Below are 115,343 nucleotides of genomic sequence, written 5' to 3'. Positions count from 1 at the left end.
ATCCGCTGCTTCCGCTGCGGGTGGTGCTCGACCGGGACCGGGCGGCTTCGTTCCTGGCGATGTTCATCTCGGGCGCCGGCATGTTCGGTGTCTTCCTGTTCCTGACGTACTACCTCCAGCAGATCCTCGGCTACACACCGGTGAAGACCGGTCTCGCGTTCCTGCCGATGGTCGCCGTGATGGTGGTGATCTCGGTCGTCACGACCAACTGGCTCGTGCCGCGGTTCGGCGCGAAGCCGACCGTGCCGCTCGGCATGGGTCTCGCGGCGGCCGCGATGGCCTGGCTCACCGCCCTCGACGTGCACAGCACCTACGCGGCGCACGTCCTGCCGCCGCTGCTCGTCGCAGGTCTCGGCCTCGGTCTGGTCTTCGCCCCGGCGATGAGCATGGCGACCGCGGGTGTCGCATCGCATGACGCGGGTGTGGCGTCCGCGATGGTCAACACCAGCCAGCAGGTGGGCGGTTCGATCGGCACCGCCCTGCTCAACTCCCTCGCGACCAGTGCCGCGGCCAACTACCTGGTGGGCAAGCGGCCGACTCCCGAGGTACAGGCCCAGTCGGCGATGGAGAGTTACTCGACCGCGTACTGGTGGTCGGCGGTCTTCTTCGCGGTGGGTCTCCTCGTTACGGTCGTCCTGTACCGCAGAGGGGCACCGCGCCCCTCGGAGGCAGACAGCGGCGCGGTGCACATGTAGGACGGCCCACATGCAGGACGGCGAGGCGATGGCATCCACATCGGAGGTTTCCACCACCGACGGCGCCGACGGCGGTGTCGCTCTCGCATCGGCACGAGGCCGCTGGGTGCTTGCCTGCGCCGTTCTCGCGTCCGGCATGGCGATGCTGGACGGCACGGTGGTGAACGTCGCACTGCCGACACTCGGCCGCGACCTCGACACGTCGATCGCGTCGCTCCAGTGGGTGGTCAACGCCTACATGCTCACGCTCTCGGCACTCCTCCTGCTCGGTGGGGCGCTCGGTGACCGCATCGGGCGGCGGCGGACCCTGGTCATCGGCGTCGTGTGGTTCGCCCTCGCCTCCGCCCTGTGCGGGCTTTCGCAGAACGCGGGGATGCTGATCGCGGCACGGGCGTTGCAGGGCATCGGCGGCGCGCTGCTCACGCCGGGTTCGCTCGCCCTGGTGCGTACGTCGTTCCGGCCGCGGGACCAGGCGCGAGCGGTGGGCGCGTGGTCGGGGCTCGGCGGGGTCGCCGGGGCGATCGGGCCTTTCCTGGGCGGCTGGCTGATCGACGGTCCCGGCTGGCGGTGGATCTTCCTCATCAATGTGCCGCTGGCCGCGCTCGTCCTCTTCGCGGTCCGCCATGTGCCGGAGAGCCGGGCGGAGGGCGCCGCGGAGAAGCCGTTCGACGTGACGGGGGCGTGCCTGGCGGCGCTGTTCCTCGCGGGCATCAGCTTCTCGCTGATCGGCGCTTCGGGGGACTCGTCGAAGGCGGCGGCCGTCCTGCCGGGTCTCATCGGGCTCGCGGCGGGTGTGGCATTCGTCGTGGTCGAACACCGGCGCGAGAACCCGATGCTGCCGCTCTCCCTGTTCCGGTCCCGTCTGTTCAGCGCGGCCAACGTCATGACGATGTGCCTGTACGCGGCCATCGGCGGGCTCTTGTTCATGCTGCCGGTGCAGTTGCAGACGACGCTGGGGTACGACGCGTTGCAGGCGGGCACGGCGACGCTGCCGATCACGGTCCTGATGCTGCTGCTCTCGGCCGCCTCGGGTGAACTCTCGCGGCGGATCGGCCCCACTCTTCCGCTCGTCGCGGGCCCGCTGATCGCGGGCGCGGGGGCCCTGCTCATGCTGCGGATCGAGCCCGGAGCCTCGTACGTCACGGAGGTCCTGCCCGCCGTCGTGGTGCTCGGCCTCGGGATGAGTGTGTTCGTGGCCCCGCTGACCGCGACGGTCCTCGCTTCGGTGGACGCGGGGCGCGCGGGCCTCGCCAGCGGCGTCAACAACACCGCGGCGCGGGTCGCCCAGATGCTCGTCGTCGCCGCGCTGCCGCTCGCGGTCGGCCTCTCCGGGACGGCCTACGCCGATCCTGACGCGCTGAACACGGCGTTCGGCAAGGCGGCCGTGGGCTGCGCGGGCCTGTTCGTGCTTGCCGCGGCAGCTGCCGCGGTGTTCATCCGCCCGAGCCCGACGTCGTGGCACGAGGACGCGGGGAACACCCCGCGCTGCAAGGCCCATCTGGGCGTCAACGCACCGCCTTTGGAGCCGGGCAAGGACTGCGCGGGGTGATGGTGCCGCCCCTCAGACCGCCGCGTCGGGTGCGTGAGCGTCCATGTACCCGAAGGTCACCGAGAGCGACCAGGAGTGTAGGCCGCTGGCTCAACCCCGGAGCCCTTTAACAGACTGCTGCCGCGAGCGCCTATCGTGGTACGCATGTCCGCTCCTGAGCTGATCCGCATCGTCTCCCGTTCCTCCCCCATGGCGCTGGCCCAGGTGGAGCGCGTACGCGCCGAACTCACCGCCCTGCACCCCGGCATCCGTACGGAGGTCGTGCCGGTCACGACCTCCGGCGACAAGTGGATGGGGGACCTCGCGAAGCTCGGCGGCAAGGGTGCGTTCACCAAGGAGGTCGACGCGGCACTGCTGGCCGGTGAGGCGGACCTCGCGGTGCACTGCGTCAAGGACGTACCGGCGGACCGGCCGCTGCCGGCGGGCACCACCTTCGCCGCGTTCCTCAAGCGGGACGACATCCGTGACGCGCTCATCCACCCCGGCGGGCTCACCCTGGACGAACTGCCCGCGGGAACCCGCATCGGCACCTCCTCCGTACGCCGCATCGCCCAACTCGCCGCATCCCACCCGGAGTTGGAGTGCGTGCCGATGCGCGGGAACGCCGGGCGCCGGATGGAGAAGCTGGCAGCGGGCGACGCGGACGCGCTGCTGCTCGCCGTGTCGGGGCTCGAGCGCATCGACCGGATGGACGTGGTGACCGAGGTCCTTTCGGTGGAGACGATGTGCCCGCCGATCGGCGCGGGGATCCTGGCGTTGCAGTGCCGCGAGGACGACACGGAGACCATCGACGCGGTGTCGGGGCTCGGTGACCCGGTGGCCTGGCGCGAGGCCACCGCCGAGCGCATGTTCCTGCATGTCCTCCAGGGGCACTGCAACTCCCCCATCGCCGGGTACGCCCGCTGCGAGCGCGGCGGCGACCTTTCGCTGCGCGCCCGCGTCTTCACCCCGGACGGCAAGACGGTACTCAACGCCCATGAGTGGGCGGGGCCGCTCGACCCGGCGACGCTCGGCACGTCCGTGGCGGTCACGCTGCTCCGCCAGGGCGCCCGCGAGCTGATCGACTCCATCGCGCACTGAGCCTCCCAGCGGCGGACGCCACCGGCTCACCGGTCGTGAACGGTTCCGTCAGGAGTGACCGATGCGGGCGAGGGGGACGGAGAGGGCGTCGTCGTCCTCCTTCTCCGCCGAGGTGGACGTGTCGGCGCTGTACGGATCGGTCGCGTGGTCGAGCACCGCCGGGTCCTGCGGCAGGGAGTTGATCGCCGATTCGCCGAACGTCGTCGTCAGCATGACCCCGATGCCCTTGGCCTCCAGGTCCGCACGGCTCAGGCCCAGGCTCTCCAGCGGGATCTTCATCTCGTACGTGGTGTCCTGCTCGCTGTCATGACCGGCGGCGACGAGGTCCTCGTAGAGCGCCTTGTCCGCGAGGTCCGCCGGTAGGTAACCGGCGTTGCCCGTGGCGTTGATCCCGGTGACGGTCTTCGTGGTCAGGCCGTCCGCGTGCGCGAACTTGATGCCCGCGTCCTCGAAGCCGTGCACGTTCGCCGCCTGGTAGTCGAAGGAGCCCGCGGAGTTGAGCGTGAACAGGGAGGGCTTCCCCACGCCGGGCTTGCTGGAGAACATGGCCAGATGGTCGACGCCCTGGCCCGCGCCGTACGTGCTGTGGATGCCCCAGACCCCGTCTGTGGTGCCGTCGATCAGACCGTCGGTCCCCACGCCCGGGTCGACGTCCAGGGCGATGGACTGGGGCAGGTCGCCCGCGTAGGGCTTGCCGTTGTCGCTGGTGGGATAGGACTGGGCCGGGTCGGTCACGTCCGTGACGTTGGTGAACTGCCACATCAGATAGACGTTGCTCTCGTCCCACGCGGCGGAGAGCGAGTAGAGATCGTAGACGGGGCCTTCGTGACTGCCGCGGAAGATCCGGGGGTCGTCATTGGCCACCCCCTGGGCGATGACCATGTCGGAGGTCCACTCGGAGGCCTCGCCGTCCGGGGTAATGGCGGCGGCCTTGCCGAACTGGCCTTCGGGGTTGGTGGCGTAGAAGGGGCCCTGTTCGTCCTGGGGCGTGGCGGTCGGCGCGCCGGTCGCGGTGGCGTAGCCGGGGACGAGCAGGAAGGCGACGCTGAGGCAGCCGGCGGTGACCGCGGCGGCGCGTGAGCGTATGTGCGTGGGCGCTGCTGACGTACGGCGCATGGGGAGCTCCTTTCGGCACGGCCTCGCGGGCGGGCGCCACCGCCCGCGAGCCGTGTCCGGATGGGAAGGGAGAGAACTGCCGTCTGTACGGGACTACTTGAGGTACGGACCGTCCGCGCCGACCTTGCCCGGGGCCGGGTTGCCCGGCAGGTCGAGCACATAGGCACGCAGGTTGCCCTTGCCGGGAGCGGCGACGGAGAGCTTGCCGTCGCTCACGGTCTTCTTGTCGCCGGTCACGGCGTCGGTGTAGGTGCCGTTGGGGATACCGCTGTAGCTCGCCGCCCCGGAGACGGTGACGAGGGCGAAGCTGTCGACGGAGCCCGAGGTGTAGCGGCGCTTGTAGGCCATCTGCCCGTTGATGCCCTCGGTCGAGTACTGGCCCGACTGGAGCGCGGGCACGGCCCTGCGGATCCGGTTGAGCCGCTGCACATGCTTGACCAGGGGCTGGTCAAGGGTCTTGGCGACCTCACCGCTCGCGCTGTCCACCGTGCCGAAGTCCGAGGCGGTGACGGTGCCTTCGAGGTGGTCGCCGTAGTAGGCGCGGCCCGTGGTGGCCAGTGGGCACTTGGGGCCGCAGTCGAGCTGCTTGCCCTTCTGGAACTCGATCTCCGAGCCGTAGTAGAGGGTCGGGATGCCGCGGAAGGTCCACATCATGGCCATGTTCTCGGCCCAGGCTTCGGTGCCGCCCGCGTACCGCGTGGACGATTTGTTCGGGCCGTAGTCATGGCTGTCGACGTACACGGCGTTGTACGTCGCGTCGTTGACGGAGTCGTCGGAGTCCTTGCCGTTGTTGTAGGCGTTCGGGGCGTCGCCGAAGTTCATGTGCATGCGCATGTCGATGATGTTCATGCCGGAGAACTTCGTACGGTCGGGGGCGTGGTAAGAGTTCCCGTCCAGGAAGGCGTTGGTGCTGGTGGGCTGGTTGGCCGGGCCTTGCGCCTGTTCGTAGTCGTACATCTCCAGGGACGCCGCCGCGTCGTCGGCGCTGTACTCCTTGCGCTCCTTCCACGTGTAGAACTGCGCCGAGTGGTTCACTGAACCGCGGTTCCACTTGTCGTTGACGAAGGCCGCGACCTCGCCGAAGACGTAGAAGTCGTCGGCCTTGTCCGCGCCGTACTTCGCCACCAGCTTGTCGTGCAGGGCGGGCAGGAAACGGCGGTTCCAGGTGGTGCGCGGGATGTGCACGGCCGTGTCGATACGGAAGCCGTCCACGCCCATGTCGATGTACTTGTTGTAGGCGTCGATCAGATACTTCTGCACGCCTCCGTTCTCGGTGTTGAAGTCCGCCAGGTCGTCGTGGAGCCAGCAGCTCCGCGAGTCCTCGCCCTCCCAGTTGCCGATCCAGCACTGGTGGTACTTGTCCTTGGGGAACATGCCCGAAGTGGGGCTCGGCCACTGGCAGTTGTAGATCTTCCGCCCGTCGGAACCTGTGCCCGACTGCTTGCCCCAGTCCTTGCAGGTGTTGCCCGCCGGTTCCGCGGTGGACCAGCGGTCGCCGTTGTAGGGGTTGCCCTTGGCGTCCTCGTCGAGCGGGTTGTACTCCTTGCCCTCGACCTTGTCGTCGTAGTAGTCGCCCCACTCCGCGTCCTGGACGCCGAACGCGGTCGGCGTGAACAGGCCCTTGGCGCCCCAGCGCGAGCTGTGGTTGTAGACGACGTCCTGGTAGATCTTCATGCCCTTGGCGTGCGCCCGGTCGATGAGCTGCTGGTAGGAGACGCCGTCCGATTCCAGACGCGGGTCGATCTTGTAGAAGTCGTAGCCGTGATAGCCGTGGTAGTCGTAGTCCGACCGGTTCATGACCACCGGGGTGATCCAGATCGCCGAGAAGCCGAGGCCCTTGATGTAGTCCAGCTTCTCGGCGAGACCCTTGAAGTCGCCGCGCACCATCGGGTCGTCGTTGGCCGCGTTCCCGGACGACGTGTGCTGGTTGCCGCCCCGGTTGTTGGACGCGTCACCGTCGTTGAAGCGCGCGGTCATCGCGAAGTAGATGGAGTCCTTGCGCGGATCCCCGCCCAGCATGTTCCCGGCCTCGGCCTCGGCGGCCACCGCCTTTCCCTGGACGGCGCTCCCGGCCCCTGGCAGCAGGGTCAGGAGCAGGGCACCCAGGACGGTGGCCACGAGCAGGCGTGCTCTGTGGGGCGACAATTCATGGTGCGACATGCAGCCTCCTGTACGTAGTGGGGTACGTGGGAGGGCCGACGCGCCATCAGCCCGGATCGGACGAGTCGAGGGGCCGTGTCGGGCCCCTGGTTCAGCCCCGCTCGAAGACGGCGACCGTGCGGGCGGGGACGTTGAAGGTGCCGGACTCCCTGTCGTACGAGGACGACTTGACGGTGGCGTCGGCGCCCTTGGCCTGTACGGGATGCAGCCGGTACGCCGTGTCCCTCAGGCCCGTCATCCGCTGGGTCTGAGCGTCCGGGGTCGCGTTGAGGACGACCACGAGATCCCCGAGCTCCATGGTGATGACGCCAGGTGTCTCCGCGGCGGTGCCGGAGAGCGGGAAGGAGAGCCGGGACTGCACCTGGTCGGCCGTCGCGAGGGAGAAGGCGGGCTCGGTCGCACGCAGCTTCACCAGATCCTGGTAGGCGGCGGACGCGCCGTTGATCTCCTGGCAGCCCGGGGTCAGGGTGGAGGAGGTCAACAAGGGCTTGGCGTAGGGCCACTTGTCCTTGTTGTCGGCGGCCGGCGGAAGCCCGCGACCGAAGCCGTTGCCGTCCTGGCAGTTCCAGTGGATGGCGTTGAACCAGTCGCCGCTGTCGAACGAGTTCCGGTCGAGGGACTTGGAGCGCAGCAGGTCGCTCCCGGCCTGGGAGAGCGAGGGACCCTGGGCGAGCGTCGCCGTGGCCATCGCGAGCACCTGCATACGGGCCCGCTCGGCCGGCGTGGTGTCCGCCGGAAGCTTGAAGGCGAGCGCGTCGTACAGGGACTCGTTGTCGTGCGCGTCGGCGTAGGAGAGGGCGTCGCCGGGTGCCGCCGCGTATCCGGCGGGGGCGCCGTTGTAGTCGACTTCCGATCCCTTGACCCGGCGTCCCGCGGAGTCCGTGAAGGTGTACGCGGCCAGGTTGCCGGTGAGAGCCACCTTGAGCAGGTCCTGGTAGTGCAGGAGCCGGGCCTTCTGCTCGGCCTCGGTGCCGTTCGCCTTGGAGGAGTTGGGGTCGGTGTAGAGGCCGCTCGCGAAACCCTGGACGCCGGGGTCCTCGTCGAAGGGGCCGCCGCCGCGCAGGGCGTCGCGTCCCCGGTCGGAGAAGGTCGCGATGCCCGTGCCCGCCATGTTCTTCTGCGTGGCCTGGACGAAGCGGGCGTCGTCGGCGACCTCTCCGAAGTTCCAGCCCTCTCCGTAGAGGACGATCTTCTTCCCGTCGACGCCGTCCTTCTTGAGGGTCAGCGCGTCCAGGGCCTTCCGCACGGCCAGGATGTTGGCCTTGGGGTGGTGTCCCATCAGGTCGAAGCGGAAGCCGTCGACCTTGTACTCCTTGGCCCAGGTGACCAGGGAGTCGACGACGAGCCTGCCCATCATGGCGTTCTCGGGCGCTGTGTTGGCGCAGCAGGTGGAGTTGGCGACCGTTCCGTCGGCGAGCAGCCGCTGGTAGTAACCGGGCACGATCTTGTCGAGGACGGACTTGTCGGCCTGTCCGCTCGCGACGGTGTGGTTGTAGACGACGTCCATCACGGTGCGCAGACCTGAGCCGTTCAGGCCCTGGACCATCTGCCGGAATTCGACCGTGCGCCGGGTTCCGTCCGGGTCGCTCGCGAAACTCCCCTCCGGCACGGTGAAGTGCACAGGGTCGTAGCCCCAGTTGAAGCCGTCCTTCGCGGCGGTCTTCGCCACGCACGCCTGCTGCTGTTCGGAGTCGGGCGCGTACGCCTTCAAGTCGCAGTCGGGGGTGTCCTGTTCGGCGGCGCGCTCGGGGACGGTGCCGAAGTCGAAGGCGGGCAGCAGATGGACGTACGACGTACCGGCCTTCGCCAGCTTCCTGAGGTGCTTCATGCCGTCGGACGCCGTGTCCGTGAAGGCCCCGTACCGACCGGGGTGACGGGACGTGCGGTCGTCGATGGAGAAGTCGCGGATCTGCAGTTCCTGGATCTGCGCGTCGCGCAGTGGCGTCGCCTTCGGCTTCCTCAGCCGCTGCCAGCCCTGGGGGGCGAGCTTCGGGTCGTCGAGGTCGACGGCGATGCTGTGGGAGGAGTCTGCGGCGAGCCCCGTGGAGTAGGGGTCGGTGACCTTGTTGGTGACCACCTTCTGGACGCTGGGCGCCCACACCTTCACGACGTACCGGTACGACGCGCCCGACCAGTCCTTGGGACCGGTGACGGACCACACACCACTCGCGCCGTCACGCCGCATCGGCACGCTCTTGCCGTCGAGTTCGAGTGCGACGGACTGTGCGGTAGGGGCCCAGAGGGCAAGCGTGGTGCGGTCGCCCCGGAACTGCGGGCCCAGCGGGGCCTTGGTCGCGGTGGCGCTGTAGACGTCGTCGAGAATGCCCTGGGTCTGCACGCCGGTGGCGGTGAGCAGCTTGCCGTCGGCGCCTGTGCGGGTCGCGACGAGCTGGCTGGTGAGGGCTCGGCGGATCCGGTCGCGATCGCGCGGGTCGACGGTGAAGGCCGCGTAGCTCTTGAGGTGCGGGTACTTCTTCTTCTGGGCGTCGGTGAGGCCGCCTTCGGCCGGGGTCAGGCGTATCCGTCGCCCCTCGCCGACGAGTTCGCCATCCTTGACGGTGAGCCGCCCGTCAGGCGAGTACACCAACTCCTGTACGGATGAGACCCCTTGGATGTCCCAGGCGACGGTGTTCCGGTCGATCCACTGGGCCTTGGACTTCGACAGGTCGAGCGCGCCCGCCGCGTCGGCGGTGGCGGCCGGCGCCTTGGGAGCTGCGGTCGCCGAGGGCGTCATGGGTGCGACCGCGGCGAGCAGGGCGAGGGCCGTGGTGGCGACGGTACGGCGCGGGGAGCCGGTCAAGGGAGGTTCTCCTTGCGGATGACGGCGGGTTACGGGAGGGGGAGGTGGGCCGCCCGGCGGCGGGGAAGCGGATGCCGGGCGGCCCGGGTTGCGGGGCGCCGGTGCCGGACGGCACTCAGCAGTTCTTGGCCCCGGTGTGCAGGGCAAGGGCGGTGTTCGATGCGACGGTGGCCGTGAACTGGCCCGAGCCATTGACCGTGACGCTCTTGCCGCTCTGGACGTCGCAGTAGCTGCCCGCGGCGAGGGACGTCTGGAAGGTCCGGCTGACCGAGGAGCCCTCGTGGTTGATCACCACGTACGCCTTGTCGCCGCGGCCGAACGCGATGGCGTTATTGCCGTTGTCCCACCAGTTGGTCATCGCCGTGCCGCTTGCCGTGTTGCGGAACTTGACCATGCTCCTGATCTCGGGCCAGGCGTGCTGGCACTTCCAGCCGTCGCTGTAGCAGGCGTTCACCTGGCCACCGTTGGGCGATCCGGCGTCGTTGTTGGTGAACTCGTAGCCGGAGTGCACATCCGGTGCGCCGTAGGGCAGGGCCAGCATGAAGACGTGCGCGAGGGTGTAGTTGGCGCCGTCCTTGTAGCTGAGGGTCTGGCCGTGGCGCTCGGTGTCGTGGTTGGCGACGAAGACCGCGGAGGTGCCGCTGGGCATGTATCCCCAGCCCTCACCGAAGTTCTTCAGGTAGGCGAGCTTCTCGTTGTTGAAGACGCGCTTCAGGTCCCAGCCGTAGCGGAACTCCTGGGCGTCACCGGTTCCGGTGTACTCGCTCGGGGAGACCGCCTCCCCCGCCCCGTAGATCGTCTCCTGCTTCCAGTAGACGCCGGGGTTGGTGAGCCGGGACTTGATGTTCTTCAGGTCGTCCTCGGCGATGTGCTTGGCCGCGTCGATCCGGAAGCCGTCGACGCCGAGCGAGAGCAGGTCGTTCAGGTAGCCCGCGATCCGCCCCCGGACGTACTCCTCACCGGTGTCGAGGTCGGCGAGGCCGCCCAGTTCACAGTTCTGGATGTTCCAGCGGTCCTGGTAATTGCTGATGCTCGCCTGGCAGTTGTCCATGTCGGCGGCCGAGTACGTGCCCGGGTAGTTGTACTTGGTGAATCCGGAGCCCGCGGAGCCGGTGCCCGACGCGTTCGTCATGTGGTTGATCACCGCGTCGGCGACCACCTTCACGCCGGCCGAATGGCAGGTGTTGACCATGTTCTGGAACGCGCCCCGGTCACCGAGTCGCGTACCGATCTTGTAGCTGACGGGCTGGTACGCGGACCACCAGGCCTCACCCTGGATGCGCTCCTGGGGCGGCGAGACCTGTACGTAGCCGTAGCCGTCCGGGCCCAGTTCCTGCGTGCACGCCTTGGCCACCGAGTCGAACTTCCACTCGAAGAGGACGGCGGTGACATCCTTGCCGCCGGGCGGGGCGGCCTGCGCCTGCGGGGCTCCGGCGACGACGCTGCCCGCGGCTCCCGCCATGAGGGCGAGTGCGGTTGCGACGGGTCTGCGGGCTCTGGTCTTTCGGCCAGCCATGAGGGCCTCCTGCATGAGTCATGAGTGAGGTGTGACCTTGTCCGGCAACGCGCCGTGCCCATAAGGCCGTTGAAGGATGTTGCAGAAAGATTTCAACGCCGTTTTCGGTCGAGACCGTACGACCCCCATGAACCCCGGTCAACCCTTCGGACACACTCTCGTCCTACACCTGACATCTCTTGACCTCATGCGCCGCAAAACCTTTCGCAAGAGGTTGCGACGGTGTTACGTTCAACGACAACTCCGGTCCGAGCAGCCGGGGGACCCGCACAACGGGCCCCACGCGCCCGGCTGTTCGGACCGGAGCTCAGCGTCGTGGCCGCGCCGTGGAGCCGCGCACCACCAGCTCGGGCTGGAAGACGAACTCCGTGTTCTGCACGGGGCTTCCGTGTATCTCCTCGAGCAGGGCGCCCACCGCGGCGCTCGCCATCGCCTGGACCGGCTGGCGCACCGTGGTGAGCGGCGGGTCCGTGAACGCGATCAGGGGCGAGTCGTCGAAACCGACCACAGAGATGTCCCCCGGCACCGAAAGGCCTCGCTGCCGCGCCGCCCTGACAGCACCGAGCGCCATCATGTCGCTGCCGCAGACCATCGCCGTACACCCCTGGTCGAGGAGTGCGCTGGCCGCCGCGTGCCCGCCCTCGACGGTGAACAGCGTGCGCTGCACGAGCCGCTCGGCCTCCCCCTGTGCCAGGCCGAGCAGACCGTGCAGCGCCGCCGTGAACCCCTCCGCCTTCCGCAGCGAGGGGACGTAGCGGGTCGGACCTATGGCCAGGCCGATCCGTTCGTGCCCCAGGTCGACGAGGTGGCGTACAGCCATCCGCGCCGCCGCACCGTCGTCCGGCGAGACGAAGGACACGGGGATGTGCTCGTTATAGCCGTTGATCAGGACGAACGGCACGCCACGCCCTGCCAGTTCGAGGTATCGCGTGGGGTCTGCCGTGGTATCGGCGTGCAGCCCCGAGAGAAAGACGATGCCGCTGACCCGGCGCGCCTCCAGCTGCTCGACCAGCTCGTCCTCGGTGGCGCCGTCCGGCATCTGCGTGCACAGCATCGGGGTGTAGCCGTGTCCGGACAGGACCTGCTCGACGACCTGGGCGAAGGCGGGGAAGATCGGGTTGCTGAGCTCGGGGATGACAAGCCCGACCAGGCCCGCGCTGTGCCGCTTGAGCCGCATCGGACGCTCGTAACCCAGGACGTCCAGGGCCGCGAGCACCCGGCGCCGGGTGCCGGTCGCCACACCCGGCTTTCCGTTGAGCACCCGGCTCGCGGTGGCCTCGCTGACCCCGGCCTGGACCGCGATGTCCGCGAGGCGTGGGGCGCCGCGGTCCCCCGGATCGGAGGACCGCGGCAGGGAGAAGGTCACACCGCCCACCAGACAGTGGTGTCGGCCGGCAGCCACACCTTGCCGTCCACGGTCTCCACGTCGGCGTTGGCGAGCAGGATCCGGCCGGGAGCCGGGATCCGCACCGCCGCACCGGTGGTGTTCGCGGTGCACACGAAGCCCTCGCGGCGGAAGGCGAGGACGCCGTCCGGGGCATCGAACCACTCCAGCGCGTCACCCGCGCCGAGCCCCGGCTGCGTACGACGCACATCGAGCGCGCGACGGTACAGCTCGAGCGTCGACATGGGGTCACCGGTCTGCGCCTCGACGCTGAACCCGCCCCAGTCGGAGGGCTGCGGCAGCCAGCTGCCGCCCGTACCGAATCCGTAGCTGGATCCCTCGGTGGTCCACGGGATGGGCACCCGGCAGCCGTCGCGGAAGCCGTCCTGGCCGCTCGCCCGGATGAACGAGGGATCCTGGCGCACCTCGTCGGGCAGGTCCGTGACGTCCGGCAGGCCGAGTTCCTCCCCTTGGTAGAGGTAGGCGGAACCGGGCAGGGCGAGCATCAGCAGGGTCGCGGCGCGAGCGCGCCGCAGGCCGAGCTCGCGGTCACCGGCGCTGCGCAACTGGGTGCCGAGCCCCGGCGGGTTGGCGAACCGCGTCGCGTGGCGGGTGACGTCGTGGTTGGAGAGCACCCAGGTCGCGGGGGCGCCGACGGGCCGCATCGCGGTCAGCGAGACATCGATGACCGCGCGGAGCTCCGCGGCATCCCAATGAGTGCCCAGATACTGGAAGTTGAAGGCCTGGTGCATCTCGTCCGCGCGCACGTACGCGGCGGCGCGCTCGACCGTGGGCGTCCACGCCTCGGCGACGAGTATGCGGTCGCCCGCGTACTCCGCCAGGACCTTCCGCCAGCTGCGGTAGATCTCGTGCACACCGTCCTGGTCGAAGAACGGCATGGTGTCGTTGCCGAGCAGTTTGAGCTGATCGTGCCGGCCGATGTCGGGCAGCCCGTCGGCCTTGACCAGACCGTGGGCCACGTCGACGCGGAAGCCGTCGACGCCCATGTCGAGCCAGAAGCGCAGGATCGAGCGGAACTCGTCGTGGACGGCGGGGTGTTCCCAGTTGAAGTCCGGCTGCTCGGGGGCGAAGAGGTGGAGGTACCACTCGCCGTCCGGCGTCCGGGTCCAGGCCGGGCCCCCGAAGATGGACTCCCAGTCGTTGGGCGGGAGTTCACCATCCGCGCCCTTGCCGGGCCGGAAGTGATAGCGCTCCCGCAGAGGCGATCCCGCTCCCTCGCGCAGGGCACGCTGGAACCAGTCGTGCTGGTCGGACGAGTGGTTGGGCACCAGGTCGACGATGATGCGCAGGCCCAGGTCATGGGCGTCGCGCAGCAGTGCGTCGGCGTCGAGGAGACTGCCGAACATCGGGTCGATGGCGCGGTAGTCGGCGACGTCGTAACCGGCGTCGGTCTGCGGCGATGAGTAGAAGGGGCTGAGCCAGACGGCGTCGACGCCGAGGTCCCTGAGGTAGGGAAGGCGGCCACGGATGCCTTCCAGGTCGCCCATTCCGTCACCGTTGCCGTCGGCGAAGCTGCGCGGATAGACCTGATAGATCACCGCGCCGCGCCACCAGTCCGTATGGGTGCCGGAGGCGGGGGCCGCAGGGGCAGCGAGATGCTGGGTCATGTCTTCCCTGAGATCGAGAGGTCGAGGACGTGGGGGGTTACGGAGGGGGTGCGTGCCGCGTCAGGACTTCGTCGCGCCGGCCGTCAGGCCGGAGACGAGGTGGCGCTGGGCGAAGCCGAAGATCACCGCGGCGGGTACCGCGACGATCACGGCAGCGGCCGTCAGCGAACCCCAGTCGCTGGTGTACTGATTGACGAAGGTCTGCAGGCCGCCCGCCAGGGTGAGGTTCTCCTCGCCGGTCATGAAGGCGGAGGCGTAGGCGACTTCGGCCCACCCGGTGATGAAGGCGTAGAAGCCGGTGACGGCCAGGCCGGGCTTGGCCAGCGGCACGATGAGCCGCCAGAAGGTGCCGAACGGGTTGAGCCCGTCAACGCGCCCGGCTTCGTCGATCTCCACCGGGATGGTGTCGAAGTACCCCTTCATCATCCAGGCGCAGAACGGCACGGCGATCGTCAGATAGGTGACGACCAGACCGATGGGCTGATTCAGCAGGCCCAGACTGGCGAGGAGGTTGTAGAGCGGCACGATGAGCACCGCGACGGGGAACATCTGGGTGATGAGCAGGAGCCACATGAGCGGGCGCATACCGGGGAACCTGAAGCGGCTGACGGCGTATCCGGTGGTCGCGGAGATGAAGACGCCGATCACGGTGGTCAGTCCCACGACGAACAGGGAGTTGCCGAGCCAGCTCAGGAACTCGGTGTCGTTGACGACGTGGTCGTAATTGCCGAACGTGAAGTCCTTGACCAGGGTGGTGGAGAACGCCTCACTCGTCGGCTTGAACGAGGTGATGAGCAGCCACAGCGGCGGAAGCACCGCGATGGCGGAGGCGATCAGCAGAGCCAGGTGGAGCGCGACCGAGGCGAGCGGCCCGCGTTCGCCGCGCTCCCTGACCTTCGCCTTCGGCCGGTTCTCGACCTTCGCCTTCGGCCGGTTCTTGGACGAGGTCTTCCCGTTGGTCATGGTGGTCACCACACTTCTCCCTGCTTGCGGAGCGCGCGGCGGTAGACCACCGCGAAGAGCGAAAGGAGCAGCAGAATGATGACGCCCCAGGCCGCGGATCCCGCGAAGTCACGGGGGCTGACCACGAACGAGAGCCGATAGGCGTACGTCACCAGGATCTCGGTGGCGTCTCCGGGACCGCCCCGCGTGAGCAGGAAGATCACCGGGAACATGTTGAACGTCCAGATGCCGCTGATCAGGATCACTGTGCTGCTGACGGACCGCAGGCCCGGCAGGGTGATGTGCCGGAAGCGCTGCCAGGCGCTCGCGCCGTCCATCTCGGCGGCCTCGTACAGCTCGCCGGGGATGGACTGGAGCCCGCCGAGCATGGCGACCAGCATGAACGGGACGCCGAGCCAGACGTTGACGGTGATCACCGAGAGCTTGGCCCAGGTGGGGTCGTTGAGCCACGGGATCGCGTCGATTCCACCGCCGGCCAGGATCTTGTTGAGGATGCCGTTCTTCTCGTTGAAGATCAGCCGCCAGGTGAAGACGGAGACGAAAGCGGGTACCGCCCAGGGCAGGATCAGCGCCATCCGGTAGAAGGAGCGCCCCGCCAGCTTGCGGTTGAGCATGTTCGCGAGGAGCAGGCCGATCCCGAAGGACAGCGCGACACAGGAGACGGTCCAGATGACGGTCCAGGTCAGCCGGTCCCAGAAGACGCCGTCGGAGAAGACCGCGGTGTAGTTGTCCAGGCCGACGGACTTGTACGTCGCCGGGATGTGGTTGACACCGATGGTGCGCTCGACGTTCGCCTCGTTGGCGTCGGTCGTCGACAGATAGAGGCCGCGCACCAGCGGGTAGCCGATGATCACGCCGATCACGGCCACCACGGGGGCGACCATGGCCCAGGCGTACCAGTGGGTGGACAGCGCCCTGCGCAGCCGTCCGGGGGTCTTGCCGGTCCGCTGGCCGCGGCCGCGGACGCTGTGGGCGTCCGCGGCCTCGGCCAGCGACTGGCTGCTGTCAACAGCCATTTACTTGTAGTCCTTCAGCAGCTTGCGGTAGGCGTCGCCGACACCCTTCGCCCCGTCCTCGGGCGAGGTCTTGCCGCTGAGCACCTTCTCCATCTGCAGCCGGATCGGCTCGAAGAGGGCGTTGGCCTGGGGAATCCACGGCCGCTCCACGGACTTGTCCACGGCCGGCTTGAAGAACTGCACCATCTGGTTGTCCTTGACGGACTTGACGTCGTACACGGAGGTGCGGGTCGGCAGCAGGCTCAGCTTCTCGGTGGTCTGCTGCTGGATCTTCGCCGAGCTCATGTACTTGATGAACTCGTAGCTCGCGTCGAGGTTCTTGGAGCCCGCGTAGGCCGCGAGGTTCCAGCCGCCCTGCGGGGACGCCTGCCGCTTGCTGCCGGCGGGGACCGGAGCGATGCCGAGGTTGCTCTTGTCGCTCTTGAACTCCTTGCCCTTCAGGGCGCCCTCGATGGACCAAGGACCGTCGATCGCCATCGCGACGTCGCCGTCCTTGAAGGCGTTCAGCTGGTTGTTGTAGCCGTCGCTCGCGTCGGTGGTCGCCGCCTTGGAGTCGACCAGGTCCTTCATGACACCGAACGCGGCCGCGCCCTCGGCGTCATCGGCGGTGATCTTCTTGTTCTTGGTGTCGAGGAGGTCGCCGCCCTCTCCGTAGAGGTACGGGAGGTAGTAGTACGGGTCGTCGCCGCGCAGGTAGAGGCCGGTCTTGCCGGACTTCGACTTGATCTTCTTCGCGGCGCTCTTCACCTCGTCGATGCTCTTGGGCGCCTCGACACCGGCATCCTTGAGCATCTTCTTGTTGTAGAAGAGCGCCAGGGTGTCGATGGTCTGCGGGGCGGCGTAGGTCTTGCCCTTGAACTTGGTGCTCGCCGCGGCCTGCGGGAGGAAGTCGTCCGCCTTGTCGAGCGCGGGGGTGCCCTCGAGCGGGGCGAGGTAACCGAGGTTGGCGAAGTCCGCGACCCAGGCGACCTCGGTGCGCATCACGTCGGGGGCGCCAGAGTTGCCGCCCGCGGCGTTCTTGAACTTGGCGTTGGCCTCGCCGAACGCGACGCTCACGTAGTTGACCTTGACGTCCGGGTGGAGCTTCTCGAAGCCCTTGGCCAGCTTCTCGTAGGTCCCCTTCTCCGCATCGTTCGAGGTGTCCCAGAAAGTGACGGTTCCGGAGAGCTTGCCCGAACCCTTGCTGCCACTGTCGCTGTCGTCACCACCGCACGCTGCCGCCGTCAAGGTCAGGGCCGCGACCAGCGCGGTGGCCCCTATGCCACGCCGCATGTGAACTCCTTCAACTGAACCCGAGACAAGGGGAGGCGGAACCCCGCCCAGGGGTGCCTCCTACGAGCCGCACTGGACGCGGCGCCGGGTTGCCAGGGAACGTAACAGGATTGAAAAGCGCCCGAAAGACCTTGCGGGAATTTTCTGCAAGGCCTGCTGATCGTTACCGCTGCGTGTCCTTACAGTTGCCGTCACGGCGCTTGACACGCCTCTGGTGGGGCCCCTGCCCCGCCAGGCACCCCGTGTCAGGTCCCCCATGTCAGCAGGCCTCCCATGGCAGCACGTCTCCCATGACAGTCCTGCAAGCGTCTTGCAGAGATGGTCCTTTCTGCAAGTTTCCGCAGTCAGTGGGCAATCCGGTGGATGACCGGTACAGTCCAGCCATGACCGCACGGCTCGTCGACATCGCAGCACAGGCAGGGGTCAGCGAAGCCACGGTGAGCCGCGTACTCAACGGCAAGCCCGGTGTGGCGGCGACCACCCGCGAATCCGTCCTGGCCGCGCTCGACGTGCTCGGCTTCGAGCGCCCCACGCGACTGCGCCACCGCAGCAGTGCCGGTCTGATCGGCCTGATCACGCCCGAGCTCGACAACCCGATCTTCCCCGCGCTCGCCCAGGTCATCGCGCAGGCCCTGACCCGCCAGGGCTACACACCCGTTCTCGCCACCCAGACCCCCGGCGGCTCCACCGAGGACGAGCTCACCGACATGCTGGTGGACCGCGGCGTCTCCGGGATCATCTTCGTCTCAGGGCTGCATGCCGACACCACCGCCGACATGGAGCGCTACGAAGTCCTGCGGGGCAAGGGCGTGCCCTACGTCCTGGTCAACGGCTTCTCCTCGAAGGTGCAGGCACCTTTCATCTCCACGGACGACCGGGCCGCGGCGCGCCTGGCCGTCACTCATCTCGCCTCTCTCGGGCATACGCGCATCGGCCTCGCCGTCGGCCCCAAGCGCTTTGTGCCCGTCCTTCGCAAGATCGAGGGCTTCCAGATCGGTATGCGGGAACGCCTCGGGATGTCGGCCGAGGACTCCGAGCAGCTGATCGAGCACTCCCTCTACACCTTGGAGGGCGGGCAGGCCGCGGCGGGCACCTTGATCGGCCGCGGCTGTACGGCGATCGTGTGCGCCAGCGACATGATGGCGCTCGGCGCGGTCCGTGCCGCCAGGGAACGGGACTTGGAGGTGCCGCGGGACATCTCGGTCGTCGGCTACGACGACTCCCCGCTCATCGCGTTCACCGATCCCCCGCTGACCACCATCCGCCAGCCGGTCCAGGCGATGGGCCAGGCCTCGGTCCGTACGCTGCTCGAGGAGATCGGCGGGACGCCCGCCCCCCACAGCGAGTTCGTCTTCATGCCGGAGCTCGTGGTGCGCGAATCGACCGCCTCCGGACGGCAGACGCAGGGCAGCCGCTCCGCCTGAAGCGGGACGGACGGCGCCGGGTCCGGTCTATCGGGCCGCGAGCAGCGGCTGCCACCACGAGCGGTTGTGCCGGTACCACCGGGCGGTGTCGGCGAGGCTCGTCTCGAAGTCGGCGCCCGGACGGTAACCGAGCTCAGCGCTGATCTTGGTGTGGTCCACCGCGTACCGGCGATCGTGCCCCTTGCGGTCGGTGACGTGGGCGATGCGTCCGGGGTCGGCCCCGCACAGGGTGAGCAGTCGGCGGGTCAGTTCCAGGTTGGTCAGTGACGTACCGCCGCCGATGTTGTAGATCTCGCCGGGCCGCCCCGCGGTGCGGACCAGTTCCAGGCCACGGACATGGTCCTCGATGTGCAGCCAGTCCCGCACCTGAAGCCCGTCGCCGTAGACCGGCACGCTCTCACCGCTCAGCAGGGCGGCCAGAAAACGGGGGATGACCTTCTCCGGGTGCTGATGGGGGCCGAAGTTGTTGGAGCAGCGGGTGACTCTGACATCGAGGCCGTGCGTACGGTGGTGGGCCAGGGCGATCAGATCGGCGGCGGCCTTCGACGCCGCGTACGGGGAGTTGGGCCGCAGCGGGGACTCCTCGGTCGCGGCGCCGTGCGGGATGGAGCCGTACACCTCGTCCGTGGAGACCTGGAGGAAGGTGCGCACCCCGTGCCGGAGCGCGGCGTCGAGCAGCGTCTGGGTGCCGAGCACATTGGTGCGGGTGAAGCCGGAGCCGTCCTCGATGGAGCGGTCCACGTGGGACTCCGCCGCGAAGTGCACGATCTGCTGGTGGCCGGCCACCAGCGTGCCGACCAGATCCGCGTCGCAGACGCTGCCGTGCACGAAGGTGAAATCGGGGTGGCCGCGCACCGCTTCGAGGCGGGTGAGGCTTCCCGCGTAGGTCAGGTTGTCCAGGACGGTCACCGCGCCCGCGCCGCCGGTGAGGCCGGACGGTCCTTCGGGGCCGAGCAGCGTACGGACATAGGCGGAACCGATGAAGCCCGCGCCGCCGGTGACAAGGATGCTTGCGTTCATGGGCTCATCTCACCTGTGGCGTTCATGGAGTCAGCTGCACTCTGCTGTGGTCGCCGATGACGAGCCGGTGGGCTCCGTGCAGCCGCGGCGCGGGGGACACGACAGCGCCCCGGCCGATGAGCGATGCCTCGATGCGGGAGGCGCCCTCGACGGCCGCGCCGCGCAACAGCACCGAGTACTCGATGGCGCTGTCCTCGACGCGGCAGTCCTCGGCGATGGACGTGTAAGGGCCGATACGGGAGTTGCTGACGACGGTGCCCGCGCCGATCACCACGGGGCCCACCACGCGTGAACCCCGGACGACGGCCCCCTCGGCCACCCGTACCCGGCCGATGAGCGTGCTGGCTGGATCGACCTTGCCGTCGATCCCGCCCTCCATGCCGTCCAGCACCTGACGGTTCACCTCCAGGAGGTCGTCGACACTGCCGGTGTCCCGCCACGGGCGCGATGTGGTCTCGGCGCCCACGCGCATACCGCGGCCGATCATCCACTGCACGGCATCGGTGATCTCCAGTTCACCACGGGCGGACGGCGTGATCGCCCGCACCGCTTCGTGGACCGCCGCGCTGAAGACGTACACGCCGATGAGGGCGAGGTCGCTGCGTGGCCGGTCCGGTTTCTCCTCCAGGCGCAGGACACGGCCCCGCCCGTCGAGCTCGGCGACGCCGAACGACGTGGGGTCGGCCACCGGGGTGAGCAGCAGCCGAGCGGCGTCGGGGTGTGCCACGGCCCGCTCGACGAATCCGGTGAGGCCTTCCTGGAGGTAGTTGTCACCGAGGTAGAGGAGGAAGTCGTCGTCGCCGAGGAACTCCCGGGCGATCAGCACCGCGTGGGCCAGGCCCAGCGGTCGTTCCTGGTGCAGATAGGTCACCCGAAGGCCGAAGGCCGAGCCGTCGGCGACGGCCTCGCGGATCTCTGCTCCATGACGGCCGACGACGATGGCGGTCTCCTGGATGCCCGCCTCGGCGATGGCTTCCAAGCCGTAGAAGAGCACGGGTTTGTTCGCGATGGGCAGCAGCTGCTTGGCACTGGTGAAGGTGAAGGGCCGCAGTCTGCTGCCCGTTCCGCCCGCCAGGACCAGAGCCTTCAAGAAAGCCACCCGTACAGCGGGGCGGCAAGGGGATGTGCTCTCACAGGTCCCTCCTCGCACTCGAAGCGGCCCTTCGACTCAACCAGAGCGCGCCATGGCATCGCAAGACGTGGCTGAAATTTTCTGAAATCTCTTGCCAAGCTTGCGACGGCTTGTTTGACTCAGTCCCGCATCGCCGGTCCCACCGCCCAACTGCGGTACCTGACGGCGCAGTTGGCATCGCAGTTCGGACAACGACTGGGGGGGCGGCAGTGACAGGTCACCGGCAGCGCGCACAGCTCGACAGGGAAGCTCCGCATCTGGCACCCGGCGCCTCGGAGGAAACAGCCATCGGCCGGCGCGTCTTCGCCCACGGCCAGGGCTCCGTCCTTACGGACCTGGACGGCAACGAATACCTCGACTTCGCCGCGGGCACCCTCACCCAGTCGCTCGGCCACTGCCATCCCGAGGTCGTCGACGCGCTCACCGCACAGGCCTCCCGGCTCTGGAACGTGCACGACGCCGCGACCGATGGCCGGGACCAACTCCTCGATCTGCTGGCCAGGTCGCTGCCCGGCCACCTCGACACGTACGCGTTCTTCTCCACCGGCGCCGAGGCCGTCGAGGCCGCGCTGCGCGTGGTGCAGGCGACCGCTCCTCCGGGCCGGAACCGCATCGGGGCGCTGCGTCACGGCTTCCACGGCAAGACGATGGGCGCCCGGATGCTGGTGCACTGGGACATCGGCAACCAGGCCTTCGCCGGAAACAGCGTCCTCGGCTACTCCCCGTACTGCTACCGCTGCCCGCTCGACCTGGAGTACCCCTCGTGCGGGGTGCGTTGCGCCTCGCTCGTGCGCAAGCACATCGCGGAGAAGCCGAACGTCTCGGCGCTCGTCTTCGAGCCGGTGCTCGGCGCCGCCGGTGTGATCGTCCCGCCACCCGGCTACTGGGAGCAGATCGCGGAGGCGTGCCACGAGAACGGCGTCCTGCTCGTCGCCGACGAGGTGCTGACCGGGGGCGGCCGAACCGGCTCCTTCCTCGCGACCGAACTGCTCGGCGTGGAGGCCGACTTGGTGGTGATGTCCAAGGGCATGGCGAACGGCTTCCCGTTCGCGGTGCTCGCCGGACGTGCGGAGCTGCTGCGCTCTCCGGCCGCCGCGGGGGCCGGTTCGTACGCCTCCACGTATGCGAGCAACCCCCTCGGCATCGCCGCCGCCCGCGCCACACTCGAAGTCGTCGAACGCGACGGTCTTGCCGAACGGGTGCGCCTGCTAGGTGAGTTGCTCGACGAAAGACTCCGTGCGCTGCACGCGCGCTTCGAGCACCTCGGTGACGTACGCGGGCTCGGACTGCTTTTCGGCCTCGAGTTCGTCACCGACCGGCAGAGCCGCACCCCGGCACCCGAGATCGCGCGCGCCGTCTACAGCGCCGCCCTCGACCTGGGCCTCCGGACCGCGATCGGCGGTCACATCATCCGGCTCGCCCCGCCGTTCACGCTGGACGAGGCGCTCCTGGACGAAGGGGTCAAGATTCTAGAGAAGGCCATCGAGCAGGTGACTTCGTGAGCAGCATCACTGAGAACGCGGAGAACGCCGAGCACGTGATCGTCGCGGAGAATCTGACCAAGGAATTCCGCATCACCGAACGGAAACCCGGGCTCCTCGGCTCCCTCGCCACCCTCTTCACCCGCGAACACCGGATCGTACGGGCCGTGGACGGGGTCTCCTTCAAGATCCCCGCCGGGTCCAAGACCGCGTACATCGGCGCCAATGGAGCCGGGAAGTCCACCACGATCAAGATGCTGACCGGCATCATGACGCCCACATCGGGGCGCTGTCTGGTCGCCGGGATCGAGCCCTACCGCAAACGGCAGCTCAACGCCCGCTCCATCGGCGTCGTCTTCGGCCAGCGCAGCCAGCTGTGGTGGGACCTGTCGGTGCCCGACTCGTTCCGCATCCTGCGCCGGATCTACGACATTCCCGAGCCGGTCTACCGCCGCAACCTCCGCCTCTACCGAGAGCTTCTCGACATCGATGCCCTGGGCACCACGCCCGTACGGCAGTTGAGCCTCGGCCAGCGGATGCGCGCGGAGATCGCGGCGAGCCTGTTGCACGATCCGGCCGTCGTCTTCTGGGACGAGCCGACCATCGGCCTCGACATGGTCCTCAAGGAAGCGGTACGGGTCCTGGTCAACCGCGCCAACCGTGAGCTCGGCACCACCGTGGTGCTCACCAGCCACGACATCTCCGACATCGCGGCGATCTGCGACAGCGCCCTGGTCGTCGACCGCGGCCGGGTGGTCCACCAGGGCACCATCCAGGACCTTCTGCGCACCGCCGACCGGCGCTGCGTCACCTTCGACCACCGTGACCCGCTTCCCTCGCGGGCCGCTCTGGAACAGATCGAGCGCGGCCTTCCCGGCGTGCGCGCGAGCGAGGGTGACGGCGGGCGGATCCGGGTCGACTACCCGGTGGAGCTCTTCTCCTCGCGGCAGGTGCTCGCCTTTCTCCTTGACCGATTCGACCTCACCGACTGCTACGCCCCCGAGCCGGACCTGGAGGACGTACTGCGGCGGATCTACGGGCGCGGTGACCAAGGCGCTGGCCAAGGCGAAGACCAGGTCACCGCGAGCGTCGGGAGCGGTGCCGCATGAGCGTGGCCACGAGAGCCCGCCGCTACGTGCCGTTCGCCACCGGCGGCCTCCAGTCGCTCCTCCAGTACCGCTCGATGTTCTTCGTCACCGGAGTGACCGCCGCGGCGGGCGCCGCGGTCACCGTCTTCCTGTGGCGGGCCGTGTACGCGGACTCGAACGGCGCTGGACCCGGCGGGTTCACGACAGCGGGCATCACCACGTATCTGCTGGTGGCACAGGTGCTTCAGGTCCTTCACAGCAACCGCGTCGACGACGAGGTGGCCGCAGAGGTCTATCGCGGCGATGTCGCGGTGATGCTGGTGCGCCCCGTCAGCTATCCCCTGATGCGGTTCGCCGCCTGTCTGCCGGTCGTCGCGGCCAACGCCCTCCTCGTCGGCGTCCCCGTCCTGCTCCTCTTCTCGCTCCTGGTGCCGCTGACGGCGCCCCGCCCAGGGGACGCCGCGCTGTTCACCGTCTCCACCGTCCTCTCGGTGCTCATCGCCTTCTGCGTGAATCTGCTGACCGGCATGACCGGATTCCTCACCACCAACACCTGGGGGGTGCGGATGGTGAAGCAGAGCGTGGTCGCCTTCTTCGCCGGTCAGCTGGTGCCGATCGCGCTGATGCCGGGGCCGCTGGCGGCCGTCGCCCTGGCGCTGCCCTTCCGGGGGATGGTCGACGGGCCGCTGACCCTGCTGCTCGGCCGGTACGAGGGTGTGGCCGGGGCCGCGGGCGTACTGGCCCAGCAACTGGGCTGGGTCGCCGGTCTCGCCCTCCTGTCCGCGGTGCTGTGGCGGGCCGCCATCGGCCGTCTCGAGGTGCTCGGCGGATGACTCGCACCGCACTGCGCTACCTCCGTCTCTCCTGGTTCCTCGGCGGCGTCGGCCTGCACCGCCTCGCCGCCTACCGCCTCGACTTCCTGCTCGGCGCCGGGGCGTTCCTGGTGCGGGTCGGCATCCAGACGGCCGTGGTGGGCCTGGTCTTCCGCCAGGTCCCCGCGGTGGGCGGCTGGTCGTACCACGAAGTGCTCTTCCTGCTCGGCTTCTCCCTGCTGCCGCGCGGCCTCGACCATCTCTTCACCGACCAGCTGTGGGAACTGAGCCGCAAGCTGGTGCAGCGCGGCGAGTTCTACCGCTATCTGATCCGGCCGGTGAACCCGCTGTTCTCGCTGCTCTCCGAGCGCTTCTTCCACCCGGACGGCCTGGGTGAACTGATCGTCGGCGCGGTGCTCGTCGGCTGGGCGGGCTCCGAGCTCGATCTGGACCTGACCGCGACCCAGTGGGCGCTCACGCCGCTCCTCGTCCTGTGCGGGGCGCTGATCCACACCGCCGTGAAGCTGTTCTTCGCCTCGCTGTCCTTCTGGACCGTGACGAGCCTGCCCGCCATGTACGCGGCGAGCCAGGTGTCGGAGTTCGCCGCCTACCCGCTGGACATCTACCACTCCTCGCTGCGCGCGCTGCTCACCTGGGTGCTGCCGTTCGCCTTCACCTCCTATGTGCCGGCCGCCTATCTGCTGACCGGCAGGCCCGGCCTGGTGATGTGGCTGCCCGTGGTGACGGCAGGGGCCGTGCTTCTCGCCCTCGCGGTGTGGCGGCGCGGCATCAACACATTCGAAATGACCGGGAGTTGAGACGCCGCATGATCCGCAATGACGATCTCGAGCCACTGCTGCGCACCGCACCCTGGATGTCCGAGGACGGGCGCAGGGCCGAGCGGTACGAACGCGTCGACCATGCCGTGCTCGGCTCCGCCGCGCTTCTCCTCGTGGTCGCCGCGGTCGGAGGACCCGCGGCCGGGCAGCGGTTCTTCATCCCCGTACGGCCCCGGAGCGCGCGGGCCACGCTCGGGGTGAGTGGACCGCGGGGCGTCGAAGAGGCGCTCGGCACCGAGGAGTTCAACGCCGCCGTGGTGACCCGGGCCTTCTCCGGCGGGCAGCTGCCCACGGCACGCGGCGGCACCGTGCGGTTTCGCGGGGCGGGCGGTGCGGTCCGGGAGGTGCGCAGGCTGCCCTTCGAGCAGGGCTGGTCGTCCAACGCCCTGTCCCTCATGGACATCGGCGGCGTTCCGCACATCCACAAGACGTACCGCAGGCTCGACGGGGGCGTCCGCGAACCGGAGTTGCTGCGGCGCATGAGCGGCACCGGGCACACCCCCGAATGGGCCGGCGACTACACCTACACGGATCCCGCCACGGGCACCCGGCACCCACTGGGGGTGATCTACCGCTACGCGCCGGGCGACGGCGTCGACGTACCGCTGCGGGAGAACCTGCGGTCGCTGTGGCCACGGCTCGCCGAGGCCGAGGGACCGCCCGCCGATGTGGTGCGGTCGCATCTCCTTCCGCTGGAGCGGCGGCTCCGCGCGGCGGGTGACTTCCTGCACGCCTTCCACCGCGACCTGGCCGCCCGCCTCGGCCGTCAGGTCCCCGTGGAGTACCCCGTCGACGAGGCGCTGGCGCGTGCCTCCGGCCGGGTCCGCACACTGGCGGAGGCCGATGTGGCCCTGCCCGCGGCCTCACGGAAGGCTTCCTTCGCCGCTCTGGATGCCGAACTCGCCGCACTTCGCGTGGTGTTCGACCGGGCGGGCGTCGTCCTGGGTGCCGGTCCCTGTCACGGCGATCTGCATCTGTCCCATCTGCTGTGCGGCCCCGATCCCGGTGCCGAAGGCACCTGGCGGATGAACGTCATCGACCTCTCCACACCCGCGCTCGGCCCCGACGAACCGGGGTGGGCCGCGCAGTCGCCGCTTCAGGACCTCGTCGCCGTCCAGCGTGCCCTCGAGTACTTCGCGGCCGACGAAGCGGCGTACGAGAGCGCACGGCGCCTCGGCGTCGACTCGCTGGAGACGATGCGCGGGGCGCTGGACGGCGCCCCCGGGTGGGCGCCCGCTGACCGGGCCGTACTGCGCCAGGTGTTCCACACGGCCGACGTGTGGCGCGAGCGCGCCCTGCGGCTGCTGCTCGGCCCGACCGCCGAAAGCCCGCTGCGGCGCCTGCTCTATCTGCGGCGGCTTCTCCATGAGCTCGCCTACAACTGCGCCCACGCACGCCCGTACCACGCCGCGATCGACCTGCGCCACGCACTCGCGCTCGGCGACGCACGCACCCCGGCCCTTTCGACCGCCGCTTCGTCCGCTGCTTCGACCTCTGCGAGGACGTGACCGTGACCGAACCGACCGACCCGCGCCTGCACATCGTCGAGACGTACTTCGAGTGCTGCGGCTTCGACCACACCTTCCTCCAGGGCGGCACCTCGGTGTACCTGTGGAACCTCTCCCGCGCCTTCGCCGCGCGCGGTCACCGGGTCTCCATCGTCACCCCGGCACACGGCAGGCTCGACGACCTGCGGGAGCGGTACGAGGTCGAGGACCTGCCGTACGACGACGTCCACACCCTGCCGATCGTCCTCGATCCGCAGGTGTGGCGGGGCTTCCCTGCCGAGGTTTCCCTCGAGCTGCGCACCACCGCCCACCGCATCCGGCTCGACGGCGTCGATCTGTACTTCCTCGCCGACGCGTATCTGAACCAGCTGCCGGACACCTTCTATCCGCCGTACTCCGCCAAGGGGCGGGACCTGGTGTTCTTCAAGCCTCTCGTCTTCCAGGCGGACAGCGTGCGGTTCCTGCGCAGTTGGTTCGGCGACGAGAAGGCCCTGGTCCACACCCATGAGCCGTACTACCACTACCTGTTGCCCGCCGCGCTGCGCGACGACCCGTCGAAGCTGGTCGTCAGCAATGTGCAGAGCAATATGCCGATCACCAAGAAGGTGTACGCACCCGAGGTGCGGCGGCTGTTCGACGTACTCGGCGTGGACGTCGAGCTGCCCGCCCCGGACCCCGTCGGCGATGCTGGCGCCCCTCCCGAGGTGATCCGCCAGTACCAGCAGCTCACGCATCTGCACTACGACTACCCGCCGGACCACGTGCCGATCTACGAACTGACCGCCGAACACGCCGACTTGATCGACTTTCTCTCCGAAGGCCAGCTGGATTTCTACGCGTCCTTCCGGGACACCCCCTTCGAGCAGCTCTTCGCCCGGCTGCCGATCGCCGGGGTCGTGCGGCGCAACGCGCACAAGATGTTCGTGGGCGGCTGCGCGATCTCCGACGAGTGGCTCGGCTGGGATCCCGCGGACGTCGACCGGGAGAAGGTGCTCGGCGGTCTCGGCCTCGACCCCGCGCTGCCCATGTTCTTCCACAACGCGCGCTACGCGGTGCACCACAAGGGCCAGGTGGAACTGCTGCGCGCCGTGGACCGCGTACTGACCGACGGGCTCGCGGCCAACTTCGTCGTGCGGTGCATCTCCGGCGACGGCATCGACGATCCCTACTTCCACGAGGTCGCCCGCAGGCACGCGGGGCGGCTGCACCTGGAGTGGGAACGCGTGGAAGAGCGGCGGGTGTTCGCCTACGCCGCCGCCGCGGACTTCTGCCTCTTCCCTTCCAAGTTCGAGATGGACACCTTCCTCATCGCGCAGGGCGAGGCGATGGCGGTCGGCGCGGTTCCCATCGCCACGGACCAGCGGGGAATGGCCCACTTCCGGCACGCGGAAGGACCGGACACCACGACCGGCTTCGCGGTGAACCGGTCGTTCGCCGAGGACGACGAACTGCTCACCTCCGCGCTCACCGACCGGATCAGGGAAGCGGTGACACTGTGGACCGAAGACCCTTCCCGCTACCGGGAGTTGGCGCGGCGGGCCGCCGCCGTCGCGCGCGTCTTCACCTGGGAACACTGCGCGGACCTGCACCTTGCGGCCTTCACCCGTCTGTGGCGCGGTGAGCCGGTCGGCCTCGACACCGAACGGGCCCTGCACCACGGCTGGCTGGACCTTCTGCCCGACGACGCGCTCACCACGGGCGCTGCGGTCGAGCACGGCGACATCGCGGCGTACGAACGGTGTGCACCGCTGGACGGCGACGCCGCACGGCGCATCTTCCGCGCCGCGTGGGAACGGGCCGACTTCGTCACCTGTGAGCGCGTGGCGGAACGCGTCCCGGATGCCCTGCCCGAAGCGGAGGTGGCACGCCTGCGCACCCGCTGCGTGCCCCTCGCGGACGGGCGGATCGGCTACCGCCTTCCGCACGCCGAGCGCGTCGAGCTTGTCGTACCCACCCCGCGGAACGGATCGGCCCGTGCGCTGCCCGACGTACGGCCACTGACACCCACCGCCGCCGGAGAGTTCGAGGGACCGGCATCGGAGCACCCCGGCGCCCGGCTACTCCTGACCCTGTCCTCTGGGCGTGTGACCTGGGACGAGGTGCGGCATGGCTGAGGCGGGCGTGGTGCGGACCGTGCTCCTCGCGGGCGGCGAGGGCAGACGCATGGGGGCGCTCGGCGCGGGACGGCTCAAGCCGCTCGTGCCGTACGGCGGCGCGTGCCGTCTGATCGACTTCAGCCTGGCCAACGCGCGGGCCTCGGGTCTCGGTGAGGTCCTGCTGCTCTCCCAGCACGAGGAGCGGCAGCTGATGGACGACCTGCACGGGGTGTGGAACACGGCGCCGGACTTCCGCGTGCGCTTCGGCCCGTACGACCGTGCGTACCAGCGGGCCGGACGGGGTCTTCCCACCGAACTGCCCGACCGGACCTGGCCGTTGGAACGCGGCACGGCCGATGCCCTGATCCGCAAGAGCGAGTACGTCTTCGGGGACGGCGCCGATCACGTCCTGGTCCTGCACGCCGACCACGTGTACCGCTTCGACTACGGGCCGCTGATCGAGGGGCACCTGGCGTCGGGTGCGGCCCTGACCCTTGCGTACCAGCGCATCGAGCCGCGCTGGGTGCATCTGTTCGGCATGGTCGACTTCGACGCCGAAGGGCATCTGACGGCGTTCGTCGAGAAGCCGGAAGCCCCCACGAGCGACCTGGTCTTCGCGGCGTTCTGCGTCTTCGACGCCCGTGTCCTTCGGCGCCATCTGGAGCTCCTCGACGGCACGGACTGGCAGCACGACATCAGCAGGGACGTGATCCCGGCGATGCTCGCGGCCGGTGAGGACATCCGCGGATACGAGGTCGCTGGCCACTGGGAGGACATCGGCACCGTCGAGCGGTACCACCGCGCACATCTCGCCCTGGCCGCGGCACCGGCGCCCGGTCTTCACGGCCTTCACGGCCTTCACGGCCTTCACGGTCTTCACGGTCTTCCCGTCGAGCGGATGCCGTGGACCCTCGCACCGGAGGTGCCGCGCGCACGGGTGGGCGAAGGGCCCGGGGTGCGTCACTCGGTGGTTCCGGCCGACCTGGTCAACGACGGCCTGGTCGAGGACAGCGTGCTCTTTCCCGGCGTACGGATCGGGGCGGGCGCACGGGTGCGGCACAGCGTCGTCCTGCCCGGCGCCGCGGTCCCGCCGGGCTCCGACATCGCATCGGCGGTGGTCCTTGAGGACGGCACGGTCCAGCAGGTCGCGCAGAGCCACCGGGTGCCACCGGGTCGCACAGTGAGGGAACGGTAATCGTGCACATCATCCAGGTCTCCTTCGAATGCGGCGGCTTCGACAGCCGGCTGATGCGCGGCGGGCTCTCGCCGCTCGTATGGAATCTGTCGCGCGCCTACGCGGCGCGCGGCCACCGCGTCTCCGTCATCACCCCGGCACACGGCCTCGTGGACACGCTGCGGGACAGCTTCGAGATCGAGGAGGTGGACTACCGCCGCGAGCACGCGGTGCCACTGGTCCTCGACCCCAAGGTGTGGCCGGACCATCCGGACGAGATCACCCTTGAACTGACCACGCGCGCGCACCGGCTCCGGCTCGACGGTGTGGACGTCTACTTCCTGTCCAACGCGTATCTGGATCTGCTCCCTGACCGCCTCTACCCGCCGCCGAGCACGGAAGGGCGGGACCTGTCCCACTTCAAACCGCTGGTCTTCCAGGTGGACGCGCTGCGCTTCATCGACGAGTGCGCCGCCGGTGAACCCGCCGTGGTGCACGGCTTCGAGCCGTACTACCACTCTCTGCTGCCCCCGGTGCTCGCCGCCGATCCACTGCTGCGGACCGCCGTCACCGTGGCGGCCAACGCCCCGGTCACGCAGAAGATCTACCGGCCCCAGGTGGAGCGCCTGCTCGACCTGTTCGGTGTCCGCGACCAGGTGGATCTCGACGCGCTCGACGCTCCCCCGCTCACCGAGGACAGTGCCACCGCCGTGATGTCCCGGGCGCTTGCCGGCACCAGGATGCATGCCGAGTACGGCCCGGATCATGTCGGCCTCTTCCCGCTGATCGCCGCGCACGCCGACCTCGTCGACTTCGTGTCACCCGGTCAGCGCGCGTACTACAGCACCTTCCGCGACACCCCGATGGAAACGCTGTTCCACACCCTGCCGATCGCCGGACAGCTGCGCGAACAGGCCCACAAGCTGCTCCTGGGCGGCTGCGGCATCGCGGACAGCTGGCTGGCGCGGGATCCGGGCGACGTCGACCGGGAGCAGATCCTCCGCTCGCTCGGGCTCGACCCCGCGCGGCCCGTCTTCTACCACGCGGCTCGCTACGCGGTGCATCACAAGGGGCAGCTGGAGCTGATGCGGGCCGTCGAGGAAGTCATCGCCACCGATCCCGAGATCAGCTTCGTCATCCGCTGCTCGACCGGCCGGGGCGGTCAGGAGCCGACGGGCTCGGCCAACGCGTACTTCCAGGAGATCGCCGACCGCCATCCGGACCAGGTCCATCTGGACTGGCGGCTCGCCGACGAGGACACGCTCTTCGCACATGCCTCCTGCGCCGACTTCTGTGTCTACCCGTCCAAGTTCGAGCTGGACGGCTTCCTGATCGCCCAGGCGGAGGCCATGGCGTGCGGGGCGGTGCCGGTCGCCACGGCCCAGCAGGTCACCGGGCACTTCCGGCACACACTGCCGCTCGCGGACCCGGCAGCGACCGGCTTCTCCGTTCGCGGTTCGTTCCGCGACGACGATCCGGGGCTCGCGCGGGACCTCGCCGAGCGCATCCGTGAGGCCGCCGCGGTGTTCCGGCAGGACCCCGGCACCTACGCCCGTCTGTCCGCCAACGCCCGCGGCACGGCACGGGAGTTCACCTGGTCACGCAGCGCCGGGCAACACCTCGCGGCGTTCGAAGCCCTGCTGCGGGGAGAGAGGCGGCCGTTCCCCGCGGAGGAGGCCATCCGGTACGGCTGGTTCGGTCAACTGCCCGACGCGGCCTGGTCCGAGCACCGTGACCTCATCGCGCGCACCGCCGCCGAACTGGGCGACCTGGCGGCCTACGGCCGTGTCGCCACGCTGGACGGGGCCGCGTACGAGCGCCTCTTCGATGCCGCCCACGGGCGTGCGGACTTCGCCCGCTGCTCGGAAGTGGCTCACGCCGCGGACCGCCAGGACCTGAAGGACCGGGTCCATGACCGCTGCCGGGTGGCACGCTCACCCGACGGCGCCCTGACCGTCACCTACGTCCACCCCGGGGTGGAGCGGGTCGAGGTCGTGGCGGGCACGGGCCGTGCCACGGAAGCGCCGGGCGCGGTGGCGCTGGAGTCCGCCGCCGAGGCCCTGGCATCCGACGAGGCCGTGCCGTCGGGCAGTGGTGCCTCGTTCGTTCCGCTCGGGCAGGTCGGGCCGGTCGGCGCGGGAGTCTTCCGGGGGCGCCTCGACGGGCCGCCGGTCGGCCGTGAGCTCGTGATGATGCTGACGCTGCGCTCGGGGCGGGTCACCTGGGACACCGTCCCGGTCACGGAGCCGCCCTTCCGTGTCGTCGCCACCGACCTGGACGGCACCCTGCTCCGCAGCGACTTGTCCGTCTCCGAGCGCACGCGCCGGGCCCTCGCCCTGGTCGAGGGGGCGGGCGCGCATCATCTGGTCGTCACCGGACGCCCCGCCACGGCCTGCAAGGAGTTCCTGGCCGCGCTCGGCTATCAGGGCCTTGCCGTCTGCGGGCAGGGCGCCCAGCTGTACGACGCCGCCGCCGACCGTCTGCTCGACTCCGCCTCGCTCGACCGTGACCTGGCCCGCCGGGTGGTCGACCGGGTCGAGGCGGCGCTCGGCGTCCTCGAACTCGGTGTCGTCACGGCTCCGCCCGAGAGCCGGTTCAAGGTCACACCCGGTTTCGGCGAGCGTGTCCGGCACGGCTGGGACGTCACGACCGACCGGGCTCAGCTGTGGGCCTCGCCCATCGACAAGCTGGTACTGCATCACCCCCTGGTGCCCGAGGATGAACTGACCGCCACCGTGCGCGAGTTGTTCGGTGACGAGGTCTCCGTGGTGCACTCGGTGAAGGGCATGGTGGAGGTCCTTCCGCCCGGTGTCACCAAGGGCTCGGGGGTCGAACGGGCCGCGAGGCTCCTGGGGTTCACGGCCGCGGACACCATCGCCTTCGGCGACATGCCCAATGACATCCCGCTGCTCGCCTGGGCGGGCCACGGCGTGGCCGTCGGCAACGCGCACCCCGAGCTGCGCGCGATGGCCGACGAGACGGCTCCCGGCAACGACGACGACGGGGTCGCGGCCGTCCTGGAGCGACTCTTCGAGCCCGCTTCCCGCCCTCCCCGCCACGCCGATGACGCCGGGGCCCGCCCATGACCGACGCCCTCGTCGAACTCGCGCGCGCCCACGGTGTGGCCACTGGCTACACCACCGACCGGGGCCGTCGCGTCCCGGTCTCCCCCGACACTCTCGTCGCCGTTCTCACCGCCTGCGGGGTGGACGCCTCCACCGAGCGTGCGGCGCGCGACGCCCTTGACGCCCACCGGCGCGAGCTGTCCGGGCGGCTGCTGCCTCCCTGTGTCGTGACCCGCGCCCACAGCGGCGGCCTGACGCTCCCTCTGGAAGGGGACGTCCAGGTTGAGTTGGAGGGCGGCGGCCTGACGACCCCGGACACGCCTCTGCCGCCCGGCCGACACACCCTGCACATGCGCACAGCACACCGGAGCGCCCGCACCCCACTGCTCGCGGTCCCCGACCGCCTCGCCCTGCCCGAGCGCCGCACCTGGGGCTTCCTCGTCCAGCTCTACTCCGTCCTCTCGCGCCGCTCATGGGGCATGGGCGACCTGACCGACCTCGCCGATCTCGCCGCCTGGTCGGGGCGCGCCCTGGGAGCCGGTTTCGTCCAGCTCGGCCCCCTGCACGCCGCTACTCCGGGGCCGCTGCCCGACCCGTCGCCGTACCGTCCGAGCTCGCGCCGCTTCCCCGACCCGATGCATGTACGGGTGGAGGCGGTGCCGGAGTACGCGTACCTCGGCCCAGCGCCGCGCGCCCGCGTGGATGCCCTGGCCGCCCGCGCCCGTGCACTCAACGAAGCTGTTCTGAGCGGCAGTTCACTCATCGACCGCGAAGCCGTCCGGGCCCTCAAGCACCAGGCCCTGGGTGCCGTGCACGAGGTTCAGCTCTCCCCCGGCCGCGCGGCGGCCTTCGAGGCCTTCGCCGGACGCGAGGGTCAGGGGCTCGTCGACTTCGCCACCTGGTGCGCCCTGGCCGAGGTGCACGGCGGCACATGGCGGTCCTGGCCCGTCGAGCTGCGCGATCCGAACTCCCCTGCCGTGGCGCGCGCCCGTGCGGAGCTCGCCGAACGCTTCGCGTTCCACCGCTGGCTCGCGTGGATCACCGACGAGCAGCTCGCCGCCGCGCAGTCGGCGGCGAAGACCGCGGGCATGGAGATCGGCCTCGTCCACGACCTGGCGGTCGGGGTCTCGCCCGACGGCGCCGACGCCTGGGCGCTGCGGCACTGCCTGGCCGCCGGGATGAGCGTCGGCGCGCCGCCGGACGACTTCAACCCGCACGGCCAGGACTGGGGTCAGCCGCCCTGGCGTCCCGACGCCCTCGCCGCCGAGGGCTACCGGCCCTTCGCCGAGCTGCTGCGCGCGGGCCTGCGGCACGCGGGAGCACTGCGGGTCGACCATGTGATGGGCCTGTTCCGGCTGTGGTGGGTTCCCGAGGGGCGCCCGCCGTCCGAGGGGACGTACGTCCGCTACGACGGTGACGCCATGCTGGGAGTCCTCGCCCTTGAGGCGCACCGCGCGGGCGCGATGGTGATCGGCGAGGACCTGGGCACGGTCGAGGAAGGGGTACGCGAGCGGCTCGCCGCACGCGGCGTCATCGGCACCTCCGTACAGCGCTTCGAGTATCTCGGCGGCAGCGAGGGCCGGCACGGCCCGTTGCCGCCCGAGCAGTGGCGCACGACCTGTCTGGCCACGCTGACCACCCACGATCTGCCGAGCACCGCGGCCTGGCTCACCGGGGAGCATGTGGAACTCCGGGAGCGGCTCGGCCTGTTGACCCGCCCGGCGGCGGAGGAGAAGGCGGAGGCAGCCGCCGAGCGCGACGGCTGGCTGACCGAGCTCGAGCGCCTCGGCCTGCTGCCGTCGCCCGACGGCGAGGTGGCGGCCCTGCACCGGTTCCTGCGGCTCACCCCGGCCCTGATGCTCGGCGTCTGGCTGCCGGACGCGACCGGTGACCTGCGCCCGCAGAACCTTCCAGGCACCGCCACGGTGCACCCCAACTGGCGGCTCCCGGTGGCGGATCAGCGGGGCCGCCCGGTCCCGCTCGAAGAGCTGCCGCAGTCGCCCCTCGTACAGACGATCGCCCGCGTATTCGCGGATCTGGAACCACACCGCACAGAGAACCGAACGAAGATCGGGGAGAGAGATGGCGAGCCAGGTACTTGCCGGGGCCGAGGGCGTCCGTGAGGACGCCGGAGGCTTCGACCTGCACGCACCGGACGGCACCGACTACCGGGTCGACGTCACCGACGGGGTCTTCTCCCCGGATAATCCGCTCCTTGCCCGCTACCTGGAGGGGCGCCGCGTGGTGGCCTTCGTCGGCCCCACGGTGGACCGCCTCTATGGACGGCAACTGCGCGCGTACCTCGGCGCACACCTGGATCCGGACCACTGGAGCGTCCACCCCATCCCCTCCGGGGAGCACAACAAATCACTCGTCTCCGCCGAGAAGGTGTGCGCCACGGCCAAGGCCGCCGGGCTCGACCGGCATGGCGTGATGCTCGCGGTGGGGGGTGGCATCGTCGCGGACATCGTCGGTTTCGCCGCCTCCATGTACGCGCGCGGCATCCGGTACATCAAGGTCAACACCACACTGGTGGGCCAGGTGGACGTCGGTGTCGGCGTCAAGACCGGGGTCAACGGCCTGCACACGAAGAACATGTTCGGCGCCTATCACCCCGCCCACGCCTCGCTGAACGACCCGGAGCTCCTCGACACCCTGCCCGCCCGCGAGATCCGCTGCGGCCTCGCCGAGATCGTGAAGATGGCGGTGATACTCGACGGCGATCTGTTCCGGGCCCTGGAGCGGCACCCGGACGTCTTCCGACGCCCCGGCCACCGGGCGAACGCGGAGCTTGAGACCTACGTCCTGCGCACCTCCATGCGGCTGATGATGGAGGAGCTCTGCCCCAATCTGCGGGAGCACGATCTCGCGCGCCTGGTGGACTTCGGCCACACCTTCAGTCCCGTGATCGAAACGGCGGGAGGCCATCGCCTGGAACACGGTGAGGCGGTCGCCGTCGACATGGCGCTCTCCGCGCACCTGGCACGGCTGCTCGGCCTCGCCGACACGGAGACCTGCGAGCGCGTCATCACGCTCATCGAACGGATCGGGCTTCCTGTGTACGACGCGTCGACCTGCACGCCCGACCAGATGACGCAGGCCCTGCGGGCCTCCTGGCAGCGCCGGGGCCGCAGGCTCCATCTGGTGGTTCCCACCAGCATCGGCAAGGCGGCCTTCGTCGACGACCTGGAGGACATCCCGGAGGAGACCCTGCGGGCGGCCCTCGACGCACTGGCCTCCCGGGCCGCGAAAGGAGCGGCACGATGACCGGACGTGTACCGGACGCCGAAACGCGCGTACCGAACATCCGAGAGCTCCTGTCGGGCAAGGAGCACGACCACGGCGGACTCGGCACGATCCTGGCGCACCGCGTGTTCTCCCGCCGACCGGGCGCTCCTGGCGCGGAGTTCATCGATCTGGCCGTGCTCCCGCCCGGCACCTCCATCGGCCGCCACCGGCATGGCGCCGACCATGAGACGTACATCGTGCTCACCGGAAGCGGCTTGATGTACCGGGACGGCGAGGAGTTCCGGGTCGGCCCGGGAGACGTCGTCGTCAACCGCCCCTACGGCGAGCACGGGCTGCTCAACGACCGCGCCGCCGACCTGCACCTGCTGGTCTTCGAGGAGGAACTCCGTGGCCACGACCACGACCACGACCATGCCGATGCCGACCACTGAGCCCGCGTTCACGGTCGTCGACGTGGGCGGAACCACACTCCGGGTGGGGAGTTACTCCCCCGCCACCGGAGAGGTCACCCGCGTCCGCAGGCTGCCCGTCGACGGCATGGCCCAGGATCCGGACGCCCCCGTGTCCGTACTGCAGGAGCGGGTGGTCGAGCAGATCGTGCGCGAGGTCACCCGGCACACGGCCGACCTGGCGCCGCGCCCCGTCGGGGTCGCCTTCGCCGGGCCCATCACGGCGGACGGCCTGGTACTCGCCGCGCCGACGGTGTGGGGGCGGCGCGGCGACCCGCTGCCGCTCGGCGGCCTGCTCACCCAGCGGCTCGGCACACCGGCCGTCGTCGTCAACGACCTCACGGCGGCGGCGTGGCGTTACGCGGCCACGGAGCCGGAGCCGTTCTGTCTGCTGACCGTCAGCTCGGGCATCGGGAACAAGGTCTTCCGGGACGGCGACGTCCTCCTCGACGCCGCGGGGCACGGCGGTGAACTCGGCCACTGGGTCTGCGATCCCTCGCCCGACGCGCCGCTCTGCGACTGCGGAGGACGCGGGCATCTGGGCGCCATCGCCTCCGGCCGCGGTGTTCTCGCCGCGGCACGCCGCGCGGCGGTCGCCGACCCCGTCGGCTTCGCCGGGTCCCGCCTCGCGGCGCTGTGCGCGGGGCACGCCGGGCGCATAGAGAATCCGCCGCTTGCCAAGGCGCTGACCGAGGGTGACCCCTTCTCCACCGGCGTCCTGCGGGCCGCCCTGGTGCACCTCGCCCAGGCGGTGTGTGCCGTCTTCACCTCGGTAGGGGTGTGCCGCTACATCGTGGTGGGCGGCTTCGCCCTTGCCGTCGGCGAGCGCTACCGGCAGCTCCTGGTCGAGGAGTTGGTGCGCCAGGGCTGCTTCGGCCTCACCCCGGACCGGATCGACGCCATGGTCGCGCTCGGCGCGGCCGACGACGACCACGGCCTGATCGGCGCGGGCCGCCTGCTCGCGTCCCGGAGCATGGCGCTTTCGGGGCAGGCCACGGGATGACGGGGGTTCGTACGCTCATCGTCGGCAGTGGATTCGTCGGGACCGGGATCGCCCGCCGCCTCGTCGCGACGGGCGACACGGTGACGCTCGTCTCGCGCGGGCGTCCAGTGGATGCCCCGGAGCGGTACGGGGCCCGCTGGAGCGCCCTCGACGCCACCGATCCGGAGGCCTGCGACGGTCTCGTGGCACAGCTGCGCCCGCGGCGGATCGTCCTGGTGCACGGCCCCTCGGACGTCACCTGGTGCGAGGCGAACGCCGCGGAAGCGGACGCCGCCCACTCCGCCGTGGTAGCCAACTTTGCCCGAGTGGGCGGGAGTTCAAGGGTGATCATGATCTCGACCGACAACGTCTTCGACGGCAGCTCACCGGACAACGCCGAGCACACCCCCGTCTCCCCGGCGAACGCCTACGGCCGCGCCAAGCGCCACGCCGAGGAACTGCTGCTCGCCGAGGCCGCCGACGCCGTCGCGCTGCGCGTCAGCCTCGTGTACGGACACGAGCCCGTGGACGCGGGCAAGTGGCTCAACTTCTTCGCCGCGTGCGCCCACCGGCTGCGCGACGGCCAGCCGGTCGAGGCCCCCGACGACCACTGGACGACGCCGGTGCATGTCGACGACGTGGCCGAGGTGGTGGCCGCGCTCCTCACCACCGGGGAACCGCTCCCCCCGGTGCTCCACCTGGGCGGCCCCGACCGGGTCACCCGCGCCGAGTGGGCCACGGTGATCGCCCGAGCCCTGGGCATCCAGGGCGACCTGGTGATCCCCGTCCCGAAGGCTCGCAGCCGCTATGCGTCCCGGCCGCGGAACGCCTGCCTGACCAGCGGTCTCCTGTCGGAGCTGGTCGCGACCCGCGGCATCCCGATCCGGGGGGTGGGGGAAGGCGCCCGCGACCTGGTGTCCGCGTTCGCCTCCCCCTGAATAGCTGAGCGGGCTCCCCTCAGGTGCTCCTCAGCCCACGCCGGTGGCGCCGAGCAGTGACCCGTCGGTGGCGCGTTGGGTGGCCAGGAGCTGGCGGGCCCGCCGGGCTTCGGGGATCCGGTCCCGGTCACGGGCGTCGACCGTGAACGCCGCCTCTGAGTGCGGTATGGCCACGGCTGTCCACGACCACCGCCTTGTAGCGCAGCTCGGTGCCCTCGGGCAGACCCGGTTCGAGCTCCTGGGTGACCTTGTACGGGGCGTGGTCGGCGGAGCCGACCACCTGCCAGGGTCCGTCGCCCGCCTGCGCGGCGAAGACGACCCGGTTCAGTTCGCCGCCGTCCACGTCAGCGGAGAGCTCGACCGTGCCGGTGGCGCCCCACCAGGGGTACGAGGGCCAGCGCGGCGACCGATCTTAAGCGTGCGCGTGTCACGGGTTTCCACTCCTTGGGGATCTGCGGGGATCTGCGGGGGTCTACGGGGCTGCGGGAACGGCGGTTGCCCGGCGCGTGCGGAACACACCACATGCGCCGGACAATCGGATGGAGATGCGAAGACTGACGTCAGGTCAGTTGCCGCTGCTGGTACAGCTCTTGGCGTTCACGTGCAGGGCCAGCGCGCTCTTCGCAGCGACGGCGGCCTCCACCTGGCCACTGGCGTTCACCGTGACGGGCTTGTCGGACTGCACGTCGCAGTACTCACCGGCCGGCAGCGAGGTCTGGAAGGTCTGCTTGAGTTCGCCGTCCCCCGCGTTGATGGCGACGAAGGCCTTCTCACCCCGGCCGAAGGCGACGGCGCCGCCGCCGTTGTCCCACCAGTCGGTGAGCTCGGCGTCGCCCGCCGTGTTGCGGAAGGCGACCATGCTCGCGATCTTCTTCTGGGCGTGCTGGCACACCCACGCGTCGGTGGAGCAGTCGGCCTTGCTGTCGTTCGGCGGGCCGTCGTCCTTGCTGGAGAAGGCGTAGCCGGAGTGGACGTCCGGGGAGCCGTAGGGGAAGGCCAGCATGAAGACGTGGGCCAGGGTGTAGGGAGCACCCTGCTTGTACGTGAGGACGTTGCCCTGCCGTTCGGTGTCGTGATTGGCGACGAAGACCCCGGCCGACGCGGAGGGCAGCTTGCCGTCCGCGATGTTCTTGAGCCCAGCCAGGCTGCCGCCTTCGAACGCTCCCTTCAGGGCGTAGGCATAGTTGAACTCCTGGACGTCCCCGGTGCCGAGGTACTCGCTGGGCTGGACCTCTTCACCCGGACCGGGCAGCGTCTCCTGCTTCCAGTAGACGCCGGGGTCGCTGAGCTGCGATTTGATCGCCTTCAGGTCGTCCTCGGGCATGTGCTTGGCCGCGTCGATGCGGAATCCGTCGACACCCAGGCCGAGGAGGTCGTTGAGGTATCCGGCGATGGTCTTGCGGACATGCTCCTCGCCGGTGTCCAGGTCGGCCAGGCCGCCGAGCTCACAGTTCTGGCTCTCCTCGCGCTTGGTGTAGTCCTTGACCTCCCGCTGGCAGTCGTCCATGTCCTGGTTGGCATAGACACCCGGGTAGTTGTACTTGGTGAACTCGGTGCCGCCCGAGCCTGTGCCCTGGGCGTTCGTCATGTGATTGATCACCGAGTCGGCGACGACCTTGACTCCCGCGTCGTGGCAGGTGTCCACCATGCTCTTGAAGGAGTCACGGTCACCGAGGCGCGAGGAGATCTTGTAGCTGACGGGCTGGTAGGCGGTCCACCAGGAAGCTCCGTTCAGCCGCTCCTGTGGGGGTGAGGTCTGTACGTAGCCGTACCCGGCCGGTCCGAGCGTGTCCGTACAAGCCTTCGCGATGGAGTCGAAGTTCCACTCGAACATCACCGCCGTGACGTCCTTCCCACCGGCGGGCGCCGCCTTCGACGAGGCGGGAGCATCCTTCGCCGGGGCAGGAGCCGCCTCCGTCCGCTGCTGCGCTCCGATGTAGAGGCTGCCCGCTGTGCCCGCCGCCAGGGCCGCGGTCAGGGCAACGATCCTGCGGGATCTCGATATACGGCCGTGCATCGAAGTCCTCCTTGAGGAGTGGGGGGAGTTGGGGGGGAGCTGTGGGGGGAGGGTTGGGGGTGCCGGTGCCGGTGCCGACGCGAGCGCGGGTGCACTTATCTCGCGCCGGGCACCGTGCATGACGACCAACCGGACGCTCTTGCCGAATTGCAGCAAGTAATTGCGATCGGACCCTAGGGCGCCGCCCGTTGAAGGGTCAACCCTGCCCTCGCGCCGTGAACTGCACGACAGGTGACACGAGTTGGCGCATCGACAACGCCCCGAACGCAGACACATCCGCCCGACCAGCACTCCTGCGCAACGGAATCACCAAGCACCACACGAGCCGAGGCAGCTCCTTAACCGCAAGATGACTGAAAGATTGCACAAACGCTTCCATCGCGATCAGTGGACGTGTTTGACTGACGGCCGTGACAGCGACCCCAGCACCTGTGACCACAGCCCCGCCCAGTGCGCTGCGGTCGGCCCGCTTCTACATCACCTCTCGCCGCAACTCGCTCTGCGGCTACTGCAACGTCTGGCAGGACGACAAGTTCAAGGGGTACGAGGAGCTCACGCCGGACCCAGCCCGCGAGATCCTGGACCAGCTCCATGAAATCGGCGTGCGCTATGTGGACTTCACCGGCGGCGAACCCGTCCTGCACCCGCACATCGACGAGATCGTCCAGTACGCCAAGTCCCTCGGCATGGCGGTGGAGATCACCAGCAACGGCATCCGCTTCGCCAAGCGCATCGACGCGATCGTGCCGTACGTCGACACCATGAACGTCTCCCTGGACACTCTCAAGCCGGACCGGTACCGCGCAGAACGTGGACGAGGTGGCGGACCTCTTGCGCTTCGCGCAGGAGAACCGGGTCACCATCTACTTCTCCACGATGTTCGAGTACTTCGACGAACAGGACACCGTCCGCGACGTCAACCGGACCGCGCGGAAGCTCAGGCTGATCGAGCAGAACGGCAAGCCGATCGCCCGCGGCCGGGCTCCGCGCACCACCGGCGGCTCAGAGTCGATCAGCGCCGAGCTGCTGCGCCTGCTCCACGACATGGAGGCCCTGGACCCGCTCCCACCGACAGCCCGCACGCGATCCGCCGCCGCGGGGCGGCGATCCGACTCCGCGACCAGAGCAAGCCGAACAACCAGAGCGGCCAGAGCGGCCAGAGGAGCGCCTGTGCCCACTGAAACTGACGTCCTCGTCCTCGGCGGTGCCGGCGTGGACTCGATTGTGTACGTCCCCGAGCTGCCGCTTCCGTTCGCCGACAGCTACATGGTGCCCTCGATCGAGATGCGGGCCGGGCAGACCGGCGACTTCGTCGCGATGGGGGTGCAGGCGCTGGGTCTGCGTACCCATCACATCGACCTGATCGGCGACGATCACGCGGGTGACCTGGTCCGCGCGCTGCACCGCGACCGGGGCATCGCGCTCACGGAAGTCCTCCAGCCCGGCGGCACCAAGCGTGCGGTGAACCTCGTCGGCCCCGACGGGCGGCGCCTTTCGCTGTACGACAACAGCCGTTCGCGGGATGCGGACCGGCTGCCGCCCACGACGGTGCGGGCCCTGGCCGATGTGAGCCGACACGCCCATGTCTCCCTCACCTATCCCTGCGCCTTCGCCCTGCCCACGCTGCGCGCGGCGGGCGTGACCGTCTCGACCGACCTGCACAACTGGGACGGCGAAGACACCTACCACGAGGCCTTCGCCTACGAGGCCGATCTCGTCTTCCTGTCGACCGCCGCCCTGTCGGCCCCGGAGAAGACCATGCGAGGGATCGCCGCGCGGGGCAAGGCGGAGGCGGTCGTCGCCACGGCGGGAGCCGAGGGGGCGTACCTCCTTGTCGGCGGTGAGCTCACCCATATCCCGGCCGTCACTCCCCCCGCGCCGGTCGTGGACTCCAACGGCGCCGGTGACGCCTTCGCGTCGGGCTACCTCTTCGGCTGGCTGGCCGGCGAGTCACCCCCACAGTGCGGCCGCTACGGCGCGATCGCCGGTGCCTACGCCTGCACCGTGCCCGCGACCAGAACCGACGTGATCGACCGTACCCAACTCCTCGCTGTGAACGCCGAGTTGGCACGATGAGAAGCACATCACTCACGACCGGATACGACATCGCCATCCTCGGCGGTGGTGTGGCGGGCTGCGTGCTCGCCGCCCGCCTGAGTGAGGACCCGGGGCGAACGGTCTGCCTCCTTGAGGCGGGCAAGGACTACGGCCCGCACCAACAGGCGTGGCCGCAGAAGGTGTTGAATGCCCGCGCCCTGCCGCGTGACGACGTATGGGAGCGGCACGCCGCCGTCCACCGCATCCGCGCGCGCATTCTCGGCGGCTCGTCATGCATCAACGGCTGCTGGAACACGTGGGGGTCCGCGAGCGACCACGCCGAATGGTCGCGGGCGGGCGGCCCGATGTGGACGGCACCCGCGATGGAGCGGTTCCGCCGGGCCGCGGTGGAGCAGATGGGGCTGCGGGCGGTGCCTGACGGCGAGTTCTCTCTCTGGAGCCGTGCGGCCCTGGCGGCTGCCAGGGAACTCGGCTACCAGGAGGTGGACATGGCCTCTCCGGACGGCGGTCCCGGGTATGGGACCCCGTTGCTCAACTCCGTCGACGGCCTCCGCTGGAATGCCGCTTTCGCCTACCTGGACGCGGAGGTCCGGTCCCGGCCGAACCTCTCGATCATCAGCGGCGCCTCCGTGGACCGGGCGGCCGTCCGCGCAGGACGGGTGCGCGGCGTCGACATCGTCGTGGACGGGCAGCGTGAGACCGTCCACGCCGACACGTACGTGGTGGCCTGCGGCACCTTCGGATCGCCCGCCGTACTGATGCGCAGCGGGATCGGCCCCGCCTCCCAGCTGAGGGAGACCGGCATCAGGACCGAGATCGACCTGCCCGGAGTCGGGGCCCAACTGGTCGACCAGCCCGGCATCTTCGTGCCGCTGACCCCGACGGCCGACCTCAACACGAGTCTGGCCGCCAAGCAAGCCTCCGGCGACCTGTACGTCAGCCGGATGCTGATCAGGGCGGCGAGCGCGCTCTGCCCCGACGGATCCTGGGACCTGCACATCAACCCCACGGCGGGACCGCCGTTGTTCGGCAGGCTGCCGCCCGGTGAGTACGAGGCGGGCATCTCCGCCCTCCTCATGAAACCGGCGTCCCGCGGCCGGGTCCGGCTGCGATCGGCCGATCACGCCGATGCCCTGGACATCGACCCCGCGTTCCTCTCCGATCCGGCGGGCCACGACGTCGCCGCCATCCGTTCGGGCCTGGAGATCGTCCAGGAGCTTGCCGCTTCGGCAGCGCTGAAATCCCTGGCGGGTCCTGCCGCCGACGGGCACCCCGCGCAAGATCTCTCGGACCAGGAACTCCGCGACCGGGTGGGCACGTACTGGCACCCCGTCGGTACCTGCGCCATGGGCACGCCGGACGATCCCCTCGCCGTGGTCGACGGGGAGGCCCGGGTGCGCGGTGTGTCGAACCTGCGCGTGGTCGACGCTTCCATCCTGCCGACGGCCCCGGCGGCCAACACCCAGCTGCCGGTGCTCGCCATCGCCGAAATGCTGGCCGATTCGCTGAGAGGCTGAGCGACGATGGACGGGTTCATCACGGAGGGAGATACATGACATCGCAGACCGACGTGCGCTCCACGCATCCGCTGTACGGGTGCATGGGACTCGGCGGTACGTGGGACACCACGCCGTATGCCGCATCGGACATCGCTCACGCGGAGTCCGCCGTCGAAGCCGCCCTTGCCATCGGCATCACGGTGTTCGACCACGCCGACATCTACCGGCACGGCAAGTCCGAGGCGGTCTTCGGCGAACTGCTCGCCAGGGCACCAGAATTGCGGAGCCGTATCGTCCTGCAGACGAAGTGCGGCATCCGGCTCGCCGACGGCGAACGCCCCGGTCTGTACGACCTACGGGGTCCGAGCATCGTCCAGCGCGTCGAGGAGAGCCTCACCCGGCTCCGTACCGATGTGATCGACGTGCTGCTCCTGCACAGGCCCGACCCGTTGACCGGCCCCGAAGAGATCGCGAAGGCACTCGCTTCCCTCCACGGGCAGGGCCTGGTGCGCAGCTTCGGCGTGTCGAACATGAGCGCCGCCCAGATCGCACACCTACAGGCGCATCTCGACGTTCCCCTGGTCGCCAACCAGCTCGAGATGAGCCTGGGCAGCCGGGACTGGGTCGAGGCCGGAGTCCTCGTGAACACTCCGGCCGCGACCGGCAACGGCTTCCCGCACGGGACGATCGAGTACTGCCAGGCCAACAAGCTCCAGCTACAGGCCTGGGGCTCCCTTGCCCAGGGCCGCTTCACCGGCCGCCAGGCGTCACCGGCCGCACAGCTCGTGTCCGACCTCGCCAAGCGCAAGCAGACGACACCGGAGACGATCCTTCTGTGGTGGCTCCAGCGCCATCCGGCCCGTATCGCGCCGGTCGTCGGCACCAGTCGGCCCGAGCGCATCCTTGCCTGCCGCGACGCCGTACACCGCGCTCCTGATCTCACCCACGAGGAGTGGTACGACCTGTGGATCACCGCCCGCGGCGGCCCACTGCCCTGACCGGCCTGGTCGCTCCGGGAGGGTGCGGGCCGTCCGGCGGCGCCTGCGAGTGAGAGTTCAGCCAATAGCTCTGGCGCACCACCTGTTCATGGACGTCAATGGTCAGGTTGCTGCACCATGACGCACAGATAGCTGACCGGCGTCACCCTCACTGACAGACCGAGCCGCGCCCCCGGATGAACTGCCCCCAGGATCCCCGGCATCGGCCTCTGGAAGGGATCGGCCTCTTGTCGTCCTCCTCCGCCTTCCGCTCTTCTCCCTCCCCCTCCTTCCGCACCGTCCCGCCGACCGCGGATGTCGTGATCATCGGTGGTGGCGTGATGGGCACGAGCACCGCGTTCCACCTGGCCGAGGCCGGGGTCCGGAACATCGTCGTGGTCGAACGCGGCGACCTGGGCCGCGGCAGCTCGGGCAAACCGATCGGCGGTGTCCGTGCGCAGTTCTCCGACCCCCTCAACATCGAACTCGGCAACCGGAGTCTGCGCGCCTACCAGGACTTTCCCCATCGCCCCGGCGCCGACATCCGCCTGGACACGGTCGGCTACCTGTTCCTCCTCACCACCGAGCAGCAGGCGGCGGAGTTCGAGAACAGCATCCGCGTCCAGAACGGCCTCGGCGTCCCCAGCCGCATGATCGGTCCGCGCGAGGCGCACGAACTGTGTCCCTACGTCAGCACCGACGGCCTGGTGGCCGCCGCCCACTCCCCCGCCGACGGCCACGCCCGGCCCGCCCTGGTGGTCCAGGGCTACGCGCGGGCAGCGGCCCGTAGCGGCGTCACCTTCGCCACCCACACCGCGGTCACCGGCATCGACACCCTCGGCGACAGGGTCACCGCCGTGCACACCGACCACGGCGCGATCACCTGCGCCACGGTCGTCTGCGCGGCCGGAGCGTGGTCGGCCGGGATCGGCGACATGGCCGGTGTCCATCTCCCCGTCCGCCCGGTGCGCCGCCAACTCGCGTTCACCGCACCGCTCTCCCCGCCCGCCCCCCGTATCCCCTTCACCATCGACTTCTCCTCGACGGCGTACTTCCACAACAGCGACGACGGACTGCTGTTCGGCCTGGCCGACCCCGGCCAGGCCGACGGTTTCGACACCACGTGGACCCTGGAATGGCTCGAGCTCTTCCGCGAGGCCGCCCGCCACCGGGCACCCGCCTTGGCGGACATGGAGACGAACGGCGGCTGGGCCGGGCTCTATGAAGTCACGCCGGATCACAACGCACTGATCGGCCGCTCGGGCGAAGTGGGCAACTTCCTGTACGCGACCGGGTTCTCCGGCCATGGCTTCCTGCAAGCCCCTGCTGTCGGCGAGATAGTGCGCGACCTGTGTCTGAACCGCACCCCATGCGTCGACGTCTCTCCCCTGGGCGCCGACCGCTTCACGGCCGGGGCGCAGATCCGTCCCGAAGCCCACGTGGTGTGAATCCGCCCGGTCCGACCGAACCGACCGAAAGGCAGCACTTGCGATGATCAGCCAGTGGCAGCTGCGCGCCGCCTTCGCCGCGCGGCTCTCCGACATGTACGGACGGGAGGTTCCGACCTACACCACCCTTGTGGATGTCTCCCGCGAGGTCAACGAGGACGTCCTGCACTCCCAGGGTGCCGACGCCGAACGCCTGGGCTCCATCAGCCGGGTGACCGCGGAGCGCCACGGTGCGATCCGGGTCGGGACGCCACAGGAGATGCGGCAGGTCGCCCGCGTCTTCGGCGCCCTGGGTATGCGTCCTGTCGGCTTCTACGACCTGCGCGAAGCCGCCGCGAGCGCGGTTCCCGTCGTGTCGACGGCCTTCCGGCCCATCGACGGCGACGAGCTCGCGCGCAACCCGTTCCGCGTCTTCACCTCGATGCTCACCCCTGCTGACCCACGGTTCTTCGACGAAGACCTGCGCGCCCGCCTGGAGATCTTCCTCGCAGGACGCCGCCTCTTCTCGCCGGAACTGCTCGCCCTCGCCGACCGCGCGGAGAGTGAGGAGGAGCTGCCCGAAGAGGAGACCGAGCGATTCCTCCAACTGGCCGTCCAGACCTTTGAGTTGTCGACAGATCCGGTGGACAAGGCGTGGTACGAGACCCTGGAGCGGGTCTCCGCGGTGGCCGCGGACATCGGCGGCGTACGCAGCACACACATCAACCACCTCACTCCACGCGTCCTGGACATCGACGAGCTCTACCGCCGCATGACCGAACGCGGCATCGAAATGATCGACACCATCCAGGGCCCGCCGAGGTGGAGCGGCCCCGATGTCCTGCTGCGCCAGACCTCCTTCCGCGCGCTCGCCGAATCCCGGGCCCTTCGCACCCCGGACGGCGACGTGATCAGCGGGGCGCTGCGCGTGCGGTTCGGCGAGGTCGAGGCGCGGGGCATCGCCCTCACCCGCGAAGGCCGCGCCCTCTACGATCACTTGCTCACCCTTGTCGACCGGCACACGGCCGCCGAGCCGGACGACGTGGACCGGGGTGAACTCGTGCGCGCCCTGTGGGCGAAGCGGTTCGCCGCCACCGAACGCGATCTGGCTGCACGGGAGTTGGGATTCTTCACCTATCACGTGGTGTCGGACCGAACCCGCGACGGCAGTCGGCCGCCAACGAACGTCGCCGAACTGACGGCACAGGGCTGGCTGCGGGCCGAGCCCATCGTGTACGAGGACTTCCTGCCACGCTCCGCCGCCGGGATCTTCCAGTCCAACCTCACCGGCGAGGGCTCACGCGACAACGAGCAGGCGGGCGCCGCATACGACAGTGACTGGCTGTCCGCCGCCATCGGCCGGCCTGTCCTGGATCCCTTCACCCTCTATGAACAGCAGCAGAACCAGTCGATCGCCGAGGCCGCCGGCGAGCTGGGCCTGGCCGACGGGCTCGACTGACGCACGTGACGGGATGGCGCGATCGCCCACGCCAGCCCACCCCACCCCACTCCGCCCGATCCGAGGGAGCACCATGGCGAACACCGTCCTTCCCACCACCGAGGAACTGCGCGAGCGGGCCCGCACCGCCCTTGAGCGCGTCGGCGTGGCCGTGGAAGAGGGCAGCGACATCCAGGCCCGCACCCCTGTCACCGGCGAAGACCTCTTCGGCCTGAGGGCCGCGACGGCCGCCGACACGGAGGAAGCCCTCACCGCCTCCCGCGCCGCGTTCCTCACCTGGCGCACCACTCCCGCGCCACGCCGTGGTGAACTCGTGCGCCGCCTCGGGGAGTTGCTGCGTGAGCACCAGAGCGACCTGGCCGACCTGATCACCATCGAAGCGGGCAAGATCCGCTCCGAGGCCCTCGGCGAGGTCCAGGAGATGATCGACATCTGTGACTTCGCCGTGGGCCTTTCCCGCCAGCTCTACGGCCGCACCATCGCCTCCGAGCGCCCCGGCCATCGCCTCGCCGAGACCTGGCACCCGCTCGGCGTGGTCGGTGTGATCTCCGCGTTCAACTTCCCCGCCGCCGTGTGGTCCTGGAACACCGCCGTCGCGCTCGCCTGCGGTGACACCGTGATCTGGAAGCCGTCCGAGCTGACCCCGCTGATCTCCCTGGCCTGCGACCGGCTCCTGGCCCAGGCCGCTGAGGAGGTCGGCGCGCCCCGCGACGTACACCGGTTGCTGCTCGGTGACCGTGCCGTCGGCGAGCAGCTCGTCGACGATCCCCGCGTCGCGCTCGTCAGCGCCACGGGCTCGACCCGCATGGGCCGCGATGTCGGCCCCCGCGTCGCCGCCCGCTTCGGCCGCAGCCTGCTGGAACTCGGCGGCAACAACGCCGCGGTCGTCACCCCGTCCGCCGACCTCGAACTCGCCGTCCAGGGCGTCGTCTTCGCCGCGGCAGGCACCGCCGGACAGCGCTGTACGACGCTGCGCCGCCTCATCGTCCACCGCGACATCGCCGACACCCTCATCGCACACCTGACAGCCGCCTACCAGAAGCTGCCCATCGGCAACCCCTTCGACGAGACCACCCTCGTCGGGCCGCTCATCTCCGCCGAGGCCCTCGACGCCATGCAGGACGCCCTCACCCGCGTGCAGGCCCTCGGCGGCAAGATCCTGGCGGGCGGCAACCGGCGTCTCGCCGACGCGTCGCCGCGGGCCGCGTACGTCGAACCCGTCATCGTCCGGGTCGACGGCCAGAGCGATGTCGTACGCGAAGAGACCTTCGCCCCGATCCTTTACGTCCTGACGTACGGCACCCTCGACGAGGCCATCGCCCTGCACAACGACGTCCCGCAGGGCCTCTCGTCCAGCATCTTCACCCGCGATCAGCAGGAGGCCGAGCTCTTCCTCTCCGCGGAGGGCTCTGACTGCGGCATCGCCAACGTCAACATCGGCACATCGGGCGCGGAGATCGGCGGCGCCTTCGGCGGTGAGAAGGAGACCGGCGGCGGGCGCGAGTCAGGCTCCGACTCCTGGCGTGCCTATATGCGCCCGGCCACCAACACCATCAACTACTCCGGCCGGCTCACACTCGCCCAGAACGTCAGCTTCCGCTGAGCGTGCGCCCCCGCAGGCCTACGCGAACTGGCTCAGGGCCGCGGCCGCCAGCGCTTGCACGCCCGGCACGAGTACGGACAGGTCCGGCGCGAAGAGCGGGCTGTGGTTGCTGGGCACCGCGTCGAGCTTCTCGCCGAGTTCGTCGCCCGGTGCCGCCTGCCAGACCTCCGCGGGAGTGGACGTCACGAACCAGAAGTCGTACGGCACCCCGGCGGGCACGAGGAGCGAGAAGTCCTCGCTGCCCATCGCCGGGCCGAAGTCGAACACGGCCTGCGCGCCGAAGACCTCGCGGTGCACGGCGGCGATCTGCTCGTCGAGCGACGCGTCGTTGACCGTCGCGGGATAGCCCGCGTCCATGGTCACCTCGGCGGGCGCCGGGCAGCCCGCGGCCAGGCATTCGCCCTCGACGATGCGCCGGATGGCGGCAAGGACACGTTCGCGCACCTTCGGACTCTGGGTGCGCAGATTCAGCGCGAGACGCGCCTCCGGGGGAATGATGTTGGGGCGCCGCCCCGCGTGGAACTCTCCGACCGTCAGGACCACGGATTCCGCCGCGGCCACCTCACGCGAGACGACGGTCTGGAGCCGCGTGACGATGTGCGCGCCCGCCACCACCGGGTCGACGGTCGCCTCCGGGCGTGAACCGTGCCCGCCGACTCCGGGCACCGTGATGTGGACGTCGTCGGCCGCCGACATGATCAGCCCGGGAGTGTGCGAGTAGAGGCCCGCGGGCCCCGGTGCGACATGCTGTCCGAAGACGGCGTCCGGCCGGGGGAAACGGTCGTGCAGGCCGTCGGCGACCATCGCAGCCGCGCCGCCACCGCCCTCCTCGGCAGGCTGTCCGATCACCACCAGCGTCCCTGACCACGCGTCCCGCGTCGCCGCGAGCGCCTGAGCCGCACCGGCGAGCCAGGTGACGTGCACGTCGTGGCCGCATGCGTGCATGACGCCGTCGACCGTGGACGCGTAGGGCAGGCCCGTGGTCTCGGCGACAGGGAGCGCGTCCATGTCGCCGCGCAGCCACACCACCGGCCCTTCCCCGTTCTCCAGGACGCCCACCACGCCGGTCCGGCCGACCCTGCTGGTCACGGCGTACCCGGCGGTGCGCAGCCGTTCGGCGAGCAGCCCCGCCGTGCGATGCTCCTGGAAAGCCAGTTCCGGATGGCGGTGCAGGTCCTGGTAGAGGTCCTCGAGTCCCACGGACTTCACCACGGAGGTCAGGTCCAGGGTGCGGCGGGCCGCTTCAGCCGGGTCGGTCATGGTGTGGTGCTCCCAAAGGTCGGAGGGCTACCACCCTGACACACTGTCAACGGCCTGCGTCGGCGGTGCGGTGTACCCCTTGCGAGGAGCGGAGACGCGGCCCCGAGGTGCGGCTTCGTCCCGGCTCCCGCACCCTTGATGACATGGCCCGGAACCGCCGCCTGATCCTGAGTTCGCCGTCCGAGGTGTGGGACTTGCTGTCCGACGGCTATCGCTACGGAGAGTGGGTCACAGGAACCCAGCAGGTCCTGGCCGCGGACACGCACTGGCCGGAGGTGGGTGCGCGCCTGCGGGTCCGCGTCGGCCTCGGCCCCCTGGCCCTCGAGGACACCTGCGTCGTCCGCATCTGCGAACCTCAGCGGCGCCTGGAGCTGGAAGCCAAGGCGAACCCCTTCGGCGCGGCCCGCATCGCCATGAAACTGGTCCCCTGGGGCGAGAACACCCTCGTCACCCTCGACTGGCACCCCCTTCGCGGCCCCGGCGTCCGAATGCACGGGCTCCCTGTGGACTACATCGTCGCGGTCCGCAACGGCATGATGCTGACGAAGCTGGCCCGGATCGCGGTGGGCGAGCACGGCGACATCGTTTGACCTCTCCCACCCCATCTGAACCCGTCTGAACCCATCTGACCCCGTGGACATCAGGACTCCTGATCGGGTCGATGTTGGAAACAGCACGGCCGCGCCTGCGCCGAGCCGAGTTCTCCGCACATGCCCGTTTCCCCTTACGCGTGCCCGAAGCGGGGTCCCGCGCCGCCCGAGTCGCCCCAACGTCCCTTATGAGCAACGGAATTCAGGATTCCATCGACAGGTTCGGACCAGACCCACTAGACAGGGAGGTGAAGTGCCCACGCCAAAGAAGGAGGTATCCGTATGGCGATACGGACAACGCACCGCAGCCGCTTAGCCGGGGCCGCGCTCGCCGTCACCACCGGCCTCGTCTGCACCCTGTCGGCGCAGCCCGCCGGGGCCGACGAACCCGCGGCTCGCCACTGCGTCCTTGACGCACCGTCCGGGCAGCAGCGCTGCTTCGGCACGTTCACCGAGGCCGTCGACCGTGCCACCGACGGACGCGTCACCGACGCCCCGGCCACCCCTGGGGCCGCCGTCACATCACCGGGGTTCCGCGCGAAGATGTCAGCGCCCGCGACGAAGGCCGACGTCGGAGCGGCCGGGGACGTCGTCCAGGGAACATTCTTCACCGACCCCGGCTTCGCCGGTGACACGCTCACCATCAGCGGTCCCGAGCTGTGCGAGAAGGACGGCTGGGTCAACTGGCAGTACGACCTCGGCGACGACTGGAAGAACCGGATCTCCTCGGTTCAGCCCTGGGGCAACTGCGCGATCTGGCTCTACCCGGAGCCCAACCTGGGCGGTGACCGCGACGGTCCCTTCGCCGAGAACACCGCCGACGTCGGCCAGATGATGAACGACCGCACCCAGTCCATCGGCTTCAGCTAGAGCACCGCCGTGCTCCGGCGCACACGCCGTACCCCCCACAAGATCCACCTTCCCCCCACTGGAGATCACACATGATCACCCGTACCCGACTGACCGTCCTGCTCGCGGCGATGGCCACCGCGGGCGGCATGGCGCTCGCGCCCGCCGCGCAGGCCGACGAAGAGCCCCCCACCATCCGCGAGTTGCTCGACAAGTGCGACAACGGCACCGACTCGTGCGTCTTCCACCCCGACGGCCCCGGATCCGATTCGATGGGCGAGGCGCACCAGGTGGGCGACAGCGCCTTCAACTGCACGTCGGACCTGCAGCGTTCCAGCATCTCCTGGGCCGACACGACCGGCGAGTCCAACAGCGTCGGCGTCTCGCTCAGCGCGGAGTACGGCTTCGCCGAGGTCTTCAAGGTGAGCATCGAGACCTCGTACGGGCACACCTGGGAGAGCTCGCACACCGAGACCGACACCACCAACGTCGATGTCCGCCCCGGCGAGGTCGGCTGGGTGACGCGCGAGTCACAGCTGCAACGCGTCACGGGAACCTACGAGTTGCACTTCCCTGACAAGTTCCACGGCCACTACATCTGGTACGCGCCCTTCGACGCGACCGGACCCAAGCCGGACGCGCCGAGCACCAAGACGCAGCACACCCGCCCCATGACGGAGCAGGAGAAGAGCGAGCACTGCGGCTGACATCCGCCCCGCCGTCTCTCCCGGCCCGCGCCCGTGCGTGGGCCGGGAGAGACGCTCAGCGACACCTCGACCCGGGGGTCGATGCCGATCATGCCGAGCTGTCGTACGGGCCGGGGCGTCGTAGGTGCGCTGGTAGGTGACCCACGGCAGCCGGGCCAGGTCCTGCCGGGTGAGCTGTTCGCCCACGCCGGGGTGGTCGCCCGCGACGAGGAAGACCCAGCGGTCGCCGTAGAGGTCGGTGGCGGGGAAGTCGCTGATGACGCCGTGCGGCATGAGCAGCCCGTCGGTGGCGCTGAGCAGCGTGGCGGTGTCGTCGGTGACCGTGGGCGGGGTCTGGGTGAAACGCAGCCGGATGCCCGGCGCCTCCTCGTGCACGACGCGGGCGAACTCGGCGCCGAAGACGGCCACCGCGTAGTCGGACGCCAGGAGCTTGAACTCGCGGGTCTCCTTGGCCGGGTCGAAGTCGGCCTGGCTGGCGAAGAGGCGTTCCAGCACGTCGTAGGCGGTGGAGGTGCGGTCAAGTAGGACCTGGCCGAGGGCAGTGAGTTCTGGACGGAGACGGACGTCCTTGATGTGGACCTGGACGCGCGCTGAGGTGTGCGGCCTCTGGGGGTAAACCCCCAGCACAGACGGAGGAAAGCCACGTTCCGACGGGCCCTGCCACAGATCTAACGTGAGGTTGTCCGACTCCACCAGGTCTGTTGCGGGAGATGTGATGATCGAGACCCGAGGTCTCACCAAGCGGTATGGACCCACCGTCGCCGTGGACGCGTTGAGTCTCGACGCATCGCGGGGAACTCCCTCGCCGTCTCCAAGCCCGTCGCCGACGTCCTCTCGCCCTGGACGGGCTTCGCCGTGATGTGTCTCTACGCAGCCCTCGTCCTCGGCGCGGGGTGGCGCTCGCTGGCCCGCCGTGACGCCTGACAGGACACTGGACGACATGCACGTCACACGCCCGACATCTGCCACCACCGCCACCACCACCAGCGCGCCGGAGCGCCCCGGGACAGTGGTCGGCGTGGCAGGGGCGCGCGGCTTGGCGCGAGCCGTGGTGCGCGCCCCGTTCACCCGGCGGGCGTGGGCCGAAGTGGCGTACTGCTTCATCGCGTTCCCGCTCGGCCTCGTGGGCGGGGTGCTCCTCGCGGTGACGCTCGCCCTGGGGGCGGGGTTCACGGTGTCGGTGGTGCTGGTCGTGGTCGGCGCGCTGCTGCTCATCGCGGGGCTCCAGCTGTCCCGCGCGCTCGGCAGCGTCCACCGCCGGCTCGCCGCGCTGCTTCTGGGGGATCGGACCGCCGCGCCGCCGCCGCTTCGTCCGGTCGGCCGGTTCGTCAGCCGCCTCGACGCCAGACTGTGGGACGGGACCGGATGGCGGTCGGCGGCCTATGTCCTGACGAAACTGCCGGTCGGCTGCCTCGGGGCGTACGCCGTTCTCTGGTGGGTCACGGGTCTTGTCAACCTCACGGCGCCGCTGCGGTGGGCGGTGTTCGGGCAGCAACCCGAGCCCGGTGACACCGAGGGCATGTCGGTCCTCACGCCGTTCCCCTTCGGCGGCCTTGATGCGGACGCGTTCACCGGCACCTTCCTCGCGGTCGCCATCGGTGTCGGCACCCTGCTGTGCGCGCCCTGGGTGACCCGGCTGGTGGCGGAGGCCGATCGCTGGCTGATCGCCGCCCTGCTCGGGCCGGGTCAACTGGACGACCGTGTGCGGGACTTGGAGGAGACACGGGCGCTCGCCGTGGACGATTCGGTGGCGCTGCTCCGCCGGGTCGAACGTGATCTGCACGACGGAGCCCAGGTGCGCCTCGTCGCCGTGGCGATGAGCCTCGACATGATCAGACAGCGGCTCGACGAGGGCGAAGGCAGTGGCCAGGCCGACGGCCAAGGCGGCGCTCCGTTGGATGTCGCCCGTATCCGCCAACTCGTCGACGGAGCACATGAGAACGCCACCGAGGCGCTCACCGAACTGCGTGATCTGGCCCGCGGCATCCATCCCCCGGTCCTCGACGACGGGCTGCCGGACGCGCTCGCCACGCTCACGGCACGCAGCACGATCCCCGTCGATCTGGTGACGGACATACCGGAGCGGCCGACCCCGGCGATCGAGACCATCGCGTACTTCTGCGCCGCCGAACTGCTGGCGAACGTCATCAAGCACAGTGGTGCGGGGCGGGCCGCCATCACGGTGGCTCAGTTGGACGGCCGTCTCCTTCTCCAGGTCAGCGATGACGGGCGCGGTGGCGCGGATGCCGGTGGCGGGAGCGGTCTGACGGGACTCGTGCAGCGGGTGCGGACGGTCGACGGGCGGATGCAGGTCGCAAGCCCTGACGGCGGACCGACGGCGGTCACGGTCGAGCTGCCGCTGCATGCGTGAGAACATGCCGCCATGCGCGTCGTGATCGCTGAGGATGCCGCCGTACTGCGGGAGTTGCTGGGCCAGATGCTCTCGGAGCGTGGGCATGAGATCTGTGCGTCCGTGGCAGACGCGGACGCGTTGCGCGCCGCGGTCGCCGAGCACCGTCCGGACGTCACGGTGACCGACATCCGGATGCCGCCGACCCACACCGACGAGGGGCTGCGCGCGGCGATCGACATCCGTCGCGACCATCCCGGCACGGGAGTGCTGCTCTTCTCCCAGTACGTGGAGACGAAGTACGCCACGCGGCTGCTCGCCGCGGGGTCGGCGGGCGTCGGCTATCTGCTCAAGGACCGGGTCGCGAACGTCGCCGAATTCACGGACGCCCTTGCACGGGTGGCTGCGGGCGGCACCGCTCTCGACCCCGAGGTCGTCACGCAGCTGGCCGGGGCCGGTCACCGCGCGCAGGAGCTCGCGCCCCTCACCGAGCGGGAGCGCGAGGTGCTCTCGCTGATGGCCGAGGGCCGGTCGAACGCGGCGATCGCGCAGAGCCTCGTCGTCTCCGCGGGCACCGTCGAGAAGCATGTGGCCGCCGTCTTCGACAAGCTGGGATTGCCCGCGTCGCATGACCACAATCGCCGTGTCCTGGCCGTCATCCGCTACCTGCGCGGGTGATCCGGACGCCGTCTTGCGGACGGCGGCATTCCGAAGGACATAGTCATATGCCAGAAGCACCACCGCACCGTGTGTTGCCAAATCCCTTACGAGCCACCCCCGGCTGTGCGAAAGTCATTAGCGGTCCTTCCCCCCGTTTGGTCGCACCGCATCCTCAACGGAGCACCTCATGCCGTCCCATGTCTTCGCGGACCGCCCTGCCCCCCAGCCGCCCGAGCCCGGCTCGGTCGAAGCGCTGATCACGCAGACGCGCCGGCTCCGTGGCGAGGTCGACGCCGTGCGGCGGGATGCCGTGACCGACCGCGGCGACCCGCAGGGCCGCTGGCAGCGTGCCCTCTGCGACTTGGCGGTCCATCAGCTCAACGACCTGGACGACCATCTCGCGCAGCTGCGGGACGGCCCCGTGCAACCGGCCGTGAAGCCCGCGGCTCCGGCCGTGCCCGCGACGCCACTCGAACCGCAGCACGGCTCGCTGCTCAGCCGGGTCGGCAGCGCGGAGTGGAACCTCCTGAGCGACGAGGCGAGTTGGTCCGGCGAGCTCTATCAGATCCTCGGTCGGGACCCCGGCGCTCCCCCGCTCTCCCTGGACGAACTGCCCTCCCTGGTGCACGTCGACGACCAGCCGATGCTGACGGCGATGGTCACGGACTGCCTGATCGACGGAAAGCCGATCGACGGCGAGTTCCGTATCGTGCGCCCCGACGGGGGCGTACGACAGGTGCACATGATGGGCGAGCCCGTGCTCGCCGCTGACGGCAGCACCGCCTCGATGTGGGCGGTCCTGCGGGACGTCAGCGAGCTGCGCCGCAGCCAGCGAGTGGTGCGCGAGACCCGTGACTCGTTGCAGCACCAGCGGCACATCGCGCAGACAGAGCACCGGCTCGCGGTCGAACTGCAGGAGGCTGTGCTGCCGCCGTGGCGCGGCTCCCTGCGGTTCCCGCACGGTGGACCCGCGGCGCTCGACCTCGCCGCGCACTATCTCCCGTCCTCGACGAGCGCACTCATCGGCGGCGACTGGTACGACGCGATGGAGCTGCCCGACGGCCAGTTCCTGCTGAGCGTCGGCGACCTCACGGGACATGGCGTCACTGTCACATCCGGCATGTCGATGCTCCTCGGCGCGGTCCGCGGCATGGCGATGGCAGGAGTGCGGCCGGGCCAACTGATGGGCTGGCTCAATCAGTTACTGGACACCACCGCCCAACCGGCACTCGGCAGCGCCGTCTGCTGCCAGTACACCCCGGCGACCCGCACCCTCACCTGGGCGCAGGCCGGACACCCCGCCCCGCTGCTGTTCCGCGACGGGACGGGGCGCGCGCTCACGCCGCCAGAGGGTGTGATCCTCGGAGCGACGTCCGGAGCCACGTACGGGCAGGCCGATGAGCAACTGGAGCCCGGCGACATGCTGTTGCTGCACACCGACGGCCTGGTGCCCCGGCGTGCCAGGGGCGCGGCTACGAGCCGACTGCTCTCGCTCGCACCACGCTTCATGGACACGCGCGGCGCGCAGGACTGCGTACGGACGGTCGTCGAAGAGTTCGGCGTGGCCCCGCGTGAGGACGACGCCTGTCTGCTGATCGCGCGGATCAACCCCTGATCCGCTCCCCGGCTACGTCCGGGCCCAGCCGCCACCCCCGGTCTTGGCCGCCGCCCTCGGCAGCGCCAGCCTGATCTCCTCACGCAGGTCCTGGATCTTCGGATAGCCCGAGTACTGAGCCGTCAGGCGGTACATCTCGCGCAGTCGGTCCCAGGTGCGGTGCGAGGAGTTCGACCCCATCGAGATCAGCGCCAACCGTGCGTATCGATCGGCCTGTTCCGGGTCGTCGGCGATGAAACATGCCGACGCCAGGGAGATGTAGTCGAAGATCTGCGACCGGTCGTGGCCCTTGGACCGCAGTTCGATCGCCTCCTTCGCATGGCGCTGGGCGGTGTTGGCGGCGGACGCGTCGTGATCGGCGAGGGTGCGGAAGGCCAGGGCCTGCATACCGTGCATGTCCGCCTCGTCGAACATCTGCATCCAACTGGGCGGTGGCACGTCTCCGTTGTCGGACACGAAGAGGTCCTCCGCGATGCCGAGCGTGCGGCGCATCGCCTGGCCCTTGCCCATCGACGCCTGTGCCCAGGCCTCGATGGTGTAGAGCATGGCCTGTGTGCGCGGCAGGACTTCCTCGCCCGAGCCCGACTTGGCGAGCTTCATCAGGTCGAGTGCGTCGTCGGGCCGCCCCAGATGCACCATCTGGCGCGCTGCCCGGGACAGGGCCTCACCGGCACGCGGCCGGTCGCCGCCCTCGCGGGCCGCGTGCGCGGCGATCACGAAGTACTTCTGTGCCGTGGGCTCGAGGCCGACGTCGTGCGACATCCAGCCCGCGAGGACGGCGAGATTGGCAGCGACGCCCCACAGGCGTCGCTGGAGATGGTCGGGGTGTCGGTAGGCGAGCATGCCGCCCACTTCGTTGAGCTGTCCCACCACAGCCTTGCGCTGCAGCCCGCCGCCGCGGGCCGCGTCCCAGGCTCGGAACACCTCGACGGAACGCTCCAGTTCCTCGATCTCCTGCGACCCGATGGGGGCGGCCTCATAGCGGTCGAACCCAGCGGGGTCGGCGTGCAGGGGATGGTCGGTACGGGGGGCGTCGGCAGCGAGGGCCGGATCGGTGTGCAGCCAGTCGTGCATGGCGCCGGTCAGTGCGGAGCCGGCGGCGAGCGCGGCACCCGCGCCCACCAAGCCGCGTCGGTTGAGCATGAGGTCCATTCCCGTGAATTCGGTGAGGACCGCAGCTGTCCGCTCGGGCGCCCACGGCATGCCGTCGGGGTGCTCCACACCACCGTCGCCACGTCGCTTCCCTACGCGCCCGTGCCGGACCAGGCCAAGATCCTCAATGGTCACGACACGGCCGAGACGCTCGGTGAACAGAGCCGCCAACACCCGGGGCACGGGATCGCGGGGGATCTCTCCCACGTCGATCCAACGCCGGACCCGCGAGGTGTCGGTGGCCAGCTGCGGGTGGCCCATGGCCGCCGCCTGCCGGTTCACCAGTCTCGCGAGCTCCCCCTTTGACCAGCCTGCCAGGCCGAACAGGTCCGACAGGCGGGTGTTGGGTTGTCCGTTCACGTCAAGCCCCCAGGTTCTCGGCTGAGTTGACAGTAACCCTCTGTCAGTTGCTGAGCGACTATTCGCCAGGGTTCGCCAGGGTGCGCCACATGGTGTGCCAGGGGACACCGGGTGTCAGGTAGGAATGCGCCACCCCGACCCGGCCCACCGCGGGACATTCCCCAGGGTGTTCCAAGACGGCCGGGGAAGGGAGGCGTCGCAATTCGCAGGCACACGAAGGGATCTGTATCGCCCATGTACACAGCATCGTCCTCCGTGTCCGCCCCGCCACGGCCGCTGCACAGCCGACAGCCCGGCAGCGGCCCCTATCTGGAGCCCGCGCACCCGGCGGCCGGGTCGCTCGGCGCCGGCCGGCCGCGACGCGTTCCGGGGCCCGGGACGCAACCGCTCAGCGGGAGACTCGACTTGTCCGGCCCCCAGGGGGCGCAACTGCGCACCGCGATCGCCTCGGTGCACCGCATCTGTCCGGAGTTCAATCCCGTACAGGTGCTCCGCCGCAGCGGACGCACCGTACTGCTCGTGGGAACGACAGGACGCAGCACCGCGATCGCCAAATGTCTGCTCGACCACTCGCCGGTGTGGACCGAGCGTATCCGGCACGAGATAGCGGCCTACCGCTCGTTCGTCCGGCACCGTCCTCCGGTCCGGGCCCCGCGGTTGATCGCCGCGGACCCGGAGGACTGCACGCTGGTGATCGAGCGGATGCAGGGCCGCGTCGCGGCACTGTCCCGCCATCCCGCGGTACCGCCGCCGCGCGCGGACGTGCGGTTGGCGCTCAACGCGATCCGCCACCTCAACCGTTGGCGTCCGCCACAGGATCTGTTCGGCAGGCCCATGGACTACGGCAAGCGGATCTCCCGCTTCCATGATCTTGGCCTGCTCACCGACCGGGACATGGGCGACCTGCAGAAGCTTCTGCACGGCATCGCGCACTCGGCAGGGCCGCAGGGCACCTGGCAGTTCTGCCATGGCGACGCCCTGCTGTCGAACATCCTGCTCTCGCCCGCAGGCCCGGTGTTCGTGGACTGGGAGCACGCGGGCTGGTATCTGCCGGGCTATGACCTGGCGACGCTGTGGGCGGTGCTCGGTGACGCACCGGTGGCGCGGCGCGAGATCAGTCAGCTGGCGCAGGAGCAGGGACCGGCGGCGCGTGACGCGTTCCTGGTCAATCTGATGCTGGTGCTCACCCGAGAGATCCGTACGTACGAAATGGCCGTGCAGCGCTCGATGCACGACACGACCCCGGTGGCACCGGGCCCGGCCCACCCCGGTGCCGCGCCGTCCGGTGAGGAACAACGGCTGCTGCTGCGGCGGTTGCACGACGACTGCCAGCTGGCCCGCAGGGCCGTGCGTGCGGCGGTTGGTACTCGCTGACGGGGATGAAGTCCGCAGTGCGCCGTGGAGAGTGGCGCACTGCGGACTTTTGTATGCCCCCGGCGACTTCCGGGTGACTATGACGTGGTGAACTGCACCGCGTCTACGTCAAAGGAATTGTCCTGCGTCGACTTGAAGACCACATACAGCTTGTGCGTGCCCGCCAGCGCTTCGACCGGCACGTCTGGTGTGGCCTGATAGGTGTCCCAGCCCCCGGTGTCGGGGACGGGAGTCGTGGCGAGCAGCTTGCCGTCCGGGGCGTCCGCGCGCAGTTCGATGGAGCCGACGCCGTACGGCGATGACAGCTTGTAGCCGACCTTGCTGACGCCTTCGACACTCATCGGGCTGTACGCGATCCAGTCGCCGTTGCTGATGTCGCCGATCCGCTTGCCGTTCTCGGCGCCCTCCTGGGAGACGATGCGGGTTCCCGACTGGTCGTCGTGGTACTCGGCCTGCTTGTGCTTGGGGTGCATGACGGAGCGGCCGTAGCCGGTCAGGGCGCTGACGCCGTCGCCGCCCTTGTCGGTGTACTTGGCGTTGAGGACGTACGTGAGGTCGGCGCCCTCCGGGTGGCCGCCCAGGTCACCGGTATCCACGGTGCCTTCGCAGCCGGGGATGTCGGTGGTGGGGTGCTCGTGGTCGTCGTGGCCGAGGGCCGGGTTGACGGTGACCTTGGAGCAGTCGATCGTGCCGTCCTCGGGGTCGGTGACGGTGACCTTGTAGGGGATCTTGTCGCCGAACTGGATCAGCTTGCCGTCGACCGGGGTCTCGATCTTCACCTTGGGTGCCGTGTTGCCCGCCGTGACGGGGACGTTGGCGTAGCCGGACTTGCCGGTGGAGTCGGTGACCTTCAGCTGGGCGTTGAAGTCTCCCTTGGTGTCGTAGGTGTGGGAGGGGTTGGCCTCGGTGGAGTCGTATGTCCCGTCGCCGTTGAAGTCCCAGGCGAAGGTGAGCGGATCGCCGTCCGGGTCCTTGCTTCCCTCGCTGGAGAAGTCGACCTTCAGCGGGACGGGGCCGTTGGTGGCGGACGCCTTGGCCTCGGCGAGCGGGGTGCGCTGCCCCTGGGCGTAGTCGATGCGGTAGAGCCCGGAGTCGTTGTTGCCGCCGCCGAACTCGCTGCCCCACTCCAGGACGTACAGCGAGCCGTCGGGCCCGAAGGTCATGTCCATGGGCTTGGCGAACTTCGCCGACTTCAGGAAGTCGTTGATCTTCAGAAGCTTCTCGTCCTTGTCGAAGCGGATCTCCTTGACCGAGTCGCGTGCCCACTCGTAGAAGAAGCTCGCACCTTCGAAATAGGCGGGGAACTTGGTCTTGGAGGGGTTCTTGGCGTCGTAGTGGTAGACGGGACCGCTCATCGGGGCCGAGCCGCCCGCGCCCATCTCAGGGAACTCCTTGGACGCGCCGTAGCCGTACCAGATCTCGGGCTGCTGGATCGTCGGCAGGTCCTTCAGGCCGGTGTTGTTCGGCGAGGGATTGGTGGGCTTGGCACAGTCGAACTTGGCGCCGACTTCCTGGGTGTCGGGGTTGTAGGGGGCGTACGCCTGGTTGTTGCCGTGGCAGAACGGCCAGCCGAAGTTGCCCGCCTTCTTGATGACGTTGTACTCGACCAGGCCTTCGGGGCCGCGGTTGGTCTCGGGAGCGCCGCGGTCGGGGCCGTAGTCGGAGGCGTGCACGTAGCCCGTCTTGGGGTCGACGGTGAAGCGGAAGGGGTTGCGGAAGCCCATGGCGTAGATCTCGGGGCGGGTCTTGGCCGTGCCCTGGGCGAAGAGGTTGCCCTTGGGGATGGTGTAGCCGCCGGAGTCCTTGGGCTTGATACGCAGGATCTTGCCGCGCAGATCGTTGGTGTTGCCCGCGGTGCGAGCGGCGTCCAGCATCTGCTTGCCGGGGCGCCAGTCGAGCGGGGCGTAGCCCTGCCAGTTGGGGTCGAGGTTGGGCGGGGTGTCGTCGCCGACGCCGAGATAGAGGGTGCCGTTCGGGCCGAACTCGACAGCGCCGCCGGTGTGTCCTGGCTCGGGGAAGGTGCGGTCGCGGTAGGCGGGGACGTCGATGAGCTTCTTCTCGCTCGCCAGGTCGAGGGTGTTGTCCTTCTTGACCGTGAAGCGGGAGAGGCGGTTGACGTCGTCCTTGGCGCTCGACGGCGCGTAGTAGAGGTAGATCCAGCGGTTGTCGGCGAACTTGGGGTCGAGTTCCATGCCGACGAGGCCGTCCTCGCCGCCTGCGTAGACGTCGAGCCTGCCCGCGGTGGAGGTGGAGTGGGTCTTCGGGTCGAAGATCTTCACCTCGCCGCTGCGCTGGATGTAGAAGACGCGGCCGTCCTTGGCGACGTCGAGCTCCATCGGGTCGGCGGTGTTGTCGTCGAGCGCGGTCTTCTCGTAGCCGGACCAGACCGTGCCGCCGCAGTCGCCCGGCTGGTTGCCGGCGGCCCACTTGATGCCGCCGAGGACGTGGTCGCGGAAGGCGGTTTCACTGTAGGAGGCCTTGTCGTGGCCCATGGCGGTCGCCCACACCTTGCCGCCCTCGGCGTTGCGGCACCAGGAGATGGGGTGGTCGGCGCCCATCTTGGAGCCGCCCGGGTCGTACGTCGTCTCGTCGGCGGAGACCAGGACGTGGACGTCGCCGCGGGGATTCTTGTCGAAGTTGTACCACTCCTCGGGGCGCTCCCAGCGCTGCGGGAGGCCCTTGGTGGAGGGGTGGACCTGGTCGGCGACCTTGGCCGTGCCCTTCAGGACGCCGGGCGAGTGGGCGGGCATGTGGGCGCCGCCGTTGACGGTGTCGTCCCACCAGGGGAACTGGTCCTCGATGCCCATGTCGAGGGTGTTGTGCAGGGCGACGACTCCCTTGCCGCCGCGCACGTACTTCTGCATGGCCTCGCGCTGGGCGTCGGTGTCCCAGACCATGCCGGAGTTCTGCAGCATGATGATGACGTCGAAGTCCTTGAGCTTCGCGTCGTCGAAGACCGTCGAGTCGTCGGTCTGGACGACCTCGAAGTTGTTCGCGGCGGCCTGCTCCTTGACCATCTGGATTCCGGCCGGGATGGAGTCGTGGACATAGCCGACGGCCTTGGTGAAGAGCAGCGCGCGGAAGGCGGGGGCCTTGTCGGCGGCGCTCGACGTGGCGGGCAGGAACCCGACCGCGAGCAGCAGCGCCGCGACGAAGGCGATCACCGTTCTTCGTAGGCCTTTCGCGTCACGCGCTCTTATGTCACGCACATGACAGTCCATGGGTGGTCCTCTCTGCTGGGAAGGACGGACGGACGTGCGGGATTGCCGGATGCCAGAGGGTGGGTGTCAGAGGGCGGCCACGGTTCGGCGAAGAAAGCCGAGCCCGTCCGTCGCGAGCGTGTCCTGGGTGGGCGCGAGGGGGCGCCACACGGAAGCCGCGACGGCGATGGCGTCGTTGTGGGCCGTGAAGGACTCGATGCAGAGCGTCCCCCGGTAGCCGGATTCGCCCAGGGCACGCAGGAAGCCGGGCCAGTCGAGGTGGTCGGTGCCGGGGGCGCCGCGGTCGTTGGCGCACACCTGGACGTGGGCGATGCGGTCGGCCGCCGCACGGACCGCTTCCGGAAGGGAGTGTTCCTCGATGTTCTGGTGGTACGTGTCCAGGGCGATGCCGATCGACTCCTCGGGCAGGCCTTCGAGGCCCTCAAGGGTCTGGGCGACCGTGTTGAAGAGGCTCGTCTCGTAGCGGTTGAGGGGCTCGACCGCGATGCGGACACCTGCGCGTGCCGCGTACTCGACGACCGGCGCGATGTGCTCGCGCCACTCCGCGTACGCCGCTGTCCGCGCGGCCCGGTCCATCCGCCAGGTGCGGCCGACCGCCGCGTACACGGGACCCGCGACCACGGGGGCGCCGATCGCGTGGGCCGCGTCGACGCAGCGGCGGAGGTAGTCCTGGGTGGCGCGGACGGTGTCCTGGTCCGCGCGAACCAGGTTCCGTCCCTCGGGCATGACGGCGACGACGGCCGCGGGCGTCAGACCCGTGGCGTCGAGGAGCTTGACGGCCGCGGCGGGCTCCCAGTCGTCGGGCTGCTCCAGGGGCAGCTCCACGCAGTCGAAGCCCCACCCCGCGAGGCGGGGCAGTGTTCCGGCGAGTGCGTCGGTGGTGACCGGCGAGTGCCAGATCCACGGGTTGGCGCCCAACTGCCAGGCGGTGTACGTCACTTCTTGCCTCCCCAGTCGCCCGGGAAGCCCGGCATCTGCTGGCAGCCGCACATCGCGTAGTGCAGCGGAGGCATACCCTCCTTGAGGTACTCGTCCAGGTTGTCCTGCGTGACCGTGGGCTGCGGCAGCTTCCACTCCTTGGGTACCTGCATTCCGTCCAGAATGCGCAGGGCCGCGATGACCGGCGTACGCCACTGGAAGGTCGGATACGTGGGGGCGATCGCGGTGAGCTTCTTGTCCTTCCACGCCTGGAGGAAGTCCTGCTGGTCCTCTCCGGTGATCGGCGGGACGTCGACGCCCGCGTCCTCGAAGGCCTCGACGGCGGCGACGGCCGTGGCACCGGAGTCCATCCAGACGCCGTCGATGGAGCCGTGCCGGGAGATCGCGTCGGAGACGATCGACTTGGTCTTGGCGGGGTCACCGTCGGTGAACTTGGCGTCCACGACGTCCAGTTGACTCTTGTCGAAGGCCAGTTTCGCCGCGGACCAGCGGGTCTCCAGGACGTCCACGCCGGGTGAGATGCGCAGGGCGAGGATCTTGCCCTTGGGCTTGACCTTGTCGACGAGGAAGTCGGCGGCGACCGCGCCGTAGCCGTAGCCGCCGATGGGGTTGACGAAGGTGACCGCGCAGTCCGTCTCCACGCCCCGGTCGAAGACGATGACGGGAAGCTTGCCGCAGGCCTCCTGCACGGCGGGCGTGAGGGTGGCGGTGGTGTTCGGGGAGACGATGAGCGCGTCGCAGTCCTTGTTGCCCGCGAGCTCCTGGATGTCGGAGATCTGCTTGTCGTCCTTGCCCTGGGCGTCAAGGACGGTGAAGTCGCTGATCTCCTTGTGGAGCTTCACCTCGGCCTTCATGTTCTTCAGGCCGACCTGGCGCCAGGGGTTGAAGACACCGGCGTTGGAGAAGCAGAGGTGGGTGCCGCCGGAGCCCTTCTTCTTGTACTGGGCGGTGTCGGTCATCTTCGGCTGGAGCATCTGCTCCCAGGGCTTGTCCGCCGGGCCCTGCGGCGTCTCCTTGCCGAGCTCCAACTGGCGGTCGTACTCGGCCTGTTCGAAGAACTTGGACGGCTTGTCACCGCCGTCGTCGGACCCGGCGCTCTGCGAGGCGCCCGCGGGCGATTCGGGCGGTGTGTCGCTGGAGCAGGAGGCGAGCAGGGCGCCTGCGAGGAGTGCGGCGGCGGGCACGAGCGCGCGCCTGCGGATCAGGTGCGCGTGGCCGCGGTGCGGATGGTTCAGAGGGCTGTGCATCACGAGGGTCTGCCTCCCGAGGAGTGGGTACGACGACGGCGCAGCCGGGACCAGTCGGCGGCCCCGAGCCCGACCGCGGCGATGACGATGACGCCCTGGACGGTGGACTCCAAGGCGCCCGATACGCCCTGCAGATTGAGCAGCGTGAACAGGGCCTGGAGTGAGAAGGCTCCTGCCATCGCGGCGACGACACTGCCCCGGCCGCCGCCGAGCACGACCCCGCCGAGGACCACGGCGGTGATGGCCTCGAACTCGTAGCCGCGGCCCGCCTGCGCGGAGACCCCGGAGAAGCCGCCGACGAGGACGGCGGCCAGCGCCGCCGCCGCACCGGACAGGACGAAGGCGATGATGCGGGCGCGGTGTACACGGACTCCCGCGAGAGCCGCGGCGCGTTCACTGTCCCCGGTCGCGATCAGCGTACGGCCGAAGTCGGAGCGCATCAGGAGGACGGCGACCAGGCCCGCGACCAGGCAGGCGAGGACCGCCCAGGGCAGCCAGCCCATGGCGGTGCCGCGCCCCATCTGCCGGAAGCCTTCGGAGAGTTGTCCGTGCGGGGAGCCGCCCGTCCAGAAGAAGACGGCGCCCTCCAGGATCAGCATCATGCCGAGCGTGGTGATGAACGAGGGCACTCTCAGCAGGGTGGTGATGAGCCCGCTGACGAGCCCGGCGACCGCCCCCGCGAGCAGCAGGCCCGCGGTGATGAGCGGCCAGGAAGCGTCGGGGAACGAGCCGTAGACCTCGGCCGCCGCGACGACCCCCGCGGTGACGATCGCCCCCACGGACAGGTCGAACTCGCCGCAGACGATGACGAGATACTGCCCGGCGGCGAGGATCACGAGCGGCGCCGCACGCTTGACGAAGGCGAGGAAGCGGTCGGGTTCGTAGAAGCCCGGGTCGGTGGCGGCGAGGGCGACGAGCAGGACGATGAGCAGGGCATAGACAGGGGCGCCGGTACCGAGGGAACGGACAACTCGCTTGTAGGGCGCGACGGTTGCCGTACTGACGCTCATGCGGACCTCCTGCTGCCGCGCCGGGCGTAGATCGCGACGGCGGCGATGATGACGACGCCGCGTACGACGTTCTTGAAGAACGGGTCGACGCCGAGCTGGTTGAAGACGGAGTCGAGCACGGCGAGCACGAGGACCCCGCCGAGGGTGCCCGCCACTCCCCCGCGCCCGCCTGCGAGTACGGTCCCGCCGAGCACGACGGCGGCGATCGACTCCAGGTCGTAGCGGGCCTCGGTACCGGCCCAGGGGGCGCCCGCGCCGAGCCGTGAGGCGAGGAAGAGCGCGGCGGCGCCCACGCAGAGCGAGCACAGGACGTGGGCGGCGATGATCGTGCGCCGGGTGCGGACGCCGGAGAGGCGGGCCGCGTGTTCGTCGCCGCCGGTGGCGTACAGGTGGTGGCCGAAGCGGGTCCTGCGGGTGATCAGCCACATCACGGCGGCGACGGCGGCGAGAAGGAAGATCGAGACGGGGACCGGGCCCATCCGGTCGTAGCCCAGATGCTGGAAGGAGGCGGGTACCTTGCCCGCAGGGCCCGTGTAGTTGTCCTCGATCCAGCCGCGCAGGATGAACGCGGTGCCGAGCGTCGCGATGAAGGCGTTGACCTTGAGCCCGGTGACGATCAGGCCGTTGGCGAGTCCCACGGCCGCCGAGAGTGCGAGGACGGCGAGCACTGCCGTGACGACGTTGCCGTCCTCCATGGTGGTGGCGGCGACGAGCGTGCCGAGGCTGATGAGGTAGGCCACCGACAGGTCGAGGGAGCCGGTGAGGATGACGGCGGTCTGGCCGACGGCGACCAGGCCGAGGGCGACGCAGTTCTGCAGGATGCCGACCACGTTCGAGAGCGTGAGGAAGTCGCCGCCGCGTGCGGCGACGACGATCCAGCCGAGCGCGGTGACGGCCCCGGCGGCGAGCCAGACGCCGACGGCTGGGTCGGTGAGCCTGCTGCGGCTCGGGGCGCGGGTCTTCGCAACGGGGAGTGGGGCGACGGTGGTGCCGGTTGTACCGCTCACGCGGCGGGCTCCTCTCCGGGCGCGGCACTCGTGGCGAGCCGCATCACGTCCTCCTCGGCCGCCCCCGCCGGCAGTTCACCGGCGATGCGGCCTTCGGCCATGACGAGGATCCGGTCGCTCATGCCGATGAGTTCGGGCAGTTCGGAGGAGACGATCAGGACGGCGATGCCCTCGTGGGCGAGTTCACGGACGAGGGTGTGGATGGCGGCCTTGGCGCCCACGTCGACGCCTCGGGTCGGCTCGTCGAAGAGCAGGATGCGGGGTCGTGCGGCCAGCCACTTGGCGATGACGACCTTCTGCTGGTTGCCGCCGGAGAGGTACTGGGCCTGCTGGTCCTCTCCGCGCGCCTGCAACCGCACCCGTTCGAGGAGTGCGGTGAGTTCGCCTGCGGCGGGCGGTCCCCCGCGGTCCGGGACCGCGCGCGTCACGAGCAGTGCGTTGTCGCGCACCGACTGGCGCAGGGCGAGCCCCTCGGCCTTTCGGTCCTCGGTCACCAGAGCGATCCCGGCGCGGATGGCCTGCCGCGGGCTGGTGGGCCGCAGGACGTCCGCGCCCACCGCCATCACTCCGCGGGTGAACGGCGCCGCTCCGAACAGGGCCCGCGCCAGGGACGTACGACCGGATCCCTCAAGGCCCGCGATGCCGGTGATCTCGCCCGCGCGCAGCGTCAGGTCGATGTCGCGGAGCCGGTCGTTGCCGCCGCCGGTGACCGTCAGGCGCACCGAGCCGATGTCGTCGGGGCGTGCGCGCGGCGGGTAGTAGGCGCTCAACTCCCGGCCCACCATGGCTCGTACGACGTGATCGGTGTCCGTGTCGGCCGTGCGCACCGTCGTCACGTGTCGGCCGTCCTTCAACACCGTGATCCGCTGCGAGAGTTGGAAGACCTCGCGCAGCCGGTGCGAGATGTACAGGATGCCGAGGCCGCGGCCCGCGAGGCGGCGCACGAGGTCGTGCAGGAGGCCCGCCTCGTGGTCGGCGAGCGGTGCGGTCGGCTCGTCCATGACCAGGACACGGACGTCCGATGCGAGCGCCTTGACGATCTCGACGGTCTGCTGGCGTGCGACGGACAGATCGCGGATGTACGTCCGTGGCGTGATGCCTGATACGCCTACCTCGGCGAGGAGTTCGGCCGTGCGCGCCTCCATGGCTCGGCGGTCGACGAGGCCGTAGCGGGTCGGCTCGCGTCCCAGAAAGACGTTCTCGGCGACCGTGCGGTGCGCGAGCAGCGCGAACTCCTGGTGGATGATGCCGATCCCGGCGGCTTGGGCCTGCGCGGGATGGCCGAAGGAATGCTCTGTTCCGTCGAGCACGATGCTGCCCTCGTCCGGGACGTGTTCACCCGCGAGGACCTTCATCAAGGTGGACTTGCCCGCGCCGTTCTCACCGACAAGTGCGTGCACCTCGCCCGCGGCGAGATCGAGCGATACGTCGTGCAGCACACGCACTCCGAGAAAGCTCTTGGACACCCCGCGCATCGCCAACATCTGTTGCGTCGCCTGCATCGCCTGCACCCTCGGCTCCTTCGGCAGCGGTCTGTGGAGCAATGTGATGAGGGAACTTTGACCTGTCAAGGGCTCAAGCAGCTTTCTTTGCAAGGCAGTTGACGGCGACTTAGGTCGATCAGCGAACACCATCGGCCTTGTGAGCAGCGGAAGTCGTCCCTATGGTGGCTGACATGTCTGGAGCGCCGGATCACCCCGTTTCCCTGCCGTCGTCGCCCGGCGAGGTCCTCGCCCTGCTCCGCACGGGGGCCGCGGAGACCCGCGCCGACATCGCACGGGTGACAGGTCTCGCACGCTCCACGGTGTCGCAGCGGGTGGACGCGCTGATCGCCCACGGCTTCCTCACGGAGGACGCGGACGGCGGGTCCACGGGAGGACGCCCACCGCGCCGCCTACGGCTCCGCACGCGCGAACACGCGGTGGCGGGCGTCGACTTGGGGGCCTCGCACTGCCGGGTCGCCCTCCTCGACATCGGCGGCGAGATGCTCGCCCTGCGCGAGGACCCGCTCTCCATCGCGGACGGCCCGCAGGAAGTGCTCGGCCATGTCGAGCGGACGCTGCACGCCCTGCTCGACGAGGCCGGGCGCGACCCGGCGTCACTGCAGTCCATCGGGGTCGGGGTGCCTGGTCCGGTGGAGTTCTCGACGGGCCGCCCGGTGGATCCGCCGATCATGCCGGGCTGGCACCACTACCCCATCCCGGAGTTCTTCGCCGAGCGGTTCGGCGCACGGGCCCTCGTCGACAACGACGTGAACGTGATGGCGCTCGCCGAGCAGCGCCGCGCCTTCCCCGACACGCGCTATCTGCTGTACATCAAAGTGGGCACGGGCATCGGCTGCGGCATCGTCGCGGACGGCCGTCTGCACCGGGGCGCGCAGGGCAGCGCGGGCGACATCGGGCACATCCGGGTCGGTGACATCGAGGACCCCTGCCGGTGCGGCAACTCCGGCTGTCTGGAGGCGGTGGCGGGCGGCGCGGCGATCGCGCGCAAGCTCTCCGGGCTCGGCCTCGAAGCGACCTCGGGCAGCGATGTCGTACGCCTGGTGAAGTCGGGCAACCGCGATGCCGTACGCATGGTGCGCGAGGCGGGCCGAGCGGTGGGCGAGGTACTCGCGGGCCTGGTGAACTTCTTCAATCCCGACACGGTGGTGGTCGGCGGGGCGCTGGCCGCCGTCCACGACCAACTCCTCGCGGGCGTACGGGAAGCGGTGTACCGCCGCTCGCATCCGCTGGCCACCCATGTGCTGCGGATCGAGCCGAGCCGCACCGGCGAGAACGCGGCGGCGATCGGGGCGGGGATTCTCGCGGTCGAGCACGCCTTGTCGCCGCGACAGGTGGACCGGGTCCTGGGGGGCGCGGCGCGCTGACGAGCGCGGGGAGAGAGAGCGGGGAGAGCGCGGGTCCGCGTAGACAGGCCCGCGTAGACCGGACGGGGCACCGTGCAGCACCGGCCATACCGTCAACTGCCCTATACCCCGGCGGGACTTGCGACCGTAAATTCAGGTTATGCCCCCCAACGACGCACAGCAGATCGAGCGGGCCAACGCCGCCCCCGATCGTGTTCCGGTCGTGTTCGTGCACGGCCTGTGGATGCTGCCCAGCAGCTGGGACGCGTGGACGGCCCATTTCGAGGCAGCCGGTTACGTCCCCGTCGCCCTGTCCTGGCCCGACGATCCGGACACGGTGACCGAGGCCAGGCAGCGCCCCGAGGTCTTCGCGGGCAAGACCGTCGGGCGGATCGCCGACCATCTGGCGGGTCTGATCGACGGCCTGGAGCGCAAGCCGGCCATCATCGGGCACTCCGTCGGGGGGCTGCTCACGCAGATCCTCGCGGGCCGCGGTCTCTCCACCGTGTCGGTGGCGATCGACCCCGTGCCGTACCGCGGCATCCTGGCGCTGCCCGTCTCGACCCTGCGCACCCTGCGCCCCGTGATCAGCAACCCGGCCAACCGGAAGCGCGCGCTACCGCTGACGTATGAGCAGTTCCGCTACGCCTACGCCAACGCCGTCACCGAGCAGGAGGCCAAGGAGATCTACAGGCAATTCGCCGTCCCCGCCCCCTGCGCGCCGCTCTTCCAGGCAGCCGCGGCCAACATCAACCCCCGGACGGACATGAGGGTCGACTACCGCAACCCCCGGCGCGGCCCGCTCCTGATCATCTCCGGCGAGAAGGACCACGCCATCCCGTGGGCGCTCGCCAACGGGGCGTACAAGAAGCAGAAGCAGAACTCCAGCGTCACCGAGATCACCGAGATGGCCGGCCGTGACCACGCACTGACGATCGACAGCCGCTGGCAGGAGGTCGCGGACACTTCGCTGGACTTCGTACGTCGCTTCGCCTGATCCCTGTCGCACTGGCCGAGAACGCATTGGTCCATTCCAGTGACGCGTCGCAGGCCGTGGGGCCTTCCGTGGCGAAACCCGCCGGGGACCGGCCCTGACATGGGAAATCCTTATTCCTGGGCATGATTGACGGATCGTCGGAGAGCCGGTACCACTGACGCACGCCCGGCCCCGCACGCCCCATCACGCTTCATCGTCCCAGGAGGCTGCATTGCGAGGATCCGCCACCGCCCGCACCCCTGCCGCGCACAGACGTGCCGTCAGGGCCGCGGGCGCCCTTGTCTCCGCCGGTCTGCTGCTTCCGCTGCTCGGCGCCGCCCCGTCACCGCCCCCGTCGGACGCGCCCGACCAGGCGTCTTCCGTACGGCTGCAAGGTGCCTTCACGGCCGCCGCCGCTGAGTACAAGGTGCCGCAGAGCGTGCTGCTCGGTGTCTCGTACCTCCAGTCCCGCTGGGATGCCCACGGCGGTGCGCCGAGCGTCACCGGCGGCTACGGCCCGATGCACCTCACCGACGCACGTACCGCCATCGCCGCTGCCCCGCACCACAGCGAGGGCAAGGAGGACCCGCGCGGCGACGACTCGCGCGGCGTGCTCGCCCCGAAGGCCGCGCTGCCCAAGGACTCCCAACTCCCCGCCCGGCTCAAGACGTTGCCGCGCGCCGCCGAGCTCAGCGGCCAGTCCGCGGAGCGCCTTCGCACCGACCCGGCGGCCAACGTACGCGGCGGGGCCGCCCTGCTCGCCGCCGCGCAGAGGAAGCTCGGGAAGCCGCTGAGCGACGACCCGGCCGACTGGTACGGCGCGATCGCCCGCTTCTCCGGCGCGGACGACCAGGCCACGGCGGCGACCTATGCGAACGACGTCTTCGCCGTCATCCACGACGGGCAGTCGCGCACCACGGACTCCGGGCAGCACGTGGCCCTCGGGGCGGTCAGTGGCCTGGAGCCGGAACCCGCGCAGGTGCGGAGCATGGGGCTCCGGAAGGCCCCCACGGGCGAGACCGAGTGCCCTTCCACCGTGTCCTGCGAGTGGATTCCGGCGCCGTACGAGGAGTTCAAGGACCCGCAGGGCAACGACGACTACGGCAATCACGACCTGTCGGACCGCCCCAAGACCCAGCGCATCGACTCCATCGTCATCCATGACACCGAGGGCCGCTGGGAAGGCGTCCTCAAGCTGGTGCAGGACCCCACGTACGTGTCCTGGCAGTACACCCTGCGCTCCACCGACGGCCACATCGCCCAGCACGTGAAGGCCAAGGACGTCGCCTGGCACGCGGGCAACTGGTACGTGAACTCGAAGTCGATCGGCCTGGAGCACGAGGGTTTCCTGACGGCTCCCGACACCTGGTACACCGAGGCGATGTACCGCTCGTCGGCGCGCCTGGTGAAGTACCTCTCCAAGAAGTACCGCATCCCGCTGGACCGCCAGCACATCATCGGCCACGACAACGTCCCCGGCACGCTGCCGTCGACGATCGCGGGCATGCACACCGACCCCGGCCCCTACTGGGACTGGCAGCACTACTTCACGCTGATGGGCAAGCCGTTCAAGCGCACGGCGGGGCCGAACGGCGGTCTGGTGACGGTGGCACCCGAGTACGCCAAGAACCGGCCGGAGTACACGGGCTGCGTCAAGCCTGGTGACAAGTGCACCCCGCACGGTTCGGCCGCGGTGCGCGTCCACACCGAGCCGCGTGACGACGCGCCGCTCATCAAGGACATCGGCCTGCGCCCCGGCGGCGGCGATTCGACGATCGGCGTGAACGACACCGGCGCGCGCCTGTCCACCGGCCAGCAGTACGCGGTCGCCGACCGCCAGGGTGACTGGACGGCCGTCTGGTATCTGGGCCAGAAGGCCTGGTTCAAGAACCCGGCGAAGCAGCCGACCGCCGTCGACGCGTCGGGGCTCGTCGTGACGCCGAAGGGCGACGCGAAGGAGATCCCGGTGTACGGGCGGGCCTACCCGGAGAAGGAGGCGTACCCGGCGGGCGTGCCCGTGCAGCCGGTCACGCCGCTGCCGTACAAGCTCCTCGCCGGCCAGAAGTACGCGACCGGCGGCAAGGTGCCCGGCGAGTACTTCTACGCGCCGACGTTCGACACGGCGCCGCACAAGGTGGTGCGCGGCAAGGACACGTACTACGAGGTCCAGTTCGGGCACCGCGTGGCGTATGTGCGGGCGGCGGACGTGCGGGTGGTGCCGTCGGGCTCCTAGAGCCGCCGAAGACTGTCAGGGCCGGGTCTGCGTGGGGGCAGGCCCGGCCCTGACATGTGTGCGGCGGCACGGGGCTTGCAGGGGGCTCAGTCGAAGACGTACCGCTGACCGGCCCGCGCTCTGAAGGTCTTCTCCCCGCCCTTCAACAGGTGGCTGCGCACGGTGAGTTCACGCGTCCGCGTCGCCGTGAGGACGATGCGCGTGGCGCGCCCGCCCGACCAGTCGATGTCGAGCCGCGCCCCGCCCCGCGCCCGCAGTCCGCGCACCGACCCGTCGGGCCAGCTCGCGGGCAGCGCGGGCAGCACCTCGATGACGTCGTACTGACTCTGAAGCAGCATCTCCACGACACCCGATGTCGCCCCGAAGTTGCCGTCGATCTGGAACGGCGGGTGGGTGTCCCAGAGGTTGGGCAGCGTCGATGACTTGAGCTGCTCGCTCAGCATCTTGTGCGCGTGGTCGCCGTCGCGCAGACGCGCCCAGAAGTTGACCTTCCACGCCTTGGACCAGCCGGTGCCGCCGTCGCCGCGCGCTGTGAGGGAGACCTTCGCGGCGTCGGCCCACTTGTCGCCCGGCTTGATCTGGCGCCCAGGGTGCAGGGCGTAGAGGTGCGAGACGTGCCGGTGGTCGTCGGTCTTGTCGTCCAGGTCCGCCTTCCACTCCTGGAGTTGCCCCCAGGAGCCGACGCGCAGGCCGGGATCGAGCTTGCCGAGTGTCTTCTCGAGTTCGGCGCGGAAGGCCGCCGAGTCACCCAGGATGCGGGCGGCTTCAAGGGTGTTGGTGAGCAGATCGTGGACGATCTGCTGGGCCATGGAGTCGCCCGCGGTGAAGTCGCCGTGCTCGGGCGAGTAGCTGGGGGTGACGACGAGGGTGCCGTCGCGCGGGTCGGTGCGGAGGTTGTCGAGCCAGAACTCGGCGGCTTCCTTCATCGCCGGATAGGCGGTGGAGCGCAGATAGTCCGTGGAGCCACCGAAGCGGTAGTGCTCGTAGAGCTGTGCGGTGAGCCAGGCGGCCGCCTCGGGGAACCAGAACGCGGTCGACCAGTCGTGCACTCCGGTGAAGCCGTAGGGGTTGGTCTCGTTGTGGACCACCCAGCCCCGTGACCCGAACATCTCCTTTGCCGTACGTCGTCCAGGTGCGCGCAGCGCCTCGACGAAGCGGTCGTACGGGGCGGTGGTCTCGGCGAGGTTGGCGGCCTCGGCGAGCCAGTAGTTCATCTGGAGGTTGATGTTGGTGTGGTAGTCGGCGGACCAGGGCGGGGTGGTGCTGTTGTTCCATACGCCCTGGAGGTTGGCGGGCAGCGATCCGGCCCGGGACGAGGCGATGAGGAGGTAGCGCCCGTACTGGAAGAAGAGCGCTTCGAGAGCACGGTCGGCCGCGCTCGCGCCTCCCCCGTATCCCTTGAGCAGTTGGTCGGTCGGGACATCGGCCGGTGTGGACTGACCGATGTCGAGGGCCACGCGGCCGAAGAGGTCGCCGTGGTCGCGGAGATGGCGGGCGCGGAGTGTGCCGTGCCCCTCGGCGATGGCCTTGTCGACGGTGCGGGTGACGGTGGCGTGCGGGTCGTCGCCGCGGTAGTCGGGGTAGGTGTCGGCGTAGTCGGTGCCCGCGGCGAGCGCGAACCAGACGTGGTCGGCGCCGGTGACGGTGATGCTGCCGTCCGCGTTCGCCGTGCGCGTGCCACCTTGGTGCACGACACGCAGCTGGGCCTCGAACTTCAGGCCGTTGTCGGCGAGTTCACCACGTACGACGATGCGGTCGCCTGCTGCCTTCGCGGTGAAGTCGGCACGGGGTGAGGTGTGGCGCAGGGTGCAGCTGACGCTCGCGGGGCGGTCCGCGGAGAGGCGGCCGACGAGCACACCGTCGGGGTACGAGGCGAAGAACTCCCGGTCGTGGCGGACCTGTTGGTGGGTGTACGTGACGGTCGCGAGGGCCTGGCGGAGGTCGAGGGAGCGGCGGTACGTGGCATCGGGTGCGTCCGGAGCGCCGGGGACGTCGAGGTGCAGATCACCGAAGGTCTGGTGGGCGCCGTAGCCGCGCCGGGCCTGGCCCAGTTTACCCGCGACGGTGTCGGGGTCGAGCTTGCCCTTGCCGTCGAGCTCCTCACGTACCGCGTCGAGGGCGTCGGGTCTTGCCTCGCGCCAGTTTCCGAAGTCGTAGCCCTCACGGGAGCCGGGGCCGCCGGTCCACAGGGTCTTCTCGTTGAACTGGAGCCGTTCGGAGGCGAGGGTGCCGAAGACCATGGCGCCCAGTGCGCCATTGCCGATGGGGAGGGCTTCGCGCTCCCAGTCGGCGGCGGGCGTCGCGTACCAGAGCGTTGACGCATCGGACGTGGATTCATCGGATGTGTCACGTCTGCTCTGTTCGCCCTCCACTGCGGACGCGGTACCGGCGAGCGCGCTTCCACCCGCTGCCAGGGCGACCGCTCCGCCGACAGCGGACCTCATGGTGGTCCTTCGTGTGATCCCAGGAGTCATGACCGGTTACGTTAAAAGTCCGATGACTGGCCTGGCAAGGCGCATGACAAAACCCACCCTCCGACAGAAGGGTGGGTGAGCGGGTGGCGGTCGTCCCGGGTGCTTCAGCTCTGCTGGAAGAGCTCCGCGGGCAGCGGCTTCAGGAGGGCGTACAGATCGTCGGTGATCGGCCGGTCCCAGGCGGCGATGGTGACGAGGACGCCGTCGCTGCGGTCGAACTGCACGCAGGAGATACGGCTCTCGGAGAGCTTGAGGCGGCGCACGATGAGGAGGTTGTCGCCCTGCATCACCGGCATGTCCTCGGTAGAGGTGACTGTGACCTCCTCCTCGTTCTCGAGGGCGAGCAGCAGCTGGGCCACCTCGAAGGGGACCTCGTCGTCGGCGGTGTCGCGCGCCGGGGAGCCCTCGGGCAGATTGCCGATGATCATCGCGGGGCCGCGGCCGCCGAAGAGGTCGTAGCGCAGGAAGACACCCTGACAGCTGCCGTCGGGCGCGGGCAGCAGGCCCGCACCGAGGTTGCCGGGCCAGTCACCCGGGTCCATGGCGAGGACATCGAAGTCCGGGCCGGCGGGAGTGGCGGCGCTGCGGCGGCGGAGGAAGGACATCCGCCAATGGTACGTGTCCCGCGGTGCTTGTCGGCGCGGGGGCGACGCGGGATCGGCGCGGGATCGGCGCGGGGGCGACGCCGGTCCTTGCCGTGTGCTCGGCGGGTGGGCTGGTGTTCAGTGCGAGGTCAGCGGGGGTGGTGGGGGTGATGGGGCGCCGAGCGCCGCCGCGAGACCTGAGTGATCCGTTCCGACTTTCCGGTACACGGCGGAGAGCAGCCGTACGACGGTCGGCTCGTCGGTGTGCAGTTCCTCGGCGACGCGGGCGGCGGACTCGCCGCGGACGGTGAGCAGGGCGGCGGTGCGCTCGCGCCCGGTGAGCGCGTCCGTCTCGGTGCTGTGCAGCAGGCGGGGGCGCAGGCCCGCTGCCGCCAGCTCGTCGCGGGCCCGCTCGACAAGGCCGTCGGCGCCGCATTGAACGGCCGCGTCGAGCCCGCGGTAGAGGGGGTCGGCGGCGTCCTTGGGGCGTCCCGCACGGCGCAGCTCGGCGCCGAGAGCGACCAGCGCGCAGGCGAGTTCGTACGCCGCCGGCGACCGCTCCAGGTGGCTGACGGACTCCTCGAGGAGCTTGACGCGCGCGGAGCCCGACGCGACGTCGGCGGTGATCCGCAGCGCCTGCCCGACCGCCGAAGCGGTGGCGAACCTGCGGGCGCGCCTGACCGCGTCGTACGCGGTGGCGAGTGCGCGCTCCGGGGCGTCGTAGGCCTCGGCGAGCGCGAGGTGGAGCTGCCAGGGGCACCAGGCGGGGTTGCGCATTCCGCGAGGGTCGAGGCGGCGTCCCGCGGCGGCGAGTTCGGCCGCCGCGTCCTTGGTGAGGCCGCGGGCCAGGAGCAGTTCGCCGTGCACGGCCTGCGCGTCGGGGAAGACGACGGCGGCGGGGAACGGCGCCCCGAAGCCGTACTCCTCCGCGGTCCTGGTGGCCTCGGGCACGCGGCCCCTGGCCAGCAGGATCTCGATGAGGATGCCGACGGCGTACCAGTGGGCGGGCGTGCCGGGACCCACGCGTTCGGCGATCCGCAGTCCCGCGCGCACGAAGTCCTCGGCTTCGGCGAGACGACCGCGGCGGAAGCGTACGTAGGCGAGAAGGGTGTACGCGAACGACAGATGGGCGCCGCGCCAGCCCTGGCGTTCGAAGTCGGCGATCCCGGCGGCGAAGAGCTCCTCGGCCCGTCCTGGCCGGTCGGCGTACAGGAAGGTGAGCGCGACGAGCACGGGGACCTCGAAGCCCCGGTCGTTCTCCGCCCAGCCGAGCCCGCCGACCAGGGCGCGCTCGGCGTGCCGGACGGCGGTCCCGGCGGGTTCGGCGCGCAGCGTCGCGTCCCAGGCGCGCAGGCCGATGATGTACCGCTCGGTGAGATCGCGGCCCGGCAGCCGGTCGGCGAGGCGGGCCAGGCGCCGTGAACGGGCGGGTGAGTCCGGCTCGTCGGCACGGAAGGCGTCCCACATGAACTGCTCGGCCTGCATCCGGATCCGTACCCGTGGCTCGGTGGTCACACGGATCTCGCGGGCGAGGGTGTCGGAGGCTTCGCCAAGACGGTCGGCGTGCGCGAGAACCTGGGAGAGGCGGTAGACGATGCCCTGGCGCAGGGCGGGGTCGGTGATGGGCTCTTCGAGGGCGGCGCGCAGATGGTTGACGGTCGTCGCCGGTTCCGTCAGGAGCGAGGCGCAGCCCAGTTCGTAGAGGACGGCGGCGCGGTCCTCCCAGGGCGGCGGTTCGCGCAGGGCGCGGGCGAGATAGCGGCGGGCGGCGTCGGGGGCACCCGCGCGGACGGTCTCGCGGGCGGCGGCCCGCAGTTGCTGCACCACCCAGGTGTCGCCGTCGGGATGGACTTCGAGAAGATGCCGGGCGGCGGCGGAAGCGCCGAGCCCCGCGTTGACGACGGACCAGGCCGCCTGCCCGTGCAGGGCGACGCGTACACCGGCGGGGATCGCGCGGTAGACGGCGGTGGCGATCAGCGGGTGCACGAACTCGAGGATGTCGGCGCCGGTGAGGACGCGGGCGCGGCGCAGCCGGTCGGCACAGTCGGCGGCCTCCCGCTCACCGATGCCCGCGACGGCGGCGGCGAGCGTTTGGGGGATGGCGATGCCGAGGACGGCGCAGGCCCAGGCGAACCGGACGGTGGAGGTGCCCAGACGCTCCAGACGGGCGACGAGGCCGCTGCCCTTCACGGCTGCCGCGAGGTCGCGAAGCAGATGCGCGCCCGCCTCGTCGGGCACGAGCCCGCGGTCGTGCACCTTCGCGGTGAGCTCGACCGCTTCGAACGGGTTGCCCGCGGTGACCGCCCAGCATTCGCGGCAGAACGCGTCGTCGGCGCGGGCGCCGAGCGATTCGCGTACGAGGTGGGCGACGGCGGTGGCGCTGAGCGGTTCGAGTCCGATGGGCCGCTGGCCCGCCCGTCCGGGCAGGCCTCTGAACTCCTCGGCGTGGTCCGGCAGTTCCTCAGGCCGGTAGGCGACGACGAGGAGCAGCGGCAGGGCCTCCGCGCGCGGCGCGAACGCGGAGAGCCAGCCCAGCGATTCGGCGTCGGCCCAGTGCGCGTCGTCGACGACGACCACCAACGGGGCGCGCTGCACGGCGAGATGGGTGAGCACCCAGTCGAGCCCGTCGCGCAGGCCCTGCGGGTCGGGCGGGGCGCCGTCCTGGGCGGTGCAGAGCCCGAGGGCGGGGCCGACGATGGCGTACCAACTGCCCAGCGAAGCCCGCAGTTCGGCGTCCGGGACGGAGGCGAGCAGGGGCTGCACCAGTTGCCGGGCGACGTGGAAGGCGACGCGCTGCTCCTGGTCACCGCCGCGCGCCGACGCGACGGTGCAGCCCTTGGCCGATGCTCGTCGGCGTGCCTCGGCGAGGAGGGAGGTCTTGCCGAGCCCGGCGCGCCCGGCGAAGGCGATGAGCGCGCCCCGGGACCGGTCCGGGGGTTCGCTGCCATCGCGCGAGAGACCGCACAGTTCACTCAGGGCCTCGTCGACTGCCGCGAGTTCACCTTCGCGCTCGAAGAGGGTCCGCCTGCCGTGCGTGTTGTGCTGCACCATGGGACACCCCCTGCCACGGTGGTGCGCCGGGCGCTTCCCGCGGCGCACACCTTGGCCTTCAGGCACTTCAGATTACGCCCGCGGGGCCCGCAGGGAGCCGATTCGGCGACAGCGGTGCGATTGGCTAGGTTCATCCACTCCGGACGAAGAGAACCCCCTGTGAGGATCGGCGTGGAGAACGTACTCAACTACTGGCACGGCGGCCTGAGCGAGATCCCGGATGAGGTGTGGCAGCGCCCGTACCTGGAGGTCCTGCTCCTGCCCGACAACGCGCTGACCAGCGTCCCCGCCCGGATCGGCACCTTGAAGGCGCTGCACACACTGGATCTCGGCCACAATCGCCTGACGTCGGTCCCGCCCGAACTCGGCGACCTGAGCGCCCTGAGCCGCTTCCTCTACCTCCACGACAATCACCTCACGTCGCTGCCGGAGTCCTTGGGCCGCCTGAAGCGTCTGACGTATCTGAACGTGGGTGAGAATCAGCTGACAGCGCTGCCGGACGCGCTGGGTTCCCTACGGTCACTGGTGGAACTGCGCGCCCAGCGCAATCGCCTCGCGGAACTCCCGGCGTCTCTGGGCGACTTGACGGCCCTGCGCGAGCTGTGGCTGCGCGGCAATCACCTCACGTCACTCCCCGCCTCGGTCGGCCACCTCAGTGAGCTGCGCGAACTTGAACTGCGTGAGAACGAGTTCACTGCCGTGCCCCAGGCGCTGCGCGGCCTCCCCCGGCTCCGCAGACTCGACCTGCGGGCGAACCGCCTGCGGGAGCTGCCCGACTGGATCGCCGCGTTGCCCGCCCTGGAGAAGCTGGACCTGCGCTGGAACGCGGTCTCCGTACCGGCGGAGCTGCTGCGGAGGCTGGAGGGCCAGGGCTGCGTGGTCCTGAAGTGAGGGCACGCCCCCGGTGCTGTCGCAGGCGACGGCGACGACACGCGAGGGCGACGGCTACCGGGACTCACGGGGCACCACGGCCACCGCGCCCCTCGCATGCAACAGCACCGCATTGGTCACCGACCCCACCAGCCTCCCCAGCGGCATTCGGCTCTGATGCCGCCCCACCACCACGAGCTCCGCGTCCCGCGAGGCGTCCACGAGGAGGGCCGCAGCGTCCCCCGGGAGGACCTCCCGCTCGACATTCACGTTCGGATACCGCTCCTGGAAGGGCGCGAGCCGCTGGCCGGCGAGCTCCGTGTACTCCGCCGATGTCGCCGCGTCCGCTTCCGCCGATGTCACGAAGTCGCCGGTGGCCGTGTAGACGAGGACGGGCCCGGGATAGGCGCAGACGACCCGGAGCAGCGCGCCCCGCAGAGCCGCTTCCGCGAAGGCGAAGCCGATCGTTTCATCGTGCGGGGAGAGCGCGTCGAGGCCGAGCACCACGCACGGTTCGCCGCCCGCCTCGGGCTCATCGCCCGGCCGGACCACCACCACGGGGCACGCCGCTTCCCGCGCACACGCGAGACCCTGCGACCCGAGCAGCAGGCTGGTGAACCCGCCCCTCCCCCGCGACCCGACGACCAGCAGCCGCGCCACGTCCCCGAGCCGTGGAATGTCCCGCCCCGGCGTGCCCTCCACGACATCGAAGGCCAGCGGAGGCAGCTCAGGCCGCCTTTCCATGGCCCGGCGCGCACGGTCGATGACCGGGTCTGCGTCGCGGCGGTGGTCGATGGTCGGCATACGTGGCCCGTCGGCCAGCGGCATCGCGTACTGCCGCACATGCACGATCCGCAGCGGCACACCGCGCAGCCGCGCGGCGGTCAGCGCCCACTCCAGGGCGTGATCGCTCCCGGCCGACCCGTCGACGGCGACCACAACAGGTTCAACGGGTCCAACGGATCCAACAGGCGTGTCGGCACTCATGGCTTCCTCGTCTCCGGCGCAAGGCCAAGGTCGACAGGATCCGCTTCCGGGACCGGCCTCGCTCAGGAGGCGGGCCCGGCACGGAGTCCGAAGTCACCAGGTCAGCACGGCGGAGGCCGCCGACAGTCGCGACAGCCGGAGACGAGGGTCCACAACGCCCCGCACGGCCTACGTCAGATCGAACTCCCCGGCGCGCGCGCCGTGCACGAAGGCTCCCCATTCGGCCGGGGTGAAGATCAGGGACGGGCTCTCGGGACGGCCTGCGTTGCGCATCGCGATGAAACCCTCGACGAAGGCGATCTCCACATCACCCCGCCCCTCGCTGCTGGATCGCCAGTCCGCGGTACTGAGGTCGAGCTCCGGCTTGTCCCAGCCCGTGAGCGGGCGCTGCTGACCTGCGAGCGGATGCTGCTGAATGGTGCTTTCGGCCACGTCCGTGCTCCTCCCGATGCGTCGTCCGGCCGACAGCCTAGCTTTCGGTTCGGGTGCCGGACAGGCCGCGGAAGGAGGACGGCGTCCTGTCCGGCGTGACGGGCCCCTCACGTCGTGGGCCGGTCCGTGCCGACGAGCCACATGGAGAAGAACTGCGAGCCGCCTCCGTAGGCGTGCCCGAGCACTCTGCGGGCCCCGTCGATCTGGTGCTCGCCCGCCTGGCCGCGCACCTGAAGTGCCGCTTCGGCAAAGCGGATCATGCCCGATGCACCGATGGGATTGGTCGACAGAACGCCGCCCGACATGTTGACGGGCAGATCGCCGTCCAGCTCCGTGACGCCCGATTCGGTCAGTTTCCAGCCCTCGCCCTCCTCGGCGAAGCCCAGGTTCTCCAGCCACATCGGCTCGTACCAGGAGAACGGCACGTACATCTCGACGGCGTCGATGTCGCGCCGCGGGTCCGTGACGCCCGCCTGCCGGTAGACGTCGGCCGCGCAGTCCTTGCCCGCCTGCGGCGATACGAAGTCCTTGCCCGCGAAGAGAGTCGGCTCGCTGCGCATCGCGCCGCCGTGCATCCAGGCGGGCGGCCGGGGCGAACGGGCCGCGCCCGCACGGTCGGTGAGGATCATCGCGCAGGCCCCGTCGGACGACGGGCAGGTCTCGGAGTAGCGGATCGGGTCCCACAGCATGGGCGCTGCCTGGACCTTCTCCAGGGTGATGCCCTTCTCGTGCAGGTGGGCGTAGGGGTTCTTCAGGGCGTTGCGCCGGTCCTTGTACGCGACGAGCGAGCCGACCGTGTCGGGGGCGCCGGTGCGCCGCATGTACGCGCGCACGTGCGGGGCGAAGAAGCCGCCCGCGCCCGCGAGGAGCGGCTGCTGGAAGGGGATGGGGAGGGACAGCCCCCACATGGCGTTGGATTCCGACTGTTTTTCGAAGGCGAGGGTCAGCACGGTGCCGTGTACGCGGCCCGCGACCAGGTTCGACGCGACCAGTGCCGTGGAGCCGCCGACGGAGCCAGCCGTGTGGACGCGCAGCATCGGTTTGCCGACCGCGCCGAGTGCGTCGGCGAGGTACAGCTCGGGCATCATCAGGCCCTCGAAGAAGTCGGGGGCCTTGCCGATGACGACGGCGTCGATGTCGGCCCACGTCAACTCGGCGTCCGCGAGTGCCCGTTGGGCGGCCTCCCGGACGAGCCCCGCGATGGAGACATCCCGCCGCGCGGCGACATGCTTGGTCTGCCCGATGCCGACGACGGCCACGGGCTCCTTGCCCACCTTGCCCACCCCACTCATCACGACTCTCCTTCGAGGACGGCGACCAGGTTCTGCTGGAGGCAGGGACCGGATGTGGCATGGGCGAGCGCCCGGTCCGACTCGCCCCGGTGGATGCGGGCGGCGGCCTCACCGAGCCGGATCAGACCGGCGGCCATGACGGGGTTCGCGGCGAGCGCGCCCCCGGACGGGTTCACCGCGACACTCTCGCCCAGCTTCAGCGCCTTGCGCAGGACGACCTCCTGGGAGGTGAACGGCGCGTGCAACTCGGCGGTGTCCACGGGCCGTTCGAAGGCGCCGGCCCGCTCGGCGGCCAGGCGGCTCGACGGCGAGTCCGTGAGGTCGCGCACGCCGAGGCTGTGCGCCTCGATGCGGTGGTCGATGCCACGGATCCACGCGGGCCGCTCGCACAGTTCACGGGCCCGCTCCCCCGCCGCGAGGATGACGGCGGCGGCCCCGTCCCCGACGGGCGGGCAGTCGCCGGTACGGAGCGGACGTACGACGTAGTCGCCCTGCGGCACCGAACCCCTCAGCTGCGCGTGGGAGTTCGCGGACGCGTCCCGACGGCTGCGCGACGCGACCCCGGCGAGCGCGGGCTCGTCAGCGTCCCCCGCGTCGATGAGGGCCTGCGCCTGGAGGGCGGCGAGGGCGACCGAGTCCGGCCACAGGGGCGCCACGTAGTACGGGTCGAGCTGCCGGGTCAGTACGTCACGTACCGACCCCGGCGACGATTTGCCGTACGCGTACACGAGCGCGGTGTCGGCCTCTCCGGTGAGCAGCTTCGTCCACGCCTCGTACAGCGCCCAGGCGCCGTCCATCTCGACGTGCGACTCGGAGATCGGCGGCCAGGCGCCCACCCCGTCGAGCGCCATGGTGAAGGAGAAGGCGCGCCCCGCGAGATAGTCCGACGAGCCGGAGCAGGTGAAGCCGATGTCACTCGTCTTCAGCCCGGTGGCGTCGAGGACTTGGTGCAGGACCGGCATGAGCATCTCCACCTCGGAGAGCTCGTCGGATGAGCGCAGATGGTCGGTCTGCCCGAAGGCCACGATGGCGATGTCCCTGACGGGCCGCATCACGGAGGCCTTCCTGGACGTCTTCCCGGACGGCATCTACACCATCTCCTTGTACGTGTCGTAGTCGGCGTCCGGCTCGCCCGTGGGCCGGTAGTGATCGGGGAAGCGGGCGTCGTCGGCCCACACCGGTTCGACGCGCAACCCCATCCGCACCTGGTCGTAGGGGATGCCCGCGATGCGCGCGTGCAGGGCGAGGTCGGCGCCGTCGAGGGCGATGTGCGCGTAGACGTAGGGCACTTCGATGTCGAGGTTCTTCGCCTTGATGTTGACGATGCAGTAGGTGGTGACGGTGCCGCGCGGCCCGACCTCGACCGCGTCGGTCGTGGCGACACCGCAGGTGGGGCAGGCGCCGCGGGGCGGGACGTAGACCTTGTGGCAGGAGGGGCAGCGCTCGCCGACGATCTTCTGGCCGGAGAGCGCGTTGATGTAGCGGGTCTGTGCGCCGCCGGGTGAGTAGGTGTAGTCGAGGCGCGCGGGGGCGACGATGCCGGTGACGGGTTCGCTGAACTCACCGTCGTGCGACCTGACTTCACCGCCCCCTCCCTCCTCGTCGTACGCCTCGAAGCAGGCGATGTCGGTGATGGCGCCGGCGCGTTCCTCGGCCCACCGGATCCGGACGCGCATCCCGCTGCTGACCGCGTCGGGCCCCGGCGCGTCCAGGGCGTGCAGCAGGGCGGTGTCGGCGCCGTCGAGCTTCACCAGGACCCAGGCGAAGGGGGTGTCCAGGGGCTGCCCCCTGCGGGGCTCGTGGTTCCAGGCCCAGGTGGTGACGGTGCCGGTGGCCGCGACCTCGACCAGGTCACGTATCTCGTCGGCGGTCACGGGGTCGTACTCGACGGGCGGCACGAGCGTCCGCCCGTCCTGCGTCTTCACCCCGAGAACGGTGCGCTCACGCAGCCCGGTGAGAAAGGCACTCTGCACGGGCCCGAGCGAACGGGTGAAGGGAAACTCGACAACCAGTGGGGCACGAAGCACTTCGGGTGAGGGAGCGGATGCCATGAGCAGAACTCCGTTTCCAAGCGATGGGAGCGGCGGGGGGCGCCCCGTCAGGGGCGCGGGGCTGTATCGATATGCGGCTCCGCCGCGTGGGCGCGACCGGCCACGACGGCCCCGCAGTCGGAGAACGACCTACGCGCGCCGGAACACCGGGGCCCGTTTCTCCGCAAAGGCTCTGGAGCCCTCCTTCGCATCGGCGGTGTCGAAGATCGGCCACCCCCGCTTCAGCTCAGCCGCCAGGCCGTCCGCCTCGGACATCTCCGCGGCCTCGTACACGGACGCCTTCACCGCCTCGACGGCCAGCGGCCCACACGCGTTGATCTGCTCGGCGATGGCAAGAGCCTTCTCCAGCGCGGTGCCATCCGGGACGACATGCCCGACGAGCCCGATCGAGGCCGCCTCGGCAGCCGAGTAGGGACGCCCGGTGAGCAGCATCTCCAAGGCGTGCGTACGAGGAATCTGCCGCGGAAGTCGCACCGTCGAGCCGCCGATCGGGAACAGCCCGCGCTTGACCTCGAAGAGGCCGAACGTCGCGGACTCGCCCGCGACGCGGATGTCCGTGCCCTGGAGGATCTCCGTGCCGCCCGCGACGCAGTACCCCTCGACCGCCGCGATGACGGGTTTGCGGGGGCGGTGGTGGCGCAGCATGGCCTTCCAGTGCAGATCGGGGTCGGCTTTCATGCGGTCTCGGTACTGCTCACCGTCCATCCCCTTGCCCGCGAGGGCCTTGAGGTCCATTCCGGCGCAGAACGCGCCGCCCGCGCCGGTGAGTACGACGGAGCGGATCGCGTCGTCCTCGTCGGCGGCCAGCCATCCGTCGTAGAGGCCCACCAGCATCGGCAGCGAGAGCGCGTTCTTCGCCTCCGGCCGGTTGAGCGTGAGTATCAGTGTGGCGCCTTCGCGCTGCACAGCGAGATGTTCTGTCCCACCCATAGCCGTGCTCCCTCCCTGACCGCCTGCTGTCGGCTTCGGACCTGGAACAGGTTGCAGTAGGCGGGGAGTCAGTTCAATAGTTTTCTGACAGTCAGTCAGATTTCTTGAACGAGCACCCTTCCCACTTGTGGGCGCCTCTGCTCTGATGACCGCCAGAAGAGATGACGCCGGGGTCAGGAGGAGCGGTGGAGTACAACCTTGCCGACCTGTTCGAGTCGGTCGTCGACGTGGTCCCCGACCGCGAGGCGCTCGTGTACATCGATCACCCCGGCACCGGGGCGGAACGCAGGCTGACGTACGCCGAGCTCGACCGGGCCGCCAACCGCATCGCACACCATCTGATCGACAGCGGTCTCGAGCCCGGCGAACATCTGGGGCTCCACCTCTACAACGGCGTCGAGTACCTCCAGACCGTGCTCGCCTGCCTCAAGGCACGCCTCGTGCCGGTCAACGTCAACTACCGCTATGTGGAAGAGGAGTTGGCCTACCTCTACCGGGACGCGGACCTCTCCGCGCTCGTCTTCGACGCGGAGTTCACCGAGCGGGTCGCGGCCACGCTGCCGCGGGCGGAGAAGCTGCGGCATCTGGTGCGGGTGGGGGCTCCGCCCGCCGACGCCCCCGAGCTCGACGTAGTCGGCTTCGCCGAGGCGGATGCGGCGGGTTCGCCGGAGCGCGGATTCGCGGCACGCTCGGCCGACGACCTGTTCATCATCTACACCGGCGGCACCACCGGTATGCCCAAGGGCGTCATGTGGCGCCAGGAGGACCTGTTCTTCGCCGGACTCTTCGGCGGCGAGCCCACGGGCGAGCCGGTGAAGCGGCCCGAGGAACTGGCAGAACGCGTCGCGGCGGGCGGAGCCGGCCTCACGTTCTTCCCGGCTCCCCCGCTGATGCATGGCACATCGACGCTGACATCGTTCATCGCCTTCAACTACGGCCAGCGGGTGGCCATTCACCGCAAGTACGTCCCCGAAGAGGTGCTCCGCACCATCGAGCGGGAGAAGGTCTCCAGTGTGTCGCTGGTGGGCGACGCCATGCTGAGGCCCCTCATAGACGCCTTGCGCGGCCCACTCAAGGGCACCGATCTCTCCTCGCTGTTCAGCGTCTCGTCATCCGGGGCGATCATGTCGGAGACGGTACGTGCCCAGTTCCAGGAGCTGGCCCCCAACGTCCTGCTCCTGAACAACTTCGGCTCGTCGGAGTCCGGATCCAACGGTAAAGCGACGGACGACTCGGGCCCGGAGAAGGGTTTCCGCCTGGAAGTCAACGAACGTACGCAGGTGGTGGATCTGGTCACCCACGAGCCGGTGCCGGTGGGCGAGCCGGGCCGCCTGGCCCAGCGCGGCCATGTGCCGCTCGGCTACTACAACGACCCGGCGAAGACCGCCGAGACCTTCTTCCAGAAGGGCGACGAGCGCTGGGTACTGCTCGGCGACATGGCCACCGTCGACGAGCAGGGCATCGTCACCGTCCTCGGACGTGGCTCGCAGTGCATCAACACCGGCGGCGAGAAGGTGTATCCGGAGGAGGTCGAGCAGGCGCTGAAGTCCCATCCGGATGTGTACGACGCGCTGGTCGCCGGAGTCCCCGACGAGCGCTGGGGCAATCGCGTGGCCGCGGTCGTCCAACTCCGTGACGGTGTGGCCCCCTTGGACCTCGAAGCCATCCAGACCCACTGCCGCACGCGGCTGGCCGGTTACAAGATCCCCCGAGCCCTGGTCATCACTGACGACATCCAGCGCTCACCGAGCGGCAAAGCAGACTACCGGTGGGCGAAGGCGGTGGCTGCGGGGGGCTGATTTCGCGGGGTAATCGGGGGCGGGCGGGAAAAAATCCGTCGCGAAGCGGCGGTCCGGAAAAGCCGTCAGCCAGAGCAGACAGACGGAAGGGCCCGTCCCAGAGCCACGGTGTGCAACACGTCAAGCTGCCGCTCACCCCGCACCCGTACGCCCGCCACAGTCAGAAGCCCACGGCAAGACGGCGATGTCCGCGCGGACGGCGAGCCCGCGATCCCCCGAACCAACTCCCCGTTCACCCGATTGATCTCCTTGCGGACCTCCGCAAGATCAGGCCGCTCCTCCGGCCCAGGCGCCTGCGAAGGATCCGCGTCCCACCGCCGGTGCAGCTCCCGCTGCACCACCTTGTTGGCCTCGATCTGGTCCCGGAAGATCCGTACGGTCGCCTCGGGATCGGCACCCAACTCCCGCGCCTGTCGCGCGACATCGTCAAGAACCTGCTTCTCCCGGGCTGGGTCGTCGATGGGGCTGTCCGTGCCGTACTTCGCGGCGGCGACAAGATCAGCCGTGGCCAGGCGCTGTGCGGCGAGATCGGCCAGCGAATGGAGCCGGGTGTACGACCCCGCAGAGTCGAAGGACGAAGCGACCTCGGACCGCTGCGCCGGACCGGCGGCGGCAGCGGCAACGCCCCCGCTCCCGGCCAGCAGAGCCACACTCACGGCCCCAGCAGTGAACAGACGCCCCGCGGACGAGGTACAACGCACAGTGACTCCTCTGGTAGCCCTAGCCCCGGTCATAGCCCTAGTCCTGCGCAAGGAACCCTGCCACACGCCGCGCGAACCACTCCGGATCGTCCAGCCACGGAAAGTGCCCGCCGCCCGGCTGCACTTGGCGCACGCCGCCCGGGAAGAAGCCGGCGAACTCCTGCGCGTGAGCGGGGTTCGGAACCCCGTCGTACTCACCCGCGAGGACAAGCACCGGAGCCGTAAGTCCGGCCAGGGCGGCACGCGTGGCGGCCGGGTCGAACGCACCCTCTCCGTAGAACACACCGGCGGCCTCGGCGTTCTTCTCCCGCGCGCTCGCCGCCTGGTGGGCCCGCGCCGCAGCGTCCCAGCGCCCGTAGGCCAGCGGCACGATGGCGTCCCACACCTCGAAGGGGCTGCGTCCGGCCTCGATCTCGTCAAGGGCGGCCTCGGCGGCCGGATACCAGGGCTCGTCCTTGTGGGCGAGGGCGGCCTCACGGTGATCCCGGGCGCCCGGGGCGAGGCCCAGCGACTGGGTGGCCGGGGTGATCAGGACGAGGCGGCGGATCCGCTTCGGATGGCGTGCCGCGTACAGCGTGGCGATGTTGCCCGCCGCCGAATGGCCGAGCAGGTCGATCTCGTCGAGGCCCAGGTGCTCGCGCAGCGCCTCGACGTCGTCCACGAGCCGGTCGCAGCGGTACGTCGCCGGGTCGGCCGGCACCGCGGAGTCGCCCGTGCCGCGCAGGTCGAGCAGGATCAGACGGCGGTGTGCCGTCAGGCCGCCGAGATCGCCGAAGTAGGCGGAGGCGCGCATGGGGCCGCCCGGCAGGCAGAGCAGCGGCTCGCCCTCCCCCTTCTCGTGGTAGGCGAGCCCGGTCCCGTCGTATGCGGTGAATGTCGGCATGGGGGTGATCATCACATCCCGCACCGCACCCGGACAATGCCGTTCCGCCGTAGCGGCGCCCCAGCTCAAAGCGGCCGTGCGTGATCTCTTGACGGCCGCCCCCAGGGCTGGATTACTGAGCTCGACAGAAGATCCACGACCGAATGATCGGTCGCCCGTTTGGGACGGGAGAACCCCCATATGACGGCCATGCTGGACGCGGCGGAGCGCCTCGGGCGCGAAGAGCTCGAGGTGCTGCAGCTCGAGCGACTTCAGGACACCTTGCTGCACGCGTACGAGAACGTGCCCTTCTACCGGGCCGCGTTCGACAAGGCGGGTCTGCGCCCCGACGACTGCCGTACGCTCGCCGACCTGGCCCGCTTCCCGTTCACGGCCAAGACGGACCTGCGCGACAACTACCCCTTCGGGATGTTCGCGGTCGAGCAGTCCGAGGTGCGGCGCCTGCACGCGTCCAGCGGCACCACGGGGCGGCCCACGGTCGTCGGCTACACCGAGCAGGACCTGTCGATGTGGGCGGACGTCGTCGCCCGCTCGATCCGCGCCGCGGGCGGCCGTCCCGGGGACAAGGTCCATGTGGCGTACGGATACGGCCTGTTCACCGGCGGCCTCGGCGCGCACTACGGAGCCGAGCGGCTCGGCTGCACGGTGATTCCCGCGTCCGGCGGCATGACGGCGCGCCAGGTCCAGCTGATCCAGGACTTCCGCCCCGAGATCATCATGGTGACTCCGTCGTACATGCTCACGCTCCTGGAGGAGTTCGAGCGCCAGGGCGTCGACCCGCGCACGACGTCCCTCAAGGTCGGCATCTTCGGTGCCGAGCCGTGGACGGAGGAGATGCGGCGCGAGATCGAGGAGCGGTTCGCGATCGACGCGGTCGACATATACGGGCTCTCCGAGGTGATCGGCCCCGGCGTCGCCCAGGAGTGCGTGGAGACCAAGGACGGTCTGCACATCTGGGAGGACCACTTCTATCCGGAGGTGGTGGACCCGATCACCGGCGAGGTCCTGCCGGACGGCGAGCGCGGCGAACTGGTCTTCACGTCCCTGACGAAGGAAGCCATGCCCGTCATCCGCTACCGCACCCGGGACCTGACCCGCCTCCTGCCCGGCACCGCACGGACCTTCCGCCGGATGGAGAAGGTCACGGGCCGCACGGACGACATGGTGATCCTGCGCGGCGTGAACCTCTTCCCCACACAGGTCGAGGAGATCGTGCTGCGGACTGCGGGCATCGCCCCGTACTTCCAGCTGCGCCTGACCCGCGAGGGCCGCATGGACGCGCTGACGGTCCGGGCGGAGTCCCGCGCGGACACGACGCCCGAGCGGCGCGATGCGGCGGCCCGGGAGATCGCCTCGGCGGTGAAGGACGGCATCGGCGTCTCGGTGGCGGTCGAGATCGTCGATCCGGAGACGATCGAGCGGTCGGTGGGGAAGTTCAAGCGGATCGTGGATCTGAGAAATCCGTAGCGCTCCGTAGGGCCCCGTAGGGCTACGGAGCGCTGAAGCGGTCCCGCAGCTCCCGCTTGAGGATCTTCCCGCTCGCGTTGCGCGGCAGCTCGTCCACGAACAGGACCCGTTTGGGCGCCTTGAAGTGGGCGAGCTTCTCGCGTGCGTGATCGATGAGTTCGGCTTCGGTGACGTCTCCGTTGCGTACGACGACTGCGGTGACCGCCTCGATCCAGCGCTCGTCCGGCAGGCCGATGACGGCGGTCTCCGCGACCCGCTCGTGGGTGTAGAGCGCGTCCTCGACCTGGCGGGACGCGACGAGGACGCCTCCGGAGTTGATGACGTCCTTCACCCGGTCGACGACGGTGAAGTAGCCCTCCTCGTCCCGCACGGCGAGGTCCCCGGAGTGGAACCAGCCGTCGCGGAAGGCCTCCTTGGTCTCCTCGGGCTTGTCCCAGTAGCCCTCGCACAGCTGCGGCGAGCGGTAGACGACTTCGCCCTGTGTGCCGTCGGGCACCTCGGCGCCACGCTCATCGACGACCCGTGCCTCGACGAAGAGGACCGGGCGCCCGCAGGAGTCCATCCGCCCCTCGTGCTCGTCGGGCCCGAGGACCGTGGCCAGCGGGCCGATCTCGCTCTGCCCGAAGCAGTTGTAGAAACCGAGCGACGGCAGCCGTTCGCGCAGCCGCTCCAGGACGGGGACCGGCATGATCGAAGCCCCGTAGTAGGCCTTGCGCAAGGCGCCCAGGTCGCGGGTGGCGAAGCCGGGGTGGTTCGAGAGGCCGATCCATACGGTGGGCGGCGCGAAGAGGCTGTCGGCACGGCCCGCCTCCACGAGGTCGAAGATCCGCTCGGCGTCGGGCGCGTCGATGATCGTGTTCTCGGCGCCCACGGCCAGGTACGGCAGCAGGAAGACATGCATCTGCGCCGAGTGGTAGAGCGGCAGGGAGTGGACGGGCTTGTCCGTCTCCTTGAGGTCGAGCGCGGTGATCGCGCTGACGTACTCGTGCACGAGGGCACGGTGGCTCAGCATCGCGCCCCTCGGGAGGGCGGTGGTGCCTGAGGTGTACAGCAACTGAGCCAAGCCGTCCGCCTCCGGCTCCTCCCCGTCGTACGGCGATGCGGTCGCGAGGCGCGCGAGCAGCGAGTCGTCCGCGTCGCGCAGGGCGAGCACGCGGACATCATCGGGAAGGCGCCCGGCGAGGTCCGGGTCGGCGAGGACCAGGGAACTGCCGGACTGGCCCACGATGTACGCCAAGTCGTCGCCGACGAGGTTCTGGTTGACCGGCACATGGACGAGGCCCGCCCGCGAGCAGGCCAGGAAGCCGATCAGATAGGCATCGGAGTTGTGCCCATAGGCGCCGACCCGGGCGCCCGCGCCGAGGCCCGCGCCGCGCAGCACCTGGGCCGCTCGCGACACGGCCGTGTCGAGTTCGGCGTACGTCCAGAGCCGCTCGCCGTAGCGCAGAGCCACTCGCCCCGGCACGCGCCGCGCGCTCCGCCGAAGGACCCCGTCGACCGTATTGCTGCGTACACCCGTCATGGCGTGATCCTGTGCCGCACGCGCCACGGCGGTCAAGGCTCCGGACGCGGCACGAACAAGGCCCGTTCCGCCTCTCGATCAACTGACATACCGGTTGGTACGCTCAACCGCCCCTTCCCTCACTTCAGTTGGGAGGCACCATGCGTACCCGTATCCGGACCCGTACCAGACGCCTGACAGCCCTCGTCATCAGCCTGTTGACCGCCACAGCTTTTCTGCCGTCGTCCACCGGCGCGGCAGCGGCGCAGGGCGCCCGCCCATCGAGCGGCGGCCTGTCCGCGACCGTCCGCTATACCCAGTACGGCATTCCGCACATCCTCGCCAAGGACCACAAGAACCTCGGCTTCGGCACCGGCTGGGCACAGGCCGCCGACCAGGTGTGCACCCTCGCCGAGGGATATGTGACCGTGCGCGGGGAACGGTCACGTTACTTCGGCCCTGACGGCAAGCCCGACGGCTCACTCTCCTCTGCGACCACGAACCTCTCCAGCGACCTCTACTTCGGCGGTGTCCGCGACACGCACACGGTCGAGAAGCTCCTCGATCAGCCCGCCCCGGCAGGGCCGAGCTCCACGTCGAAGCAGCTGATGCACGGCTTCGCCGCGGGCTACAACGCCTGGCTGAAGCAGAACCGCGTCACCGACCCGGCCTGCGAGGGCGCCAAGTGGCTGCGGCCCATCACTTCCCTGGACGTGGCCCGGCAGGGCTTCGCCGTCCAGGTACTCGGCGGCCAGGGACGCGGCATAGACGGCATCACCGCCGCGCAGCCGCCCGGTGCGACGGCGCAGGACCGTGCCCCCGGCGCCGACCCCGACCCCGAGCGCACGGCGAAGGCGGCACGGAGGCTCTTCTCGGCCGACGAGGCCGTCATGGGCTCCAACGCCGTCGCGTTCAGCGGGAAGACCACCGCGAACGGCAAGGGGCTGCTGCTCGGCAATCCGCACTACCCCTGGCAGGGCGGTCGCCGCTTCTGGCAGTCGCAGCAGACCATCCCCGGCGAGCTGAACGTCTCGGGCGGCTCACTGCTCGGCACGAGCGTCGTCAACATCGGCTTCAACGGCGATGTGGCGTGGAGCCACACAGTGGCGACCGGCGTCACCCTCAATCTGCATCAACTCACCCTGGACCCCGCCGACCCGACCACCTATCTGGTGGACGGCAAGCCGGAGAAGATGACGAAGCGGACGGTCGAGGTGCCGGTCAAGGACGGCGCTCCGGTGACCCGCAGTCAGTGGTGGACCCGCTACGGCCCGGTCGTCACCGGCCTCGGCGCCCAGCTCCCGCTGCCCTGGTCGGCCAAGACCGCGTTCGCCCTGAACGACCCCAACGCCACGAACCTGCGCGGCAGCGACACCGACCTCGGCTTCGGCAAGGCCCGCTCCACGGACGGCATTCTGAAGGCGCTGCGCGACACCCAGGGTCTTCCCTGGGTCAACACCGTCGCCGCCGACCGCAAGGGCCACTCGCTGCTCAGTCAGTCACAGGTCCTTCCCCGCATCACCGACGACCTGGCGAAGCGCTGCTCCACCGATCTGGGCAAGGTGACCTATCCGGCGTCAGGTGTGGCCGTGCTCGACGGCTCGCGCGGCGACTGCGCGCTCGGCTCGGACAAGGACGCCCTCCAGCCCGGCATCTTCGGCCCATCGAAAATGCCGACCCTGAAGGACGCCCCGTACGCCGAGAACTCCAACGACAGCGCCTGGCTCACCAACGCGGACCGGCCGATCACGGGCTACGAGCGGGTCTTCGGCACGATCGGTACGCAGCGCTCCATGCGTACGCGCGGTGCCATCGAGGATGTCTCGGCGATGGCGGGCAACGGCGGCCTTACGGTCAAGGATCTCCAGAAGCAGCAGTTCGCGAACCGTGCCCCGGCGGGCGACCTGGCCGCCGATGACGCGGCGCGTGCGTGTGCGGCACTGCCGGGTGGCACCGCAACCGGCTCTGACGGCAAGGCCGTTGACGTAGGCAAGGCTTGCGATGCCCTCAAGGGCTGGGACCACAGCATGAACACGGACAGCAGGGGTGCGCTGCTCTTCGACCGGTTCTGGCGCAAGCTGGTCGTCGCCGTGCCGAACGCGCAGTTGTGGAAGGTGCCGTTCTCCGCCGCCGACCCGGTGCGCACCCCGAACACCCTCAACACCGGCGCGCCGGGCTTCGCGTCGGCGCTCGCCGACGCGGTGACCGAGTTCAACGGGGCGGGCATCGCCCTTGACGCGACGCTTGGCAAGAATCAGTTCGTCGTACGCGGTTCGGAGCGGCTGCCGGTCCATGGCGGCACGGAGTCGATCGGCGTGTGGAACAAGGTCGAGCCCGTCTGGGACGCGAAGGGCGGCGGGTACACCGAAGTGGCGCACGGATCGAGTCATATCCAGGCGGTCGGCTGGGGCGAGGGGCGTTGCCCGGAGGCGCGGACGCTTCTCACGTACTCGCAGTCGTCGAACCCGAACTCGCCTCATTACCGCGATCAGACGCGGTTGTACTCCGGTGAGCGCTGGGTCACCTCGCGGTTCTGCGAGAGGGATATTTTGCGTGATCCGGGGCTGAAGGTGGTGAAGGTTCGCCAGCGCTGAGGCCGCGCGCCTCGTCAACTGGCACAGGGCCCCCCGCGTCCTGCTCGACGTGGGGTGGCCCTGTCTCGTCTTTCACCTTCGGCCGGTGGGGGCTGAGCGCGCAGTTCCCCGCGCCCCTGGCGGGGACCGGATCAGAGCGCGCGCTCCCTGCCCTCCCAGTACGGCTCCCGCAAGCGTCGCTTGTAGAGCTTGCCGTTCGGGTCTCGCGGCATGATCTCGATGAAGTCGACGCTCTTCGGGCGTTTGTAGCCCGCTAGTTGCTGCTCGCAGTGGTCCAGGATGTCGGCGGCGAGCGCGGCACCCGCCGTGCGTCCCTCCGCCACCTCCACGACCGCCTTGACCTGCTCGCCCCACTCGTCGTGCGGGATGCCGAACGCGGCGGCGTCCGCGACGGCGGGGTGGGTGAGCAGCGCGGACTCGATCTCGGCGGGGTAGATGTTGACACCGCCCGAGATGATCATGTCGATCTTGCGGTCGCGGAGGTAGAGATAGCCGTCCTCGTCGAGCACGCCGAGGTCGCCGACCGTGAAGAAGTCACCGATGCGGTTCTTCTTCGTCTTGGACTCGTCCTTGTGGTAGGAGAATCCGCCGGTGCTCATCTTCATGTAGACGGTGCCGAGTTCGCCGGGCGGCAGCTGATTGCCGTCGTCGTCGAAGACCGCCAGTTCGCTGATGGGCCAGGCTTTGCCGACGGTGCCGGGCCGCTTCAGCCAGTCCTGCGCGGTGGCGAAGGCGCCGCCGCCCTCACTGGCCGCGTAGTACTCCTCGACGCACTCGCCCCACCACTCGATCATCGCCCGTTTGACGTGGTCGGGGCAGGGCGCGGCGCCATGGATGGCGTGGCGCATCGACGACACGTCGTACGCCGCCTTCGTCGTGTCCGGCAGTGCGAGGAGGCGGTGGAACTGGGTCGGCACCATGTGGGTGTGCGTGCACTTGTAGGCGTCGATGAGGCGGAGCATCTCCTCGGGCGTCCACTTGTCCATCAGGACCAGGGGGTGGCCGATGTGCAGGGCCGCGCCCGCGAATTGGAGTACGGCGGTGTGGTAGAGCGGCGAGCAGACGAGGTGCACGTTGCCGTCGAAGGGCTTCACACCGAAGATGCCGAGGAAGCCGCCGAGGTACGACTCCTCGGGGAGCTTGCCGGAGAGCGGGCGCCGGATGCCGCGTGGGCGTCCCGTCGTACCGGAGGTGTAGTTCATGACCCAGCCGAGGGTGCGGTCACTTGGCGCCGACTGCGGTTGTCCGGCGAGGAGTTCGGCGTACGGGCGGAAACCGGGCATGTCGCCGACGGAGTAACGGTGCGTGGCCGGGAGCTTCGCCTCGTCGGCCGCCGCGGTCGCCGCCTGCGCGAACCGCTCGTGCGCGATGAGCACCTTCGCGCCCGAGTCGGCGACGATCCAGGCGATCTCGGGGCCGACCAGGTGGTGGTTGACCGGGACGAGATAGAGCCCGGCCTGGGAGGCCGCGAGGTACGCGGTGAGGAACTCGACGCTGTTGGGCAGCACGACGGCGAAGGCGTCGCCGCGTTCGAGGCCCGCGGCGCGCAGCCCGTGGACGAGCTGGTTGCTCGCGGCGTGCAGGCGCCGCGCGGTCCACTCCTCGCCGTCGGGCGCGATCAGGACCGTGCGGTCCGGGTCCGCTTCGGCCTGCGCCCAGAAGCCGTTGGGGGGTGTGCTGCTCGACGTGCTGCTCATATGAACCTCTCCTCCGTCTCGTCAGTCGCGTCCTGCGACACGGTTCACGCGGTCGATGGCCCGCTCGAAACCGCGGGTCAGGTCGTCGAAGACGGCCTGGACGCTGCGTTCGCTGTTCATCCGGCCGACGATCTGCCCGACGGGCGTGCCGAGCAGCGGCTGGACCTCGTACTTCTGAATGCGCGACACGGCTTCGGCGACCAGGAGTCCCTGCAGCGGCATGGGCAGCGTGCCGGGTCCGTCCGGGTCGTCCCAGGCGTCCGTCCATTCGGTGCGCAACTGGCGTGCGGGCTTGCCCGTCAGGGCACGGGAGCGGACCGTGTCGCCGGACCCGGCTTCCAGGAGCTTCTGCGTGAGCGCACGCGAGTGGAGATCCGCCTCCGTCGTCGTGAGCCAGAGCGAGCCCAGCCACACGCCCTGCGCACCGAGCGCGAACGCGGCAGCGATCTGCTCGCCGCTGCCGATGCCGCCCGCCGAAAGCACGGGCAGCGGCGCGACAGCCTCCACGGCTTCCGGCGTCAGGACCATGGACGCGATCTCACCGGTGTGGCCGCCGGCCTCGTAGCCCTGCGCGACGACGATGTCGATGCCCGCCTCCGCGTGCTTGCGTGCGTGCCGGGCACTGCCCGCGAGGGCGGCGACGAGTACGTCCTGGTCGTGGGCGCGCTGGATGACGTCGGCCGGAGGTGAACCGAGCGCGTTGGCAAGGAGCTTGATCGGGTAGTCGAAGGCGACGTCGAGCTGGTTGCGGGCGACCTGCTCCATCCATCCGGTGATGCGCCAGCCGGACGCCTCTCCTTCCGCGAGTTCGGGTACGCCGTGCTTGGCGAGGGTGTCGGTGACGAACTGCCGGTGTCCTTCGGGGATCATCGCGTCGACATCGGCCTCGCTCACCCCCTCGACCTTCTTCGCGGGCATGACGACATCGAGTCCGTAGGGCAGGCCGTCGACGTTTTCCTGCATCCAGTCCAGGTCCCTGGCCAGTTCGTCGGGCGCCGTGTAGCGGACCGCGCCAAGGACACCGAATCCGCCCGCTCTGGTGATGGCGGCCGCCACCGCGGGGAAGGGTGTGAAACCGAAAATGGCGTGCTCGACTCCCAGTTTCTTGCTCAGCTCTGTCTGCATGGCCGCAGGATGCCGCAGCCGTCCGGACGACGGAAGAGATTTTCTGATGCCGTGTCAGATACTTGCACGGTGGAGCCGGTTGACACGCCCCGAACCTGACATGAAAGTTTCACCAGTCTCTTGAGGTCCCGAAAGATAGTTTCAGTGCAGAAGAGTTTTCAGGAGAGCTCCAGGAGGGGGCACGGTCATGGCCGAGGACAGCGGGGCGGCGGCGGACAGACCGGGCGGCGGGCTCAGCCGACGCCAACTGGGCGCGGGGCTCGCCGCGTTGGGCGGGGCGCTGGCACTCGTGCCGTTCCCCGCGGGGCCCGCCGCGGCCGTGACAGAGGCGGCCACCGGCTCCGGACGGCCGACACTGCGGCCCGGCAGCCCTGAGCGCGCCGGGCTGCTCGCCGGGCACCTGCGGCAACTGGTCGCCGACGCCGAGCAGTTCCTCGGCCCCTCCCCGAAGCACCCCTGGTACGCGGGCGCGGTGCTGCTCGCGGGGCGTGGCGGCACGGTCGCGCTGCATCAGCCCATCGGCAAGGCGGTGCGCTACTCGGCGTACGACGAGAAGACCGACACGGGCGTCGAGTTCCCCGCCGACCGGCAGATCGCCATGGCCAAGGACACGGTCTTCGATCTCGCCTCGGTCTCGAAGCTGTTCACCTCGCTGCTCGCGGTGCAGCAGATCGAGCGGGGCGGTCTTGAGCTGGAGGCGAAGGTCGCCTCGTATCTCCCGGATTTCGGCGGCGCGGGGAAGCAGGACATCACCGTCCGGCAGCTCCTCACCCACACCTCGGGGTTCCGCGCCTGGATCCCTCTCTATAAAGAGCCCTCGAGAGAGGGCCGGTTACGCCTCATCTGGAACGAGGCTCCCCTCAACCCGCCGGGCACCAAGTACCTCTACTCGGACCTGAATCTGATCTCGCTCCAGCTGGTCCTGGAAGAGATCACGGGTCGTCAGTTGGATGCACTGCTCCACGACGAGATCACTGCTCCACTCGGGATGCACCGCACTCGCTACAACCCGCCCGCCGCCTGGCAGCCGAAGATCGCCGCCACCGAGGACGCGCGGCTGCCCTGGTCGGGGCTCGACCGCGGCCTCGTGTGGGGCGAGGTGCACGACGAGAACGCCTTCGCCTTCGGCGGCGTCGCCGGTCACGCGGGCGTCTTCTCCTGCGCCTGGGACCTGGCGATCCTCGGCCGTACGCTGCTCAACGGAGGGGCCTACGGCCGCTCCCGCATCCTCTCCGCCGAGTCCGTGAAGCTGATGTTCACCGACTTCAACACCGCGTTCCCCGGCGACGAGCACGGCCTGGGCTTCGAGCTCTACCAGCACTGGTACATGGGAGCGATGGCGACGCCGCGCACGGCGGGCCACACGGGCTTCACCGGCACCTCCCTCGTCCTCGATCCGACGACCGACTCGTTCCTCGTCGTCCTGGGCAACTCCGTCCACCCGGTGCGCAGTTGGCGCTCAGGATCGGCGCCCAGGGTGGCGACCGCGAACCGTATGGCCCGCGCCGTCGCCGTACGCCCCGCTCACGGACGCACCGCGTGGTTCTCCGGCATGGCGAACGCGGCATCGGCCACCCTGACGCTGCCGCCGCTCACACTCACCACGGACCGGGCGAGGCTGCGGTGCTCGCTGTGGTGGGACACCGAGCCGGGTTCGGACCAGCTGCGCCTCGAGGCCTCGCGCGACGACGGCACGACCTGGCAGCCGGTGCCGTTCACGACGGAGCACCTGAGCTCGGCCCCTCAGCAGCACCCCGACGGCACGGCCACGGGCTGGTCGGGGCGCGTCTGGCACCGGCTGACCGCGGATCTCGCCCCCTGGCGCGGCGACCGGGTGCGGCTGCGCTGGCGGTACGCGACGGACCAGCTGTACGTCGGGCGCGGCGCGTACGCCGACGGGCTGCGCGTCGAGGACGGCGACCGCACCGCCTTCGACGAGGTACGCCCTGCCGACGCGGCGCGCATCGCGGCGGTGGGCTGGGAGCCTTCGGCCGACTGAGGGCGCCCTACTCCTCCAGAGCGGCCATCGCGGCGTTGTGCCCCGGGATTCCGCTGACCCCGCCGCCGCGCACGGCGCCCGCCCCGCACAGCAGGACGTTCGCGTGCCGCGTCTCCACGCCCCAGCGGCCCGTGCCGTCCTGGGCGTAGGGGAAGGCGAGGTCGCGGTGGAAGATGTTGCCGCCGGGCAGGCGCAGGTCGCGTTCCAGGTCGAGCGGAGTCTTCGCCTCGATGCAGGGGCGGCCTTCGGCGTCGGTGGCCAGGCAGTCGGCGAGCGGTTCGGCCAGGTGGGCGTCCAGCTGCGCGAGGGTCGACTTCAGGAGTTCGGCCCGTACGGCGTCGTTGTCGTGGGCGAAGAGGCGGGCGGGCGTGTGCAGCCCGAAGAGGGTGAGGGTGTGAAAACCGCGCTCCACGAGATCGGGGGCGAGGATGCTGGGATCGGTGAGGGAGTGGCAGTAGATCTCGGACGGCGGCGCGGCGGGCAGTTCACCGCCATCGGCCTGGGCGTACGCCGTCGCCAGCTCCCCGTACCCCTCCCCGATGTGGAAGGTCCCCGCGAAGGCCTCGTGCGGGTCGACCGAGGTGTCGCGCAGTCTCGGCAGCCGTTCGAGCAGCATGTTGACCTTGAGCTGGGCGCCTTCGGCCGGGGTGGGCGGCGTGTCGCCGACGAGGGTGGCGAGCTCCTGCGGGGACGCGTTGACCAGGACGTGCCGGGCGGCGACCGTGGCTTCGCGCTCGGGCGTGCGGTACGTGACCTCGGCGCTCTGTCCGTCCGACTCGATCCGGGTGACCTCGTGGCCGGTGGCGAGTTCGGCGCCCGCCGCGCGCGCCGCTGCCGCCAGGGCGCCGGTGAGGGCGCCCATGCCGCCGACGGGCACGTTCCAGTCGCCGGTGCCGCCGCCGATGACGTGGTAGAGGAAGCAGCGGTTCTGGCGCAGGGTCGGGTCGTGGGCGTCGGCGAACGTCCCGATGAGGGCGTCGGTGAGCACCACGCCCCGCACCAGATCGTCGGCGAACCGCTCCTCGATCGCGGCACCGATGGGCTCGTCGAAGAGGACCCGCCAGGCGGTGTCGTCGCCGACCCGCTCCCGCAGTGCGTCGCGGGTGGGCAGGGGTTCGGTGAGGGTGGGGAACACCTGACGGGCGACCTCGCCCGTCAGGGCGTAGAACTCCCGCCATGCCTCGTACTCCCGCTGACCGCCGGTGAGCCGCGCGAAGGCGTCCCTGGTGCGCGCTTCGCCGCCGCCGACGAGCAGCCCGGTCGGCCGCCCTTCGCGCTCGGTCGGGGTGTAGGAGGAGACAGTGCGGGTGCGTACCCGGAAGTCCAGGTCGAGGTCCCTGACGATCTTCCGGGGCAGCAGGCTGACCAGGTACGAGTAGCGGGAGAGCCGGGCGTCGACGCCCGCGAAGGGCCGGCTGGAGACGGCGGCGCCACCGGTGCCGGAGAGCCGCTCAAGGAGCAGGACGGAGCGTCCGGCGCGGGCGAGATAGGCGGCGGCGACGAGTCCGTTGTGACCACCGCCGACGATGACGGCGTCGTATCGATCGCGAGGAGGCATAGCCCTTGGTAGCACGTGGAGCGCCCCGAAGGGGCGCGGGGAACTGCGCGACCAGCCACAACAAGCCCGCGGACGACCACCCGCCCCAGCGCAACGGCACCGCTTGACGCACCCCGCGAGTCAAGGCCCGCCGGAGGCCCGCCGCTGGCGCAACGCGGCAACCCGGCGGTACAGCTCCACCGCTTCCGTCCCACGGCCCAGCTGCTCCAGGCAGTGCGCCTCGTCATTGCGGCTGGCGAGAGCGTCGGGATGGTCGGCGCCAAGTACCTGCTCACGTGCGGCAGCGACCCTGCGGTACTCGGTCAGGGCGTCGGCCCAGCGGCCGAGCCAGCCGAGGCCGACGGCCACTTCGCGGCGGCTGACCAGGGTGTCGGGGTGGTCGCCGCCGAGGACGCGTTCGCGGATCGCGCAGACGTCACGGGCCTCGGCGAGGGCTTCCTCCCAGCGTGCCTGCCGGCCGAGGTTGACGCCGAGTCCGTGCCGGGCGCGGAGGGTCTCGGGGTCGGCGGGGCCGTTCACGCGGGTGCGGTCGTCGATCAGGTCGCGGTACAGCTCGAGCGCCTCACCGCTGCGGCCGAGCCTGCCGAGGCTGATCCCGACCTCGTAGCGGGCGGCGAGCGTGTCGGGGTGGTCGGAGCCGAGCGCCCGCACCCGCGCGTCGGCGACCTCGCGGTAGGTCTGGAGCGCCTCGGGCCAGCGGCCCAACTGCCCTAGGGCATAGGCGACTTCGTAGCGGGTCACGAGCGTGTCGGGGTGCGTGACACCGAGGACCCGCGCACGGGCGGTCGCGACCTCGCTGGCCAGCTGATAGGAGTCCTCGAGGCGGCCGAGCCTGCTGAGGTTGTACGCCAGGTTGTGGCGGCAGCGCAGGGTGTCGGGGTGGTCGGGGCCCGCTGTCCGCTCCCGCACCGCGAGTACCGATGTGTACATCTGGTGCGCCTCGAAGTGCCGCCCCAACTGCCCCATGACGTACGCCATTTCCTGCCGGGCGGCGAGCGTGTCCTGATGCTCGGGGCCGAGGGAACGCTCCCTGCCCTGAGCGACGCGTCCGTACTCCCGCAGCGCGTCCGCCGCCCGCCCGGTGCGGCTGAGCGTGAAGCCCACTTCGTAGCGGCTGGCGAGGGTGTCGGGGTGGTCGGGGCCGAGTGCATGCTCCCGCTCGGCGGCCACCGCGCGGTGCACCTCGCCCGCCTCGGCCCAGCGGCCGAGGCGCCCCAGGCTCAGGCCCGCGTTGTGGCGGCTGAGCAGCGTGGCGACCACCTCCGGTGACGGCGTGGGCCGTTCGGGGCGGCGCGCGGTGGCGGTGCGGCGCGCGTCGGCGCGCGGGATCCACTCGCCGGTCAGTCCTGCCGCCGCGTCGGGCGGGGTCGTCCGCAGCTCGGACGCGCCGTTCGCCTTGTGTCCTGTCGTCATGCCGCGCGTCCAGGACGGCAGCCGCGGCTCGCGCGAGGCTCCCGGCTCGGGGCGGCGCACGGGCGGGGTGACGACGGTCGGCACGTACGTGGGCACGTTGCGTCCTGAGAGGATGCGGCGCCCCAGCTCGCGCGCGTCACGAGGCCGCTCGTCCGGTTCCTTGGCGAGCAGGTCGAGCACGATCTTCTCGAAGTACTCGGGCAGTTCGTCGCGGTGGCTGCGCGGCGGCTCGGGCGCCGTGTCGCGGTGGCCGACGAGCACCGCCCAGGCGTCCTCCAGATCGAAGGGGGGCGCGCCGGTGGCGATCTCGTACAGGACGCACCCGAAGGAATAGAGGTCGCTGCGCTCGTCGACCTGGGTGCCGCTGATCTGCTCGGGCGACATGTAGTGGGGCGTGCCCATGGCGATGCCCGTGCCGGTGAGGCGCGAGGTGAAGCCGATGTCGTGACCGAGGCGCGCGATCCCGAAGTCGCAGATCTTCACCGTGCCGTCCGTGAGCCGCATGATGTTCGCGGGCTTCAGGTCCCGGTGCACGATGCCCTGTTCATGGGTGTACGCGAGTGCGGCGGCGACCTGGTCGGCGATCTCCACGACGTCGGCGACGGGCAGCGGATGCTGTTTGTTGTCCTCGAGGAGCTGGCTGAGGTTGCGGCCCTCAAGGAGCTCCATGACCAGATAGAGGACGCCGTCGTGCTCCCCGAAGTCATGGACGACGGTGACGCCGCGATGTTGCAGCGCCGCGGCGACGCGGGCCTCGCGACGGAAGCGTTCACGCAGCACGCGCGTGAACGACTGGTCGTGCTGGGGCCCCATCGGCTTGAGGCACTTCACGGCGACCCTGCGCCCGAGAGACTCGTCGCGCGCCCGCCACACCTCGCCCATGCCGCCGCGCCCGATCAGGTCCAGCAGCCTGTACCGGCCCTGGATCAGCCTGGTGTCCGCCATCTCCCGCCGTCGCCCCCGTTGCCTCGCTTCGCCCTCCCCGGCTCGTCCAGTATGGCTGCCCGACTGTCGAGTTTGTACGGGGCAGGCCGGGTGCCGGGGCCGAGTCTGGCGATGGCGCGCAGAATGTGCTTCGGCGGAAGTTGCCAGCGTAGCCGCGCGGGGACGGTGCGCAGGATGGTGCCGGTGGTGACGAGCCGCCGGGTCACGGTGGCGGGTGGCGGGGCCGTCCGGCCGTACAGCGCGTGGGCGTACGGCGGCAACGAGGCGTACGCCAGATTCGCCACGCGCCGCCACAACAGGGCACGTGCCGGGACCAACAGGGCGTGGGTCGGCGGGCGTTGGAGGAAGTCGTCGACGTCGCGCGCCTCGGGCCCGGCGGCCAGCTCGGGCCGCACCCGCTCGAAGTACGCGGCGAGTTCGGCGGTCGAAGCCGGTACATCGGCGGGGTCGAGTCCGACGAGCCGGGCGCTCTCCCGGTGTTCGTCGACGTACCGATCGGCGAGCTCGTCGGTGAGACGGAATCCCGACCTGCGTGCGACGTGCAGATAGGAGTCGATCTCGGCGCAGTGCACCCAGAGCAGCAGCTCGGGCTCGTCGACGCCGTACCGCTCCCCCGTGTCCGGGTCGGTGGCCTTGAGCATCGTATGGATCTTCCGCACGCGTGCGCCCGCGTGCTCGGCGACCTCGGTCGTGCCGTACGTGATGGTGCCCACGAAGTTGGCGGTACGCATGAGGCGGCCCCAGGCATCCCTACGGAAGTCCGAGTTCTGCATGACGCCGCGGACCGCGCGGGGGTGCAGGGCCTGCAGATACAGGGCGCGGATCCCGGCGACCCACATCATCGGGTCGCCGTGCATCTGCCAGGTCACCGACGAGGGCCCGAAAAGCCCCGGGTCGGCCGCCACCGGGTGCTCCGACGCCGGGTGCCCCGATGAGAATGCCTCGCGCATACAACCACCTCCTGATCGCAGGCTACGCCGCCGGGTCCGGCAGGCCTCAACCCGCCTTGAGCACCCCGGGGTTGGCGCAGCGCGCTCCAGTGGCAGGTGGGGGTGGCTCCGGAAGCGGAGACGGAGCCTGACAGCCTCAGCGCCGCACCCTCGGCATCCCGAGCCCGATCCAGGAGATGATCTCGCGCTGGATCTCGTTGTTGCCGCCGCCGAAGGTGAAGATGACGGCACTTCGGTAGCCGCGCTCCAGCTCGCCGTGGAGGACGGCGCCCGCGGAGCCCTCCTTGAGTGAACCGGCCGATCCGACCACCTCCATGAGCCAGGCGTACGCGTCCCTGCGCGCCTCGGAGCCGTAGACCTTGACGGCGGACGCGTCCTGCGGGGTGAGCGTGCCCTCCTGGACGGCGTTCACCATCTGCCAGTTGAGGAGTTTCATCGCGTCCAGTTTTGTGTGGGTCCTGGCCAGGCGCTGGCGGACCCAGCCGAGGTCGATGACGCGGCGGCCGTCGGCGAGCTTGGTGTCGGCGGCCCAGCGCTGCACGTTGTGGAAGGCGCGGATGGCCATCGTGCCGTGCGCGGCGAGCGTGACGCGTTCGTGGTTGAGCTGGTTGGTGATGAGCCGCCAGCCCTTGTTCTCCTCGCCCACGCGGCGCGAGACGGGGACGCGGATGTTGTCGTAATAGCTTGCCGTGGTGTCGTGCGAGGCGAGGGTGTTGATGATGGTGCAGGAGTAGCCGGGGTCGCTCGTCGGTACGAGGAGCATGGTGATGCCCTTGTGGGGCGGGGCGTCCGGGTCGGTGCGGACGGCGAGCCAGACCCAGTCGGCCGTGTCGCCGTTGGTGGTCCAGATCTTCTGGCCGTTGACGACATACTCGTCGCCCTCCCTGACCGCCTTCGTCTTGAGCGCCGCGAGGTCGGTGCCCGCGTCCGGCTCGCTGTAGCCGATCGCGAAGTCGAGTTCTCCGGAGAGGATCTTCGGGAGGAAGAACGCCTTCTGCTCGTCGGTGCCGAACTGCATCAGGGTCGGCCCGACGGTGTTCAGGGCCATCAGCGGCAGCGGCACACCCGCCTGTGCCGCCTCGTCGAAGAAGATGAACTGCTCCATGGGCGAGAGCCCGCGCCCGCCGTACTCCTCGGGCCAGCCGACACCGAGCCAGCCGTCACCGCCGAGCCTGCGAATGGTCTCCCGGTAGAACTGCTTCTGCGCGGCGGGGTCGGCATACCGGGCGTAGGGGTTGTCGGGCACCAGCTCGGCGAAGTACGTACGCAGCTCGGTGCGCAACTGCCGCTGCTCAGGCGTGTATTCGAGGTGCACGACCCCTCCTGCTTCCGCTGGCTCACTGGGCTCGGACTTGACTGGGCTCGGACTGACGGCGCACACAGTAGAACGCGTTTCAGAAATAGGGAATGGCCGCGGCACCCGCCCGCCGGGCGCTGATACAGCTCCGCCCCGGCAGCGATGTCGCTGCCGGGGCGGAGCTGTATCAGCCGGAGTTCACTCAGCCGAGGAGGCCGAGCGCCTTGTTCAGCGTGGCCGACGGGCGCATCACGGACGCCGCCTTCGCCGAGTCGGGCTGGTAGTAGCCGCCGATGTCGGCGGGCGAGCCCTGGACCGCGATCAGTTCGTCGACGATCGTCTGCTCCTGCTCGGCCAGGGTCTTGGCCAGCGGGGCAAACGACTCGGCGAGCTGGGCGTCCGCGGTCTGCGTGGCCAGCTCCTGGGCCCAGTACATGGCCAGGTAGAAGTGGCTGCCGCGGTTGTCGATGCCGCCGACGCGGCGGGTCGGCGACTTGTCCTTCTCGAGGAACGTCGCCGTCGCGCGGTCCAGGGTGTCGGCGAGCACCTGGGCGCTCGCGTTGTCCGTGGTCTGCGCGAGGTGCTCGAAGCTGGACGCGAGGGCGAGGAACTCACCCAGGCTGTCCCAGCGCAGGTAGTTCTCGCGGACCAGCTGCTGGACGTGCTTGGGGGCGGAGCCGCCCGCGCCCGTCTCGAAGAGGCCGCCGCCGTTCATGAGGGGAACGATGGAGAGCATCTTGGCGCTGGTGCCGAGCTCGAGGATCGGGAAGAGATCCGTCAGGTAGTCACGCAGCACGTTGCCGGTGACCGAGATGGTGTCCTCGCCGCGGCGGATGCGCTCCAGGGAGAACGCCGTCGCGTCCACCGGCGACATGATCTCGATCTGCAGACCGTCGGTGTCGTGCTCGGGCAGGTACGCCTTGACCTTCTCGATGAGCTGCGCGTCGTGTGCGCGGGTCTCGTCGAGCCAGAACACGGCCGGCGAGCCGGTCGCGCGGGCGCGGTTGACGGCCAGCTTGACCCAGTCGCGGATCGGGGCGTCCTTGGCCTGGCACATCCGGAAGATGTCACCGGTGGCGACGGGCTGCTCGAGGACGACATTGCCGGCCTCGTCGACCACGCGCACCGTGCCGGGGGCGGCGAGCTCGAAGGTCTTGTCGTGGCTGCCGTACTCCTCGGCCTTCTGCGCCATGAGGCCGACGTTGGGCACCGAGCCCATCGTCGCCGGGTCGAAGGCGCCGTTGGCACGGCAGTCGTCGATGACGACCTGGTACACGCCGGAGTAGCTGGAGTCGGGCAGGACTGCCAGGGTGTCGTGCTCCCCGCCGTCCGGGCCCCACATGTGGCCGGACGTACGGATCATCGCGGGCATGGACGCGTCGACGATGACATCCGACGGCACGTGCAGGTTGGTGATGCCCTTGTCGGAGTCGACCATCGCGAGCTCGGGGCCCTCGGCGAGCTCCGCCTCGAAGGACGCCTTGATCTGCGCGCCGTCGGGCAGCGCGTCGAGGCCGTTGAGGATGCCGCCGAGACCGTCGTTCGGGGTCAGACCCGCCGCGGCGAGCGTCTCGCCGTACGCGGCGAACGTCTTCGGGAAGAAGGCGCGCACGACGTGACCGAAGATGATCGGGTCGGAGACCTTCATCATCGTGGCCTTCAGGTGCACCGAGAACAGCACGCCATCGACCTTGGCCTGGGCGATCTGCGCGGTGAGGAACTCACGCAGCGCGGCCACGTGCAGGACGGCCGCGTCCACGACCTCGCCCGCGAGGACCGGTACGGACTCGCGCAGGACCTTCGTGCTGCCGTCCTCGCCCGTGAACTCGATGCGCAGCGAGCCGGCGTCGGCGATGGTCGCGGACTTCTCGGTGGAGCGGAAGTCGTCGACACCCATGGTGGCGACGTTCGTCTTCGAGTCGGCCGTCCAGGCGCCCATGCGGTGCGGGTGCGCCTTGGCGTAGTTCTTGACCGAGGCCGGGGCGCGGCGGTCGGAGTTGCCCTCGCGCAGGACCGGGTTGACGGCGCTGCCCTTGACCTTGTCGTAACGGGCGCCGATGTCCTTCTCGGCGTCCGTCTTCGGGTCGTCCGGGTAGTCCGGCAGCGCGTAGCCCTGCGCCTGAAGCTCGGCGACGGCCGCCTTCAGCTGCGGGATCGACGCCGAGACGTTCGGCAGCTTGATGATGTTCGCGCCGGGCGTCTTGGCCAGCTCGCCGAGCTCGGCGAGGGCGTCATCGATACGCTGGCTCTCCTCGAGGAACTCGGGGAAGAGCGCGATGATGCGCCCCGCCAGGGAGATGTCACGGCTCTCCACAGTGACCCCGGCCGTCGAGGCATAGGCCTCGACCACCGGCAGGAACGAATACGTCGCGAGGGCAGGGGCCTCGTCAGTGTGGGTGTAAATGATGGTCGAGTCAGTCACCGGGTGCTCCGCTCCACGTCTGCAACATTGCTCGACATCAAGATATCTCGTGACCGCCCCTTCCTACGAAGCGGCCCCGGTTCTCGGCCGTCACAGCCCGTAGGGCTCGTAACAGTGCGTAACCGTCAGCGCGTGAGGAGCAACGCGTCGCCCACCGCGCGCTCAGTGCCGTCCGACGGCGCATTGATCACCTTGCCCTTCACCGCCATGGCGACCGAACCGCCGCCGTCCAGCGCCATGGCACGCACCGCGCCGAGCGACTTCATCAGCTCCGCCCCTTCGCCGAGACCGAATCCGTCGCTGGAGCCGGGCTGACGGCCGTCCGCGGCGACCAGGAACATGCGGCCCTGCCGGTCGACGCCCAGGAACATGCGCGGGTTGCGCTTGATGCCCCAGGTGTACGCGAAGGAGCGGTCGCCCGTCCGCTCGATGCCGTCGGCGGCGTAGTTCACCGCGACCTTGCCGTCGCGCACCAGCTCAGGGCCGCCATTGACGATGCCGTCCCGCGAGCCGAGCTTCAGCTCACGGCCGCGCTCGTCCAGGATCCGCTGCCGGACCTGCGCCCCGCTCCCCTGCTTCACATGCGTACGCAGCCAGGACGCGCCCTCGCCGATGCCCGCGAGGACGCTGCCGCCCTGGGGCACGGCGCCGCCGCGCGGACGCACCTCCTGGACACGTCCGGCCGCGTCGAGAACCGCCTCCACCCCGTCACCGGCCGGGGTCCTCGCGCCGAGCTCGTCGGTGAACTCGACGATCTCGTCGGGGTCGGTGCAGGTCACATCGTGCTGGGGCCGCTCGGTCGGGGAATCGCCGCCGACACCGCCGCAGTTGCGGATCAGACCCGGCACACGGTTGATGCCGTCGACAGTGGCGGACGCCCCGCCCGCGCGGACCCGGAGCTCCGTGCTGAGCTTCTTGAACTCCGGACGCAGGCCGTTACCGCGCAGCACCGCCGCGATCCGGCCGTCGGTCGCCGCGCTCTGCAGCTCCCCGTCGTACGCGGCGATGCCCGCCGACGCGCCCGGCACACCGTCCTTGCCCTCCATGACGAAGAAGCCCGCATTGATACCGAGGAGAGCACCGTCACGTACGGCCATGTCGCTGACCTTCTCGCGGCCTGCGACGCCCGTTCCGTACATGCCCTTCATCGCTCCGTGGTAGCGCTTCGGGTCGACGATCGCCACCTTGACCTGCGCCACTCCGGTGCCGGGCACGCCATCGGCACCCGTCCACTCGCTGACCGCGTCGAACCCGGCGGCGGCGAGTGCCTGCCGCTGGGCGTCGGCTTCGGTCCGCGCGTCGAACTCCCCCACTCGGACCCGCACCCCGACGAGCCCGCTGCGGTCCGAGCCCCTCGGCCATTCGACGCGCTCGGCACGTGCACCGAACCCCGCGCCGCGCAGCCGCTGCGCGAGCGCCTCCGCGTCCTGCTCACCGCTGAGGTGGGCGCCGTTCGCACGCACGGTGACCGTCCAGTGGTCGGTGCCGGGGCGGCCAGAGATCCTCCCCTGGTACAGATCGGCACCGGAGGCGAGGCGTTCGTGCTGCCAGCCGGCGATCGGTGGAGGGACAGCGGCAGTTGGCGAGGAGGCTGCCGCCGTGTCCCCGTACCGGTCGACGACTGCACCAGGGGCGAGGAGCCCCGTCGCGGCGGCGGCGACCACCGACACCTTCACGGCGGCTCTGAACGGACGGCGTACGAGGGCCACGGGAACTCCTGGGTCGGGAAGCTACAGCGAACGCGAGCGTGCGGACGGAGATCGATCCCAGGAGTGAATACCAGAAGTCCGGCCGGAAAACAGGGCCCGGAACCCGCGTTCGGGGCCGGATTCAGTCGTCTCGGCCCGTGGAGCGCGCACGGTGCCGGCGTACCGCGTCGCGGTTGGCGCACCGCTGGGAGCAGTAGCGCTGCCGCCCGGTGCGGGAGGTGTCGGCGAAGATCGTGGCGCACTCGCCCACGGCGCACCGCCGGAGCCGGTGCATGCCCTTCCCCGCAAGGTGCAGGGCAGTGCCGACAGAGATCAGCGAGGACAGCAGGGCGCCGAGCGGCAGCCGGTCGTCGCGGTAGTGCAGATGCCAGCCGCTGCCCGCGTGGTCGGTGAGGCGGGGGTGGGAAGTGGCCGCCGCCAGCATCCCGTTGAGCAGCTCGGCGCGCTCCTCCTCATCGGTGGCATCTACGACCTTCTCCCAGGCGTCCAGGGTGTCCAGGGCGCGGCCGAGGTCCTCTGCCACGACCGGGCGCTCGATGACGAGCCCCGCGGCGCGGCAGCGGTCCGCGAGTTCCCCGGCGGTCACGGGCCGCCGGTTGGCCAGGGCCGCGGCCAGGTTCACGATATCCTCACCGTAAGGGTTGAGGTGCATAAGACCATTACATCAGGCTGATCGACATGCCACAACGCACCGGAATCCAGACCGACATACGGCAGGCGACGCAGGCCGACATCGCGGAGCTCGTACGCCTGCGGGCGCTGCTCTTCGAGCATCGCGGCGACGAATACTTCAACCCGCCATCGGGAGACGACAGCTGGCAGGACGCCCTGGCCGTATTCCTGAAGGACCAGTTGCCCCAGTCGACCGCGGCAGCCGTGCGGATTCTCGTCGTGGACGGTGACAGCGGCCTCGCCGCGTGTGGCATCGGAACGGTCGAGCAACGGCTGCCGGGACCGCATCTGCGCAACGGCCGGGTCGGACTCGTGATCGGCGTGGTCACCGACCCGGCCCACCGGCGGCGCGGTCACAGCCGCGCGATCATGCGGGGTCTGCTCGGCTGGTTCCGCGAGCGTGAGGTGACCCGCGTGGACCTGTACGCCTCCCACGAGGGTGAACCCCTCTACCGCGACCTCGGGTTCGTCAACCACCCTGACCCCGCGCTGTATTGGCGCCCTTGACAGCCGTCACCCGAGTGGCGGTGCCGATTCCGGGGCCGGGGAACCGGCCCCGCTCCTGTGGCCGATGCGCCGCCGCCGGTACACCGTGGCAGGTACGAGGTGTCGCGGCGGCGACGGCGGGTAGCCGCGCTCCGCACCGGAAGCCGCGTGTCTGCGTATCCGCGTATCCGCGTATCCGGACGCGACAAGGCAACGAAGGACTGGAGGGAAGACCGTGAGCGAGGAGCAGCCCGAGACCCGGGGCGAGGACGACACGCCCGTACCGAGGGACCCGCCCGACCAGCAGGCGTCGGACGAGGAGGACCACTGGGATCCGGACGACGACGCTGCCACGAACGGCAACGCCCCGGATGCCGACGACGACGTACCCGACACGGACGAGGCGGGCACCGGCAGGCGCGGCGCACCGCACTCGGGTGGCGTCCGTCCCGACCAGCCGGTACCGGACGAGCCCTCCGGCTGAGCCGGCGGGGCGCGGGCGCCGTTCAGCGTTTGCGCTCCGGCACCCTTCGCCGCTGCCGTTGCCGCCGCCGCTGCGCCCGGCTCTCCGCTCGGTGGAGCGGCGCGCGCTCGTCCTCGCCTTCGCCGCCCCACACCCCGGTGATCTGCCCCGACGCGACCGCGTAGGCCAGGCATTCGCGCGTCACAGGACAGCGGTCGCAGACGGCCTTGGCCTCCGCCTGCTCCTCGATCGCGGGGCCGGCGTGCCCGACAGGGAAGAACAGCTCGGGGTCCTCGTCGGCGCAGGCGGCCCTGCGCATCCACTCCTGATCCAGCATTCTGGTGTCCATGGCGCCCCGGGTTCCCGGCCCGATGCCACCCAAACAGGGGCCACAGGCGTGCCTCGCCGCACACGGCACCGCGGCTCAGGGGGACGCAGACGCAGGTCCGCGGAGTCCAGGACAAGCGGCCCGGCTCAATCGGCGACACTGAGGTCATGCGCCGCGTCCACCAGTACCCGCCCCCGTCCGTCTACGGCCGTCTCCGCGTCGAGCGGCACGACCTCGCGCCTGCCCGCTGGCTGGAGCAACGCCCGCGCGGCGAGGCCCGGTTCGGCACGGTGGCGGGCGTGGGCGCCCCCGGCTTCGACGCGTACGCACGCATCGTGCACCCTGCCCTGCTCGGTACGGAGCCGGTGCGATGGGATCAAGTCGCCGCCGTGTACGGCCGGTCGGTGTCCGCCCTGACACGCTGGCACGAACTGATCGGCGTCAAGGACCCCCTTCAATACCGCAATGACGATCCCCCGGCCGTCCCCGGCGTCTGGGACGAGCACCCGCACGAGGGCCCGACCCCCGCGGACGTGGCCCGCACACTGATCTCCGTGCTGTCCCGGCACACCCGCACCCCCGACCGCTGCTGGTACGGACTGTGGGAGGGCTACGGCCACTACGACTGGGACGGCACGCCGGTGTTCCACACACCCGGCCGCGACGAGATCCTGCTCTCCGGCCCCCTCGACGACGCCGACTCGCCCGCGTCGCCGGACCTCCACGGGGTGACACCCGAGATCCCCGACCTGTGGTGGCCCGATGACCGTGCCTGGTGCGTGGCCGGTGACGTCGACCTCGTGAGTACGTACGTCGGCGGTTCCGCGGCCTGCGTCGCCGACCTCGTCGCGACTCCGGGCCTGGAGGCGTTCGCGGTCGCCGAGAGGGCTTTGGTCGACTGACCGACGGACCACGGCTCCCCTACCACGGAGTCACGTTCCAGGGGCGAGATCACGACGAAGGAGCTCTCCTGAACGACCGGTTCCCCCTCCCCGGCATTCACGCTCCGCGGGATGACTAGCATGGCGCGATGTAGGGTCCGGAAGATCGTCGTCCCCTTGGTGTTCTCTCCAGGCCTGCCCACGACCGACGCGCATCCCGATGCGTTTCGGTCGGCTCGTTGTCTCCCTGCACTCAAGGACCGAGGGACCGCTGAATGCCCGTGCCTGCTCCTCCCAGCCCACACCGAATAGCCAAGGCGCAGCGCCCCGCGTCTGCCGTGCCGCTGGTGGTGCTTGTGGTGACCGGCGCGGCCGGTGCCGCCGCGTCCTTCGCGGCACCGGACAACGCCCGTGGCTGGACGGTGGCTTCGGTCGTGGCCGGTTGGCTGTGCCTGGCCATCGCCCTCGTGGCGGGCTCCATGCATGTCGGGCGGGTCCGCAGGACAGCGGCGGCGGACCACGCCAACGCCGATGCACTCAACGCGTCGCTGGCACGCCAGGGCGCCGAGTCCGCGCATCTGGTGAACGTCACGCTCCCGACCGTCGTCAAACGGCTGCGGGACGGGGCGGGTACGAACGAGACCCTCGCCCGGACGGCGCCGCCGTCGGACCCCCAACTGCGCCAGGTCGTCCAGCTGTTCGCCTCGGTCGTCGAGGAGTCGGTACGGGAAGCCGCCACAGCCGGGGCCGAGCGCGACACGGCACAGGGCCAACTCGCCCAGGCCACGGCGGAATTGGAGCAACTGAGGGCGGCGACGCTGCCCGCGGCTGTCGAGCAGCTGCGCGAGGGGGCATCCGCGGACACCGTTCTCGCCGGTCTCGAATGGCCGCGGAATCCTCTGCTGCGGCTGCCCGCGGAGTCGTTCGTACGGGAACTCGCATTCAGCGAGCGGCGTGCCGCTGCCGCGCAGGCCGCATCCGCCAAGGCGCTGAGCCGGGTGCAGGCCAAGTCCGTGAGTATGCTCGCCGATCTGCGGGACATGCAGGAGCGGCACGGCGTCGAGGTCTTCGGTGATCTGTTGCGCCTCGACCACAGCACGTCCCAACTCGGCTTGATGACGGACCGGTTGGCCCTTCTGATGGGTGGCCGGTCCAGTCGCGCGTGGAACAAGCCGATCGTCATGGAGAGCATCCTGCGGGGTGCCGTCGGCCGGATCTCCGCGTATCAGCGGGTGCGGCTGCACTGTTCGTCGACCGTGGCGATCGCCGGGTTCGCGGCGGAGGGCGTCATGCACCTCCTCGCCGAACTCATGGACAACGCGGCGAACTTCTCCCCGCCCATCGACGAGGTGCACGTCTATGTGGAGGAGCGCGCCGCCGGGGTCGTCGTGACGATCGAGGACAGCGGCCTGAAGATGGCCGACGCGGCGATGCGCCGTGCGGAGGAGTCGGTCTCCGGGCGCATGACGGACCTGGCGTCCCTACAGGGCACCCGACTCGGTCTCGCGGTGGTCGGGCGGCTCGCGGCCAAGTACGCCATGAGTGTCAACTTCCGTCCGTCCTCACGGGGCGGCACGGGCGTCGTGGTACTCCTGCCTCCGCAGCTCCTGGCCCAGCAGCGCGATCCCGCTCCACGGCAGCCCGTGCTCCGCAGTCCCGAGCCGAAGCCCACGCTGGTCGCGGCGGCGCCCGCACCGGTGGACGCAGAGATCGCACCCGTGACCGCGGAGACGGCACCGGTGACCGCGGAGACCCCACCCGTGGCCGCGGAGACCGCCGCCACCGCTGAAGAGGCCCCGGCGGCCCCGGACGTCGCCGCCAAGACCGTGCAGGAACGTCCCGCCACCGCCACGCCGAACGGCCTGCCCGTGCGCGCCCCCGGCCGCACCATGGCCGAGGCGGACCGTG

At 70.1% G+C, this 115,343-nt stretch carries 83 protein-coding genes and 4 pseudogenes (2 of these 87 running past the window's edge); 43 read left to right on the top strand and 44 right to left on the bottom strand.

The genetic code is table 11. The annotated features are described in order from the left end of the window. The 3 genes from ACGFSB_RS23465 to hemC form a co-directional block, all read left to right on the top strand. Positions 1-695, top strand: the 3' portion of a protein-coding gene (locus ACGFSB_RS23465) for an MFS transporter (protein WP_393402463.1). It extends 841 nt beyond the left edge of the window; only the last 695 of its 1,536 coding nucleotides appear in the window; its start codon lies off the left edge, out of view; the stop codon is at positions 693-695. A 28-nt stretch (positions 696-723) separates the two neighbouring features. Next, the gene (locus tag ACGFSB_RS23460; protein ID WP_393402460.1) at positions 724-2,244 is read left to right on the top strand and encodes an MFS transporter; all 1,521 of its coding nucleotides are present in this window, start codon (positions 724-726) and stop codon (positions 2,242-2,244) included. A 144-nt stretch (positions 2,245-2,388) separates the two neighbouring features. Beyond that, a complete protein-coding gene (hemC, locus tag ACGFSB_RS23455) occupies positions 2,389-3,324 on the top strand; it encodes a hydroxymethylbilane synthase (protein ID WP_393402457.1) in 936 nt (311 codons plus the stop codon). Positions 3,325-3,372: 48 nt separating this feature from the next. On the opposite strand, the gene ACGFSB_RS23450 is transcribed toward hemC, so the two are convergent. From ACGFSB_RS23450 to ACGFSB_RS23410, 9 genes and pseudogenes are all read right to left on the bottom strand, one after another. After that, on the bottom strand, positions 3,373-4,440 hold the full coding sequence (locus tag ACGFSB_RS23450; RefSeq protein WP_393402454.1) for a hypothetical protein: 1,068 nt from the start codon (positions 4,438-4,440) through the stop codon (positions 3,373-3,375). 93 nt (positions 4,441-4,533) lie between these two features. Beyond that, positions 4,534-6,600: an alpha-amylase family glycosyl hydrolase gene (locus ACGFSB_RS23445; RefSeq protein WP_393402451.1), complete on the bottom strand. Its 2,067-nt coding sequence runs from the start codon at positions 6,598-6,600 to the stop codon at positions 4,534-4,536. A 91-nt stretch (positions 6,601-6,691) separates the two neighbouring features. After that, positions 6,692-9,400 (bottom strand): pullulanase-type alpha-1,6-glucosidase, encoded by a 2,709-nt coding sequence (gene pulA / locus ACGFSB_RS23440; protein ID WP_393402448.1) that lies wholly within the window; start codon positions 9,398-9,400, stop codon positions 6,692-6,694. Positions 9,401-9,518: 118 nt separating this feature from the next. Next, positions 9,519-10,916 (bottom strand): annotated as a pseudogene (locus ACGFSB_RS23435) (alpha-amylase family protein); the annotation flags it as partial. Positions 10,917-11,223: 307 nt separating this feature from the next. Further along, entirely contained in the window at positions 11,224-12,291 is a 1,068-nt protein-coding gene (locus ACGFSB_RS23430) for a LacI family DNA-binding transcriptional regulator (protein ID WP_393402779.1), read from the bottom strand. Further along, positions 12,279-13,928 (bottom strand): glycoside hydrolase family 13 protein, encoded by a 1,650-nt coding sequence (locus ACGFSB_RS23425; RefSeq protein ID WP_393402445.1) that lies wholly within the window; start codon positions 13,926-13,928, stop codon positions 12,279-12,281. The genes ACGFSB_RS23430 and ACGFSB_RS23425 overlap by 13 nt, the downstream gene beginning before the upstream one ends. 60 nt (positions 13,929-13,988) lie before the next feature. Further along, on the bottom strand, positions 13,989-14,891 hold the full coding sequence (locus tag ACGFSB_RS23420) for a sugar ABC transporter permease (protein WP_393402776.1): 903 nt from the start codon (positions 14,889-14,891) through the stop codon (positions 13,989-13,991). A 5-nt stretch (positions 14,892-14,896) separates the two neighbouring features. Further along, positions 14,897-15,907 carry a carbohydrate ABC transporter permease gene (locus ACGFSB_RS23415; RefSeq protein ID WP_393402442.1) on the bottom strand — a complete coding sequence of 337 codons (1,011 nt, stop codon included), beginning with the start codon at positions 15,905-15,907 and terminating at the stop codon, positions 14,897-14,899. Then, positions 15,908-17,179, bottom strand: coding sequence for an extracellular solute-binding protein (locus ACGFSB_RS23410; protein ID WP_393402439.1), 1,272 nt, complete (start codon positions 17,177-17,179; stop codon positions 15,908-15,910). 383 nt (positions 17,180-17,562) lie between these two features. Here ACGFSB_RS23410 and ACGFSB_RS23405 point away from each other — a divergent pair, with 383 nt between their 5' ends. Next, positions 17,563-18,603 carry a LacI family DNA-binding transcriptional regulator gene (locus ACGFSB_RS23405; protein ID WP_393402437.1) on the top strand — a complete coding sequence of 347 codons (1,041 nt, stop codon included), beginning with the start codon at positions 17,563-17,565 and terminating at the stop codon, positions 18,601-18,603. Between the two features lie 27 nt (positions 18,604-18,630). Here ACGFSB_RS23405 and rfbB read toward each other — a convergent pair whose 3' ends face one another. Then, the gene (gene rfbB, locus ACGFSB_RS23400) at positions 18,631-19,623 is read right to left on the bottom strand and encodes a dTDP-glucose 4,6-dehydratase (protein WP_393402434.1); all 993 of its coding nucleotides are present in this window, start codon (positions 19,621-19,623) and stop codon (positions 18,631-18,633) included. A gap of 22 nt (positions 19,624-19,645) precedes the next feature. Continuing rightward, the gene (locus ACGFSB_RS23395) at positions 19,646-20,713 is read right to left on the bottom strand and encodes a glucose-1-phosphate thymidylyltransferase (protein WP_393402773.1); all 1,068 of its coding nucleotides are present in this window, start codon (positions 20,711-20,713) and stop codon (positions 19,646-19,648) included. 251 nt (positions 20,714-20,964) lie between these two features. Here ACGFSB_RS23395 and ACGFSB_RS23390 point away from each other — a divergent pair, with 251 nt between their 5' ends. From ACGFSB_RS23390 to ACGFSB_RS23330, 13 genes are read left to right on the top strand one after another with little or no spacing between them, the layout of a single operon-like run. After that, a complete protein-coding gene (locus tag ACGFSB_RS23390) occupies positions 20,965-22,257 on the top strand; it encodes an aspartate aminotransferase family protein (RefSeq protein ID WP_393402432.1) in 1,293 nt (430 codons plus the stop codon). Then, complete coding sequence (locus ACGFSB_RS23385) at positions 22,254-23,345, top strand: ATP-binding cassette domain-containing protein (protein WP_393402429.1); 1,092 nt, start codon at positions 22,254-22,256, stop codon at positions 23,343-23,345. The genes ACGFSB_RS23390 and ACGFSB_RS23385 overlap by 4 nt, the downstream gene beginning before the upstream one ends. Beyond that, positions 23,342-24,157, top strand: a complete 816-nt coding sequence (locus ACGFSB_RS23380) for an ABC transporter permease (RefSeq protein WP_393402427.1) — start codon at positions 23,342-23,344, stop codon at positions 24,155-24,157. The genes ACGFSB_RS23385 and ACGFSB_RS23380 overlap by 4 nt, the downstream gene beginning before the upstream one ends. Continuing rightward, positions 24,154-24,954 (top strand): ABC transporter permease, encoded by an 801-nt coding sequence (locus tag ACGFSB_RS23375; RefSeq protein WP_393402424.1) that lies wholly within the window; start codon positions 24,154-24,156, stop codon positions 24,952-24,954. The genes ACGFSB_RS23380 and ACGFSB_RS23375 overlap by 4 nt, the downstream gene beginning before the upstream one ends. Before the next feature lie 8 nt (positions 24,955-24,962). Beyond that, a complete protein-coding gene (locus ACGFSB_RS23370; protein WP_393402422.1) occupies positions 24,963-26,483 on the top strand; it encodes a hypothetical protein in 1,521 nt (506 codons plus the stop codon). Between the two features lie 2 nt (positions 26,484-26,485). Further along, positions 26,486-28,597: a glycosyltransferase gene (locus ACGFSB_RS23365; protein ID WP_393402419.1), complete on the top strand. Its 2,112-nt coding sequence runs from the start codon at positions 26,486-26,488 to the stop codon at positions 28,595-28,597. Beyond that, entirely contained in the window at positions 28,590-29,774 is a 1,185-nt protein-coding gene (locus tag ACGFSB_RS23360) for a sugar phosphate nucleotidyltransferase (RefSeq protein WP_393402416.1), read from the top strand. The genes ACGFSB_RS23365 and ACGFSB_RS23360 overlap by 8 nt, the downstream gene beginning before the upstream one ends. Positions 29,775-29,776: 2 nt before the next feature. Then, positions 29,777-32,839, top strand: a complete 3,063-nt coding sequence (locus tag ACGFSB_RS23355) for a Cof-type HAD-IIB family hydrolase (RefSeq protein ID WP_393402414.1) — start codon at positions 29,777-29,779, stop codon at positions 32,837-32,839. Continuing rightward, positions 32,836-34,941, top strand: coding sequence for a 4-alpha-glucanotransferase (malQ, locus tag ACGFSB_RS23350; protein ID WP_393402411.1), 2,106 nt, complete (start codon positions 32,836-32,838; stop codon positions 34,939-34,941). The genes ACGFSB_RS23355 and malQ overlap by 4 nt, the downstream gene beginning before the upstream one ends. Next, positions 34,901-36,085 carry a sedoheptulose 7-phosphate cyclase gene (locus tag ACGFSB_RS23345; RefSeq protein ID WP_393402408.1) on the top strand — a complete coding sequence of 395 codons (1,185 nt, stop codon included), beginning with the start codon at positions 34,901-34,903 and terminating at the stop codon, positions 36,083-36,085. Before malQ ends, ACGFSB_RS23345 begins: the two co-directional genes overlap by 41 nt. Next, the gene (locus tag ACGFSB_RS23340; protein WP_393402406.1) at positions 36,082-36,498 is read left to right on the top strand and encodes a cupin domain-containing protein; all 417 of its coding nucleotides are present in this window, start codon (positions 36,082-36,084) and stop codon (positions 36,496-36,498) included. The genes ACGFSB_RS23345 and ACGFSB_RS23340 overlap by 4 nt, the downstream gene beginning before the upstream one ends. Then, complete coding sequence (locus ACGFSB_RS23335; RefSeq protein ID WP_393402404.1) at positions 36,455-37,519, top strand: ROK family protein; 1,065 nt, start codon at positions 36,455-36,457, stop codon at positions 37,517-37,519. Before ACGFSB_RS23340 ends, ACGFSB_RS23335 begins: the two co-directional genes overlap by 44 nt. Continuing rightward, entirely contained in the window at positions 37,516-38,436 is a 921-nt protein-coding gene (locus tag ACGFSB_RS23330; protein WP_393402402.1) for a sugar nucleotide-binding protein, read from the top strand. The genes ACGFSB_RS23335 and ACGFSB_RS23330 overlap by 4 nt, the downstream gene beginning before the upstream one ends. A 160-nt stretch (positions 38,437-38,596) precedes the next feature. On the opposite strand, the pseudogene ACGFSB_RS23325 reads toward ACGFSB_RS23330, so the two are convergent. After that, a pseudogene (locus ACGFSB_RS23325) lies at positions 38,597-38,821 on the bottom strand (hypothetical protein); the annotation flags it as partial. Positions 38,822-39,007: 186 nt separating this feature from the next. Next, positions 39,008-40,453: pseudogene (locus ACGFSB_RS23320) on the bottom strand (alpha-amylase family protein); the annotation flags it as partial. A gap of 410 nt (positions 40,454-40,863) precedes the next feature. Between ACGFSB_RS23320 and ACGFSB_RS23315 the strand changes: the two are divergent. The 7 genes from ACGFSB_RS23315 to ACGFSB_RS23285 all read left to right on the top strand — a co-directional run bounded on the left by ACGFSB_RS23315 (position 40,864) and on the right by ACGFSB_RS23285 (position 49,476). Then, a complete protein-coding gene (locus ACGFSB_RS23315; protein ID WP_393402400.1) occupies positions 40,864-41,634 on the top strand; it encodes a radical SAM protein in 771 nt (256 codons plus the stop codon). Next, on the top strand, positions 41,624-42,529 hold the full coding sequence (locus tag ACGFSB_RS23310) for an adenosine kinase (RefSeq protein ID WP_393402397.1): 906 nt from the start codon (positions 41,624-41,626) through the stop codon (positions 42,527-42,529). Before ACGFSB_RS23315 ends, ACGFSB_RS23310 begins: the two co-directional genes overlap by 11 nt. After that, positions 42,526-44,028 carry a GMC family oxidoreductase gene (locus ACGFSB_RS23305; protein ID WP_393402395.1) on the top strand — a complete coding sequence of 501 codons (1,503 nt, stop codon included), beginning with the start codon at positions 42,526-42,528 and terminating at the stop codon, positions 44,026-44,028. Before ACGFSB_RS23310 ends, ACGFSB_RS23305 begins: the two co-directional genes overlap by 4 nt. Positions 44,029-44,063: 35 nt before the next feature. After that, entirely contained in the window at positions 44,064-45,008 is a 945-nt protein-coding gene (locus ACGFSB_RS23300; RefSeq protein ID WP_393402392.1) for an aldo/keto reductase family oxidoreductase, read from the top strand. Between the two features lie 227 nt (positions 45,009-45,235). Further along, complete coding sequence (locus tag ACGFSB_RS23295) at positions 45,236-46,435, top strand: NAD(P)/FAD-dependent oxidoreductase (protein ID WP_393402390.1); 1,200 nt, start codon at positions 45,236-45,238, stop codon at positions 46,433-46,435. Between the two features lie 43 nt (positions 46,436-46,478). Further along, positions 46,479-47,873 (top strand): 2-oxoadipate dioxygenase/decarboxylase family protein, encoded by a 1,395-nt coding sequence (locus ACGFSB_RS23290; RefSeq protein WP_393402388.1) that lies wholly within the window; start codon positions 46,479-46,481, stop codon positions 47,871-47,873. 73 nt (positions 47,874-47,946) lie between these two features. Beyond that, positions 47,947-49,476 carry an aldehyde dehydrogenase family protein gene (locus ACGFSB_RS23285; RefSeq protein ID WP_393402386.1) on the top strand — a complete coding sequence of 510 codons (1,530 nt, stop codon included), beginning with the start codon at positions 47,947-47,949 and terminating at the stop codon, positions 49,474-49,476. 18 nt (positions 49,477-49,494) lie between these two features. Here ACGFSB_RS23285 and ACGFSB_RS23280 read toward each other — a convergent pair whose 3' ends face one another. After that, entirely contained in the window at positions 49,495-50,736 is a 1,242-nt protein-coding gene (locus ACGFSB_RS23280) for an amidohydrolase (protein WP_393402384.1), read from the bottom strand. A gap of 143 nt (positions 50,737-50,879) precedes the next feature. On the opposite strand from ACGFSB_RS23280, the gene ACGFSB_RS23275 reads away from it, so the two are divergent. The 3 genes from ACGFSB_RS23275 to ACGFSB_RS23265 all read left to right on the top strand — a co-directional run bounded on the left by ACGFSB_RS23275 (position 50,880) and on the right by ACGFSB_RS23265 (position 52,882). Further along, positions 50,880-51,326, top strand: a complete 447-nt coding sequence (locus ACGFSB_RS23275) for an SRPBCC family protein (RefSeq protein WP_393402381.1) — start codon at positions 50,880-50,882, stop codon at positions 51,324-51,326. Between the two features lie 282 nt (positions 51,327-51,608). Continuing rightward, the gene (locus ACGFSB_RS23270) at positions 51,609-52,196 is read left to right on the top strand and encodes a hypothetical protein (protein WP_393402378.1); all 588 of its coding nucleotides are present in this window, start codon (positions 51,609-51,611) and stop codon (positions 52,194-52,196) included. A gap of 71 nt (positions 52,197-52,267) precedes the next feature. After that, positions 52,268-52,882, top strand: coding sequence for a hypothetical protein (locus tag ACGFSB_RS23265; protein WP_393402376.1), 615 nt, complete (start codon positions 52,268-52,270; stop codon positions 52,880-52,882). A 56-nt stretch (positions 52,883-52,938) separates the two neighbouring features. Here ACGFSB_RS23265 and ACGFSB_RS23260 read toward each other — a convergent pair. Beyond that, positions 52,939-53,434: pseudogene (locus tag ACGFSB_RS23260) on the bottom strand (LysR substrate-binding domain-containing protein); the annotation flags it as partial. 388 nt (positions 53,435-53,822) lie between these two features. Here ACGFSB_RS23260 and ACGFSB_RS23255 point away from each other — a divergent pair. The 3 genes from ACGFSB_RS23255 to ACGFSB_RS23245 all read left to right on the top strand — a co-directional run bounded on the left by ACGFSB_RS23255 (position 53,823) and on the right by ACGFSB_RS23245 (position 57,507). Beyond that, positions 53,823-55,253, top strand: a complete 1,431-nt coding sequence (locus ACGFSB_RS23255) for a sensor histidine kinase (RefSeq protein WP_393402374.1) — start codon at positions 53,823-53,825, stop codon at positions 55,251-55,253. A gap of 12 nt (positions 55,254-55,265) precedes the next feature. Then, positions 55,266-55,910 carry a response regulator gene (locus ACGFSB_RS23250; RefSeq protein ID WP_393402372.1) on the top strand — a complete coding sequence of 215 codons (645 nt, stop codon included), beginning with the start codon at positions 55,266-55,268 and terminating at the stop codon, positions 55,908-55,910. Between the two features lie 169 nt (positions 55,911-56,079). Further along, positions 56,080-57,507, top strand: coding sequence for a PP2C family protein-serine/threonine phosphatase (locus ACGFSB_RS23245; RefSeq protein ID WP_393402369.1), 1,428 nt, complete (start codon positions 56,080-56,082; stop codon positions 57,505-57,507). A 12-nt stretch (positions 57,508-57,519) separates the two neighbouring features. Here ACGFSB_RS23245 and ACGFSB_RS23240 read toward each other — a convergent pair whose 3' ends face one another. Further along, positions 57,520-59,019 (bottom strand): hypothetical protein, encoded by a 1,500-nt coding sequence (locus ACGFSB_RS23240; RefSeq protein ID WP_393402367.1) that lies wholly within the window; start codon positions 59,017-59,019, stop codon positions 57,520-57,522. A 234-nt stretch (positions 59,020-59,253) separates the two neighbouring features. Between ACGFSB_RS23240 and ACGFSB_RS23235 the strand changes: the two genes are divergently transcribed. After that, positions 59,254-60,393 carry an aminoglycoside phosphotransferase family protein gene (locus ACGFSB_RS23235; protein WP_393402365.1) on the top strand — a complete coding sequence of 380 codons (1,140 nt, stop codon included), beginning with the start codon at positions 59,254-59,256 and terminating at the stop codon, positions 60,391-60,393. Positions 60,394-60,470: 77 nt separating this feature from the next. Here ACGFSB_RS23235 and ACGFSB_RS23230 read toward each other — a convergent pair whose 3' ends face one another. From ACGFSB_RS23230 to ACGFSB_RS23205, 6 genes are all read right to left on the bottom strand, one after another. Then, entirely contained in the window at positions 60,471-63,614 is a 3,144-nt protein-coding gene (locus tag ACGFSB_RS23230) for a ThuA domain-containing protein (protein ID WP_393402363.1), read from the bottom strand. A 66-nt stretch (positions 63,615-63,680) separates the two neighbouring features. Further along, entirely contained in the window at positions 63,681-64,553 is an 873-nt protein-coding gene (locus tag ACGFSB_RS23225) for a sugar phosphate isomerase/epimerase family protein (protein ID WP_393402360.1), read from the bottom strand. Beyond that, a complete protein-coding gene (locus ACGFSB_RS23220) occupies positions 64,550-65,800 on the bottom strand; it encodes an ABC transporter substrate-binding protein (RefSeq protein WP_393402357.1) in 1,251 nt (416 codons plus the stop codon). The genes ACGFSB_RS23225 and ACGFSB_RS23220 overlap by 4 nt, the downstream gene beginning before the upstream one ends. Then, complete coding sequence (locus ACGFSB_RS23215; protein ID WP_393402354.1) at positions 65,800-66,810, bottom strand: ABC transporter permease; 1,011 nt, start codon at positions 66,808-66,810, stop codon at positions 65,800-65,802. The genes ACGFSB_RS23220 and ACGFSB_RS23215 overlap by 1 nt, the downstream gene beginning before the upstream one ends. Further along, the gene (locus tag ACGFSB_RS23210; RefSeq protein WP_393402350.1) at positions 66,807-67,817 is read right to left on the bottom strand and encodes an ABC transporter permease; all 1,011 of its coding nucleotides are present in this window, start codon (positions 67,815-67,817) and stop codon (positions 66,807-66,809) included. The genes ACGFSB_RS23215 and ACGFSB_RS23210 overlap by 4 nt, the downstream gene beginning before the upstream one ends. After that, positions 67,814-69,301, bottom strand: a complete 1,488-nt coding sequence (locus ACGFSB_RS23205; RefSeq protein ID WP_393402770.1) for a sugar ABC transporter ATP-binding protein — start codon at positions 69,299-69,301, stop codon at positions 67,814-67,816. Before ACGFSB_RS23205 ends, ACGFSB_RS23210 begins: the two co-directional genes overlap by 4 nt. A 191-nt stretch (positions 69,302-69,492) precedes the next feature. Between ACGFSB_RS23205 and ACGFSB_RS23200 the strand changes: the two genes are divergently transcribed. The 3 genes from ACGFSB_RS23200 (at position 69,493) to ACGFSB_RS23190 (ending at position 73,874) form a co-directional block, all read left to right on the top strand. Next, positions 69,493-70,686, top strand: a complete 1,194-nt coding sequence (locus tag ACGFSB_RS23200; protein ID WP_393402348.1) for an ROK family protein — start codon at positions 69,493-69,495, stop codon at positions 70,684-70,686. A gap of 139 nt (positions 70,687-70,825) precedes the next feature. Further along, entirely contained in the window at positions 70,826-71,662 is an 837-nt protein-coding gene (locus tag ACGFSB_RS23195) for an alpha/beta hydrolase (protein WP_393402346.1), read from the top strand. A 211-nt stretch (positions 71,663-71,873) separates the two neighbouring features. Further along, entirely contained in the window at positions 71,874-73,874 is a 2,001-nt protein-coding gene (locus ACGFSB_RS23190) for an N-acetylmuramoyl-L-alanine amidase (RefSeq protein WP_393402344.1), read from the top strand. 86 nt (positions 73,875-73,960) lie between these two features. On the opposite strand, the gene ACGFSB_RS23185 is transcribed toward ACGFSB_RS23190, so the two are convergent. From ACGFSB_RS23185 to ACGFSB_RS23175, 3 genes are all read right to left on the bottom strand, one after another. Continuing rightward, positions 73,961-76,318, bottom strand: coding sequence for a glycoside hydrolase N-terminal domain-containing protein (locus ACGFSB_RS23185; protein WP_393402342.1), 2,358 nt, complete (start codon positions 76,316-76,318; stop codon positions 73,961-73,963). A 134-nt stretch (positions 76,319-76,452) separates the two neighbouring features. Next, positions 76,453-76,953: a hypothetical protein gene (locus ACGFSB_RS23180; protein ID WP_393402340.1), complete on the bottom strand. Its 501-nt coding sequence runs from the start codon at positions 76,951-76,953 to the stop codon at positions 76,453-76,455. Positions 76,954-77,070: 117 nt separating this feature from the next. Further along, the gene (locus tag ACGFSB_RS23175; RefSeq protein ID WP_393402338.1) at positions 77,071-79,983 is read right to left on the bottom strand and encodes an ATP-binding protein; all 2,913 of its coding nucleotides are present in this window, start codon (positions 79,981-79,983) and stop codon (positions 77,071-77,073) included. Positions 79,984-80,154: 171 nt separating this feature from the next. Between ACGFSB_RS23175 and ACGFSB_RS23170 the strand changes: the two genes are divergently transcribed. After that, positions 80,155-80,874: a leucine-rich repeat domain-containing protein gene (locus tag ACGFSB_RS23170; RefSeq protein WP_393402336.1), complete on the top strand. Its 720-nt coding sequence runs from the start codon at positions 80,155-80,157 to the stop codon at positions 80,872-80,874. 54 nt (positions 80,875-80,928) lie between these two features. Here the strand turns inward: ACGFSB_RS23170 and ACGFSB_RS23165 are convergent, their stop codons facing one another. The 6 genes from ACGFSB_RS23165 to ACGFSB_RS23140 form a co-directional block, all read right to left on the bottom strand. Beyond that, entirely contained in the window at positions 80,929-81,840 is a 912-nt protein-coding gene (locus tag ACGFSB_RS23165; protein WP_393402333.1) for a universal stress protein, read from the bottom strand. A gap of 168 nt (positions 81,841-82,008) precedes the next feature. Continuing rightward, positions 82,009-82,272, bottom strand: a complete 264-nt coding sequence (locus ACGFSB_RS23160; protein ID WP_393402326.1) for a DUF397 domain-containing protein — start codon at positions 82,270-82,272, stop codon at positions 82,009-82,011. A gap of 107 nt (positions 82,273-82,379) precedes the next feature. After that, positions 82,380-83,546, bottom strand: a complete 1,167-nt coding sequence (locus ACGFSB_RS23155) for a thiolase domain-containing protein (RefSeq protein ID WP_393402767.1) — start codon at positions 83,544-83,546, stop codon at positions 82,380-82,382. Between the two features lie 17 nt (positions 83,547-83,563). Further along, positions 83,564-84,652, bottom strand: a complete 1,089-nt coding sequence (locus ACGFSB_RS23150) for a thiolase domain-containing protein (protein ID WP_393402323.1) — start codon at positions 84,650-84,652, stop codon at positions 83,564-83,566. Continuing rightward, complete coding sequence (locus ACGFSB_RS23145; RefSeq protein ID WP_393402321.1) at positions 84,653-85,615, bottom strand: Zn-ribbon domain-containing OB-fold protein; 963 nt, start codon at positions 85,613-85,615, stop codon at positions 84,653-84,655. It lies immediately after the preceding gene. Positions 85,616-85,744: 129 nt separating this feature from the next. Next, on the bottom strand, positions 85,745-86,545 hold the full coding sequence (locus ACGFSB_RS23140; protein WP_393402318.1) for a crotonase/enoyl-CoA hydratase family protein: 801 nt from the start codon (positions 86,543-86,545) through the stop codon (positions 85,745-85,747). 185 nt (positions 86,546-86,730) lie between these two features. Here ACGFSB_RS23140 and ACGFSB_RS23135 point away from each other — a divergent pair, with 185 nt between their 5' ends. After that, complete coding sequence (locus ACGFSB_RS23135) at positions 86,731-88,344, top strand: acyl-CoA synthetase (RefSeq protein WP_393402316.1); 1,614 nt, start codon at positions 86,731-86,733, stop codon at positions 88,342-88,344. Positions 88,345-88,409: 65 nt separating this feature from the next. Here ACGFSB_RS23135 and aroQ read toward each other — a convergent pair whose 3' ends face one another. Both aroQ and ACGFSB_RS23125 read right to left on the bottom strand, forming a co-directional pair. Next, on the bottom strand, positions 88,410-89,000 hold the full coding sequence (aroQ, locus tag ACGFSB_RS23130; protein WP_393402314.1) for a gamma subclass chorismate mutase AroQ: 591 nt from the start codon (positions 88,998-89,000) through the stop codon (positions 88,410-88,412). An 82-nt stretch (positions 89,001-89,082) separates the two neighbouring features. After that, positions 89,083-89,928 (bottom strand): alpha/beta fold hydrolase, encoded by an 846-nt coding sequence (locus ACGFSB_RS23125; protein ID WP_393402311.1) that lies wholly within the window; start codon positions 89,926-89,928, stop codon positions 89,083-89,085. A gap of 180 nt (positions 89,929-90,108) precedes the next feature. On the opposite strand from ACGFSB_RS23125, the gene paaK reads away from it, so the two are divergent. Next, complete coding sequence (gene paaK / locus ACGFSB_RS23120) at positions 90,109-91,395, top strand: phenylacetate--CoA ligase PaaK (RefSeq protein ID WP_393402308.1); 1,287 nt, start codon at positions 90,109-90,111, stop codon at positions 91,393-91,395. A 22-nt stretch (positions 91,396-91,417) separates the two neighbouring features. On the opposite strand, the gene ACGFSB_RS23115 is transcribed toward paaK, so the two are convergent. Next, positions 91,418-92,917, bottom strand: coding sequence for an acyl-CoA synthetase (locus ACGFSB_RS23115; RefSeq protein WP_393402305.1), 1,500 nt, complete (start codon positions 92,915-92,917; stop codon positions 91,418-91,420). Positions 92,918-93,057: 140 nt separating this feature from the next. On the opposite strand from ACGFSB_RS23115, the gene ACGFSB_RS23110 reads away from it, so the two are divergent. Then, positions 93,058-95,490 (top strand): penicillin acylase family protein, encoded by a 2,433-nt coding sequence (locus ACGFSB_RS23110; protein WP_393402303.1) that lies wholly within the window; start codon positions 93,058-93,060, stop codon positions 95,488-95,490. Positions 95,491-95,621: 131 nt separating this feature from the next. Here the strand turns inward: ACGFSB_RS23110 and ACGFSB_RS23105 are convergent, their stop codons facing one another. Both ACGFSB_RS23105 and ACGFSB_RS23100 read right to left on the bottom strand, forming a co-directional pair. Continuing rightward, entirely contained in the window at positions 95,622-97,187 is a 1,566-nt protein-coding gene (locus ACGFSB_RS23105; protein ID WP_393402300.1) for an acyl-CoA synthetase, read from the bottom strand. Positions 97,188-97,208: 21 nt separating this feature from the next. Further along, a complete protein-coding gene (locus ACGFSB_RS23100; RefSeq protein ID WP_393402297.1) occupies positions 97,209-98,312 on the bottom strand; it encodes an NAD(P)H-dependent flavin oxidoreductase in 1,104 nt (367 codons plus the stop codon). Positions 98,313-98,499: 187 nt separating this feature from the next. Between ACGFSB_RS23100 and ACGFSB_RS23095 the strand changes: the two genes are divergently transcribed. Then, entirely contained in the window at positions 98,500-100,311 is a 1,812-nt protein-coding gene (locus ACGFSB_RS23095; RefSeq protein WP_393402295.1) for a serine hydrolase, read from the top strand. Positions 100,312-100,318: 7 nt separating this feature from the next. On the opposite strand, the gene ACGFSB_RS23090 is transcribed toward ACGFSB_RS23095, so the two are convergent. From ACGFSB_RS23090 to ACGFSB_RS23060, 7 genes are all read right to left on the bottom strand, one after another. Beyond that, positions 100,319-101,869: a phytoene desaturase family protein gene (locus ACGFSB_RS23090; RefSeq protein ID WP_393402293.1), complete on the bottom strand. Its 1,551-nt coding sequence runs from the start codon at positions 101,867-101,869 to the stop codon at positions 100,319-100,321. A gap of 120 nt (positions 101,870-101,989) precedes the next feature. After that, on the bottom strand, positions 101,990-104,227 hold the full coding sequence (locus tag ACGFSB_RS23085; protein ID WP_393402290.1) for a tetratricopeptide repeat protein: 2,238 nt from the start codon (positions 104,225-104,227) through the stop codon (positions 101,990-101,992). Beyond that, positions 104,209-105,177, bottom strand: coding sequence for an oxygenase MpaB family protein (locus ACGFSB_RS23080; RefSeq protein WP_393402288.1), 969 nt, complete (start codon positions 105,175-105,177; stop codon positions 104,209-104,211). The genes ACGFSB_RS23085 and ACGFSB_RS23080 overlap by 19 nt, the downstream gene beginning before the upstream one ends. 136 nt (positions 105,178-105,313) lie before the next feature. Next, positions 105,314-106,492, bottom strand: coding sequence for an acyl-CoA dehydrogenase family protein (locus ACGFSB_RS23075; RefSeq protein WP_393402285.1), 1,179 nt, complete (start codon positions 106,490-106,492; stop codon positions 105,314-105,316). A 184-nt stretch (positions 106,493-106,676) separates the two neighbouring features. Then, on the bottom strand, positions 106,677-108,896 hold the full coding sequence (locus ACGFSB_RS23070; RefSeq protein WP_393402282.1) for an NADP-dependent isocitrate dehydrogenase: 2,220 nt from the start codon (positions 108,894-108,896) through the stop codon (positions 106,677-106,679). 125 nt (positions 108,897-109,021) lie between these two features. Next, positions 109,022-110,605, bottom strand: coding sequence for a phosphodiester glycosidase family protein (locus ACGFSB_RS23065; RefSeq protein WP_393402280.1), 1,584 nt, complete (start codon positions 110,603-110,605; stop codon positions 109,022-109,024). Positions 110,606-110,726: 121 nt separating this feature from the next. Continuing rightward, positions 110,727-111,257 carry a CGNR zinc finger domain-containing protein gene (locus ACGFSB_RS23060; RefSeq protein WP_393402277.1) on the bottom strand — a complete coding sequence of 177 codons (531 nt, stop codon included), beginning with the start codon at positions 111,255-111,257 and terminating at the stop codon, positions 110,727-110,729. A gap of 26 nt (positions 111,258-111,283) precedes the next feature. Here ACGFSB_RS23060 and ACGFSB_RS23055 point away from each other — a divergent pair, with 26 nt between their 5' ends. After that, a complete protein-coding gene (locus ACGFSB_RS23055; RefSeq protein WP_393402274.1) occupies positions 111,284-111,784 on the top strand; it encodes a GNAT family N-acetyltransferase in 501 nt (166 codons plus the stop codon). A gap of 214 nt (positions 111,785-111,998) precedes the next feature. Beyond that, complete coding sequence (locus ACGFSB_RS23050; RefSeq protein WP_393402271.1) at positions 111,999-112,247, top strand: hypothetical protein; 249 nt, start codon at positions 111,999-112,001, stop codon at positions 112,245-112,247. Between the two features lie 22 nt (positions 112,248-112,269). Here ACGFSB_RS23050 and ACGFSB_RS23045 read toward each other — a convergent pair whose 3' ends face one another. Continuing rightward, positions 112,270-112,575, bottom strand: a complete 306-nt coding sequence (locus tag ACGFSB_RS23045; RefSeq protein WP_393402269.1) for a WhiB family transcriptional regulator — start codon at positions 112,573-112,575, stop codon at positions 112,270-112,272. Positions 112,576-112,721: 146 nt separating this feature from the next. On the opposite strand from ACGFSB_RS23045, the gene ACGFSB_RS23040 reads away from it, so the two are divergent. After that, positions 112,722-113,456, top strand: coding sequence for a hypothetical protein (locus tag ACGFSB_RS23040; protein ID WP_393402267.1), 735 nt, complete (start codon positions 112,722-112,724; stop codon positions 113,454-113,456). A 254-nt stretch (positions 113,457-113,710) separates the two neighbouring features. Next, positions 113,711-115,343: the 5' portion of a sensor histidine kinase gene (locus ACGFSB_RS23035; protein WP_393402264.1), read on the top strand. The gene runs 206 nt beyond the window's last position; 1,633 of the gene's 1,839 nt are visible here — the first part of the coding sequence; it begins with the start codon at positions 113,711-113,713; its stop codon lies off the right edge, out of view.

Origin of the sequence: Streptomyces sp. NPDC048441, from assembly GCF_043200235.1 — a bacterium.
In the GTDB taxonomy this organism is placed as follows: Bacteria; Actinomycetota; Actinomycetes; order Streptomycetales; family Streptomycetaceae; genus Streptomyces.
This window is presented reverse-complemented; position numbering and strand designations above follow the sequence as displayed.

Coding starts and splice junctions, on each gene's coding strand:
- ACGFSB_RS23460 (WP_393402460.1), top strand. CDS start 724: ATGGCATCCACATCGGAGGTTTCCACCACCGACGGCGCCGACGGCGGT.
- hemC (WP_393402457.1), top strand. CDS start 2,389: ATGTCCGCTCCTGAGCTGATCCGCATCGTCTCCCGTTCCTCCCCCATG.
- ACGFSB_RS23450 (WP_393402454.1), bottom strand. CDS start 4,440: ATGCGCCGTACGTCAGCAGCGCCCACGCACATACGCTCACGCGCCGCC.
- ACGFSB_RS23445 (WP_393402451.1), bottom strand. CDS start 6,600: ATGTCGCACCATGAATTGTCGCCCCACAGAGCACGCCTGCTCGTGGCC.
- ACGFSB_RS23425 (WP_393402445.1), bottom strand. CDS start 13,928: ATGACCCAGCATCTCGCTGCCCCTGCGGCCCCCGCCTCCGGCACCCAT.
- ACGFSB_RS23420 (WP_393402776.1), bottom strand. CDS start 14,891: ATGACCAACGGGAAGACCTCGTCCAAGAACCGGCCGAAGGCGAAGGTC.
- ACGFSB_RS23415 (WP_393402442.1), bottom strand. CDS start 15,907: ATGGCTGTTGACAGCAGCCAGTCGCTGGCCGAGGCCGCGGACGCCCAC.
- ACGFSB_RS23410 (WP_393402439.1), bottom strand. CDS start 17,179: ATGCGGCGTGGCATAGGGGCCACCGCGCTGGTCGCGGCCCTGACCTTG.
- ACGFSB_RS23405 (WP_393402437.1), top strand. CDS start 17,563: ATGACCGCACGGCTCGTCGACATCGCAGCACAGGCAGGGGTCAGCGAA.
- rfbB (WP_393402434.1), bottom strand. CDS start 19,623: ATGAACGCAAGCATCCTTGTCACCGGCGGCGCGGGCTTCATCGGTTCC.
- ACGFSB_RS23380 (WP_393402427.1), top strand. CDS start 23,342: ATGAGCGTGGCCACGAGAGCCCGCCGCTACGTGCCGTTCGCCACCGGC.
- ACGFSB_RS23375 (WP_393402424.1), top strand. CDS start 24,154: ATGACTCGCACCGCACTGCGCTACCTCCGTCTCTCCTGGTTCCTCGGC.
- ACGFSB_RS23370 (WP_393402422.1), top strand. CDS start 24,963: ATGATCCGCAATGACGATCTCGAGCCACTGCTGCGCACCGCACCCTGG.
- ACGFSB_RS23360 (WP_393402416.1), top strand. CDS start 28,590: ATGGCTGAGGCGGGCGTGGTGCGGACCGTGCTCCTCGCGGGCGGCGAG.
- malQ (WP_393402411.1), top strand. CDS start 32,836: ATGACCGACGCCCTCGTCGAACTCGCGCGCGCCCACGGTGTGGCCACT.
- ACGFSB_RS23345 (WP_393402408.1), top strand. CDS start 34,901: ATGGCGAGCCAGGTACTTGCCGGGGCCGAGGGCGTCCGTGAGGACGCC.
- ACGFSB_RS23340 (WP_393402406.1), top strand. CDS start 36,082: ATGACCGGACGTGTACCGGACGCCGAAACGCGCGTACCGAACATCCGA.
- ACGFSB_RS23330 (WP_393402402.1), top strand. CDS start 37,516: ATGACGGGGGTTCGTACGCTCATCGTCGGCAGTGGATTCGTCGGGACC.
- ACGFSB_RS23305 (WP_393402395.1), top strand. CDS start 42,526: ATGAGAAGCACATCACTCACGACCGGATACGACATCGCCATCCTCGGC.
- ACGFSB_RS23300 (WP_393402392.1), top strand. CDS start 44,064: ATGACATCGCAGACCGACGTGCGCTCCACGCATCCGCTGTACGGGTGC.
- ACGFSB_RS23290 (WP_393402388.1), top strand. CDS start 46,479: ATGATCAGCCAGTGGCAGCTGCGCGCCGCCTTCGCCGCGCGGCTCTCC.
- ACGFSB_RS23285 (WP_393402386.1), top strand. CDS start 47,947: ATGGCGAACACCGTCCTTCCCACCACCGAGGAACTGCGCGAGCGGGCC.
- ACGFSB_RS23280 (WP_393402384.1), bottom strand. CDS start 50,736: ATGACCGACCCGGCTGAAGCGGCCCGCCGCACCCTGGACCTGACCTCC.
- ACGFSB_RS23275 (WP_393402381.1), top strand. CDS start 50,880: ATGGCCCGGAACCGCCGCCTGATCCTGAGTTCGCCGTCCGAGGTGTGG.
- ACGFSB_RS23270 (WP_393402378.1), top strand. CDS start 51,609: ATGGCGATACGGACAACGCACCGCAGCCGCTTAGCCGGGGCCGCGCTC.
- ACGFSB_RS23265 (WP_393402376.1), top strand. CDS start 52,268: ATGATCACCCGTACCCGACTGACCGTCCTGCTCGCGGCGATGGCCACC.
- ACGFSB_RS23255 (WP_393402374.1), top strand. CDS start 53,823: ATGCACGTCACACGCCCGACATCTGCCACCACCGCCACCACCACCAGC.
- ACGFSB_RS23250 (WP_393402372.1), top strand. CDS start 55,266: ATGCGCGTCGTGATCGCTGAGGATGCCGCCGTACTGCGGGAGTTGCTG.
- ACGFSB_RS23245 (WP_393402369.1), top strand. CDS start 56,080: ATGCCGTCCCATGTCTTCGCGGACCGCCCTGCCCCCCAGCCGCCCGAG.
- ACGFSB_RS23235 (WP_393402365.1), top strand. CDS start 59,254: ATGTACACAGCATCGTCCTCCGTGTCCGCCCCGCCACGGCCGCTGCAC.
- ACGFSB_RS23230 (WP_393402363.1), bottom strand. CDS start 63,614: ATGGACTGTCATGTGCGTGACATAAGAGCGCGTGACGCGAAAGGCCTA.
- ACGFSB_RS23220 (WP_393402357.1), bottom strand. CDS start 65,800: ATGCACAGCCCTCTGAACCATCCGCACCGCGGCCACGCGCACCTGATC.
- ACGFSB_RS23215 (WP_393402354.1), bottom strand. CDS start 66,810: ATGAGCGTCAGTACGGCAACCGTCGCGCCCTACAAGCGAGTTGTCCGT.
- ACGFSB_RS23205 (WP_393402770.1), bottom strand. CDS start 69,301: ATGTTGGCGATGCGCGGGGTGTCCAAGAGCTTTCTCGGAGTGCGTGTG.
- ACGFSB_RS23200 (WP_393402348.1), top strand. CDS start 69,493: ATGTCTGGAGCGCCGGATCACCCCGTTTCCCTGCCGTCGTCGCCCGGC.
- ACGFSB_RS23195 (WP_393402346.1), top strand. CDS start 70,826: ATGCCCCCCAACGACGCACAGCAGATCGAGCGGGCCAACGCCGCCCCC.
- ACGFSB_RS23185 (WP_393402342.1), bottom strand. CDS start 76,318: ATGAGGTCCGCTGTCGGCGGAGCGGTCGCCCTGGCAGCGGGTGGAAGC.
- ACGFSB_RS23180 (WP_393402340.1), bottom strand. CDS start 76,953: ATGTCCTTCCTCCGCCGCCGCAGCGCCGCCACTCCCGCCGGCCCGGAC.
- ACGFSB_RS23175 (WP_393402338.1), bottom strand. CDS start 79,983: ATGGTGCAGCACAACACGCACGGCAGGCGGACCCTCTTCGAGCGCGAA.
- ACGFSB_RS23165 (WP_393402333.1), bottom strand. CDS start 81,840: ATGAGTGCCGACACGCCTGTTGGATCCGTTGGACCCGTTGAACCTGTT.
- ACGFSB_RS23150 (WP_393402323.1), bottom strand. CDS start 84,652: ATGCCGTCCGGGAAGACGTCCAGGAAGGCCTCCGTGATGCGGCCCGTC.
- ACGFSB_RS23145 (WP_393402321.1), bottom strand. CDS start 85,615: ATGGCATCCGCTCCCTCACCCGAAGTGCTTCGTGCCCCACTGGTTGTC.
- ACGFSB_RS23140 (WP_393402318.1), bottom strand. CDS start 86,545: ATGGGTGGGACAGAACATCTCGCTGTGCAGCGCGAAGGCGCCACACTG.
- ACGFSB_RS23125 (WP_393402311.1), bottom strand. CDS start 89,928: ATGCCGACATTCACCGCATACGACGGGACCGGGCTCGCCTACCACGAG.
- paaK (WP_393402308.1), top strand. CDS start 90,109: ATGACGGCCATGCTGGACGCGGCGGAGCGCCTCGGGCGCGAAGAGCTC.
- ACGFSB_RS23115 (WP_393402305.1), bottom strand. CDS start 92,917: ATGACGGGTGTACGCAGCAATACGGTCGACGGGGTCCTTCGGCGGAGC.
- ACGFSB_RS23110 (WP_393402303.1), top strand. CDS start 93,058: ATGCGTACCCGTATCCGGACCCGTACCAGACGCCTGACAGCCCTCGTC.
- ACGFSB_RS23105 (WP_393402300.1), bottom strand. CDS start 97,187: ATGAGCAGCACGTCGAGCAGCACACCCCCCAACGGCTTCTGGGCGCAG.
- ACGFSB_RS23100 (WP_393402297.1), bottom strand. CDS start 98,312: ATGCAGACAGAGCTGAGCAAGAAACTGGGAGTCGAGCACGCCATTTTC.
- ACGFSB_RS23095 (WP_393402295.1), top strand. CDS start 98,500: ATGGCCGAGGACAGCGGGGCGGCGGCGGACAGACCGGGCGGCGGGCTC.
- ACGFSB_RS23090 (WP_393402293.1), bottom strand. CDS start 101,869: ATGCCTCCTCGCGATCGATACGACGCCGTCATCGTCGGCGGTGGTCAC.
- ACGFSB_RS23085 (WP_393402290.1), bottom strand. CDS start 104,227: ATGGCGGACACCAGGCTGATCCAGGGCCGGTACAGGCTGCTGGACCTG.
- ACGFSB_RS23080 (WP_393402288.1), bottom strand. CDS start 105,177: ATGCGCGAGGCATTCTCATCGGGGCACCCGGCGTCGGAGCACCCGGTG.
- ACGFSB_RS23060 (WP_393402277.1), bottom strand. CDS start 111,257: ATGCACCTCAACCCTTACGGTGAGGATATCGTGAACCTGGCCGCGGCC.
- ACGFSB_RS23055 (WP_393402274.1), top strand. CDS start 111,284: ATGCCACAACGCACCGGAATCCAGACCGACATACGGCAGGCGACGCAG.
- ACGFSB_RS23045 (WP_393402269.1), bottom strand. CDS start 112,575: ATGGACACCAGAATGCTGGATCAGGAGTGGATGCGCAGGGCCGCCTGC.
- ACGFSB_RS23040 (WP_393402267.1), top strand. CDS start 112,722: ATGCGCCGCGTCCACCAGTACCCGCCCCCGTCCGTCTACGGCCGTCTC.